At 70.3% G+C, this 93,013-nt stretch carries 73 protein-coding genes and 4 pseudogenes (1 of these 77 running past the window's edge); 39 read left to right on the top strand and 38 right to left on the bottom strand.

Annotated elements, in window-relative coordinates; translation table 11 throughout:
* The 4 genes in view from ACZ4N5_RS19920 to ACZ4N5_RS19935 are tightly spaced (at most 51 nt apart) and all read right to left on the bottom strand, a layout consistent with a single transcriptional unit that may run on beyond the window.
* Positions 1-568 carry the 5' portion of a Gfo/Idh/MocA family protein gene (locus ACZ4N5_RS19920; RefSeq protein ID WP_467758376.1) on the bottom strand. It extends 452 nt beyond the left edge of the window, so 568 of the gene's 1,020 nt are visible here — the first part of the coding sequence; its start codon is at positions 566-568; the stop codon falls past the left edge of the window.
* 51 nt (positions 569-619) lie between these two features.
* Positions 620-1,540 carry an ATP-binding cassette domain-containing protein gene (locus ACZ4N5_RS19925; protein ID WP_467758377.1) on the bottom strand — a complete coding sequence of 307 codons (921 nt, stop codon included), beginning with the start codon at positions 1,538-1,540 and terminating at the stop codon, positions 620-622.
* A gap of 8 nt (positions 1,541-1,548) precedes the next feature.
* Positions 1,549-2,625: an ABC transporter permease gene (locus ACZ4N5_RS19930; protein WP_467758378.1), complete on the bottom strand. Its 1,077-nt coding sequence runs from the start codon at positions 2,623-2,625 to the stop codon at positions 1,549-1,551.
* The gene (locus tag ACZ4N5_RS19935) at positions 2,625-3,644 is read right to left on the bottom strand and encodes a sugar ABC transporter substrate-binding protein (protein WP_467758379.1); all 1,020 of its coding nucleotides are present in this window, start codon (positions 3,642-3,644) and stop codon (positions 2,625-2,627) included. Before ACZ4N5_RS19935 ends, ACZ4N5_RS19930 begins: the two co-directional genes overlap by 1 nt.
* Before the next feature lie 372 nt (positions 3,645-4,016).
* Between ACZ4N5_RS19935 and ACZ4N5_RS19940 the strand changes: the two genes are divergently transcribed.
* Positions 4,017-4,895 carry a Cgl0159 family (beta/alpha)8-fold protein gene (locus ACZ4N5_RS19940; RefSeq protein WP_467758380.1) on the top strand — a complete coding sequence of 293 codons (879 nt, stop codon included), beginning with the start codon at positions 4,017-4,019 and terminating at the stop codon, positions 4,893-4,895.
* Positions 4,896-4,986: 91 nt separating this feature from the next.
* On the opposite strand, the gene ACZ4N5_RS19945 is transcribed toward ACZ4N5_RS19940, so the two are convergent.
* The 3 genes from ACZ4N5_RS19945 to ACZ4N5_RS19955 all read right to left on the bottom strand — a co-directional run bounded on the left by ACZ4N5_RS19945 (position 4,987) and on the right by ACZ4N5_RS19955 (position 8,083).
* Positions 4,987-6,147: a Gfo/Idh/MocA family protein gene (locus ACZ4N5_RS19945; protein WP_467758381.1), complete on the bottom strand. Its 1,161-nt coding sequence runs from the start codon at positions 6,145-6,147 to the stop codon at positions 4,987-4,989.
* A gap of 456 nt (positions 6,148-6,603) precedes the next feature.
* Positions 6,604-7,299, bottom strand: a complete 696-nt coding sequence (locus tag ACZ4N5_RS19950; protein WP_467758382.1) for a type 1 glutamine amidotransferase domain-containing protein — start codon at positions 7,297-7,299, stop codon at positions 6,604-6,606.
* A 220-nt stretch (positions 7,300-7,519) separates the two neighbouring features.
* A complete protein-coding gene (locus ACZ4N5_RS19955; protein ID WP_467758383.1) occupies positions 7,520-8,083 on the bottom strand; it encodes a PadR family transcriptional regulator in 564 nt (187 codons plus the stop codon).
* 82 nt (positions 8,084-8,165) lie between these two features.
* Here ACZ4N5_RS19955 and ACZ4N5_RS19960 point away from each other — a divergent pair, with 82 nt between their 5' ends.
* Complete coding sequence (locus tag ACZ4N5_RS19960; protein ID WP_467758384.1) at positions 8,166-8,558, top strand: nuclear transport factor 2 family protein; 393 nt, start codon at positions 8,166-8,168, stop codon at positions 8,556-8,558.
* Positions 8,559-8,609: 51 nt separating this feature from the next.
* The gene (locus tag ACZ4N5_RS19965; RefSeq protein ID WP_467758385.1) at positions 8,610-8,981 is read left to right on the top strand and encodes a four-helix bundle copper-binding protein; all 372 of its coding nucleotides are present in this window, start codon (positions 8,610-8,612) and stop codon (positions 8,979-8,981) included.
* Between the two features lie 54 nt (positions 8,982-9,035).
* Here the strand turns inward: ACZ4N5_RS19965 and ACZ4N5_RS19970 are convergent, their stop codons facing one another.
* The gene (locus tag ACZ4N5_RS19970; RefSeq protein ID WP_467758386.1) at positions 9,036-9,620 is read right to left on the bottom strand and encodes a histidine phosphatase family protein; all 585 of its coding nucleotides are present in this window, start codon (positions 9,618-9,620) and stop codon (positions 9,036-9,038) included.
* A 353-nt stretch (positions 9,621-9,973) separates the two neighbouring features.
* On the opposite strand from ACZ4N5_RS19970, the gene ACZ4N5_RS19975 reads away from it, so the two are divergent.
* A complete protein-coding gene (locus tag ACZ4N5_RS19975; RefSeq protein ID WP_467758387.1) occupies positions 9,974-10,195 on the top strand; it encodes a CbtB domain-containing protein in 222 nt (73 codons plus the stop codon).
* A 223-nt stretch (positions 10,196-10,418) separates the two neighbouring features.
* Positions 10,419-11,609, top strand: coding sequence for an acyl-CoA dehydrogenase family protein (locus ACZ4N5_RS19980; RefSeq protein WP_467758388.1), 1,191 nt, complete (start codon positions 10,419-10,421; stop codon positions 11,607-11,609).
* Positions 11,610-11,908: 299 nt separating this feature from the next.
* Here the strand turns inward: ACZ4N5_RS19980 and ACZ4N5_RS19985 are convergent, their stop codons facing one another.
* The 4 genes from ACZ4N5_RS19985 to kdpB (ACZ4N5_RS20000) all read right to left on the bottom strand — a co-directional run bounded on the left by ACZ4N5_RS19985 (position 11,909) and on the right by kdpB (ACZ4N5_RS20000) (position 16,147).
* On the bottom strand, positions 11,909-12,685 hold the full coding sequence (locus ACZ4N5_RS19985; RefSeq protein ID WP_467758389.1) for a GNAT family N-acetyltransferase: 777 nt from the start codon (positions 12,683-12,685) through the stop codon (positions 11,909-11,911).
* A gap of 60 nt (positions 12,686-12,745) precedes the next feature.
* The gene (locus tag ACZ4N5_RS19990) at positions 12,746-12,829 is read right to left on the bottom strand and encodes a 50S ribosomal protein bL37 (RefSeq protein WP_467758540.1); all 84 of its coding nucleotides are present in this window, start codon (positions 12,827-12,829) and stop codon (positions 12,746-12,748) included.
* Between the two features lie 25 nt (positions 12,830-12,854).
* Positions 12,855-13,664 carry an SDR family NAD(P)-dependent oxidoreductase gene (locus tag ACZ4N5_RS19995; protein ID WP_467758390.1) on the bottom strand — a complete coding sequence of 270 codons (810 nt, stop codon included), beginning with the start codon at positions 13,662-13,664 and terminating at the stop codon, positions 12,855-12,857.
* 335 nt (positions 13,665-13,999) lie between these two features.
* A complete protein-coding gene (kdpB, locus tag ACZ4N5_RS20000) occupies positions 14,000-16,147 on the bottom strand; it encodes a potassium-transporting ATPase subunit KdpB (protein ID WP_467758391.1) in 2,148 nt (715 codons plus the stop codon).
* A gap of 1,185 nt (positions 16,148-17,332) precedes the next feature.
* Between kdpB (ACZ4N5_RS20000) and ACZ4N5_RS20005 the strand changes: the two genes are divergently transcribed.
* Positions 17,333-18,262: a hypothetical protein gene (locus tag ACZ4N5_RS20005; RefSeq protein ID WP_467758392.1), complete on the top strand. Its 930-nt coding sequence runs from the start codon at positions 17,333-17,335 to the stop codon at positions 18,260-18,262.
* 89 nt (positions 18,263-18,351) lie between these two features.
* Here the strand turns inward: ACZ4N5_RS20005 and ACZ4N5_RS20010 are convergent, their stop codons facing one another.
* Entirely contained in the window at positions 18,352-19,944 is a 1,593-nt protein-coding gene (locus tag ACZ4N5_RS20010; protein ID WP_467758393.1) for a Na+/H+ antiporter, read from the bottom strand.
* Between the two features lie 319 nt (positions 19,945-20,263).
* On the opposite strand from ACZ4N5_RS20010, the gene ACZ4N5_RS20015 reads away from it, so the two are divergent.
* From ACZ4N5_RS20015 to ACZ4N5_RS20025, 3 genes are all read left to right on the top strand, one after another.
* Positions 20,264-22,765, top strand: a complete 2,502-nt coding sequence (locus tag ACZ4N5_RS20015; RefSeq protein ID WP_467758541.1) for a sensor histidine kinase — start codon at positions 20,264-20,266, stop codon at positions 22,763-22,765.
* Positions 22,762-23,601, top strand: a complete 840-nt coding sequence (locus ACZ4N5_RS20020) for a DUF4118 domain-containing protein (protein ID WP_467758394.1) — start codon at positions 22,762-22,764, stop codon at positions 23,599-23,601. Before ACZ4N5_RS20015 ends, ACZ4N5_RS20020 begins: the two co-directional genes overlap by 4 nt.
* Positions 23,602-23,720: 119 nt before the next feature.
* Complete coding sequence (locus tag ACZ4N5_RS20025) at positions 23,721-25,652, top strand: NAD-binding protein (protein WP_467758395.1); 1,932 nt, start codon at positions 23,721-23,723, stop codon at positions 25,650-25,652.
* A gap of 13 nt (positions 25,653-25,665) precedes the next feature.
* Here the strand turns inward: ACZ4N5_RS20025 and ACZ4N5_RS20030 are convergent, their stop codons facing one another.
* Positions 25,666-26,223, bottom strand: coding sequence for a hypothetical protein (locus ACZ4N5_RS20030; protein ID WP_467758396.1), 558 nt, complete (start codon positions 26,221-26,223; stop codon positions 25,666-25,668).
* A gap of 393 nt (positions 26,224-26,616) precedes the next feature.
* Between ACZ4N5_RS20030 and kdpF (ACZ4N5_RS20035) the strand changes: the two genes are divergently transcribed.
* The 7 genes from kdpF (ACZ4N5_RS20035) to ACZ4N5_RS20065 all read left to right on the top strand — a co-directional run bounded on the left by kdpF (ACZ4N5_RS20035) (position 26,617) and on the right by ACZ4N5_RS20065 (position 36,664).
* Entirely contained in the window at positions 26,617-26,706 is a 90-nt protein-coding gene (gene kdpF / locus ACZ4N5_RS20035; RefSeq protein ID WP_033264828.1) for a K(+)-transporting ATPase subunit F, read from the top strand.
* An 8-nt stretch (positions 26,707-26,714) separates the two neighbouring features.
* Positions 26,715-28,379 (top strand): potassium-transporting ATPase subunit KdpA, encoded by a 1,665-nt coding sequence (gene kdpA, locus ACZ4N5_RS20040; protein ID WP_467758397.1) that lies wholly within the window; start codon positions 26,715-26,717, stop codon positions 28,377-28,379.
* Complete coding sequence (gene kdpB, locus ACZ4N5_RS20045; protein ID WP_467758398.1) at positions 28,376-30,511, top strand: potassium-transporting ATPase subunit KdpB; 2,136 nt, start codon at positions 28,376-28,378, stop codon at positions 30,509-30,511. Before kdpA (ACZ4N5_RS20040) ends, kdpB (ACZ4N5_RS20045) begins: the two co-directional genes overlap by 4 nt.
* Positions 30,512-30,516: 5 nt before the next feature.
* Positions 30,517-31,185, top strand: coding sequence for a potassium-transporting ATPase subunit C (locus ACZ4N5_RS20050; protein ID WP_467758399.1), 669 nt, complete (start codon positions 30,517-30,519; stop codon positions 31,183-31,185).
* 124 nt (positions 31,186-31,309) lie between these two features.
* Positions 31,310-31,993, top strand: coding sequence for a response regulator (locus ACZ4N5_RS20055; protein WP_467758400.1), 684 nt, complete (start codon positions 31,310-31,312; stop codon positions 31,991-31,993).
* A gap of 112 nt (positions 31,994-32,105) precedes the next feature.
* Positions 32,106-34,730, top strand: a complete 2,625-nt coding sequence (locus tag ACZ4N5_RS20060; protein ID WP_467758401.1) for a sensor histidine kinase — start codon at positions 32,106-32,108, stop codon at positions 34,728-34,730.
* Positions 34,731-34,849: 119 nt separating this feature from the next.
* Positions 34,850-36,664 carry an APC family permease gene (locus ACZ4N5_RS20065; protein ID WP_467758402.1) on the top strand — a complete coding sequence of 605 codons (1,815 nt, stop codon included), beginning with the start codon at positions 34,850-34,852 and terminating at the stop codon, positions 36,662-36,664.
* 28 nt (positions 36,665-36,692) lie between these two features.
* Here ACZ4N5_RS20065 and kdpA (ACZ4N5_RS20070) read toward each other — a convergent pair whose 3' ends face one another.
* From kdpA (ACZ4N5_RS20070) to ACZ4N5_RS20110, 9 genes and pseudogenes are all read right to left on the bottom strand, one after another.
* The gene (kdpA, locus tag ACZ4N5_RS20070) at positions 36,693-38,342 is read right to left on the bottom strand and encodes a potassium-transporting ATPase subunit KdpA (RefSeq protein WP_467758403.1); all 1,650 of its coding nucleotides are present in this window, start codon (positions 38,340-38,342) and stop codon (positions 36,693-36,695) included.
* A gap of 2 nt (positions 38,343-38,344) precedes the next feature.
* Positions 38,345-39,232, bottom strand: coding sequence for a potassium-transporting ATPase subunit C (locus ACZ4N5_RS20075; RefSeq protein WP_467758404.1), 888 nt, complete (start codon positions 39,230-39,232; stop codon positions 38,345-38,347).
* A gap of 2 nt (positions 39,233-39,234) precedes the next feature.
* The gene (kdpB, locus tag ACZ4N5_RS20080; RefSeq protein WP_467758405.1) at positions 39,235-41,403 is read right to left on the bottom strand and encodes a potassium-transporting ATPase subunit KdpB; all 2,169 of its coding nucleotides are present in this window, start codon (positions 41,401-41,403) and stop codon (positions 39,235-39,237) included.
* Positions 41,403-41,492, bottom strand: coding sequence for a K(+)-transporting ATPase subunit F (gene kdpF, locus ACZ4N5_RS20085; protein ID WP_467758406.1), 90 nt, complete (start codon positions 41,490-41,492; stop codon positions 41,403-41,405). The genes kdpB (ACZ4N5_RS20080) and kdpF (ACZ4N5_RS20085) overlap by 1 nt, the downstream gene beginning before the upstream one ends.
* A 140-nt stretch (positions 41,493-41,632) precedes the next feature.
* Positions 41,633-43,063, bottom strand: a complete 1,431-nt coding sequence (gene lysA / locus ACZ4N5_RS20090; RefSeq protein ID WP_467758407.1) for a diaminopimelate decarboxylase — start codon at positions 43,061-43,063, stop codon at positions 41,633-41,635.
* A 9-nt stretch (positions 43,064-43,072) separates the two neighbouring features.
* Positions 43,073-43,489 (bottom strand): SAV_915 family protein, encoded by a 417-nt coding sequence (locus ACZ4N5_RS20095; RefSeq protein WP_467758408.1) that lies wholly within the window; start codon positions 43,487-43,489, stop codon positions 43,073-43,075.
* 441 nt (positions 43,490-43,930) lie between these two features.
* A pseudogene (locus ACZ4N5_RS20100) lies at positions 43,931-44,375 on the bottom strand (FtsK/SpoIIIE domain-containing protein); the annotation flags it as partial.
* Between the two features lie 84 nt (positions 44,376-44,459).
* A pseudogene (locus tag ACZ4N5_RS20105) lies at positions 44,460-45,486 on the bottom strand (cytochrome c oxidase assembly protein).
* A 196-nt stretch (positions 45,487-45,682) separates the two neighbouring features.
* Positions 45,683-45,808: pseudogene (locus tag ACZ4N5_RS20110) on the bottom strand (DUF475 domain-containing protein); the annotation flags it as partial.
* Between the two features lie 77 nt (positions 45,809-45,885).
* Between ACZ4N5_RS20110 and ACZ4N5_RS20115 the strand changes: the two are divergent.
* Positions 45,886-46,983 (top strand): magnesium and cobalt transport protein CorA, encoded by a 1,098-nt coding sequence (locus ACZ4N5_RS20115; RefSeq protein ID WP_467758409.1) that lies wholly within the window; start codon positions 45,886-45,888, stop codon positions 46,981-46,983.
* Positions 46,984-48,168: 1,185 nt separating this feature from the next.
* Here the strand turns inward: ACZ4N5_RS20115 and ACZ4N5_RS20120 are convergent.
* Together ACZ4N5_RS20120 and ACZ4N5_RS20125 are read right to left on the bottom strand one after the other, a co-directional pair.
* On the bottom strand, positions 48,169-48,606 hold the full coding sequence (locus tag ACZ4N5_RS20120) for a hypothetical protein (RefSeq protein WP_467758410.1): 438 nt from the start codon (positions 48,604-48,606) through the stop codon (positions 48,169-48,171).
* Positions 48,607-48,870: 264 nt separating this feature from the next.
* A complete protein-coding gene (locus ACZ4N5_RS20125; RefSeq protein ID WP_467758411.1) occupies positions 48,871-50,184 on the bottom strand; it encodes a cation:proton antiporter domain-containing protein in 1,314 nt (437 codons plus the stop codon).
* A gap of 648 nt (positions 50,185-50,832) precedes the next feature.
* On the opposite strand from ACZ4N5_RS20125, the gene ACZ4N5_RS20130 reads away from it, so the two are divergent.
* Positions 50,833-52,251, top strand: a complete 1,419-nt coding sequence (locus ACZ4N5_RS20130; protein WP_467758412.1) for a DUF2252 domain-containing protein — start codon at positions 50,833-50,835, stop codon at positions 52,249-52,251.
* Between the two features lie 255 nt (positions 52,252-52,506).
* Here the strand turns inward: ACZ4N5_RS20130 and ACZ4N5_RS20135 are convergent, their stop codons facing one another.
* The 5 genes from ACZ4N5_RS20135 to ACZ4N5_RS20155 all read right to left on the bottom strand — a co-directional run bounded on the left by ACZ4N5_RS20135 (position 52,507) and on the right by ACZ4N5_RS20155 (position 58,983).
* Entirely contained in the window at positions 52,507-52,782 is a 276-nt protein-coding gene (locus ACZ4N5_RS20135) for an amphi-Trp domain-containing protein (protein ID WP_467758413.1), read from the bottom strand.
* 416 nt (positions 52,783-53,198) lie between these two features.
* Positions 53,199-53,720: a DUF1269 domain-containing protein gene (locus ACZ4N5_RS20140; RefSeq protein ID WP_467758414.1), complete on the bottom strand. Its 522-nt coding sequence runs from the start codon at positions 53,718-53,720 to the stop codon at positions 53,199-53,201.
* A 28-nt stretch (positions 53,721-53,748) separates the two neighbouring features.
* A complete protein-coding gene (locus ACZ4N5_RS20145; protein ID WP_467758415.1) occupies positions 53,749-56,103 on the bottom strand; it encodes an arylsulfatase in 2,355 nt (784 codons plus the stop codon).
* Between the two features lie 1,031 nt (positions 56,104-57,134).
* Entirely contained in the window at positions 57,135-57,569 is a 435-nt protein-coding gene (locus ACZ4N5_RS20150) for a hypothetical protein (RefSeq protein WP_467758416.1), read from the bottom strand.
* A gap of 442 nt (positions 57,570-58,011) precedes the next feature.
* Complete coding sequence (locus tag ACZ4N5_RS20155) at positions 58,012-58,983, bottom strand: formylglycine-generating enzyme family protein (protein WP_467758417.1); 972 nt, start codon at positions 58,981-58,983, stop codon at positions 58,012-58,014.
* 418 nt (positions 58,984-59,401) lie between these two features.
* On the opposite strand from ACZ4N5_RS20155, the pseudogene ACZ4N5_RS20160 reads away from it, so the two are divergent.
* A pseudogene (locus tag ACZ4N5_RS20160) lies at positions 59,402-59,847 on the top strand (tyrosine-type recombinase/integrase); the annotation flags it as partial.
* A 273-nt stretch (positions 59,848-60,120) separates the two neighbouring features.
* Here the strand turns inward: ACZ4N5_RS20160 and ACZ4N5_RS20165 are convergent.
* Entirely contained in the window at positions 60,121-60,258 is a 138-nt protein-coding gene (locus ACZ4N5_RS20165) for a hypothetical protein (protein ID WP_467758418.1), read from the bottom strand.
* A 137-nt stretch (positions 60,259-60,395) separates the two neighbouring features.
* Here ACZ4N5_RS20165 and ACZ4N5_RS20170 point away from each other — a divergent pair, with 137 nt between their 5' ends.
* The 9 genes from ACZ4N5_RS20170 (at position 60,396) to ACZ4N5_RS20210 (ending at position 69,318) form a co-directional block, all read left to right on the top strand.
* Complete coding sequence (locus ACZ4N5_RS20170) at positions 60,396-60,671, top strand: isoamylase early set domain-containing protein (protein ID WP_467758419.1); 276 nt, start codon at positions 60,396-60,398, stop codon at positions 60,669-60,671.
* Positions 60,672-60,746: 75 nt separating this feature from the next.
* Positions 60,747-61,211 (top strand): hypothetical protein, encoded by a 465-nt coding sequence (locus tag ACZ4N5_RS20175; RefSeq protein WP_467758420.1) that lies wholly within the window; start codon positions 60,747-60,749, stop codon positions 61,209-61,211.
* 92 nt (positions 61,212-61,303) lie between these two features.
* The gene (locus ACZ4N5_RS20180; protein ID WP_467758421.1) at positions 61,304-61,456 is read left to right on the top strand and encodes a hypothetical protein; all 153 of its coding nucleotides are present in this window, start codon (positions 61,304-61,306) and stop codon (positions 61,454-61,456) included.
* Between the two features lie 111 nt (positions 61,457-61,567).
* Positions 61,568-62,014 carry a DUF6325 family protein gene (locus tag ACZ4N5_RS20185; RefSeq protein WP_467758422.1) on the top strand — a complete coding sequence of 149 codons (447 nt, stop codon included), beginning with the start codon at positions 61,568-61,570 and terminating at the stop codon, positions 62,012-62,014.
* Between the two features lie 642 nt (positions 62,015-62,656).
* Positions 62,657-63,514, top strand: a complete 858-nt coding sequence (locus ACZ4N5_RS20190; RefSeq protein WP_467758423.1) for an oxygenase MpaB family protein — start codon at positions 62,657-62,659, stop codon at positions 63,512-63,514.
* Between the two features lie 63 nt (positions 63,515-63,577).
* On the top strand, positions 63,578-65,857 hold the full coding sequence (locus ACZ4N5_RS20195) for a serine/threonine-protein kinase (RefSeq protein ID WP_467758424.1): 2,280 nt from the start codon (positions 63,578-63,580) through the stop codon (positions 65,855-65,857).
* 149 nt (positions 65,858-66,006) lie between these two features.
* Positions 66,007-66,426 carry a YciI family protein gene (locus ACZ4N5_RS20200; RefSeq protein ID WP_467758425.1) on the top strand — a complete coding sequence of 140 codons (420 nt, stop codon included), beginning with the start codon at positions 66,007-66,009 and terminating at the stop codon, positions 66,424-66,426.
* The gene (locus tag ACZ4N5_RS20205; RefSeq protein ID WP_467758542.1) at positions 66,423-67,568 is read left to right on the top strand and encodes an RNA polymerase sigma factor; all 1,146 of its coding nucleotides are present in this window, start codon (positions 66,423-66,425) and stop codon (positions 67,566-67,568) included. Before ACZ4N5_RS20200 ends, ACZ4N5_RS20205 begins: the two co-directional genes overlap by 4 nt.
* 184 nt (positions 67,569-67,752) lie before the next feature.
* Entirely contained in the window at positions 67,753-69,318 is a 1,566-nt protein-coding gene (locus ACZ4N5_RS20210; protein ID WP_467758426.1) for a phytoene desaturase family protein, read from the top strand.
* A gap of 165 nt (positions 69,319-69,483) precedes the next feature.
* Here ACZ4N5_RS20210 and ACZ4N5_RS20215 read toward each other — a convergent pair whose 3' ends face one another.
* Positions 69,484-71,310, bottom strand: a complete 1,827-nt coding sequence (locus ACZ4N5_RS20215; RefSeq protein ID WP_467758427.1) for a serine hydrolase domain-containing protein — start codon at positions 71,308-71,310, stop codon at positions 69,484-69,486.
* A 172-nt stretch (positions 71,311-71,482) separates the two neighbouring features.
* Here ACZ4N5_RS20215 and ACZ4N5_RS20220 point away from each other — a divergent pair, with 172 nt between their 5' ends.
* The 3 genes from ACZ4N5_RS20220 (at position 71,483) to ACZ4N5_RS20230 (ending at position 75,720) form a co-directional block, all read left to right on the top strand.
* Positions 71,483-72,595, top strand: coding sequence for an NAD(P)H-dependent flavin oxidoreductase (locus ACZ4N5_RS20220; RefSeq protein WP_467758428.1), 1,113 nt, complete (start codon positions 71,483-71,485; stop codon positions 72,593-72,595).
* On the top strand, positions 72,592-74,142 hold the full coding sequence (locus tag ACZ4N5_RS20225) for an acyl-CoA synthetase (protein WP_467758429.1): 1,551 nt from the start codon (positions 72,592-72,594) through the stop codon (positions 74,140-74,142). Before ACZ4N5_RS20220 ends, ACZ4N5_RS20225 begins: the two co-directional genes overlap by 4 nt.
* A gap of 78 nt (positions 74,143-74,220) precedes the next feature.
* Positions 74,221-75,720, top strand: a complete 1,500-nt coding sequence (locus ACZ4N5_RS20230; protein WP_467758430.1) for an acyl-CoA synthetase — start codon at positions 74,221-74,223, stop codon at positions 75,718-75,720.
* A gap of 22 nt (positions 75,721-75,742) precedes the next feature.
* On the opposite strand, the gene ACZ4N5_RS20235 is transcribed toward ACZ4N5_RS20230, so the two are convergent.
* Positions 75,743-76,282, bottom strand: coding sequence for a low temperature requirement protein A (locus tag ACZ4N5_RS20235; RefSeq protein WP_467758431.1), 540 nt, complete (start codon positions 76,280-76,282; stop codon positions 75,743-75,745).
* Between ACZ4N5_RS20235 and ACZ4N5_RS20240 the strand changes: the two genes are divergently transcribed.
* On the top strand, positions 76,208-76,612 hold the full coding sequence (locus ACZ4N5_RS20240) for a hypothetical protein (protein WP_467758432.1): 405 nt from the start codon (positions 76,208-76,210) through the stop codon (positions 76,610-76,612). The genes ACZ4N5_RS20235 and ACZ4N5_RS20240 overlap by 75 nt on opposite strands.
* Positions 76,613-76,728: 116 nt before the next feature.
* Here the strand turns inward: ACZ4N5_RS20240 and paaK are convergent, their stop codons facing one another.
* From paaK to ACZ4N5_RS20260, 4 genes are all read right to left on the bottom strand, one after another.
* Positions 76,729-78,036, bottom strand: a complete 1,308-nt coding sequence (paaK, locus tag ACZ4N5_RS20245) for a phenylacetate--CoA ligase PaaK (RefSeq protein ID WP_467758433.1) — start codon at positions 78,034-78,036, stop codon at positions 76,729-76,731.
* 138 nt (positions 78,037-78,174) lie between these two features.
* Positions 78,175-79,506 carry an enolase C-terminal domain-like protein gene (locus tag ACZ4N5_RS20250; protein ID WP_467758434.1) on the bottom strand — a complete coding sequence of 444 codons (1,332 nt, stop codon included), beginning with the start codon at positions 79,504-79,506 and terminating at the stop codon, positions 78,175-78,177.
* A 114-nt stretch (positions 79,507-79,620) separates the two neighbouring features.
* Positions 79,621-80,580 carry a 5-dehydro-4-deoxyglucarate dehydratase gene (locus ACZ4N5_RS20255; RefSeq protein WP_467758435.1) on the bottom strand — a complete coding sequence of 320 codons (960 nt, stop codon included), beginning with the start codon at positions 80,578-80,580 and terminating at the stop codon, positions 79,621-79,623.
* A 455-nt stretch (positions 80,581-81,035) separates the two neighbouring features.
* Positions 81,036-82,700, bottom strand: coding sequence for an acyl-CoA synthetase (locus ACZ4N5_RS20260; protein ID WP_467758436.1), 1,665 nt, complete (start codon positions 82,698-82,700; stop codon positions 81,036-81,038).
* A 206-nt stretch (positions 82,701-82,906) separates the two neighbouring features.
* On the opposite strand from ACZ4N5_RS20260, the gene ACZ4N5_RS20265 reads away from it, so the two are divergent.
* From ACZ4N5_RS20265 to ACZ4N5_RS20295, 7 genes are all read left to right on the top strand, one after another.
* Positions 82,907-83,707 (top strand): crotonase/enoyl-CoA hydratase family protein, encoded by an 801-nt coding sequence (locus ACZ4N5_RS20265; RefSeq protein ID WP_467758437.1) that lies wholly within the window; start codon positions 82,907-82,909, stop codon positions 83,705-83,707.
* A gap of 78 nt (positions 83,708-83,785) precedes the next feature.
* Entirely contained in the window at positions 83,786-84,727 is a 942-nt protein-coding gene (locus tag ACZ4N5_RS20270; RefSeq protein WP_467758438.1) for a Zn-ribbon domain-containing OB-fold protein, read from the top strand.
* Entirely contained in the window at positions 84,728-85,783 is a 1,056-nt protein-coding gene (locus ACZ4N5_RS20275; protein ID WP_467758439.1) for a thiolase domain-containing protein, read from the top strand.
* Positions 85,780-86,946: a thiolase domain-containing protein gene (locus tag ACZ4N5_RS20280; RefSeq protein ID WP_467758440.1), complete on the top strand. Its 1,167-nt coding sequence runs from the start codon at positions 85,780-85,782 to the stop codon at positions 86,944-86,946. Before ACZ4N5_RS20275 ends, ACZ4N5_RS20280 begins: the two co-directional genes overlap by 4 nt.
* 83 nt (positions 86,947-87,029) lie before the next feature.
* A complete protein-coding gene (locus ACZ4N5_RS20285; protein ID WP_467758441.1) occupies positions 87,030-87,272 on the top strand; it encodes a DUF397 domain-containing protein in 243 nt (80 codons plus the stop codon).
* Positions 87,273-87,518: 246 nt separating this feature from the next.
* Entirely contained in the window at positions 87,519-90,410 is a 2,892-nt protein-coding gene (locus tag ACZ4N5_RS20290) for a helix-turn-helix transcriptional regulator (RefSeq protein WP_467758442.1), read from the top strand.
* A gap of 79 nt (positions 90,411-90,489) precedes the next feature.
* The gene (locus ACZ4N5_RS20295) at positions 90,490-90,987 is read left to right on the top strand and encodes a hypothetical protein (protein WP_351122888.1); all 498 of its coding nucleotides are present in this window, start codon (positions 90,490-90,492) and stop codon (positions 90,985-90,987) included.
* A gap of 21 nt (positions 90,988-91,008) precedes the next feature.
* On the opposite strand, the gene ACZ4N5_RS20300 is transcribed toward ACZ4N5_RS20295, so the two are convergent.
* Positions 91,009-93,013: SpoIIE family protein phosphatase (locus ACZ4N5_RS20300; RefSeq protein WP_467758443.1), on the bottom strand; the 2,005-nt coding region annotated here is incomplete at its 5' end.

Raw genomic sequence — 93,013 nt, forward strand, 5'->3', positions numbered from 1 at the left:
GCGCGAGCAGCCAGCGGGCGACGTCCATCTCGTGCACGACGGAGTCGTTGATGAGCATCCGCTCGGTGAAGTACGGCAGCACATCGGCGTTGCGGTGCCGGTTGTGCAGCATCAGCGGACGGCCCAACTCCCCGCCGTCCAGAAGGGACTTGAGCTTCAGGTACTCGGCGTCGTAGCGCCGCATGAAACCCACCTGGACCAGCCTGTGTCCGAGCCGGAGTTCGGCCTCCAGTACACGCAGTGCGGAGGCCGCGTCCGGGGTGAGCGGCTTCTCGCACAGGACCGGCAGGTCGTGCTCGAAGGCGGTGAGCAGTGCCGCCTCGTGAGCGGGGCCGGGGGAGGCGATGAGCACGGCGTCGACGTCGTCCGCCGCCAGGGCCATGGCCGCGTCCGTGTACGCGGTACAGCCGGCGATGCCGTCGGCGAGTCCTTTGGCCCGACCGGCGTCGATGTCCACCACCGCGCTCACCCGCGCCCCGCTGACGACCTCGGTGATCCGGCGGACGTGGTCGGCCCCCATCCGGCCGGTACCGATGACGGCGACCCCGAGTGCTGCGTGCTGGGTCATGAGGTTCGGTGGTCCCTTCGATGATCGGGTGCCGCGGGAGCGGAGGAGACGTCAGGAGGCTCCATCGGGCGAGCCTGGCGCCGGTGCGGGTGCCCGGAGGTCCTCCGCCTCCGGGAGCTCCTGTACGTCGACCCCGCGCACCTGCGCCAACTCGTGCTTGAGTGCGGCGAGTTCGGCGCCGCCCGCCATGTGGTTGGTGAGTTCCTCCAGGCCGATCTCGCCGCGGTCGGCGCTGAGTTCGAGCGTGCCGAGCCGCAGCACGCTGAAATGGTCGCCGACCATGTAGGCGTGGTGCGGGTTGTGGGTGATGAAGATGACGCCGAGGCCGCGGTCGCGGGCGGCGGCGATGTACTTGAGGACGACACCGGACTGTTTGACGCCGAGCGCGGCGGTCGGTTCGTCGAGGATGAGGACGCGGGCGCCGAAGTGGACGGCGCGGGCGATGGCCACGGACTGGCGCTGGCCGCCGGAGAGTGTGCCGATCGGCTGGTCGAGGTCGTCGAGGACGATGCCCATGTCGCGCAGTTCCTCGTCGGCGGTCCGCTTCATCCGCGCGATGTCGAGGCGGCGCAGGGGCCGGCGCCCCTTGGTCAGTTCGGAGCCGAGGAAGAAGTTCCGCCACACCGGCATCAGCGGCACCGTCGCGAGGTCCTGGTAGACGGTGGCGATGCCTTTGGCAAGGGCCTCGCGCGGGGTGCTGAAGCGCACCGCCGTGCCGTCCACGAGGAACTCGCCCTCGCTGTGCTGGTGCAGCCCAGAGATGATCTTTATGAGGGTGGATTTTCCGGCGCCGTTGTCGCCGAGGACGCAGGTCACCCGGCCGGGGTGGACGGTGAGGGAGACATCGTGCAGGGCGCGGATATTGCCGTACGACTTGCCGGCGCCGCGCAGTTCGACGATCGCGGCGCTGCCGTCCCCGGGCGGGGTGTCCGGCAGGACGGCGCCAGCGGTTCCGGATCCGTTGCTGGTCATGGGTCGGTTCACCTCCGGGTCGCCGTGCGGCGGACCCACAGATTGACGAGCGTGGCGCCGAGCAGCATCACGCCGAGGAAGGCCTTGAACCAGTCGGGGTTCCAGCCGGCGTAGACGATGCCCTGGTTCACCATGCCGAACATGAAGGCACCGAAGACCGGTCCGATCGCCGAGCCGTAGCCGCCGGTGAGCAGACAGCCGCCGATCACCGCCGCGGCGATGTAGATCAGTTCCTGGCCGACGCCCTCGCCCGACTGGACGGTGTTGAACGAGAACAGTTCGTGCATGCCGACGAACCAGGCGCCGAAGCCGACCGTCATGAACAGCGTGATCTTGGTGAAGGTCACCGGCACGCCGACCGCGCGGGCGCTGTCCTGGTCGCCGCCGACCGCGAAGACCCAGTTGCCGTACTTGGTGCGCAGCAGTACCCAGGTGGCCAGGGCCGCGAAGACCAGCCACCAGACGATCGTGATCTTCACCTGGACGCCGCCGATGTCGAACGACGAGGCGAAGACCTTCTTCGCCTGGCCGAAACCGTCCATGTCGCTGATGTCGTCGGTGGCGACGTTGCCGGTGACCAGCTTGGTGACGGCGAGGTTCACGCCCTGCAGGATCAGGAAGGTCCCGAGCGTCACCAGGAAGCTCGGCAGCCCGGTGCGGACCATCATCCAGCCGTTGAACGCCCCGATCGCGAGCGAGACGACGAGCGCGACGACGACGCCCGCCCAGACGTTCATGGTCAGCTGGTAGCTGAGCATGCTCGCCGTCAGCGCCGAGGTGATCACCGCGACACCGGCGGACAGGTCGAACTCGCCGCCGATCATCAGCAGCGCCACGGGCAGGGCCATGAGCCCGATCGTCGACGACTGGTAGAGCACCGTCGCCATCGAGCTGCCGGAGCGCACCGAGGGCGCCGCGATCAGGAAGAAGACGAACACGGCGACGGCGCCGAGGAACACCCCGACCTCGGGCCGGGCGAGCAGCCGCAGCGCCAGGGGGCGCCGCGCCGTCCGCCCGTCGGTCGTCCGGGGGCCGGGAGCCGGCGGCGCGGTCACCGCCGACCCGGCCTTCCCGGCCGTACTCATCACCGAGTGCCCTTCGCGGCGAACTCGGCGACGGCGTCGACGTTGCTCTTGTCGACGAACGCCGGGCCGGTCAGCACCGGCTGCTCGCCGCCGCCGCTGTAGTTGCCGTTGTTCTTGTAGAGCCACAGCGAGTCGATCGCCAAGTAGCCCTGGAGGTAGGGCTGCTGGTCGACGGCGAACTGGATGGTGCCCTTGCTGATGGCGCCGGTGAGATCCTTGTTGAGGTCGAAGGTCGCGATCTTCGCCTTGCTGCCGGCGTCACCCACCGACTGCACGGAGGTCAGGGCGTACGGGGCGCCGAGCGTGACGACGTAGTCGATCGCGGGGTCCTGCTTGAGCTTGGCCGTGATCGTGGACTTCACGGACGGCATGTCGGTGCCGTTGACGTACAGGTTCTCCGTGGTGCCGCTGAAGGTCTTCTTCACACCGTCGCAGCGCTGGGTGAGGCCGATGTTGCCCTGCTCCTGGACCACGCAGACGGCCTTCTTGGCACCTTCCGCGTTCAGCTTCTTGCCGAGCGCCTCGCCCGCGACGGTCTCGTCCTGGCCGAAGAACTCCGTCAGGCCCAGCTTCTTCCAGTCACTGAGACCGGAGTTGAGGCCCACGACGGGTATGCCGGCCGAAGTCGCCTTGCCCACCACGTCCTTCATGGCGTCCGGCTTGGCCAGGGTGATCGCTATGCCGTCGACCTTCTGGTCGATCGCGTTCTGCACCAGGTTGGCCTGACCGCCCGCGTTCGGGTCGGCGGAGTAGACGAGCTTGATGTTGTCCTTGGCGGCGGCGGCCTCGGCACCCTTGCGGACGATGTCCCAGAACGTGTCGCCCGGCGCCTGATGGGTGACCAGGGCGACCGTCATACGAGGTGTGTTCGCCTTTCCCGCGGCGGCACCGTCCCCGCTCTCCTCGGACTTCTTGCCGCCCGAGCTGCTGGAGCAGCCCGCGGCGAGCAGTGCGGACGCCGCGGCCAGGGCCACGAGGGGGGCGATTCTCCGGGAACGGGGGTGGAACGTGCGATCCATCTTTCCAGCACCTCACTGTGCGACCGGGGGAGAGGGAACGGGGCGGTACGGGGCGCGGGGCCCGTGCGGGGTCCGGACCGGCAGGTCCGGGCTTGATCCGGTGGAGCGGCGGTTTCGTTGGGACCGGATACAAGTCCCTGTTGCACCCACCTGTCAATCCTTTGTTAAGACATCATTTCAGGAGCAGGTCCGAATGTCCGTACAAAGTCTTGACAGGTGAGAGTTGAACGTCCTACACCTGAGAGGTGCCGAGCGCCCCACTGTCCGCATCCCCTACATCCCCCGCATCAGGAGCATCACGCATGCCAGAGTCCGCCGTACCTTCGCGCACTTGACCCGGCCGACCGGCATCACCCCTGAACGGAGCACGACTTGAGCATCAGCATCCCCGATCTGGTCATGGTGCGCGCCCGGCACCCGGAGGCCATCGCCGAAGCGGCCGCCCGCCGGGTCCGCCGCCCGCTGATCGGCGACAGCGGCCGTTTGATGATCGTGGCCGCCGACCACCCGGCACGCGGCGCGCTCGGCGTCGGCGGCCACCGGTTGGCCATGGCCAACCGCGTCGACCTCCTCGAACGCCTCTGCCTGGCACTGTCCCGGCCCGGCGTCGACGGGGTGCTCGCGACGGCCGACATCCTGGAGGACCTGCTGCTGCTCGGCGTCCTGGAGGACAAGGTCGTGATGGGCTCCATGAACCGAGGCGGACTTGCCGGCGCCTCCTTCGAGATGGACGACCGCTTCACCGGCCACCGCGCCGAGGACATCGAGCGGTTCCGCTTCGACGCCGGAAAGCTCCTGCTGCGCATCGACTACGACGACCCCGGCTCCCTCGCGACCCTGGAGACCGGCGCCCGCACCGTCGACGCCATGGCCGCACGCCGACTGCCCCTGTTCGTCGAGCCGTTCATATCCCGCCGGGAGAAGGGCGCGGTCCGCAACGATCTGAGCGCCGAGGCCGTCACCCGCTCCATCGCCATCGCCTCGGGCCTCGGCGGAACCTCCGCGTACACGTGGCTCAAACTGCCCGTCACCAGCGACCCCGACGACATGGCCGAGGTCCTGGAGACCTCCACCCTGCCCGCCGTGCTGCTCGGCGGAGAGGTGGGCGCGGACCAGGAGGTCACCTACGAGAGATGGCGCAAGGCCCTCCGGTTGCCCACCGTGCAGGGCATGGTCGTCGGCCGCACACTGCTCTACCCCGCCGACGGCACGGTGGAGACCGCGGTGGACACAGCGGTCGCCCTCCTCTGACCCCCGAACCGGCAGCCGAGAGCCGCGCAGGCACCCGCACCCGAACGCGCCTCGAACCCCCGCAACAGTGCCCCCGCAGGGGTCCCGCGGATCACTCCGTGCCGAGAGTCACCCAGGTACCCGACTCCGCCGAGCGAGCCATGGCGTCGAGGGCGGTCGCACTGCGGACCGCGTCGACCGGCGTCGCACCGTACGGCCTGTTGTCGGCGACGGACCGCAGAAAGGTGTGCGCCTCGACGACCTTGAGATCGTCGTAGCCCATACTGTTGGCCGCGCCCGGCTGGAAGGCGGCGTATTCCCCGGCACCCGGACCGACGTACACCGTGCTGACCGGCTGGTCCTGGTACGTCGTGCCGCGGCTGACTCCGAGCTCGCCCATCCGACGGAAGTCCCAGAACACCGCGCCCTCGGTGCCGTGGATCTCGAACCCGTAGTTGTTCTGCTCACCCACCGAGACCCGGCACGCCTCCAGGACACCGCGCGCACCGGAGGCGAAGCGCAGCAGGCAGTTGACGTAGTCCTCGTTCTCCACGGGGGCCGGCTCGCCGCCCGTCGCGCGCGCGTGACCCGCGGTCGCGTCGGCCGGCCGGGCCCGCAGCGGCACGAAGACCGCGGTGTCCGCCGCCAGTGCGTCGATCTCGCCCAGCAGGAAACGGGCCAGGTCGACGCCGTGCGAGGCCAGGTCGCCGAGGACACCGCTGCCGCCCCGCTTCCGCTCGTAGCGCCAGGTCAGCGCGCCCTCCGGATGGGCCGCGTAGTCGCTGAGGAGGCGGATGCGTACGTGGGTGACGTCACCGATGGCGCCGGAGGCGATCAGCTCGCGGGCGGCCGCGACGGCGGGGGCATTGCGGTAGTTGAAGCCGACCGTGCCCCGGACACCGGCCTTGGCCACCGCGTCCGACACGGCCCGGGCGTCGTCGGCGGTCAGACCCACCGGCTTCTCGATCCAGATGTGCTTGCCCGTCTCGGCCATGGCCACGCCGATCTCACGGTGCAGGAAGTTCGGCGCGGTGATGCTCACGGCCTCGACGCGCGGATCGGCGGCGACCTCCCGCCAGTCGCGTACGGCGGTGGCGAAGCCGTACTGCGCGGCGGCCTCCTCGGCCCGGCCCGGTACCTCGTCGGCTACGGAGACCAGTTCGGGACGCAGGGCGAGTTGCGGGAAGTGGTGGAGCACACGGGCGTACGCCTGGGTGTGCACCCGCCCCATCCAACCGAACCCCACGACGGCGACACCGAGCGCACGCACCATGACTGCCCTTCCTCGGACCGGTCCGACGACCTCCCGGCTCACAGTGAAGCCCAATCCCGTCTGCGTGCCCAGCCGTATGCCGGCGGCGCGGCCGCCCCCCGGGCGAGCGGCCGTCCGCCGCCGGCTCCGGGCCGGTGAACCGCCGCGAGACGGATGTCGCGGCCTCGGCTGACTCGCCGTGGGCCGGTGACCGCGCCCAGGCGTACCCGGCGGCGAACGCGATCAGCGGCCGGCGCCTCCCCGTGCCGGACCGGTCAGGAGAGGGCCCATCGCCGCCGGTCCGGACCCCTCACGAGCGTCCCCATCGCCTCGGGCCCGGACCGTTCACGAGCGTGCCCCTCGCCTCGGGCCCGGACCGTTCACGAACGTGCCCCTCGCTTCAGACCGGGGTCACGTGCCTGCCGGTCCTCACCGGGACGGATCAACCAGAGTGCGCGGGCCGGGGCGCCCCGTGGCTCAGGACAGCTTCTTCAGCAGTTCCTCGGCGAGCGGGGCGGCGGAGGCCGGGTTCTGGCCCGTGACGAGATTGCGGTCGACGACGACCTTGGGGATCCACGGCTCGCCCTCCTGGAAGTCGACGCCCGCCGCGACGAGCCGGTCCTGGAGCAGCCACTTGGCCTTGTCGGCGAAACCGGCCTGGGTCTCTTCGGCGTTCGTGAACGCCGATACCCGGTAGCCGGCGAAGGAGTTGGTGCCGTCCTCCCCGGTGGCGGCCAGCAGCGCCGCCGGACCGTGACACACCACACCCAGCGGCCTGCCCGACTCCAGCGCGCGGGTGAGCAGCCGCCCGGACTCGGTGTCGGCCGAGAGGTCCTCCATCGGGCCGTGTCCGCCCGGGTAGAAGACGGCGGCGTAGTCGTCGAGGTTCACCTCCGACAGCTTGAGCGGCTGCCGCAGCTCGGCCATGGACGCGAGGGTGCGCTCGACGTTGTCGGCGCCTTCCTGGCCACCGTTGAACTCGGGCGCGAGGCTCCCCTGATCAACGGTCGGCACCACCCCGCCCGGCGTGGCGACGACGACGTCGTGCCCGGCCGCCTTGAAGACCTCGTAGGGGGCGGCGGCCTCCTCGGCCCAGAAGCCGGTGGGATGCCGGGTGCCGTCGGCGAGCGTCCAGTGGTCGGCGCCGGTCAACACGAAAAGGATCTTCGACATGGTGCGATTCTCCGAGGGTGCGAGTCCTGACGGCCTGGAAGGGATTCCGGTCGTACGCCCCTGACGTTCCGCATGTGGATCGGCAGAGTGGCGATGTACTCGACCGTATGCGGGCCGGGCATGGCTGACCAACAGGGAACCCGGTCGCGGTCACGGGCCGTCCGAGGGGACCGCGGGCACACCCCCGCCGACCGGGGCGGCGCCCGGAAGCCGCAACTGTCTAGCGGGCGACGGACGCGCGCTGTTCCAGGACGCGCAGCGCACGCTCCGCCCAGTCGATGTTCGCCTGCTCGAAGGCGCGTCCCCCCAGGAGAGTGAGATACGGGCCGACCCGCTCGGCCCCGGCGAGGTACTCCTCCTCGGTGCGCCCGTCGAGCAGGCGGGCGCCGATCCGGTCGTAGTGCGCCAGCTTGGCGCGCGCCCACTCCAGCCGCTCGGCGATCGCCGTCCGGACGGCGTCGACGTCCCCCTCGTCGAGGGCGTACACCTTGACCATCAGCTCGTCGCGGATCGCCGTGGGCCTCGCGGGCCCGGCGGTGAAGGCGGCCAGGACGTCGAGTCCCGCCGTGGTCAGGGAGAACAGCCGTTTGTTGGGCCGGCGTTCCTGATGCACGAGCCGGGCCTCGATGAGCCCCTCGGACTCCATCCGGTCGAGTTCCCGGTAGAGCTGCTGCGGGGTCGCCATCCAGAAGTTGGCCACCGAGGCGTCGAACCCCTTGGCCAGGTCGTAGCCCGACGCCTCGCCCTCCAGGAGCGCGGCCAGTACCGCGTTGCGCAATGCCATCCTGCAAGGCTAGACGGCATGCCCCCGCACGACTAATCTTATCCGCACCTAATCAATTAATTGAGTAAGAGAGGTGGGCGCAATGAACTCCTTCCGCAAGGCCGTGGAGGCCGGAGACCTCGGCGCGGTCGAGGAGCTGCTGGCCGACGATGTCGTGTTCACCAGCCCCGTCGCCTTCAAGCCCTACCCGGGCAAGGCGATCACCGCGGCCATCCTCCGAGGCGTCTGGCGTGTCTTCAGCGACTTCCGCTACGTCCGCGAGATCGCCGGAGCCGACGGCCGTGACCACGCGCTGGTCTTCACGGCCAAGGTGGGCGACAAGGAGATCAACGGCTGCGACTTCCTGCACTTCGACGAGGACGGGCGCATCGACGAATTCACGGTGATGGTGCGTCCGTTGACGGCGGCGCAGGCGCTCTCCGAGGCGATGGGCGCGCAGTTCGAGCAGATCTCCCGGGAAGCGGCCGGCGCGTGAGGCCCCTGCCCCGCACTGTTTGAACCGACTCCCTCCGGCTACCCGTCTGTTGTGACGACGACTTCACAGCAGGAGCTCTTCCGGTTCCTGGAGGACCGCTTCGCCTGCGCCCAGGCCTGCACCGAGTGTGCCCGCACCTGTGCGCTGCGCGCGAGCCTCCTGGATCCCGACGGGCCGAAGAAGCAGGAATCCGCACGGCGAGCCGGCGTCCTGTGTGCGGAGGCGTGCGAGGCGACCTGCAGTGTGCTGTCGCGCGAGCTGGGGCAGAACGAGAGGGGTATCCGCGCGCAGTTGGAGTGGTGCCGTGACGTCTGCCTGGAGTGCGCCGACGCCTTCGACGAGTGCCCCGGGGCCGAGTCCGCGGCGAAGACCTGTCGTGAATGCGCCCAGGCGTGCGCGGACTTCATCGCCACGCTGTGGTGAGGACGAGGGCGGCGCCGCCGGTCGGGGCGGTGGCGGGGGCAAGGGCCGTCCGGGTCAACTCGGTTCGGTCAGCGGGCGTCCGGCGCGGATGTTCCAGCGCCCCGCGCGCCCGCTCAACTCGGTGACGGTGAGCGGCGGCACGTCCACGCGCCAGAACGCCGACTCCGGCGCCTCCAGCACGCGTACCACCAGGGCCCGTACCACCTCGGGCTCCACCACCGCGACGGTGCGGCCGTCGAACTCGCCCGCCGCGTCGAGGCGTTCCGTCACCCGGTCGCAGAACGCCCGCACCGACTCCCCGTCGTGCGGCGCCGACGCGGGATCGGTGAGCCACCGCGCCACTGCCTCCGGCTCCTTCGCGCTCACCTCGGCCAGCGTCGCCCCGCGCCAGCGGCCCACGTCCAGACCGGCCAACTCCGGCGCCTCGACACCGTCGTCGAGCCCGAGCGCCTCCGCCGTCTGCCGGCACCGCACGGTGGGGGAGACCCACCGCCGGCTCGCGGCCGGTACCGCACCCGCGCCCGCCGCCGTCCGGGCGGCCCGCAGGCCCGCGGCGTCCACCGGGCTCCCGTCGTCGAAGCGGGCCTCGCGCAGCGCCTCGCTGATCGCCGCGGAGATCAAGATCACTCGGCTGGTCATGCCATCACTCTCATGCGTCGTGGACCGGGCTCATGCTCCGGGATCGTGCGTTGTGGACCGTGTCCGTGGCGAACTCCACGGCCCGGTAGGGCAGTTGTCGTGCTCCCCGGCGCTCGGGGCGCACATGGGTCGGGGTGTGCGCCCTTGGCCCCGAACCGGCTTCGCGGTACGGTCATGTGGATATTGACGACGGTTCGGCGGAAGCCCGGTGGAATTCCGGCACGGTCGCGCCACTGTAAGCCCAGCACTTGTCGCTCCGGCCAGGGGCGGTGGAGGCGGGCCAAGTCAGACCCGTGGCTGTCGTCCTGTGCACCACCGAGATGGGACGCGAGTTCCCCAGGAGGTTCTGCCCCATGGCGCAGTCCGTCGTTCAGCCGACCGCCACCCCCACCGCCGTTCCCGCCAAGCTGCCGATCGGCGCGATCGTCCCCTGGGCGGTCTTCTTCGGCATCCTGATGCTGGTCCTGCTCTACTTCGTCGGCGCCGAACAGGGCGCCACCTCTCTCGTGTCCGGCGAGAACGTCCACGAATGGGTTCACGACGCCCGCCACCTGCTCGGTTTCCCCTGCCACTGACGGCGACGGGACACGTACGAGCCACGATGTTCCGCGTCGGCCGGGAAACCCGGCCCGCGCGAGGGGGCGGTGCCCGGTCGACCGGGCACCGCCCCCTCGCGTAGGCCGGCACGCCCGCCACCACCCACCGCGGACCCGGCGTCCGCGTCATCGGCATTCCCAATTTCTGAAACACGTTCTACGGTGTGCGCCGTCAGGTCGGGCTCGGGGAGCAGGAGGCGCCGTGCATCTCGAATACACGCCGGAGCAGCAGCGGTTGCGGACCGAACTGCGGCTCTACTTCGCCGAGTTGGTACCGGACAACGCCTACGCGCGCTACGGCGATCCGGCGGCGCAGAAGCGCTTCTACCGCGAGACGATCCGGCGGCTCGGCGCGGACGGCTGGCTCGGGGTCGGCTGGCCCAAGGAGTACGGCGGTCGGGGCCTGAGCCCGATGGAGCAGTTCATCTTCTTCGACGAGGCGGCCCAGGCGGGGGTACCGCTGCCGCTGATGGCCCTCAACACCGTCGGACCGACGATCATGCAGTTCGGTACGGAGGAGCAGAAGTCGTACTTCCTGCCGAAGATCCTCTCCGGCGAGCTCGACTTCGCGATCGGCTACAGCGAGCCCGACGCCGGTACGGACCTCGCGGCGCTCAGGACCAAGGCCGTACGGGAAGGCGACGAGGAGACCGGCCATTACACGGTCGACGGCCAGAAGATCTGGACGACCAACGGCGACACGGCCGACTGGGTGTGGCTCGCCGTCCGCACCGATCCGGACGCCCCGCCCCACAAGGGCATCACCATGCTCCTGGTGCCGACATCGGACCCCGGCTACTCGTGCACCATCATCAACACGCTCGCCTCGCACGACACCACGGCGAGCTACTACGAGAACATCCGCGTCCCCGCCACGCGCCGGGTCGGTGAGGAGAACAAAGGCTGGCGGCTGATCACCAACCAGCTCAACCACGAGCGCGTCACCCTCGCGGCACACGGCACCATGGCCATCCGCGCCCTGCACGACGTCCAGCGCTGGGCGATGGAGACCAAACTCGCCGACGGCCGCCGCGTCGTCGACTTCCCCTGGGTGCGCCGCCTCCTCGCCCGGACGCACACCAGGCTCGACGCCATGAAACTCCTCAACTGGCGGATGGTGAACGCCGTCCAGGAGGGCACGCTCACCCCGCAGGACGCCTCCGCCGTCAAGGTGTACGGCTCCGAGGCGCGCCGGGACGCGTACGCCTGGCTGATGGAGATCGTCGCGGCCCCCGGTGTCCTCAAGGAAGGCTCCGCCGGCGTCGTCCTGCACGGCGAACTCGAACGCGGCTACCGGTCGGCCGTGATCTTCACCTTCGGCGGCGGGAACAACGAGATCCAGCGGGAGATCATCTCGTGGATCGGACTGGGGATGCCCCGGGTGCGGCGCTAACCGGATGTGACCAGCGGCCGGGAGGAGCACACCGAACCCGGCGAGAATCGTCCAGTCGGCGAGGGCGAGCGGGGCAGTGTTGAAACCGTTTGCAGAGGCGGCGTGCAGCTGATGGCGGCCATCAGCGCGGTGCCGAGACAACTGGACAATGGGCTCGCGCGGCACTCGGCACCATAGGCCGCCAAGGTCCGACCGGGCCCATTGACCCAGGCGTCCCGCCACTGGCGCCGTACCGGAGCTCCGGTCACCTCGGATCTCATTCCAGCGCGGGTCTCCGGGGTCGCGTGGTGATGCGGCTGCTATGCGGTGACGCGGTCGTGCCTCGCGGGACTTCCTGCCGCGTAGTGGACGTACTCGCGTTCCAGTCTGAATCCGGCCGTCCAGGCGAGCAGGCGGCTGGGGCGGTTGTCGCGGGAGCAGGACCAACTCGCGGTGTGACCGCGGGCCGCGATGTCTGCGCACAGGGCGGTGACGCAGGCGAGGGCGAGGTGTTCGCGCCGGTGCTCGGGCACCGCGACGCAGGCGATGTCCTCGTATGTGCTGCCCAGAAAATAGGCGCAGGCGATGGCCAGAACGCGGCCCTTGTGGAAGGCGGCCCAGCCGAGACCGGAGGCCGCGAGAGCGGCCGGTCCACCCCATGTGCCGTGGATCCAGGATGAGTCGGCGTCGAGTTCGGCGAGGGCCGGGGCGTGTTCGGGTGTGAGGCGTCGTACCGTCACGCCCCAGGGGAGGCGGGGTATCGAGGAGGGCGGCGTGCGGTGTACGTAGACCATGCGTTCCCAGGGGGTGACCTGGTCGAAGGCATCGGCGAGGGCGGGGAGGAAGCGGTCGGGTGCCTCGATGTAGCAGTCGGCCAGCGGTGTGAGGTCCCCGGCGGTGAGGGCGGTCGGGTGACCACGCAGCAGGGCGTGGTCGGCGCAGCGTACGGCGATGGCGCGTGGGTGTACCGCCCGGTCGGCCCACCATCGCCCGGTTCCGGTGGCCAGGGCGTGTTCGGCGAGGGCGGCGGGGCCGGGCGCCGCGGCGGGGAACCATCGGGAGAGGGCGGGAAGCTGGTGGGGGAGGAGCTGGATCACGAGGTCGCCTTTCACGGGGTGTGGGGCGGCCCCGGCATGTAGCGGGGCCGCCCCTGGGGCTCAGCGCTGACCGGCTCTGCGGCCGTGGTTCGCCTTCCTCTTGCGGCGGGCCTTCTTCTTGCGGGCGCGCTTCGACATGGGCATCAACTCCGTTGTGTGAAAGGGAACTTCAAGCGATGCGGCCGACGAGGAGGTCGGCGAGCTTGTTGAGGCGCTTGATCGTGCGGTCCTCGGTGGCGGCCGAGGCCGGTTCGACGCGCTCGGCACGGTCGTAGTACGCGCCGTTGACGATCTCGACGGCCGGGTCGCAGAGGCGGACCACGTTCGCGGCCCCCTCGGCCGGTGTGACGCCTTCGTGCGCGTACAGGGACAGCAGCGCCGTGTCGCAGATGCCGGGGTGGACGGAGACCGCGGTCACGCGCGGGTCGGCTGCGAAGACGGTGAGCGCCAGCTGTGACTGGGCGTAGGCGGCGAGCCGGGAGTAGCGGCGGGCGCGGTTGGGGTCGTTCCACTGCATGTTCGCGGTGCGGTGCAGGGAGGAGGAGACGTTGACGACCCGCCCGCCGGGGTCGGGGGTGAGCGCCGGCTCCAGCAGGCACGTCAGCAGATAGTGGGCGAGGAAGTTGACCTGGAGGGCGATCTCGTTGCCGTCGGCGGTGACGGTGTGCCGTTCGGGCGCCGCGATGCCCGCGTTGTTGACGAGGACGTCGAGGTGCGGGTGCTCGGCGACGACACGGCGCGCCAGGGACTCGACCTCGTCGAGGTGCGTGAAGTCGGCGGCATACGTGCGCAGTCGGTCCGCGCCGACGCCGGCGGTGGCGATGAGTCGATCCGCGGCGGCGCGCGCCTCCTCGGCGGTACGGCCGTGCAGCAGCACGGTGGCACCGCGTTCGGCGAGCTGTCGTGCGCTCTCGTAGCCGATGCCTGAGGTGGCGCCGGTGACGAGGACGGTACGGGAGGAAAGGGTGGAGTCGGGCATGGTTCATCCAGGGGTACGAGCACGCGCGCAGCCCCGGCGAGGGGGCGGCGCACGTGCGGGCAGGTGAGCAGGAAAAGGGGCGTCGGATCGGATCACGACGCCCCTCGGTTCGCGGACGGCTGCGTCAGAAGGACGCGGACGTTTCCGCGCAGCGCGGCACACGACGGAGCGGCCGAGCGGGACTCGGCGGCCGGTCGAAGAGGAGCCAGGCGCTGTTCACAGGCTCCATCGAAGCCGTTCCGTATGCCCCGGGCAAGCCGGAAGCCCGTTCTCTGATGCGCCTCTGACGTGCGCATACACACCCTTGACGGCCGGGGTGCGGGAGCGTGCGCGGCTCAGCCGAGACCCGGCACCCTGGAGATCAGCAGGTCGATCAGCTTGATACCGACGAAGGGCAGGACGAGCCCGCCGAGGCCGTACAGCATGAGGTTGCGGCGCAGCAGGTCGTGCGCCGACGACGGCGTGTAGCGCACGCCCCGCAGTGCGAGCGGGATCAGGGCGACGATGATGAGCGCGTTGAAGATGATTGCCGAGGTGATCGCGGACGTCGGGCTGTGCAGACCCATGACGTTGAGCGATTCCAGACCCGGGTAGGCGCCCGCGAACATCGCGGGGATGATCGCGAAGTACTTCGCCACGTCGTTCGTGATGGAGAAGGTCGTCAGCGCCCCCCGCGTGATGAGCAGTTGCTTGCCGATCTGGACGATCTCGATGAGCTTCGTCGGGTTGGAGTCCAGGTCCACCATGTTCCCGGCCTCCTTGGCGGCCGAGGTTCCGGTGTTCATGGCCACGCCCACGTCGGCCTGGGCCAGCGCCGGCGCGTCGTTCGTGCCGTCCCCGGTCATGGCGACGAGTTTGCCGCCCTCCTGTTCCCGTTTGATCAGCGCGAGCTTGTCCTCGGGGGTCGCCTCGGCCAAGTAGTCGTCCACGCCCGCCTCTTCGGCGATGGCGCGGGCGGTGAGCGGGTTGTCGCCGGTGATCATCACCGTGCGGATGCCCATGTGGCGCAGCTCGGCGAACCGTTCGCGGATGCCGTCCTTGACGACGTCCTTCAGATGAATCAGGCCCAGCACCCGCGGCCCGTTCCAGTCGTGCACGGCCACCAGGAGCGGGGTGCCGCCGGAGGCCGCCACGGAATCCGCCGACCTGCGCGCCTCGGGCGGGACATGGCCCCCGTACATCTCCACCCACTCGACGACCTGCTGGGAGGCGCCCTTGCGGATCGCGCACACCGCGCCGTTGTCCCAGCTCAGGTCGACGCCGCTCATCCGGGTCTGCGCGCTGAACCTCACCCACCTGGCATGGCTCAGCTCGCCCTCGGCAGGCGCCCGTAGTCCGTACCGCTCCTTCGCCAGTACGACGACGGAGCGGCCTTCCGGCGTCTCGTCGGCCAGGGACGACAACTGGGCGGCGTCGGCGAGTTGGCCTTCCTCGATGCCCGGCAGCGGCACGAACGCGGCGGCCTCGCGGTTGCCGAGGGTGATGGTGCCGGTCTTGTCGAGGAGGAGGGTGCCCACGTCGCCGGCGGCCTCGACCGCACGGCCGGACATGGCGAGGACATTGCGCTGGACGAGCCGGTCCATGCCCGCGATGCCGATCGCGGACAGCAGGGCGCCGATGGTCGTGGGGATGAGGGTGACGAGGAGGGCGACGAGGACGGTGGTGGACTGCGCGGCGTCGGCGTACTCGGCCATCGGCTGGAGGGTGACGACGACCAGGAGGAAGACGATGGTGAGCGCGGCGAGCAGGATGTTCAGCGCGATCTCGTTCGGGGTCTTCTGCCGGGAGGCGCCCTCGACGAGCGCGATCATCCGGTCGAGGAAGGAGTGCCCCGGGCGGGCGCTGACGCGCAAGACGATCCGGTCCGACAGGACGGTCGTGCCACCCGTGACGCCGCTGCGGTCGCCCCCCGACTCCCTGATGACCGGCGCGGATTCCCCCGTGACCGCCGACTCGTCCACCGCGGCGACACCGTCGATGACGTCGCCGTCGGCGGGGATGAGCTCGCCCGCCTCGACCAGGACGACATCGAGCGGTTTGAGGTCGGTGGCGGCTACGGCCTCGGTGTCGGCGTGGCGCAGATCGGTGCCGTAGCTCCAGTGGCGCAGGCGCAGCGCGACCGTGTCCGTACGGGCCTTGCGCAGCGCCTGTGCCTGCGCCTTGCCGCGGCCCTCGGCGACGGCCTCCGCGAGGTTGGCGAAGATCACCGTCAGCCACAGCCAGGCGCTGATCACCCAGGTGAAGACGGCGGGGTGGAGCACCGCGGACAGGGTCGTGAGGACGGCTCCCACGGAGACGACGAACAGCACCGGGTTCTTCACCAGGATCCGAGGGTGCAGTTTACGAAGTGCCTCGGGGAAGGACTGCACGAGTTGGGCGGGCTCGAACAGACCGCTCGGCGCGCGGCGTTTCGCTTCTCCCCTCGATTCGGGGGCGCGCTGTCGTCGGGTCGGCGGGGCCTGCTGGGGGGCGGCGGGAATCATCGGGACCTTCGAGCCTCGGTGGGAACCGGTACGAGCGCACCGGGGCACGCCGACGACCGGTCGAGCTGACACGGGAACGGGTGGGCGGCGGGCTCTGCGGTGCCTGGATCCCGGCACCGCAGAGCTGCGCACGGGCATCGGCGGCGCGATGACGACGACAACGCCGCCGCGTGCTCGGCCGCCGGGAGGCCGTTCGGACGCCCTCGGGCGAGGAAGGCGTCCGCGGTTGCTTCCGGGAGGGAAGCAGTCAGGCCACTGACGTCCGATGCCTCTCCGGCGACCGAGGGAGAATCTAGCCCTGCCGCACCTTCGAACTGTCCTTCCGAGCAAGGAATTTGCGCCTCCCTTACGGCCGACCGGTGGGTGACGTCAAGGCGTCGTCAAAGCCACCTGAGAAAGCGTCAGGACATCGTCAACGAACGACACAGGGGGCCGAGGCCGGTCCCAGACTGAGCGACACCGGGGACACGGGCGATCGTCCGTGGCGTGACGCCGGAGGGCCGAGGCCTCCCCCAGGGTTTCGGCTTCGCTGAACAGGGGGACTCCCATGGCCGTCACTACGCGCAGTCCTGAGGCGGTGGCCGGGACCGGCGCACAGCCCCAGCATGGACCTGTCGCCCGGCCCGGTGGTGGACCCGGCCCGCGGCCTGGAGGGGGGCCGCGGCCGGGTGTCCCGGGTCGTCGTCGCCTTCGTCGCGCGGCCGTGGCCGCGTGGGCCGTTCTGCGCCGCCGCTACTGGACCGCCCTGCCCGCGCGGCTGCGTCTCCTGCGCATGGCCGTGGTCACGCTCGCCATCGCCCTTGCCCTGCTGCTCACGTCGGCCGGGCTCGCCGCCATCAGTACCTGGGACGCCGTCGCGGGACGGGACGCGCCCCGCACCACCAGCGCCGCCGACCTCGACCTCGCCCTGAACGACATGGACGCGCAGGCCGCCAACATCCTTCTTTCCAGCGGCAACGCGGGCCAAGGGCGCCTGGCGACGCCGTACGCGAAGGCGGTCGGCTTCTACGGGGACGCCCGCCGCACGATCGGCCACGATCTGCGTACGCTCGCCGTCGCCGCCCAGGGCGACCACACCGACGAGCACACCGTGGAGTCCCTGACCGACGACTTCGCCGAGTACCAAGAACTCATAGGCCGCGCGCTGGAGAACGACGGCCGCACCGGGGCAAGCCGGCCGCCCTCGTGGACTACCGCAAGGCCACCGACCTGCTGCGGAATCAACTCCTCCCAGACGCGCGGAAGCTGGTGGACTCCAACGACAGCGCGTTCAACACGCGGTACGCACAGGCCCGTTCGGCCCTGGCCGGCCAACTCGTCGTCGCCGTCGTCCTCGGCGTACTGCTCCTCGTCTCCCTCGGTGTCCTCCAGTGGTACCTGGCCCGCCGTTTCCACCGGATCCTCAACCCCGGCGTCCTCGCCGCCACGGTCTGCGCGCTTCTCGCCGTCCTCCTGGGCATCCAGGCGCTGTCGGCCACCGCGGAGCATCTGCGCGGGGCACGGCGTGACGCGTTCGACTCCGTCGTCGCGCTCTCGCGCGCCCGGGCGATCGCCTACGACGCGAACGCCGACGAGAGCCGCTATCTCCTCGACCCCGAGCGCCGGGAGCAGTACGCGCAGACCTTCTTCACCAAGTCGCAGGAGCTGTACGGGCTCAAGGACGCGACTCCCGCCACGTACGACGACGAGCTCGCCACAACGTGGCGGGCATACCGCTCCGACCACGGTGACCTGCGCTTCACCGGCGAGTTCCGGCGCGAACTCGACAACGTCACCTTCGCCGGCGAGCGGACCGCGGCGGAGAAGACGGTCGAGACCTACGCCGTGTACCAGCGCGACGACCGAAAGATCCGCGCCCTGCTCGCACAGGGCAGGGAACGCGAGGCCGTCGCGTTCTGCATGGGCTGGCAGGCGGGCACGTCGAACGCGCACTTCGGGGCGTGGATGACGGCGCTGGACAAGGTCACCGACATCAACCGCCGGCACTTCACCGCCTCGGTCCAGGCAGGCCGCTCCTCAGTGGAAGATCTGCTGCCGGGGGCCCTGGGAGCCTTGGCCTCGGTGGCCGCGCTCACCGCCCTCGGGCTGCGGCCACGGCTCGCCGAGTTCCGCTGAGGTGTTCGGGGCGTTCGGTGCCGTTCGGCGCGGACGTATGGACACGTCCCTGACGGGCCGTCCCGCGATCGACGGCCCGGCGCTCGGCCTCAATCGCTGGGCAGTCCGTGGGCGTCCGCGAGTCGGGCCTCTTCCAGGTCGAGCGAGCGTTGCAGTCGGCGGCGGGTCGTGTCGCTGATGCGGTGCCGGTCGTAGAGGCGCTGGAGTTCGGTCTCCTCGACCGTGATCAGGTCGCGTCGCAGCTGGCGGTAGGTGAGGTCGGCGGATTCCGTCGGAGTGCCGTCGCCGTCGGCCTGCCCGAGGCGATCGCTCGCGTCGTCGAGGCGGGCCGTCAAGCCGCGGCGAAGCCGGTCGAGGACGACATCGGGGACGGCTTCCAGTTCGGATATCTCGTCCAGCCGGCTCAGGCCCGCGTTGGCCAGGCTGCAGCGTGCCGCGGCCTCCTCGCGTTCGGTGTGGTCGGGTTCGAGGGCGATGCCCGAACGGCGGACGACGGGAGCCAGGGTGAAGCCCTGGACGACGAGGGTGACGACCACGACCGAGGTGGTCAGGACGAGGACGAGGGGGCGTTCCGAGAGCGTGGACCCGTCCTCCATGGTCACCGGGATGGACAGGGCGGCTGCCAGGGGGACCACACCGCGGGTGCCGGCCCAGGTCAGGACGACCGGCACCCGCCAGTTCATCCGCTGGATCCCGCCCTTGCGCTGCACCACGGCGGACAGCGGCGCCAGCCACAACAGGCGCATGGCGATGAGCGTGGCGGCGACGGCGAGCGCGTACAGCGGCCAGGCCCGGCTGCCGTCGGACAGGGCCCGCACCTGGGCCGGCAGAGCCAGTCCGATGAGCGAGAACACCACGCTCTCCAGCAGGAAGACCACCGTGCCGTAGACGGCGTGGAGCTGGAGGCGGATGCGGGCGTTGGTGAGGCCGTCGCCCCGTCCGCCCAGGACGACTCCGGCGACCACCACCGAGGTGACACCCGAGGCATGCGCGGCCTCGGCCAGGACGTACGCCGCGTAGGGCGTGACCAGGGCGATCACCGTCTCCAGGACGGGGTCCTCGGTTCGGCGCCGGATCAGCGTCACCACGCCCGCGACCGCGGCGCCGATGACCATGCCGCCGCCCGCCAGCAGCGCGAACTCACTCGCTGCCGCACCCCAGCCGGCCGCCGCCGATGCCACGGCGACGCTCACCGCGACCCGGAAGAGGACGAGGGAGGTCGCGTCGTTGAAGAGGCTCTCGGCCTGCACCAGCACCTGCACCTTGGGCGGCAGCGCCAGCCGTCTGCCGAGCGCGGTCACCGCCACCGGGTCGGTGCTCGCCAGCACGGCTCCCAGCACGAACGCCATCTGCCACGACAGCGGCGTGACCAGGGAAGCGACCGCCCCGACCGCGGCCGCCGAGGCCAGGACCAGGCCCGTCGACAGCACTCCGACCGGTTTCCACACGGCGCGTAGGTCGCGCCAGGGCAGTTCCTCGGCGCTCGCGTACAGAAGGGGCGGCAGGACGACGAGGCCGATGATCTCGGGGCTGATCTGGATCTCCGGGGTGCCCGGCAGCAGGGCGACGGCGAGGCCCGCGATCACGAGCAGGGAGGGTGCGGGGATACGCCAGTGGCGAGCGAAGGTGGCCACGACGGTGGCGAGGACCACGAGAGCCAGAACTGTCCCTACCGCGCGCATGGCATCCCTCTGGTCATGAGGAGGAGACCTTGTGGCTCCCCGCCGACCAGACTTCCCGGCACACCGCTTTCACCCTATCGGGCCAGCACCCGTCAAAGCAGTGTCAACGTCCACGTGACCGGCGCCAAGGATGCGTCAGGGAGCGCGCCGAGAGACACGCACAAGCGGTTCGGTAGGGGAAGCAACCCTTCCCTTCAGGGAATCGATCGCCAGTGAGTGGAGCACGTCGGCTGCGATGAGTGACGTACGGATCGATATGAGCGACGTACGGACCGGCGGGGGCGAGGCACAGCCTCTCGCCGGGGGCGTACCCCCTGATGTGGGCGAGGTACGGCCCGGGCGGCTGAAGGTCTACCTCGGCGCCGCCCCTGGGGTCGGCAAGACCTACCGCATGCTCGACGAAGGGCGACGCCGGGCGGCGCGCGGCGCTGATGTGGTGGTGGGGTTCGTGGAGTGCCACGGGCGCCCCGGCACGGAGAGGATGCTCGACGGCCTGGAGGTCGTCCGGCGTGCGCCCTGCTCCTATCGCGGCGGGGACTTCGAGGGGATGGACCTGGCCGCGGTCCTCGCCCGTCGCCCGCAGGTCGCGCTGGTGGACGAGATCGCCCACAGCAACGTTCCGGGAGGCGGCCGCAATCCCAAGCGGTGGCAGGACATCGAGGAACTGCTCGCCGCCGGGATCGACGTCATCACAGCGCTGAACATCCAGCACCTGGAGTCCCTCAACGACGTCGTCGAGAAGATCACGCGGGTACCGCAGCGCGAGACGGTACCCGACGAGGTCGTACGACGGGCGCAGCAGATCGAGTTCGTCGACATCCCACCGGAGGGACTGCGCCGCCGGATGGCGCACGGGAACATCTACGCACCCGAGAAGATCGACGCCGCTCTCGCCAACTACTTCCGCCCCGGCAACCTGACCGCCCTGCGCCAGCTCGCCCTGCTGTGGGTCGCAGACCGTGTGGACGAGGCGCTCCAGGCGTACCGCTCCGAGCACAACATCGGCGGGGTGTGGGAGACGCGGGAACGGGTGGTCGTGGCCCTCACCGGCGGGCCCGAGGGAGACACCCTCATCCGGCGGGCCGCACGGATCGCGGACAGGTCGGCGGGCGGTGACCTGCTCGCCGTGCACGTGACCCGCAGCGACGGCCTCGCCGCGGGTGCCTCGCACGCCTCCCTGGCCCGGCAACGGCGGCTGATCGAGGATCTCGGCGGCAGCTACCACTCGGTCGTCGGCGACGACGTCGCCACGGCCCTGGTGGACTTCGCCCGCGCCGAGAACGCCACCCAGCTCGTCCTCGGCACCAGCCGCCGCGGCCGCGTCGAACGCTTCGTCACCGGACGCGGCACCGGCGAGACCGCGGTCGAACTCTCCGGCGACATCGACGTCCACACGGTCACCCACGAACGCGCCGGACGCGGCACCCTGCTGCCCTCCCGCCGCCGCACCCTCTCCACCGTACGCAGGATCGCCGGCCCGGTCGCCGGGCTGCTGCTGCCCGTGGCACTCACCCTCCTGCTGAATCCGGACACGGCCCGGGACCGGCTCAACCTCACCAGCGAGGCCCTGCTCTTCCTGCTCACCGTGGTGGGCGTGGCCTGCATAGGCGGGGTCGTGTCGGCGGTGATCGCCTCGGTCACGGCGTCCCTGCTGCTCAACTACTGGTTCATCCCGCCCATCGGCCGGTTCACGCTGAACGACCCGAACGCACTGCTGGCCCTGGCGGTCTTCGCGGTGGTCGCCGCCGTCGTGGCCACGGTCGTGGACCGCTCGCTGCGCCTGTCGCGGCGCTCGGCGCGGGCCACAGCGGAGGCGGAGACGATGTCCTCGCTCGCCGGGAGCATCGTGCGGGGCGGAGCGACGATCCCGGCGCTGGTGGAACGGACCCGCGAGACCTTCGGCATGGACTCCGTGGAGCTGGTGGACGAGCCGCCCGGAGACGACGGCGCGACGGTCGTGCCCGCGGGACCCGGCGCCTTCCTGGTCCTGCGCGGTCGCACGCTTCCGTCGTCGGAGCGGCGCGTCCTCGCCGCGTTCGCCGCGCACGTGGGATCGGCCGTCGAACGGGCCAGGCTCGCCGAGGCCGCCGCCGAGGTCGAACCGGTCAAGGCCGCCGACCGGATGCGCACGGCGCTGCTGCGGGCGGTCGGTCACGACCTTCGTACGCCTCTCGCGGCGGGCTGGGCCGCGGTCTCCTCGCTGCGCAGCCGGGACATCGCCTTCTCCGACGAGGACCGGGACGAACTCCTCGCCACCGCGGACGAGTCCATGGCCAAGCTGAACCGGCTGGTGGAGAACCTCCTCGACCTCAGCCGCCTCCAGGCCGGCGTCCTCACCCTCAATCTGCGTGGCACCACGCTGGAGGAGGTACTGCCGGCCGCGCTGGCGGACACCCCCGAGGTCGAGGTGGCGGACCTGGAGGAGGTCCCGGCCGTGCTGGCCGACCCGCCCTTGCTGGAACGGGTGATCGCCAACCTCGTCGCCAACGCCGCCCGGCACAGTCCGGCGGACCGCAAGGTGCTGCTGACCGCGAGCGCGCACGCGGGCCGCGTGGAAGTGCGTGTCGTCGACCGCGGGCCGGGCCTGCCGACCACCGACCGCGACCGGCTCTTCGAACCCTTCCAGCGACAGGGCGACACCGACAACACCACCAGCCTGGGTCTGGGCCTGGCCCTTTCCCGGGGGCTGACCGAGGCGATGGACGGCACACTCACCGCGGAGGACACTCCCGGCGGCGGTCTGACGATGGTGCTGTCGCTGCCCGTGGCCGAGCGGGCGGAGCACCCCGGTGATCCGCAGAGCGTAGGAGGCAGCGTATGAACACCGAAAGCGGCACACCAGGACTCGTGAGCGCCAGGACACAGGGGCTCGGAGGCGTCGTGACGAGCGCAGGAGGTGACGGCGTGATGACCGGATATCCGATACGGGACCGACTCGCCCTGGTGGCGGGTCTCCTGGGCCCGTTCCTGGTGGCACTCGTCCTCGTGCCCTTCCGAACGGATCTGTCGCGTACCAACGCGGCGCTGATCCTGGTCGTGGTGGTCGTCGCGGTCGCGGCGATCGGCAGCCGTACGGCCGGTGCGGTCGCGGCGCTGTCGGCGGCGGCCTGGTTCGACTTCTTCCTCACCCGTCCCTACCAGACCTTCGACATCACCGCGTCCTCGGACATCGAGACGGCCGTCCTGCTGCTGATCGTCGGCCTGATCGTGTCCCAGCTCGCGGCCCGCGCCCGCCGCCTCGAAGTGATCACCGTGACGGACGCGGGATACCTGGCCCGGATTTATGAGACGGCCGAGCTCGCCCAGTCCGCGAAGTCCTCGGACACCGTGGTCGACCACGTCCGCCGGGAGCTGACCGAACTCCTCGGCCTGCGTGGCTGCCGTTTCGAGTACGGCACCCTGATGGGGCAGCCGCCGCGCCTGGAACAGGACGGCAACGTGGCGGTCGGGCGGCGGCACTGGGATGTCGACGCGAGCGGCTGGCCGGACGGCGAGATCGAGCTGCGTACCCACGGCAACGGCCGCTACCTGGGCCGCTTCATGCTCACCCCCGGCCCGGGCCCCGTACCGCCGCTCCAGGCACGCCTGGTCGCGGTCACCCTCGCCGACCAGACGGGCGCGGCTCTCGACACGGCGGGGCCGGTGAGGGACGGCTGATGGACGCATACGGGACGAGGTGACAGTCGTAGACGAGATGACAGACCTATACGGAACGTTGACGCCGAACGGGTGTCTCCCCGGAACCGGTTGCCTCCGTGCTGCCGTTCTTGACTGATGTGACGTCAACTCTCCATATACGTACGGAACTTGGCCCCCGCTCCCAGCACATGGTGATCTGCGGCGACGACGGGCTCGCGCACCGGCTCGCCGTCGAACTGGACGCCGTGTGCGGCGAGGCCGTGACCGTCGTGCTGCCCTCCCGGCGCGACGAACACGGCTCCGAGATCGCCGCGCTCCACCGGGACCCGCACTCGCCCATCGAGCTGCTGGTGTCGGCGCACCCCGACGAGCAGACCCTGCGGGCCGCGGGCGTACAGCGGGCCGCGGCCCTCGCACTGACCTACGGTGACGACCAGGTCAACATGACCGCGGCGCTCCTGGCCAGGGGCCTCAACCCGTCCGTACGCCTGGTCATCCGCATGTTCAACCGTGAGCGCGGCCGGCACCTGGAGCGCCTCCTCGACCGCGCGGCCGCCGAGGTCACGGGCGGGGGCGACGACGATCCCCGGCCGGACATGTCCACCACGGTGCTGTCCGACGCAGACACCGCCGTGCCCGAACTGGTGGCCGCCGCCACGGTCGGCCACGGCCACACCCTCCAGATCGAGGGCAAGGTCTTCCGCGGCGTCGTACGGGCCGCCGGCACACCACCCCGGCCGACCGATCTGGCCACGCTCGCCGTGCTCTCCGGCGCGCACCAGGACGACCCGGCGAGCGAGGACAGCGCCGAAACACGGGGCGAGGACGGCACGCAGCTGCTGCCGGACACCCGCACCGCCTACCACCGCCAGTTCACGCACGGCCGCCTGATGTTCGAGGAGGTCACCCAGCATCACCACGCACCCGAGCCGACCGCGCGAGAGCGGCGAGCCTCTGTCAGCGGCTGGCTGCGGGCACGGCTCGCGCACCTGCCGTGGCGGGTCTTCCTCTCCCGTGACGTCCTCGCGGTCTTCGGGGCACTGGCCGCGATCGTGCTGGCGCTCACCGCCGCCACGGCGCTGTTCGCCGACGAGCATCCGTGGTGGAAGAACGCCTACCTCCCGCTGCTGGACATCTTCACCATGGGCGATCCCGCCACCAGGGAGGCCGTGGCCCGCCGGGTGCTGCAACTGATCGCGGGCTTCGTCGGGCTCGCCGTACTGCCGCTCGTCGTGGCCGCCACCATGAACGCCACCGAGGCTTTCCGCACTGCCTCCGCCGGCCATCCGCCCGCCGACGACCTCACGGATCACATCGTCGTGGTCGGTCTCGGCAAGATCGGCACCCGGGTGCTCGCCCAGCTGTGCACCACCGATCACGAGGTCGTCGCGGTAGAACGGGACCCACACGCGCGCGGCGTCGCCCTTGCCCGGGAACTCGGCGTTCCCCTGGTGCTGGAGGAGGCCGGAGCACCGGGTGTCCTCGACCGGGCACTCATCCGGCACAGCAAGTCGCTGCTGGTCCTCACCCGGGACGACGGCGAGAACCTCGACATCGTGATGGCCGCACGCGAGATCAACCCGGGCATACGCGTGGTGATGCGGCTGTACGACGACGACTTCGCCGCCACCGTGCAACGCACCCTGCGCGCTTCCTACCCCGACGCGCCCACCCGCAGCCGCAGCGTCTCGGCGCTCGCGGCGCCCTCCTTCGCCGCCGCGATGATGGGCCGCCATGTGCTGGGAGTGATGCCGGTCGAGCGGGGCTCGCTGCTGTTCACGGTCGTCGACGTGGCCGGGCACCCCGAACTCGAGGGACGCTCGGTCCATGAGGCGTTCCGCGAGCACGAGTGGCGGGTCCTGGCCGTCGGTTCCGCCATGGCGCACCCCGCGCCCTCGTCCGGGGACACGCTCGCGGGGATCCGGTTCCGCCGGCCCGGCTTCGACTGGCGTCCGCCCCACGGGCGGGTGCTTCGAGCGGCCGACCGCGTCGTGCTGGCGACGACGCGGCGCGGTCTGGACATCCTCATGACCGGGGTGCAGCCGCATCCGGTGGACAGACGGGGATGAGGGCGGCGCGGGCTCAGCCCAGCCCGGAGACCTTGAACACGGTGAGGGCGGTCTCGCGATCGATCCGCTCCGAGACCTGGCGCAGCGCGGTCGCCCCACAGGCGAGCGATCCGGACGCCGCCGACTTCTGGGCGTCCTCGTCCAGGCGGTGCCACAGTTCGGGGTTGTCCACCAGGATCTGGGGGTTGATCTCGACCCGAACACCGGACGCGTCCCGCAGGAGGAGCCGCTGCGATACGCCGTCCAGACAGCGCACCGACACCAGCAGGTCGGTGCGAACCCGCCGCTTCCGCAGCAGTCCGCGTGAGGCCAGCCAGCCCTCGCCCGCGCTGACCCTGGGCGGGTACAGCACCAGGAACAGGAGCAAGCCGACCCCGGCCCACAGCGCGCCGCGCAGGGGGGTGAGCGTGCCCGCTCCCCAGTCGATCAGCAGGAGAGTGGTGAGCAGTACGGCCGCGCAGCGGATCGAGCTGCGCAGATCCCTTGCCCAGTGGCGGTCGTGCGCCACTTCCGCGGGCGGCTCCGGAGGAGTGCGGACCGCGTCGTGTCGCGCGTCGTAGCGGCGTTCCATACTGCCGAAGGTAGAGGCCAGGGGAGGCCAGAACCGCATGTCTTGACGAGACTCTGATGGGCACCCTGCTCGTTCTTGACGCCAGGGTGTGGCATGGGCCACCGGAAGGGGATTCCCGCACCTCGATGGCGCGGGCCGTCGACGTCTCAGGCGGATGGGGGATCGGTTCCGGCGGATGGATGAGTCGGCCGTAAGAGTTCCGTCAAAGGTGTCCGAGCCTCCGTATGGGAGCCGTCAACGGCGCTCGAATTCGGCCAGAGAGACGGTTTCCTCTAATCGTCCGCTCGATCCGAACCTCTTCTAGGAGCTCACGATGGCCGACCTGGCCTTCGTCGTCACCACGATCGCGGTGTTCGCGCTGGTGGCCCTCGTCGCCAAGGGGGTGACGAAGCTGTGACCGCCGAGAACATTGTCGGCCTGGTCGTGGCCGTCGCCCTGCTGGGCTATCTCGTCCTCGCCCTCGTCTTCCCGGAGAGGTTCTGAACCTCGATATGAGTCCCGTTCTCGCCGGCGTGCTTCAGCTGCTGGCTCTCATAGCGGCACTGGCACTCGCCTACCGTCCCCTGGGCGACTACATGGCCCGGGTCTACTCCTCCGACAAGCACCTGCGCGTGGAGAAGTGGATCTACAAGGGCATCGGCGCCGACCCGAATGCGCAGATGCGCTGGCCCGCGTACCTGCGGGGTGTGCTGGCCTTCTCCGCCGTCAGTGTCCTGTTCCTCTATCTCCTGCAGCGCGTGCAGGGTCATCTGCCCGGCTCGCTGGGCTTCACGGCGATCGACCCGGACCAGGCGTTCAACACCGCCGCGTCGTTCGTGACGAACACCAACTGGCAGTCGTACTACGGCGAGCAGGCCATGGGCCACGTCGTGCAGACCGCCGGTCTGGCGGTGCAGAACTTCGTCTCCGCGGCCGTCGGCATGGCGGTGGCCGTGGCGCTGGTGCGTGGCTTCGCCCGCTCGCGGACCGGTGAGCTGGGCAACTTCTGGTCCGACCTGGTGCGTGGCACGGTCCGTATCCTGCTGCCGCTGTCGGTGGTCGCGGCGGTCGTGCTGGTGGCCTGTGGTGCGATCCAGAACTTTGCCGGGATCCACTCGGTGGGCCAGTTCTTCGGTGGCTCGCAGCAGTGGAACGGTGGCGCGGTGGCCTCGCAGGAGGCGATCAAGGAGGTGGGCACGAATGGTGGCGGTTACTTCAACGCCAACTCTGCGCATCCCTTCGAGAACCCGACGCCGTTCTCGAACCTGTTCGAGATCTTCCTGCTGCTGGTGATCCCGTTCGCGCTGACCCGCACCTTCGGTGTCATGGTCGGCTCGGTCCGCCAGGGTTACGCGATCCTCGCCACGATGGTGACCATCTGGATCGGTTTCGCGGCGCTGATGATGGCGACCGAGTTCCACCACCACGGTCCCGCGTTCGACATCGCGGGCGGGGCGATGGAGGGCAAGGAGACCCGGTTCGGTGTGGGGGCCTCGTCGATCTTCGCGGTGTCCACGACGCTGACCTCGACGGGTGCGGTGGACTCCTTCCACTCCTCGTTCACCGGACTCGGCGGCGGTATCACCATGCTGGGCATGCAGCTGGGTGAGATCGCGCCCGGTGGTACGGGCTCCGGTCTCTACGGCATGCTGATCATGGCGATCATCGCCGTGTTCATCGCCGGCCTGATGGTCGGCCGCACCCCCGAGTACCTGGGCAAGAAGATCGGCACCCGCGAGATCAAGTTCGCGGCCTGCTACATCCTGATCACCCCGGCACTGGTGCTCGTCTTCACCGCCGCGGCGATGGCGCTGCCCACCCCGGGCCACTCGATGACCAACTCCGGGGCGCACGGATTCTCCGAGATCCTCTACGCCTACACCTCGGGCGCCAACAACAACGGCTCGGCCTTCGCCGGTCTGAACGCGGACACGCAGTGGTTCAACAGCACGATCGGGCTGGTCATGCTGCTGGGCCGGTTCCTGCCGATGGTGTTCGTGCTGGCGCTGGCGGGTTCGCTGGCGGAGCAGAAGCCGGTGCCGGCGACCGCGGGCACTTTGCGCACGGAGAAGCCGCTGTTCACAGGTCTGCTGGTGGGCGCGGTCCTGATCATCACCGGTCTGACCTACTTCCCGGCCCTGGCGCTGGGTCCGCTGGCCGAGGGGCTGGCGTCATGACCACACGCATAGACAACCAAGAGGACGCTGTGTCCACGACTACTCCCACTCGGGCGCCGCACAGCGATGTGCCGACCGGCCACAAGGACGAAGGAAAGGTCGGCGCGGGCCTGTTCGACCCCAAGCAGCTGCTCAGGTCGCTGCCGGACGCCGTCCGCAAGCTCGACCCGCGGGTGATGGTCAAGTCGCCCGTCATGTTCGTCGTCCTCGTCGGCTCGGTGCTGACGACGGTCTTCTCCTTCAAGGACCCGGGCGACTGGTTCGGCTGGGCGATCAGCGCCTGGCTGTGGCTCACCGTGATCTTCGCCAACCTGGCGGAGGCGGTGGCCGAAGGCCGCGGCAAGGCCCAGGCGGACACCCTCAGGAAGGCCAAGACCGACACCGTCGCGCGCCGCCTCTCGGTGGACGGCCGCTCCGAGGAGCAGGTGCCCGGCACCGAGCTGCGCGTCGGCGACCTGGTGGTCTGCGAGGCGGGCGACATCATTCCCGGCGACGGTGACGTCGTCGAGGGTGTCGCCTCGGTCGACGAGTCGGCCATCACCGGCGAGTCGGCCCCGGTCATCCGGGAGTCCGGCGGCGACCGGTCCGCGGTCACGGGCGGCACGAAGGTCCTCTCCGACCGGATCGTCATCAAGATCACGACGAAGCCCGGCGAGACGTTCATCGACCGGATGATCGCCCTGGTCGAGGGCGCGGCCCGGCAGAAGACGCCCAACGAGATCGCGCTGAACATCCTCCTCGCCTCGCTCACGATCGTGTTCCTGCTGGCGGTGGCCACGCTGCCGCCGTTCGCCGACTACGCGGGCACGCACCTGACGATGGTCGTCCTGGTGGCCCTGCTGGTCTGCCTGATCCCGACCACCATCGGCGCCCTGCTCTCCGCGATCGGCATCGCGGGCATGGACCGCCTGGTGCAGCGCAATGTCCTGGCGATGTCGGGCCGGGCGGTCGAGGCCGCCGGTGACGTCTCCACCCTGCTGCTGGACAAGACCGGCACCATCACGCTGGGCAACCGGCAGGCGTCGGAGTTCGTGCCGGTGACGGGGACGACCGAGGCCGAGGTCGCCGACGCCGCCCAGCTCTCCTCGCTGGCCGACGAGACACCCGAGGGCCGTTCCATCGTGGTCCTGGCGAAGGAGAAGTACGGGCTGCGCGAGCGGCACCAGGGCGAACTGGCGGGCGCGGAGTGGATCGCCTTCACCGCCCAGACCCGGATGTCGGGTGTGGACGTGGACGGGCGGAAGATCCGCAAGGGCGCGGCCGGTTCGGTCATCACCTGGGTCAAGGAGCAGGGCGGCACCGTATCGACGGACGCCGACACCCTGGCCAACCGCATCTCCGAGGCCGGCGGCACCCCGCTGCTCGTGGCCGTCGAGGACGCGCGCGGTGCCCGGATCCTGGGCGTCATCCACCTCAAGGACGTCGTCAAGGACGGCATGCGGGAGCGGTTCGACGAGCTGCGCCGCATGGGCATCAAGACCATCATGATCACGGGTGACAACCCGCTGACCGCGAAGGCGATCGCCGAGGAGGCGGGTGTCGACGACTTCCTCGCGGAGGCGACTCCCGAGGACAAGATGGCGCTCATCAAGCGGGAGCAGGCGGGCGGCAAGCTCGTCGCGATGACCGGCGACGGCACCAACGACGCCCCGGCGCTGGCCCAGGCCGACGTGGGCGTGGCCATGAACACCGGCACCTCGGCCGCCAAGGAGGCCGGGAACATGGTGGACCTGGACTCCAACCCCACCAAGCTCATCGAGATCGTGGAGATCGGCAAGCAACTGCTGATCACCCGGGGCGCGTTGACGACGTTCTCCATCGCCAACGACGTCGCCAAGTACTTCGCGATCATCCCGGCGCTGTTCGCCGCGGTCTATCCGGGCCTGGACAAGCTCAACATCATGCACCTGTCCTCGCCCGACTCCGCGATCCTCTCGGCCGTCATCTTCAACGCGCTGATCATCATCGCGCTGGTGCCGCTCGCCCTGAAGGGCGTGCAGTACCGGCCGGTCAGCGCCGACAAGCTGCTGCGGCGCAACCTCGGGATCTACGGCCTCGGCGGCCTGGTCGCCCCGTTCGTCGGCATCAAGATCATCGACCTGCTCATCTCCCTCATCCCCGGAATCGGCTGATCCCCATGAACAACTCGGTAAGCAACACGGCCCGGTTGCTCTGGGCCGGCCTGCGCGCCCTGCTCGTCCTGACAGTTGTGTGCGGGGTGCTGTATCCGCTCGCCGTCACCGGTGTCGCCCAGGGGATCTTCCCCGGCAGGGCGAACGGCTCGGAGATCAAGGCGGACGGCAAGGTGGTCGGCTCCTCGCTCATCGGGCAGGCCTACAACCTGCCGCTGAAGAAGGGCCAGGAGACCCCGGAGCCCGACCTGAAGTGGTTCCAGGGCCGCCCGCAGAACGGCCTCGGCACCAACAGCGTCAACACCCAGTACAAGCTGATCCTGTCCGGCGCCACGAACCGTTCCGGTGACAACGCCGACCTGATCAAGTGGGTCAAGGACGCCAAGGCCGCCGTCATCAAGGACAACTCGGTCCCCGGCTACACGGTCAAGCCCGCGGACGTGCCCGCCGACGCGGTGACCTCGTCCGGCTCGGGCCTGGACCCGGACATCTCCCCGGACTACGCGGACATCCAGGTGCACCGGATCGCGGATAAGAACGGCCTGCCCGTCGCTCAGGTGCAGAAGCTGGTCGACGAGCACACCGACGGACGGACCCTCGGCTTCATCGGCGAACCCCGCGTCAACGTCCTCGAACTCAACATCGCACTCAAGGAACTCGTGGCGAAGAGCTGATGGCCTTACGCGCACCGCGCGGGAGTTGGCGACCGGGGAGGACACCCCGGCTCGTCGACTCCCGCGCTCACGAAGCCGGTTCCACAGGTTCCGGCCCTCCGACCCACAGGGAAGGCGTACACCGATGACCCGGGTACTGGTGGTGGAGGACGACCCTCAGCTCGTCCGGGCCCTCGTGATCAACCTGCGGGCCCGCAAGTACGGAGTGGACGCGGCCCCCGACGGCACCACCGCCCTGCGCATCGCCGCCGCCCGGCAGCCCGACGTCGTGCTGCTCGACCTCGGGCTGCCCGACATGGACGGCACGGATGTCATCAAAGCCCTGCGCGGCTGGACCCGCGTACCGATCGTGGTGCTGTCCGCGCGCCGGGCCTCCGACGAGAAGGTCGCCGCGCTCGACGCAGGCGCCGACGACTACATCACCAAGCCGTTCAGCATGGACGAACTGCTGGCCCGGTTGCGGGCCGCCGTCCGCCGCACCGAGGACATTCCCCTGGCCCCCGAGACGACATTCGTCACGACGGACGCTTTCACGCTCGACCTGCTCGCCAAGAAGGCGACCCGCGACGGGCACGACGTACGTCTCACACCGACCGAGTGGCATCTGATGGAGATCCTGGTCTGCAACCCCGGCCGGCTCATCACGCAGAAGCAGCTGCTTCAGGAGGTGTGGGGGGCCAGCCAGAGCGACAAGACCAACTACCTGCGGGTCTACATGGCCCAACTCCGCCGCAAGCTGGAGGCGGACCCCGCCCACCCCCGTTACCTCATCACCGAACCCGGCATGGGTTACCGCTTCGAACGCTGAGTCCCTGGCTGAGATCCCGACCGGATTCCCGACAGGATTTCCCAACCGGATCTCTTTCGAGACCACCCCTGGCACCTTACGGCCCCGCCCGTAGAGACGAAGAGACGAGAAGATGGCACGCGGCAAACTTCGGATCTACCTCGGTGCGGCACCGGGGGTCGGCAAGACGTACGCGATGCTCTCCGAGGCGCACCGCCGGGTCGAGCGGGGTACCGACTGCGTGGTCGCGTTCGTGGAACACCACCACCGGCCGCGCACCGAGGTGATGCTGCACGGGCTGGAGCAGGTCCCGCGCAAGGAACTGGAGTACCGCGGCACCGTTTTCACGGAGATGGACGTGGACGCGGTGCTGGCCCGGCGCCCCCAGGTGGCCCTGGTCGACGAACTGCCCCACACGAACATCCCCGGTTCTCGCAACACCAAGCGATGGCAGGACGTCGAGGAACTCCTCGCCGCGGGCATCGACGTCGTCTCCACCGTCAACATCCAGCACCTGGAATCGCTGGGCGACGTCGTCGAGTCCATCACCGGCATCCGGCAGCAGGAGACGGTCCCGGACGAAGTCGTACGCCGGGCGGACCAGATCGAGTTGGTCGACATGTCGCCGCCCGCGCTGCGCCGCCGGATGGCGCACGGCAACATCTACAAGCCAGACAAGGTCGACGCCGCCCTGTCCAACTACTTCCGTCCGGGCAACCTCACGGCCCTGCGCGAGCTCGCGCTGCTGTGGGTCGCCGACCGGGTCGACGAATACCTGACCGAGTACCGCAGCGAACACCGGGTCTCCAAGATCTGGGGCTCCCGGGAGCGGATCGTCGTGGGACTCACCGGCGGCCCCGAAGGCCGCACGCTGATCCGACGGGCCGTACGCCTCGCCGAAAAGGGTGCCGGCGGTGAGGTACTGGCCGTCTACATAGCCCGTAGCGACGGACTCACCAATGCCTCGCCGAAGGAACTGGCGGTCCAGCGCACCCTCGTGGAGGACCTCGGCGGCACCTTCCACCACGTCATCGGCGACGACGTCCCGACCGGGCTCCTCGACTTCGCGCGCGGGGTCAACGCCACGCAGATCGTGCTCGGGGTGTCCCGCCGCAAGGGATGGCAGTACGTGTTCGGGCCGGGCGTCGGCGCGACGGTGGCCCGCGACTCGGGTCCCGACCTGGACGTCCACCTGATCACCCACGACGAGGCGGGCAAGGGACGCGGACTGCCCGTGGCCCGGAGCACCCGGCTCGGCCGGTCCCGCGTCATCTGGGGCTGGCTCGTCGGTGTGACCGGCCCGGCGCTCCTCACCCTGCTGCTCACCGGCGTTACACCCGAAGTCGGCCTCGCCAACGACATGCTGCTGTTCCTTGCTCTGACGGTGGCCGCGGCCCTGCTGGGCGGCCTCTACCCGGCGCTGGCCTCGGCCGTGGTGGGCTCCCTGCTGCTGAACTGGTACTTCACCCCGCCCGTCCACACCCTGACGATCGCCGATCCCGACAACATCGTCGCCATCGCGATCTTCGTCGGTGTCGCCGTGTCGGTCGCCTCGGTCGTCGACCTGGCGGCCCGGCGCACGCACCAGGCGGCCCGGCTGCGCGCCGAATCGGAGATTCTCTCCTTCCTGGCGGGCAGCGTGCTGCGCGGCGAGACCAGCCTGGAGGCCCTGCTGGAGCGGGTCCGGGAGACCTTCGCCATGGAGTCGGTCGCGCTCCTGGAGCGGGAGAGCGACGTGGCCCCCTGGACCTGCGCCGGCAGTGTGGGCCCGCGCCCGCGTGTCGAACGGCCGGAGGACGCGGACGTCGACGTGCCGGTCGGCGACCGTATGGCGCTGGCCCTGTCGGGGCGGGTTCTGCCGGCCGAGGACAGGCGGGTGCTGGCCGCCTTCGCCGCCCAGGCCGCGGTGGTCCTGGACCGGCAGCGGCTGCAGTCCCAGGCCGACCAGTCCCGCACACTGGCCGAGGGCAACCGCATCCGCACCGCGCTGCTCGCCGCCGTCAGCCACGACCTGCGCACCCCGCTGGCCGCGATCAAGGCAGCCGTTACCTCCCTCAGGTCCGACGACGTGGCCTGGTCGGAGGAGGACCGGGCCGAGCTGCTCGAGGGTATCGAGCAGGGCGCGGACCGACTCGACAATCTGGTGGGCAACCTGCTCGACATGTCCCGCCTCCAGACCGGCACGGTCACCCCGCTGATCCGGGAGATCGACCTCGACGAGGTCGTCCCGATGGCGCTCGGCGGGGTCCCCGAGGACAGCGTGGACCTGGAGATCCCGGAGACCCTGCCGATGGTCGCCGTCGACCCCGGCCTGCTGGAACGCTCGGTCGCCAACCTCGTGGAGAACGCGGTCAAATACAGCCCCTCCGGCGAGCGGGTCCTGGTCTCAGCCAGCGCCATGGCAGACCGGGTGGAGGTGCGCGTGGTGGACCGGGGCCCCGGCGTCCCGGACGAGGCCAAGGACCGCATCTTCGAGCCGTTCCAGCGCTACGGAGACGCACCCCGTGGCGCCGGGGTCGGGCTCGGCCTCGCGGTCGCCCGCGGCTTCGCCGAGGCGATGGGCGGCACCCTCACCGCCGAGGACACTCCCGGCGGTGGACTCACCATGGTGCTCACCGTCCCGGCCGCGTCCGATCCCCTGTCGGTCCGTCCCGACCTTCCGGCGACCGCCACCCCCGAGCCGGCTCTGACTCGGCCGGACGGCCCGCACGGTGCCGACCCCACATCCGGCAAGGAGGCTTCCCCGGCAAAGCCATGAAGCATTCCCTGACGAGGTGCGAAGCCTTGGCGCGTCCTTGACGCTCCTCGCCCTGGTGGCGTGGTCACACTGACCTCGAACAGCCCTGATCCCCCGCACCCTGCACCGCGAGGTCCCTGATGGCGTACGGTCTGGCCCGCCGCGAACTGCGGCCGAAAGTTCCGTTGCTGCCCGGGGAAGGCGAACGGCACCACCTCACCAGTCTTGAAGGGCTCGCCGCCCTGTCCCTGGACGCGCTGAGCTCGGTGGCGTACGGGCCCGAGGCGATCGTGCTCGTCCTGATCGCCGCCGGGACCGGGGCGCTGTCCGCCACACTGCCGGTGACCTTGGTCATCGCCGCGCTATTGGCGGTGCTCGTCGTGTCCTACGGGCAGGTGATCGCCGTTCACCCCGACGGCGGTGGCGCCTACGCGGTGGCCAAGAAGGATCTCGGCCCCAGGACGAGTTACCTCGCGGCGGCCAGTCTCGTCGTCGACTACGTGCTCACCGTGACCGTCAGCCTGGCGGCCGGAGCGGCCAGTCTCGCGTCTGCCTTCCCCTCGCTCGGCTCGCATCTGCTTGAGCTCTGCCTGGCCGGGCTCGCTCTGCTCACGGTCGTGAACCTGCGCGGCGTGGCCGAGAGTGCCCGGGTACTGATGCTGCCCACGGTGCTGTTCATCGTGAGCATCCTCGGCATCGTCGTGCTCGGGCTGCTGCGCCCCCACCCGGCGGCCGTCGTCGGGACGTACCAACCCGTCCACGCCACCGAGGCGTTGGGCGTACTGCTGCTCCTGAAGGCGTTCTCCTCCGGCTGCTCCGCGCTCACCGGGGTGGAGGCCATCGCCAACGGGGTACCCGCCTTCCGCGCGCCGCGCGTCAAGCGGGCGCAGCGCACCGAGCTGATGCTGGGCGCGCTGCTCGGGCTGATGTTGATCGGGCTGGCGGTGCTGATCCGCCGTGACCATGTGGCTCCGCGCGGCGGCGTGACCGTACTCGCGCAGCTCACGGCGGGCTCGTACGGGACGGGCTGGCCGTACTACGCGACCAATCTCATCGTCACCGTGGCCCTCGCGTTCGCCGCGAACACCAGCTTCGGCGGACTGCCCGTCCTGATGAGCCTGCTGGCCAAGGACCACCGGCTGCCGCATCTCTTCGGGCTGCGCAAGGAACGCCCCGTCTATCGCTGGGGAGTCGCGGCCCTCGCCCTGCTCGCGGCGCTGCTGCTGATCGCCGTGAACGCGGACACGCACCGGATGATCCCGCTGTTCGCGATCGGGGTGTTCATCGGCTTCACGATCAGTCAGATCGGGCTCGTACGGCACTGGAGGCGCGAGCGGCACCCCGGCTGGCTGCGGCGCGCGGTGCTGAACGGGATCGGCGCGGTACTGACGGCCGTGGCGGGCATCGTTCTGCTGGCCACCAAGTTCCTGGAGGGGGCGTGGGTGGTGGTGGTCGCCATTCCGTTGCTGATGCTGCTGTTCTCCCGCGTCCAGCGGTACTACACGGAGGTCGGCCGGGAACTCGGGCTCGGCGAGGTTCCGCCACCGGTGCGTCTCACCGACTCCCTCGTCATCGTGCCGGTCGGCGAGGTCAGCAAGCTCACCCAGCTCGCGCTGACAGCCGCCCGCGCGCTCGGTCGCGACGTCGTCGCGGTCGCCGTGCACGGTGATCCGGCCAAGGCCCGTGCCCTGGAGGAGAGTTGGGCCCGTTGGAATCCTGGCGTACGACTGGACGTCATCGACAGCCCGCAACGCTCCCTCGTAGAACCGATCGTCGACTACGTCCGGCGGGCGGAGAAGGAAGGACGTCAGATCGCCGTCCTCATCCCCGAGGTCGAGCCGCGCCACCGCCGCTACCAGATCCTCCAGAATCAGCGTGGCCTGCTGTTGGCGGCCGCGCTGCGGGCCCGTACCGATGTCGTCGTGTGCGTGGTGCCGTACCGGCTGAGCCTGTGACGGGTCGGGAGCTCAGCCGTTACGGGGTTCAGAGGAGTCCGTCGGCGATGGTGCCGAGGGATAGTGCCGGCAGGAAGTTGAGGAGCGTCAGGACGACGGCCGCGCCTGTGGCGAGGACGACGAAGTTGACGCCCTGGGCGCGCAGCGTGCCGGCCGTGACGACGCCCGGCTGCTGCCTGGCGAGCCGTCCGGCCAGGGCCAGCACGGCGACCATCGGGAGATACCGCCCTGCCGGCATCGCGACCACCATCAAGAGATTGTGGAAGTCGGTGGCGCCGTTGAAGCCCGCCATCGCGCTGCCGTTGCTGTTGGTGTTGCTGGTGTAGGCGTAGATCAGCTCCGTCAGGCCGTGCGCCCCCGGGTTGCCCATCGAGGTCTGCCCGTCGTCGAAGGCGAGCGCGATGCCCGTGCACGCCAGGATGACGGTGGGCGGGATCAGCGCGTACACCACGACCCAGCGCATCTCCCCGAACCCGATCCGCTTGCGCAGGTACTCGGGAGTGCGGCCGACCATCAGACCACCGATGAAGACGGCCACCAGGACCACCATGATCAGGCCGTACAGTCCGCTGCCGGTGCCGCCGGGCGCGATCTCGCCGAGCATCATCGCGGACAGCAGCACCCCGCCGCCGAGGCTGGAGAAGCTGTCGTACGAGGAGTTGGCCGCGCCGTCGGCCGAGCCCGTGGCTCCCACGCCGAACAGTGTCGAGCCGGGGATGCCGAAGCGGGTCTCCGTGCCCTCGTACTGGCCGCCGACCGCCTGGGTGACCGTGCCGGTGTGCGCGGACTGGGCCAGCGTTCCGGCGGCGAGGAGCAGGCCGAAGAGGATGCCGACGACCGTCAGCAGGGTCCAGCTCTGCTTCAGACTGCCGATCATCCGGCCGAACATGCGGATACAGGCCGTCGGGATCAGCAGCATCAGCACGATCTCGAAGGCGTTGGTCCAGGCGCTCGGGTTCTCGAAGGGGTGGGCGCTGTTGGCGTTGAAGACGCCGCCGCCATCACCGGTGAACAACTTGACCGGCTCCCAGGATCCGACCGGTCCGTCGAGGATCGTCTGCTTGGCGCCCGCGACCGTGGTCACGGTGTGTCCACCGCCGAGGCTCTGGATGACCCCGCCCGCCATCAGGATCAGACCGCCGACGACCGCCATCGGGAGCAGGACGCGGACGATCGTGCGGAGGAGGTCGACCCAGAAGTTGCCGAGGTCGTCGGTGCCGCGCCGGACGAGGCCCCGTACGAGGGCGAGTGCCACGCAGATGCCGACCGCCGCCGACGCGAACGCCTGGACGCCCAGGCCCGCCATGACGGCTAGGTGTCTGGTGGTCGACTCACCGGCGTAGTTCTGCCAGCTGGTGTTGGTCGTGAAGGAGACGGCGGTGTGCAGCGCGAGCCGCCACGGCATGCCCTCGTGGCCCGTCGACCACGGCAGCTTTCCCTGGAGGGTGAAGAGGGCGAAGAGCGCCGCGACGCTCATGACGGAGAAGGCGAGCAGGGCGGTGAGGTAGTGCCGCCAGGTCTGCTCCTTGTCCGGGTCGATACCGCACACGCGGTAGAGGGTCTTCTCCCCGCGCCAGTGCCTCCCGCCGTCGAGCGCGCGGGCCATGTAGTCGCCGAGCGGGACGTGCAGTCCCACGACCACGGCGAGAACGATCGATGCCTGGATCCAGGCCGCCATGATCAGGCTCCCTGCTTCGGAGACGACGCGGAGGTCGCGGTCGTCGGGTACCTACGGTCGAGCGCGAGGTTCAGCTCGACGACATTGACGCCCGGCTCGCCGAGCACACCGAGCGCACGCCCGGTGGTGTACTTCGAGATCAGCTCGCGTACGTCGGCCGTGCTCGCGCCGCGCTCACGTGCGACGCGCGGCGCCTGGAGATTCGCGTACGCCGGGCTGATGTCCGGGTCGAGGCCGCTGCCGCCGGCGGTCACCGCGTCGGCGGGGACGACGGGGTGCGCCGGGGCGTCGCCGCGCACGGGGACGGTCACGGCACGGCTGTAGTCCGCCCCGGGCTTCGCGCACGTGACACGAACACCCTTGTACGTGGAGAGGAACGGCTTCGCGGGGCAGGCCTGGTCGAGGCTGACGGCCTGGGTGACCTGGCCGCTCGTACCGCCGTCGTGGAAGACGCCGAGGACGGCTCCCACGCCGTCCGGTGTGCAGAACGGGCGGGAGCCGTCGACGCCTTCGAGCTCACCGACCGCCTTACTGCGCCCGCACACCAGGGTGAGCAGGCTCGGCTTGTCCCTTGTGTCGACGACGGACTCGGGGCCCTGGTTTCCGGCTCCGGACGCCGTGGCGTCGTAACCCGTACCGGCGTTGGACGGCCGGGACTGGAAGTACTGCTTCAGCGGGTTGCCCTTGGAGTCCGTGAAGGACTGGCCGATCAGGGAGGAGCCGGCATCCTTGCCGTTGGCGGCGGTGACCTCGGACTTGCCGTCCAGGATCGGGACTTGGGCGATGGCGGCCATGGCCAGCGGATAGGCCAGGCCGGTCAGGAGCGTCAGCACGAGGACCACCCGGAGCGCCTCGAGGTGCTGGGCGAGCCAGTGTGGGATGCGTGTCATGGTCAGATCCCCGGGATGAATCGGACGAGGGCGAAGTCGATGAACTTGATGGCGAGGAAGGGCGCGACGACGCCGCCGAGCCCGTAGAGCCACAGGTTGCGGGTGAGCAGGGCGGAGGCGGAGGAGGGCCGGTAGCGAACACCGCGCAGGGCCAGCGGGATCAGCGCCAGGATGACCACCGCGTTGAACACGACCGCGGAGAGGATCGCGGACAGCGGCGAGTGCAGGTCCATGATGTTGAGCCGGTCGAGCCCCGGGTACACGGCGGCGAACATCGCGGGCAGGATCGCGAAGTACTTGGCGATGTCGTTGGCGATCGAGAACGTCGTCAACGCGCCTCGGGTGATAAGCAGTTGCTTGCCGATCTCGACGATCTCGATGATCTTCGTGGGATCGGAGTCGAGGTCGACCATGTTGCCGGCCTCCTTGGCGGCCGACGTGCCCGTGTTCATCGCGACGCCGACGTCCGCCTGGGCGAGGGCCGGGGCGTCGTTCGTCCCGTCGCCGGTCATCGCGATGAGGTGACCGCCCGCCTGTTCCCGTTTGATCAGCTCCAGCTTGTCCTCGGGAGTCGCCTCCGCGAGGAAGTCGTCGACGCCCGCCTCCTTGGCGATCGCCTTCGCGGTCACCGGGTTGTCGCCGGTGATCATCACCGTGCGGATGCCCATGCGGCGCAGCTCGTCGAAGCGTTCGCGCAGGCCGGGCTTCACGACGTCCTTGAGGTGGACGACACCGAGGACTTCGGCCCTGCCGTCGCTCGTGGACTGCGCCACGGCCAGCGGTGTACCGCCGGACGCGGAGACCTGCTGGACGGTCGCCTCCAGCGCGAGCGGAACCTCGCCGCCCTGATCGCGCACCCACGCGGCGACCGATGCCGCCGCGCCCTTGCGCAGCCGCTGCCCTCCGGGAAGGTCGACTCCCGACATGCGGGTGGCGGCGGTGAACGGCACCCACTCGGCGCCGTTCGCGACCCGCTCGGTCAACTCATGCTTCTCGTAGGCGAATTCGACGATGGAACGGCCCTCGGGCGTCTCGTCGGCCAGGCTGGAAAGGAGCGCGGCCCGCGCCAGCCGCTCCATGGGGACCGCTCCGACCGGGAGGAACGCGCTCGCCCGCCGGTTGCCGAAGGTGATCGTGCCCGTCTTGTCGAGCAGCAGGGTGTTGACGTCACCGGCGGCCTCGACTGCCCTGCCGGACAGGGCCAGGACGTTCCGCTGCACCAGTCGGTCCATGCCCGCGATGCCGATCGCGGACAGCAGCGCGCCGATCGTCGTCGGGATGAGACAGACCAGCAGTGAGACCAGCACGATGGCGGTGACGCCGTTCGCGTTGAGCGCCGCGGTGTCGTGCGCGGCGGCCATCGCCTCTTTGGAGAAGATCGCCATCGGCTGCAGGGTCACGACCGCGACCAGGAAGACGAAGGTCAGCATGACCAACAGCAGGTTCAGCGCCAGCTCGTTGGGGGTCTTCTTCCGGTTGGCGCCCTCGACCAGGGCGATCATCCGGTCCAGGAAACTCTCCCCGGGCTCCTGGGTGATGCGCACGACGAGATGGTCGGAGAGCACCCGGGTGCCGCCGGTGACCGCGCTGCGATCGCCGCCCGACTCACGGATCACCGGCGCGGACTCACCGGTGATCGCCGACTCGTCGACGCTCGCAGCGCCCTCGATGACATCGCCGTCACCGGGGATCAGTTCCCCGGCCGTCACGGACGCGATGTCGCCGCGCCGGAGATCGGAGGCGGCGACGGCCTCTTCGACGTACGAGTCGCCCGCGGCGCCGGGCTCCCAGCCCGCGAGCCGCCACGCGGTGGTCTGCTGCCGGGTCCTGCGCAGCGACTCGGCCTGCGCCTTGCCGCGGCTCTCCGCCACGGCCTCGGCGAGGTTGGCGAAGACCACCGTCAGCCACAGCCAGCCGGTGATCAGCCAGCCGAAGAGACTGGGGTGGACCACCGCGATGCCCGTGGTCAGCGCGGCACCGACCTCGGTCACGAACATGACCGGATTCCGGAACAGGGCCACCGGATTCAGCTTGGTGAACGCCTGCGGAAGCGCGCGCCACAACTGCGTCGGATCGAGCATTCCGGCGCCGACCCGGCGCGGCGGCCGCTCGGTTCCGGGGGGAGGGGAGTCCGGCACGGGCGCGGGCAGGGTCTGGGCGGGAGCGGACATCAGAACTTCTCCGGCTTGATCAGGGCAAGGATCAGGTAGGCGAGCAGGGTGACGGCCACGATCAGGCCGACGGTGTTTTCGAGGGTCATCGAGACCTCGTCCTCATGGGTAAGCAGGCAGCATGGGGGATTTTCGTGATCTTTCGGGCATGCGTGGCACAGGTCTCCGTCGTGCGTCCTCGGCCGGGCGGAAGCCTCGGTGCGGCGGAGGATCGGGGCGGGACCAGGGATTACAGCCCGACGTCGCGGCGGTTCATGTCGTCCAGCGACTCACGCCGTACGAGCACACGCGCGATGCCGTCGGAGACCGCGACCACCGGGGGGCGACCGACGAGGTTGTAACCGGACGCCATCGAGAGGTGGTAGGCGCCGGCCGCGGGCACGGCGAGGAGGTCACCGGGGCGCACATCGCCGGGGAGGGCGACCTCGTCCGCAAGGACGTCACCCGCCTCGCAGTGCCGGCCCACGACGGTGACGAGGCGGGGCAGGGCGCAGGACGCGCGCCCGATGAGCCGGGGCGCGTACCGCACGCCGTACAGCGCGGGCCTCGGGTTGTCGCTCATGCCCCCGTCGACGGCGACGAAGGTGTGCTCGCCGGTGCGCTTGACGGCGAGGACCCGGTAGACGGCGACTCCGGCGGGGCCGACGATCGCTCGCCCGGGTTCGAGGGTGAGCCGGGGCACGGGCAGTCCGGCGCGGGCGCAGCCGGCCTCGAGTTCGGCGCGGACCCGGCCGGCCAGGACGGAGATGTTGAGGTGCTCCTCGCCGGGGCGGTAGGCGATGGCGTGGCCGCCGCCGATGTTCAGCTGGGGGAGGGCTATGCCGTGCTGGCCGTGGATGCGGGCCATCAGTCCGACCATGCGGCGCACGGCGGCGACGTAGGGCTTCACGGTGGCGACCTGTGAGCCGAGGTGGCAGTGCAGGCCGACGAGTTCGAGGTGCGGCTGGTCGAGTATCCGGGTGACGGCGTGCTGCGCGGAGCCGTCCGTGATCGACAGCCCGAACTTCTGGTCGTCGGTGCCGGTGCGCACCTTGGCGTGTCCGCCGGCCACGATGCCGGGCACCACACGCACCATGACCGGCTGGCGGCCTCCAGTGGGAGTGATCGCGGCCAGCCGGGCGATCTCCGAGGTGCTGTCCACGACGATGCGTCCGACACCGAGCCGGAGGGCTGTACCGAGGTCCTCGGGGCTCTTGGCGTTGCCGTGCAGCACGATCTTCTCCGGCGGGAAGCCGGTGGTGACGGCGAGTGCGAGTTCCCCGGCGGAGCAGACGTCCAGACCGAGGCCCTCTTCCTGGACCCAGTGGACCATGGCCCGGCAGAGGAACGCCTTGGCCGCGTAGACGATGTCGGCGTCGGGGAACGCCGTGCGGTAGGCGCGACAGCGCTCCCGGACCTCCTGCTCGTCGAGGACGTAGACCGGGGTGCCGAAGCGGTCGGCGGCCTCGGCCAGGGAGACACCGCCCACGGAGACGTCCCCGTGAGGTTCGGGGCGGGCTGAACGGGGCCAGACGGAGAGGCCGTCGGCGTCTCGCGCGTCGGCGTGGGGTCCTTCGCCGGAGCGGCCGGCTCCGCGTGCCCGCCGTTGCTGAACGGACTGTTTCCCGGAGGGCGGTTCCTGAACGGCCGGTTCCTGAACGGGGAGTTCCTGGATGGACATGACGTCTCCTCAGCCGATCAGCGGGTTCAGACCCGCGACGGCGGTCGCGGTTCCGGTCACCCGCAGGGCGACGGCGTGCTGGGGATGCCAGCGGTGCCAGGAGTTCTCGCGCTCGCGGACCGTGGCCGCGGTGCGGTCGGTCGTGGGGGCGGAGAACTGTGGGTCGACGGTGAGGGCGGTGACGCCCAGGGGTGCGGCGAGGGCGCGCAGCGCTGGTTCGGAGAGCCGGATGGAGGTCTGGTCCGGGCCGAGTGTGGCGGTCAGCCTCGCGACCGAGGTGAAGCCGACGGCCGTACGGCCGCCCAGCGGAGTGCGGAACAACCGGGCCGTACAGCCCGCTGGCCCCGACCGGACGGGGACGAAGAGAAGTCCGGCCGGGAACGGTTCAGAGGGCTCGGGGTCCTCGGAGTACTCGACTGGAGACATGGTGTTGCTCCTCGCGGAAGGCGACGTGCGCCGCCCGGTCGGGTCGGCCGGGCGCTGCGACGAAGCTTTGCCCGCCTCACCGGGGCCGGGCCCCCTCACTGACGGATGCTTGACGGCAAGCCCCCCACCCATGACGCGACGCTGACGGAGGCGGAGATGCCTGGTCAGCGCAGTGGCGGAGTCTTCGGGGCGCAATCGCGGGGGCGCGTCCCTTGTCAGCCCGAGCGATGACGAGGAGGACGGAGCGGGTGGTTGGTCGCGCGCTGTCGTTCATGGGTTCGCACCTTCGGTGGTCAGGTGGTGGCTCGGTGGGTCAGCGGATGGTTCCGGTGCCGCGGCGGACGCGGCCGCGGTGAAGTCGTCCGGTCCAGTTCCTGCGGGCTCCGTCGCCCTTACAGATGGGGCATCCCACGCGGGGCATGGGCATGGTCTTGCTCCTTCTGGCCGGACCGGCGGATCACTCGTCGTCGCGGTCAGCAGCACCAGACCGCGCTCGGGCGAGGTGACCCGCACGGCGTGGACCTTCCAGGCGTGCACCAAGGCGTCCGCCGCCTTCATGCAGGTCGCCGGGGTCTGGCCCGCATGCAGCCGAACGCTTGCCGTCAGCCCCATGTGGTTGGCCCGCGGGAAGGAGAGCCGGGGTATGACCGGCCGCACCGGATCGCCCTTGACGACCAGGTCTCCGAGCAGCCCGCGGGGCGGACGCCGGGAGACGGTGAGGTCGTTGAGCAAATGCGCTGCGCCAGGTGATCACCACCCGGCACGCAGCGGCCGGGTATCCGGCGAGGTACCAGTGCCAGGCCGGACGGTGCCGGCGCAGCGGGTCACCGACGACGAGGACCCAAGCCAGTAGGGCGAGCCCGAAGGCGAGTGCGACCGGCCCCATCACCCACCGCCGCCCGTCTGCTGGTACGTGAGGTGATCAGCTGCCGTTCGAGCTCGGCGGGTGCGAGGTAGACGAGTGTGGTGGTCACTTCCCTCTGTGCTGGCGCCGGATGCTCGCGGCCACCTCGTTCTGTTCGGTCTCCCACCAGGGGCGTACCCGTTGGGGAGACGGTGCCTGGCCATGCTCCGAGGCGGCGGAGGAGGAGACAGCGGCGGCAAGGGCGAGTTCCGTGTCGAGACGGTGGTCCAGTGCCGCCGTCTGGACCCGGTCCGCGCGTGCCCACTGGAACAGGAGCGCCAGGAGGAAGGGTAGGGCGACCAGCTCGGCGATGCTGAGCATCGCGCCACCGCCGAACTGCTGGTCGGCCTGTACGTCCGGTGACCAGGTCGGCGCGTGGTGCAGATACCAGGCGCCCGCGATCAGCGTGCTGTGCGTCATGACGACGACACCTGGGACCGCGTCGACGACGCCGTCCAGGAACACCAGCCCCGCCCGCACCGGATGCGTGCACCAGGAGGGCAGCGCCTCCTCGTGGCTCAGCACCGGTACGACGAACAGGCAACCGGCCACGAGCAGGTGCAGATACATGAGCTCGTGCAACCAGCCAACGTGCAGGGCCGTTTCGAAGTAGGGCGTGAAATACACCGTGAGCTCGGTCGCGAGCACCAGGGCCGTACTGACCAGAGGGAACGTCAGCACCCGCACAGGGCGGCCGGTCATGACCCGGCGAACCCGCCCGGCGGCGCTCTCCGGCAGTGCCTCGACGGCGAGCCGTAGCGGGTCGCCGAGGGCCAGGCCGAGGGGTGCGACGAGGTCGAGGAGGATGTTCTGCACGGCGGCAGGCCAGAACAGCACGTGGTCGTACACGGCCAGGGCGGACATCGTGGCCACCACCCACCCCCAGGCCGAACAGCGCGAACGCGGCGACACGGGCGGGCGGCCAGGGTGCGCCCCGCCGACGCAGCCGCACGACGCCCCAGCCGTAGAGTGCGCCCAGGGCGACGACCAGCAGCAGCGCGGGGACGTCCAGCTGCCATGTGGAGAGCAGACGTCCTGTGGTCAGCTCCGGGAGCTGGTCAGCCGCCAGTTGGGTCACCGCGTGACCATCCATGCAGATCGTCCTCCTTCGGCTCGGCGCGGAAGAGCCGACTCGGGTCCACAGCGGGACGCTAGTCCCCAGCGGCTCGAAACCGGGCCCTGGGGCACCGCGCGCCGGGGTGAAAACAAGGGCTCAGGCAAGACCGAACCAGCCCAGGATCGTCCATCCATGACCGGCGCTTGACCTCGCAGCTACGGGACCGTGACCGTCTCGCCTCCCCCCTCTCGGTGGCGGCGAGGGCGCGGTTGCGGCGGACGGAGGACCGGAAGGACGAGGCGATCAGGACGACGCCGACGAGTCCGATGATGACCTCGTCGATCTCGTACCGGACGGTGTCCCACGACGCCTGAACCCGGTCTTACCGTCTCCTGGCACACTGTCCGGACCCGGACCGGCGAAAGAGAGTTCCGTATGTCGATGGTCGGCAACCTGCGCAAAGTCACCAGCCTGACCCGGCGCGAGCACCGGCGCGTGGACCTCAGCCACCCGGCTCGCTCCCCGCTCGGCTCTTCCGTCGTCAACTGCGTCCTCTACCGCGACGGCATCCGGCAGCCCGGCACGGAAACCGTCGAGGAAGCCGTCCGGCATATACGCAAGCACGGCCACGACTTCGTGTGGCTGGGCCTGCACGAGCCCACCGAGGCGGAGTTCGCCCGCGTCGCCGAGTTGTTCGACCTGCACCCGCTCGCCGTCGAGGACGCCGTCCAGGCCCACCAGCGGCCCAAGTTGGAGCAGTACCGTGACGTCCTGTTCGCCGTCTTCAAGACCGTCACCTACATCGAGCACGAGCAGCTGACCGCCACCAGCGAGGTCGTGAACACCGGCGAGATCATGGTCTTCACCGGCCCGGACTTCGTCGTCACCGTCCGCCACGGCAGGCACGGATCGCTCGGCCCCCTGCGCGAGGACCTGGAAGCCGAACCAGAACAGCTGGCCAAGGGCCCCTCGGCCGTGCTCCATGCCATCGCCGACCATGTCGTCGACGACTACGTCACCGTCACTGACGCCGTCCATCAAGACATCGACGTGGTCGAGACCGAGGTCTTCTCCCCGAAGGGGCACCAGACCGCGGACGCCGGCCGCATCTACCAGCTGAAGCGCGAACTCCTCGAACTGAAGCGCGCCGTGGTCCCCCTCAGTCGCCCCCTGGAGACGCTCTCCACCGAACCCCTGCGTTCCGTCGACCCCGGCATACGGGCCTACTTCCGCGACGTCGCCGACCACCAGGCGCGGGTCACCGACCAGATCACCGGCTTCGACGCACTGATCGACTCCATCCTCCAGGCCCACCTCGCTCAGGTCGCCGTCGCCCAGAACGACGACGCCCGCAAGATCACCTCCTGGGCGGCGATCATCGCCGTACCCACCATGGTCACCGGCATGTACGGCATGAACTTCGACCACATGCCGGAGCTCCACTGGCGCTTCGGCTACCCCCTCGCCATCGGCATCATCGCCATCGCCTGCTTCCTGCTGCACCGCGGCTTCAAGCGCAACGGCTGGCTGTGAGACCAAGGGCCCGCTGTCGGCCCAATTGACCTGGGACAGCCCCGGAACGCCCAGAGGGCGCATCCAGGGCAATGAGCCTGGGAATCGGTGGACCGGTGAGAACTACCGAGAGACGTTCTTCCTGGTCAGCACGCACATCACCAAGAAACCCCAGGTCAGCGCCCTCCCGTTCCCATTCCTTGCTCTTTTTCATCCGCGTGGCCCTACGGACTCACGGTTTCTTAGCCCGAGCGTCCTGGTCTACAGACCAGGCCGACGGCGCCTAGCGGGACCACACGGCGGTGCACGGGCCCGGACCGGCTCAGACAGACCGCTGGCCAACCATCTGGCGCGTCTTGGCCGACGACCGTCTGCCGCTGCGCGGCGTTGGTCGGCGGCTTTGCGCTGATCTTCTCCCATTGGGCGACCCTGCCCCCGGGGAAGGGTCAAGTGGGACGACGGCCAGGTGATCACCATCGGGCAGCTGGCCAGGTACGTCGGAGTGTCGGTCAAGACCATCCGCGTGTAGGTGCGGAGATCAGTCAGCGCTCGCAGCGAGCCACAGGGCAAACGTTGCCTGATGTGGCGCGGGTGAGGCCCCTACCGTCCTTGCCTGACGCCGGTGCAGATTCCCGAGTTCGTGTTCAGTGAGACGGGACAGCCGACAGTTGCCAGGTGACCGAGGACACGCCCCACCGGCGACGGAACCCGAGCACAGCGTCGGCACGCCCGCGAGGCGGTCCAACCGGCTTCCGGCCTTGCCCAGTCGACAGGGCCTCCACGAGTCGTAGCTTGTACCAATGTGCCAACTAAATCGCCTACTTCGAGGTGGCGTTGATTGATTCTTGTTGGCATAACCGCAGGTCAGTATCACGCCCAAGTGCCAACTAGCAGGCTTGGTCACACGCAATTGTGACGAGGCCTTTTAGTTGGCACAAAAGCGGGATAGTTGGCACCGTGCCGAGGGCGCGGGTTCGCGTCGTAGCAATGGACTTCGCCGTCGGGAAGTTCGGTGCAGATGTTGGCGACTTCCCATGACGAGGAGAGGTCGATCTTCTGTCCCCGGTAGTCGGCGATCACCGGCTTCACCGGTTCCGTCGGCCCTTCTTCGACCGGGGCCGGGGTTGTGCGCCAACGGCCCGGTGCCGAGGCGGAGGTCACCTGCAGAGACGGTGCAGAGGAGGGCGGAAGCAAGGGATTTGGATATCAAGCATTGTTCTCCAATGTGGTGTCGTAGTGGTGCAATATGGCCCCGTCGGGGCCGTAAACAGTGAGGACGTAGCCCTGCTGGAGGTTGACGCCTGTTCCGGTCAGGAAAGACGTCAACGTCTTGTCGAATTTGTCGAATTCGCTTCCGTAGCCGGACTTCTTACGGGTCCACACGGTGAGGGTCGGCGCACCGGCCCGGTTCTTCACGTACTTGAGGCCGTACACGTCCCGATATCCGCCGGCGCTTCGGTAGCGTGCCGCCAGGTCGCTGTCGCTCCTGGCCAAAGACGCGCCGACCGTCGGCCGGCCGCTCGCAGAGGCTGAATCGCTCTTCGGTGAGGTCTCTGTGCTGCATCCCGAGAGCAGGACGGCGGCAATCAGCAGGAACGCGGGCAGGGTTCTCTTCCCGGTCTCCGCATGCGACGGGTCAGCCATGGACAAGAGGTGAGCCTTGGAGGTCCTTGGTAATGGCCGCCTTGCCGTCGCCCTCGATGTCGGAGGACAGGATGGGCACTGCGCTGGTCGAACCGGCAGCCGTGCAACGGCCGCGGTAGGTGAAGCGTGCGGCTCAGGCTGCCGGAGTCGGGCTCGCCTCGGTGGTCGTCTCCACACTCGCAACGGGGCTGGTCCATCGAGTTGCGTTGGTCGCTGGACGCGGACAGCTGAGACACGGCTTGGGGACGCCCGGGCCACCTGCCTTCACGTCCCGGGCCGGTCCAGAGAGCCGATCCCGCCACGTTCCGGGGACGCAGGTACCGGTGCCTCCTCGCGCAGGCCGCGGGTGCCGGCTGCCGCCTTCTCGTACCAGCGGCCGTAACGATCCGCGAAGGCCACGGCCGAGACGCCGTGCAGGAGGACACTGAGGCCGACGGTGACGGCGACCACGTTGCCCAGCAGTTCCATTCCGTGGACATGTTCCTCCACCACGAGCAGCGCCAGCACGACGGACGCGAGACCGCGTGGCCCGAACCAGCCGATGTACGTCACCGTGGGCGGCCGGAGCCCGCTCGCTACGAGCGAGAGGGCCACCGGCAGCATCCTGACCACGGTGAGGCTCAGCACGGCGTACAGGACGATCCGCCAGCTCAGGTGCTCAAGCGCAGGACCGAGGAGCACTGCTCCGAAGACGAGAAGACTGAGCGACGCCAGGAGTCCTCCGAGGTCTTCGGCGAACTCGGCTGTGCGGTCCGGGTGTTCTTCCTCGCGACCGGTCCGGTATCGGCGCAGGGCGAATCCGAAGGCGAACCCGGCGACCCAGGCCGCGATGAAGCCGCTGCCGTCGGTCACGACGCCGAGTTCGTACGCCGCCGCGGCGACGGCCAGCACATACACCTGCCGCCACTCCCGTGTGACCCACCCCCGGGCCCGGGACCACTGCAGCAGACGACCGCCCAGCCCACCGACCAGAAGACCCAGCGCGGTACTCAGCACCAGTGCGCGCCAGAAGACACCCCCAGCCCCCTCTTCCGCATAGTGCGTGCCCGGGATGGCGGTCAGGAACAGGACGAAGAACGGCAGTACCATGCCGTCGTTCAGGCCGCTTTCCACATTCAGTCCATGCCGCACGAGCGCCGGAACCCTGGGATTGGAGATCGCGGTCTTTCCGAGGGCGGCGTCCGTGGGGGCGAGGATCGCGCCGACGAGTGCGAACTCCCACACCGTCAGCCCCGGCAGCAAGGGCCAGGCAAGCAGCCAGCCCGCCCCGATACTCAGAGGCAACCCGATGCCCAGCAGACGGCCCGGCAGAAAGCCCCCGGCCGCGAGGTCCCGTCTGCGCACGGTCATGGCATCGGTGAAGAGCACGAGAGTCAGAGTGGTTTCGAGAAGCACGGTGATCAGTGAGGTGTCGTGCTTCAGGTCGACCATGTCCAGCACGGCCGGTCCGATGAGGATCCCGGCGCCGACGAACACGATCGCCGACGACAGCGGCGTCGGGGACAGCCGACGTGAAGCCAGTGCGTACACGGCGGTGACGCCCGCCACCGCCACAACGGTCCAGCCACCACTGCTCATGTCGGGCCCTTCGGATCCAATCGCCTGACTCTTTCGGCGGATTGTCGACTTCTGCGGCGCAGCGGCAGAACCACTTCTCGCGCGGAACGCGCCGGTCGCCTCCTTCTACAGCTCGGCGAAGGGCAGCCCGCCGACCTCGACCAGGACACGCCGGACTGCAGGCCCTTCTGTCCTGGCGACAGCACCTCACTCGCCCGAACGGCCCCTCCGCCTCAAACGGCGCAGGGTGGACAACGAGCTGCGAAAGTGTGGCTCAAGGGGAAACGAGGTCTTCATCGCCGGCTTTCCAGCCAGGGCATCATGGGTATCGCGGCGGCCCGCGTCCCGGCGGCGACAAGCGAACGGCCGGCTCATGGCCTCCCCGCCTCGGCATCGGCGGATACGGGATGCGGTCGGATCGACCTGGTGGACCATTCGCTCAAATGGCCGAGAGTGCCGTCCGAAGATACGCTGAAGTGAATTGGGGAATATGCCCATTTCATCCAGCGCGGCAGGGGATGGGGAACGATCCGCTACGGCGGCGACCCGGTCGGACGCCGAACTCGACGTCATATTCTGCTCGAGGTCATGCTGGACGATCCGCGACCTCGGCGGCCGCCGAACCACCAACGCTCTGCGCGCCGACGACCAGATCGTGGAGCGTCTGCAATGACCCAGAACCGCCACTCCGGCATAGAGACGCGGCACCTCGATACGCAGGAGCGGGTCGACCGCGGCAAGGCGGCCCGATCCGCGGTATCCCGGTCCAGTCACGCCGAGTTCACGCCCTCTTCGAAGCGCCAGGACCCGGTGGACATCATCGAGAAGCAGTCCGCGACGCGAGTGCCGGAACTCGTTCCGATCCGCTACGCCAGGATGAGCGAAGCGCCGTTCCGCTTCTACCGCGGGGCCGCCGCCATCATGGCCGCCGACCTCGCGGAAACCCCCCGTACCGGGATCAGAGTGCAGTGCTGCGGCGATGCACACATGCTGAACTTCCGGTTGCTGGCCTCGCCGGAACGCCGCCTGATGTTCGACATCAACGACTTCGACGAGACCCTGCCCGGACCATGGGAATGGGACGTCAAACGGCTGTCGGCCAGCTTCGTCATCGCCGGCCGGGCCAACGGCTTCAGCAGCAAGGAGCGGGCGTCGGTGGTGCGAGCCGCCGTGCAGTCCTACCGCGAGCGCATCCGGAGCTTCGCCGGAATGGGCAATCTCGAGGTCTGGTACACCCGCTTCGACGCGGACGAACTGCAGCAGCAGTTCGCCCCGTTGCTGAGCGCCAAAGTGCGCGAACGCTGGGAGAAGACCCGGGAGCGGGCCCGTGCTCATGACACGCTGCAGGTCTTCGACAAACTCACTCACGTCATCGACGGCAGGCGTCTGATCGCTCCCGATCCGCCGCTGCTGATGCGGCTCCAGGATCTGCTGCCGGACACCGAACGCGGCAACCTGGAGAAGATGCTGAGCCGGCTGATCGAGCGCTACGGCCAGACCCTGCCGACGGACCGCCGGTTCCTGCTGGAGAGCTATCGCTTCGCCGACGTGGCCCGCAAGGTGGTCGGTGTGGGCAGTGTGGGAACCCGCTGCTGGATCATCCTGCTGCTCGGCAAGGACGACGAGGACCCCCTGTTCCTCCAGGCCAAGGAAGCCGACGAGTCGGTTCTGGCGCCTTACGTCGGCGACAGCGCATTCGGCACCCAGGGCGAGCGCGTCGTCTCCGGCCAGCGGCTCATGCAGGCCACCAGCGACGCTTTCCTGGGCTGGGAACGCCTCACGGGCATGGACGGTAAACAGCGGGACTTCTACGTACGCCAGTTGCGGGACTGGAAGGGAATCGCCGTGGCCGAGGACATGTCGCCGAAGAGGATGGCCCTGTTCGGCCGATTGTGCGGTGCCACGCTGGCCCGCGCCCATGCCCGGTCCGGGGACCGGATCGCGATCGCCGCGTACCTGGGCGGCGGCGACGCCTTCGACCGTGCGCTGGTGACGTTCGCCGAGCTGTACGCGGACCAGAACGAGAAGGACCACCGCGCCCTGGTTGATGCCATCAGCGCCGGACGGGTACCGGCCGAAGCAGCCTGAGAAGCCGCCGCCCGCACCATCGGCGACGCGTTCGGGCTGGAACTTCCCCGCGCAGAGGACCAGTAACGGCCGAGCCGACGCCGCGAGCCCCGCGCGCCGCCGTATGGGGCTCGCGGCGCCGACCGCGTACTCACACACAACCGCGACCGCAACGGACGACACCGACAAGAGAAGCGATGGGCAGCTACTGGTGGACGGACTACGCATTCCAGGCCATCTTGCGGGGACTGGCTCGCGAACTGTGCTTGGTGTTCCTCAGCTGCCGTCCCGGCCATCTTCCGGAGTGGCCACGGCTTGCCCAGTCTGCGCTGTCGACCACTTGAGCTCGATCTCCAGCTCGATCTCTCCGTCCCCGACCTCCACCTCGATTTCGCTGCGCAGTTCGTCTGGGATCTGCAGGCTCAGCTTGCCGGGGCCCAGCTCGAGCTCGGCTCGGCCGCCATGCCTCAGGGCGAGCGCGAGTGCCGCAAGCTGGTCAGCAGCCTCAAGGCGTGACAACGAACGCTTCTGCTCGAATTCGAGATCCTTCACGGATGCCTCCGATCCGGTAGAAAAGGCAAGTAACAGCCATTGTGGTGCAGTACGCCACGGCAGGCACCTCCGCCTCAAGTCACGAATCGCCAGCGCATCTCGTGCGCGGGTGCCATCGCCGGGTGCTGACCGACGCGGCTGTTCGTGGTCGGGCAACCGTGAGACACCGATCGCGACTCAGCGCGTCTCAGGCCCCGACTCAGGCCGTGTGCGATGAAGAGACCACCACCCCCTGGGCGGTGGTGGTCTCTTCCCCGCCCCTCGCATGAACGCCCCGTGGGGCCCCGCCCACGACCGAGAGAATTGCGAGGGCACGACTGTCGAGATCGTCCCGGTCAAGCCTGGGGAGTGACCGGTCGGCATGGTAGGTGCGGCCCTGTAGCGCGCAGCGTCGTGAAGCCGATTCGCTCACCTGGCTAAGCGTCAGGATCCGCTTCGGTCATCTTCTGTTGCGCGTCTGCGATCGCACCCTTCAGGGCCTTTACGTGGTGCCCTTCCGCCTCGCCGACCACCTTTCTGACGGCGCGGGTCACGGCCGGCTCGACCTTCCCGGCCGCCGAGCGCGGGTAAGCGACGATCAGTCCCGCGCCACCGAGGGGAATGGTGGCACCTGCCTGTTCCTCCAGCTTGGCAGAGGTCTTGTGCTCCAGGAGCTTTCCGGCCCCGGCGCCGATCGCCGCGCCGACCGCGGTCGCGGCAAGCAGGGGTGGCGCGAATAGCCCGACCACGAACCCGACGGAGCCCAGGCCCGCTGCGCCCTCGCGAACCATGTGGTCGGTCTGCTCCACCGAGACGTCGCCGTCGAGGTCCTTGGTGACGACCACAGCACCGTGTAGGTAACCGCCGCTGGCCAGAACCGCCTCATAGTCCACGTGGGCGGCGTCCTCCGACATGTATCCGCCGATCAGAACGTCGATCGTTTCGTCGTCGAATCTCATCGATCCTCCTTCGAGCTGCGAACACGTCTCACCCGGCGAGTCCGTTCCCGACGTGCCCGTGGTGGGTGGCGGCGTGCAGCTCGTCCTCGGCCTCGTCCGAGGAGTGCGGCTTGGTGTCGAAGACGACCTTCTTGACGGTGCCGGTGAAGGCGAAGGGCTTCTTTTCCTCGTAGCCGAGGTCGACGACCCCGCCGTTGTTGCGGCCTATGTCCATGCCCGCATAGGCAGAGAAGCGGACCGGGACCGTGTGCTCCATGCGTCCGGTCGCGACGACCTTTCCGTCGACCCGGAGGGTGACCTGCCCGCCGGTGGCGGGCTTGGGCGCATCAGCCGCGAACTCCATGCGTACGTTCACCTCACCTGCCGGCAACTGGACTTCGGCCTGCTGCCGGTAGACGAACACGCCCATCATCGAGTAGGTGTGGGTGAGTTTGCCGTCCTGGACGAAGAGCGAGAACCCGCCCAGATGGTCGCCCTCGGCCACGATCACGCCTTCGGCTCCCTCCGTGGGGACGTCCAGGTCGGCGCTGATCGTGTACGAGTGGTTGTAGATCCGCGGGATCATCCCCGACATCACGTTCTGGACGTCCCCCCGGTACTCGAAGCGGTCTACATCCGGCCGCGGCGGGAGAATGCCGAAGAACACGGACAGCGTGGCGAGCAGGGGAAGCACCTTGTACTTCTCCGCCTCCTGCCAGAAGAGCTCCCTCAACTCCGCTACCTTCTCGGGGTGATCCGCGGCGAGGTCTCTCGCCTGGGTGAAGTCGTCGGGCAGGTAGTACAGCTCGGTCGGGTCTGCGTCCGGATCCCAGACGCCCGGGGCGTACGGCCTGAGCGCATGGGGTGTGAGCACCCACGGAATGCGCTCGGTCTTCATCGCCAGCCACCAACCGTCCTTGTACATGGCGCGGTTGCCGACGCTCTCGAAGTACTGCTGTGTATGGCGTTCCGGCGCGGCCGCGTCGGACAGCGAGTCCGCGAAGGTCACGCCGTGGAAGGGCTCCTGCTCGATCCCGTCGACATGGGAGGGTGCCGGGATCTTGACGATGTCCAGGATCGTCGGCCCGATGTCGGTGATGTGGGTGAACTGCGAGCGCAGCGCTCCGGGGTCGGTGATGTGCGCCGGCCAGTGGACGACCATCGGGTCGCGCGTACCGCCCAGGTGCGAACCGACCTGCTTGCCCCACTTGAACGGGGTGTTGCCGGCCCACGCCCACGCCGCGGAGTAGTGAGGATCCATGCTCTGGGAGCCCCAGGCTTCGATGCCGCCGTAGCGCTCGGCCAGTTGGAGCTGCATCTCGTCGGTGAGCGGGATGCCGTTCTGCATCGTCATCTCGTTGAACGAGCCGGTGACGGTGCCCTCCATGCTGGCGCCGTTGTCACCCCAGATCCAGATGATCAGCGTGTTGTCGAGCTCGCCGAGCTCCTCGATCGCGTCGATGACCCGACCGACGTTGTAGTCGGCGTTCTCCGAGAATCCCGCGTAGACCTCCATCTGGCGGGCGTAGTACGCCTTCAGCCGATCGGAAATGTCGTCCCAGGCGGGGAATGCGTCGTCACGCGCCGTCAGTTCCGCTTCCGCGGGGATCACGCCCAGTTCCTTCTGCCGGGCGAAGACCTCCTCGCGAAGCCGGTCCCACCCCTGGTCGAACTTGCCTTTGTACTTGTCCGCCCATACGGAGGCCACGTGGTGCGGGGCGTGGCTGCACCCGGTGGCGAAGTAGGCGAAGAAGGGCTTGCGGGCGTTCTGCCCCCGGACGCCGTGAAGCCACCCGATGGTCTTGTCGGCCATGTCGTCCGGGAGGTAGTACGGGTTCTCCTTGTCGTAGAAGCCTTCCGGGACGCCGATGATCTTCTGGTTCTCGGCGAGGCAGGGATCCCATTGACCTGCGTCACCGCCCAGGAAGCCGTAGAAGTAGTCGAAGCCCCACCCGTTCGGCCACCGCGCGAACGGTCCGGCCGGACCCTGGTCGCCGTCGGGGGTCAGATGCCATTTGCCGAACGCCGCGGTGCTGTATCCGTTCTCCGACAAGACCCTCGGCCATGGCGTGCAATCACGCGGAACCATCGCCGTGTAGCCGGGGAAGCCGCTGGAGAACTCACCGACCGAGCCGAAGCCGACCGCATGGCTGTTCCGCCCGGTGAGCAGAGCCGCACGCGTCGGAGAGCACAGCGCCGTGAGATGGAACCGGTTGTAACGCAATCCCGCTTCGGCCATCTGGGTGAAGCGCGGGGTGTTGATGGGACCACCGAACGTGCTCGGGTTGCCGAAGCCGGCGTCGTCGATCAGCACCACCAGGATGTTCGGGGCCCCCTCCGGAGGCTCCGGGTGCCCGATGAGGTTCCAGTCCGGCTTCGATCCGTCGAGTGTTCTGTTATTCACCCCTTGGGATGGCGGCCTGCGTATCGGAAGCTTCGTGCGGTCGAGCTCACTCATCGTTTCCTACCTCCCGGTCATAACCATCGGCGCCGGTGTCAGTCGGTCATCACGGCGGCGACGGACTCGTCGCCGAAGCCCTCTCCTCAGCGCCCAAAGGGTTCGGGCTCGTTCGACCGAACGCTCACGCCGGCCCTCTCGTACCTGTTCGAGAAGAGCCGGAAGAAGCAGGTTGGCGGCCTCGGCCTCGACCGGGATCCAGCCCACTTCGTCGATCACGATCAGCGGGGAGCAGCCGAGCGTGACGGACTCGTCCTGAGTCGGCTGCTTGTGGTGGGTGCCGGCGAGGCGGTGGGGCCACTGGACGGATTTGGCGAACGCGACCCGATGACCGGCCTGCCCGGACCACGAGCCCGGACGGCTTTCACAGCGCGGGGGCCTTCATCGCGCAGGCGAGGACGGATCGACTCGGCTGCGGACGCAGTGATGGAAGGCGTCAGATGTCCTCCTCTCCGGCGCCGACCTCCATGACATGAACATGCGCTCTCAGGCGTCCAGTTCGTGTTGCTCGACCTCGAGCCTGTGGGGGGCTGGCATCGCGGCGCCCGGCAGGCCGCCCGGCGGCCTGCTGGTGGACGGCCTCGTCGTACAGAACGTCGGTCGCGGCGGCTTGCTCAGGGTCGGCGAGGCCCCGGTGCATGGCTCGGTGGCGGGCGTGGCAGGCCATGATGTAGTTGCCGTCGATGACGCTGCCCTCTCATTATCCGACCGAACCGTCCCGTCTGCGCGATGGCGAGAGGATGGACGGAGCAGTCCGGATGTAGTGGTCGCGGCCGATACGCGTGTGGAATCGCCACCAGTGCGGCGGTGAGACGGGCTGGGCGGCGCGGTCCGCATGTCGGCGGTCGACGGGCGGGGCGCCGAGCGGGGCCCGCAAAAGGTCACTCTGATTGCGAGCAGGCCCGCGAACGCGGCGGACCCGCTGGTCAGCCCCAGCGAACGACGACTCGACGTTCACTGGCGGCTGCGTCACGGCCTCAGGGAGCGCCCGTTGTCCGCTCGGGAGGAGTGAATGGACCATGTACCCGTTCGCGGTCCCCCGCCGGAGCGGCAGTCTCGATCCCGGCACCGCCCTCAACCGCCAGGGACACAACCGCGACGCTCTTCCCGAGACGTTTCACCTCGCCCGGCTCGGCCGCTCGGTCCGGGTCCGCCAGGTGGTCCGCCAGGACGAATTCGCTTCGGAACAAGAAGGGTGCCTTCTCCCAGACGAGAACATCGCGTACCCAGCGGCCGTATCCGCGCCGCCACTTGGCGGACAACCCGTCCACCTCGCCCTCGACCACACGGATCGCCCCCTTGAAGGAGTTGAGCTGACGGCGTATCCAACGTCGGCGCGCCAGCACTCCAGCCATCAGGAAGACAACCACGATCAGGTTCACTCCCAGCACGGCAAGCAATGCGATCAGCATGTTGCAAGTCTGTTGTGGAGCTGAGTAGTGCGCCTTTCGGCGGCCGTCGGGGGCGACATGGCAGATGCCGCCGCGTGCGCCCAGAGAGACGCCTCGGGTGTAGTGGGCGGGACGTGTGCCGATGCGGGTGTCGTTTGCTGCCGGCGTACGCGGCGGTATACGGCGACCCGTTTGGGCGACAACCGATGAAGGGCGTTTGTGCCGCCCCGCCGCACCATCCGCAGACGGCATCTGCCGCCTCTGGGCCGGGACTTCAGCCAGGATGCGGGCCTACAGCTACCGTGCGAGGCCGGCAACTGGGGAAGCATGCCGAGGGACCTCCGGCGGTCGTTCGGTCGGTGCGAGCGATCCGAGCGCGCGCTCGGATGCCTGCCGCGGCCTCCTGCGGAGCAGGTCGACCAGCGCGAGTGACCTCAGCATCGCAGAGAGACCTCTGTGTTGGTCATCCATCAGCCGGGCCCGCGCAACGGAAGCCGATGTTGCCGGTGGAGGAGTCGGGCGTGTTGGGCATCCGGGCGGAGACCCGGTAGCGGCGGCAGTACGAGGCGTGGCAGAGATAGGAGCCGCCGCGAAGCGCGCGGGCGATGCCGGTCGGTGGGCCGGCCGGGTCCTCGCGGGGGCCGGTGGCGTGCCAGACGGGGTGGAACCAGTCGGCCGTCCACTCCCAGACGTTTCCGGTCATGTTGTGGAGCCCGTAGCCGTTCGGGGGGAAGGCGTCCACGGGACAGGTGCCGAGGTAGCCGTCCTCAAGGGTGTTGTGGTCGGGGAAGGATCCGTTCCACACGTTCATCCGGTGCCGGCCGCCGGAGCGGAGTTCGTCGCCCCACGGGAAGGGCTGCTGTTCGAGCCCGCCGCGGGCGGCATACTCCCACTCGGCCTCGGTGGGCAGCCTTCGGCCGGCCCAGGTGCAGTACGCGAGCGCGTCGTTCCAGGAAACGTGCACCACCGGGTGTTCCGCACGCCCGTCGAGGTCGGAGCCGGGGCCGTATGGGTGCCTCCAGTCGGCGCCGAGCACCTCGCGCCACCACGGAGCGGCGGCGACCGCCCGGGTGGGCGGGAAGTCGTCGGGCAGCAGGCCGCTGAAGACGAACGAGGCCCCGTAGCGCTCGGCATCGGTGACATGGCCGGTGGCGGCCACGAACGAGGCGAAGCGGGCGTTGCTGACGCAGTGCGGATCGATGGCGAAAGGGCTGACCCGGACCCGTCGCACCGGACCTTCGCCGTCCGCAAGGTAGGCGAGCGCGTCATCGGCCCCCATACGGAACCAGCCACCGTCCATCCGAATCGGTCGCGGGCCGGCGGGGGGCACGCCGGACTTTTCGGCCGGCCGTGTCGAGAGAGTCGAGGCTTCCGGATCACCGGGCGCCTCCGGGCGGCGGCCGGGGGCGCAGCAGGAGGGAGTGTCTCGTGTCATGTGCTCGGCTTCTCCGTTGCTTGCTGGCCGAAAGAGTCCACGTCGCGCATGGTCCATTCCTCGCACACTGGACCGGCTGCCGCAGTCCCGGGCTGTCGCATCATCGAGACGCATGCGCGCAAGACCCCGGCCGGAAGAGCGTGACCGACCGGCAGAGCACGGCCAGGCGAAGCGTCGGGACGAAGAACGACCTTGATGCGGCGGAGCGACTGGCAGGCAGCTCGACGATGACCTGATGCATGCTGTTCGGGCCGGCGAACTCCAGGGCATGACCGGCAGCCGGATCTTCAGTGTCCCCGGGTGGGTCGCGAGGAAGGCGTAGCCCCGGGTGCGGTAGCCGTTGCGATGCGTCCCAATGGAAGGCGAGCGGCAGCCCGGCCGCAGGCGCCGTCTCCGCAAATCCTGTCGGTCGTTGGGTACTCAGCGCAGTCGCGGCGTCCTGTACGACGACGATCCCAAGAGCCGTCGTCGCCGTGTCGTCCCGTTGCCCGCGCTGTGCATCGCCCCGCTGCGCCGGCACCGGATGCGGCAGCACGGGGCAGGGCAGGGGAGCGGTGGCACGAGTCGGGCTACGTCTTCACGACCCGCACCGGGCGGCAGGTCGAGCCGCGGAACGTCTACCGGTCCTTCACCCGCGTCGCTGAGTCCGCCGGCCTTCGCGTGATCCGACTGCACGACGCCCGGTACGGCACGGCCACCCTGCTCACGGCGGCCGGGGTCGCGCCCCGCGTCATGATGGAGATCCTCGGCCACTCTCAGATCAGCATCACCATGGACGTATACACGCACGTCGTGCAGGACACCCAGCGTGAAGCCATGAGTCACGTGGACCGGCTGCTCAGGAAACGCCCCGGTCGTCAGTGACCGTGCTCGTTGATGTCAAAACTGGTTGTCAAAGGCCCCGGGCCATGATCGGTCCGGGGCCTTTGCCCATGTGCCCCCGGCAGGATTCGAACCTGCGACACCCGGTTTAGGAGTTCGATCCAACTCGACCTCGGCTGGGCCCAGTTGCACGACGTGGCTGACCGTTCGATCCGGCACGTATCCGGCACGTGCAGCAGAACTACCGGAGGCAGGGTTCGCGGTGGAGGCGCCCTCAGAACGAGCAGGTGTGTGCAACCGGGTGGCGGAGGTGCCTCAGTAGCCGGTGCCGCGCTTGACCCGGGCCCGCTCGGTCCCATGGGTCGCACCCTTGTCGTCCGGAGTGCGACACGCGTCGGCGATGTCCTGGCTCAGGCGATCGATCTGCTCGCGGCTCAGGGTCTCAGAACGCACGATTTCCCTTTGGCGAGCGTGACTGGAGGGTGGTCTGCGGCTCGAGCGGATGCGTCGGAGTGCCGTCCGCGGCCTCAGTACCGAAAATGGAGGCGATCCCGCCCGCCCACCCACCCGCGCCGTCAGGAGCAGAGCCCATGCTGGAACGCACGCTGCGCAAGGACCGCACCGAGATCACCTTCGTCCTTCCTGTCGACTCCCCGCCCGGACCGGTCAGCGTGGTCGGCGACTTCAACGACTGGCAGCCCGGTGTCCACACCCTGCGCCCGCGCAAGGACGGCAAACGTGCCGTCACGGTCGAGCTGCCGTCCAAGAGCACGCACTCCTTCCGGTACCTGGCCGCGGGGGACTACTGGTTCAACGACGAGGGTGCCGGCGATCAGGACGGCGCCAACAGTCGCCTGCATACCTGATCGGACCAACAGGCACGACGCAGTTGCGCCTTCCGTCTCCTGGCCGACATCGCCCTGCGCGCGCTGTTCCCCGCCGTGAACGACCCCGCCACGGTGGTGGAGGCCCTCCGGATACTCCGGAGGGCCTCCACAGTCCGCCTGTCGCCGGTGACATCGGTCGGCTGCACGTCCACGACGGCGCCGGGGAACTGCCCGTGGTGGGATGGCTGCCCGGGCTGGGAGGACTTCCTTCACACAGGCGTCGACGACGTCATCGGCTCCGCTCTCGGCTTCCCCATGGTTCTGCTCCGGCTCCGGAAATTGCTCCAGGATTTGAGGAAACCGGCCGTTCTTGTGGGCCGGAGGAGGAGCGGTCAGGTGATGCCTCGGCGTCGACCGATCCCCTCGGCCATATGGAACACAGCCAAGTCCGGGCCGGCATCTCGCGGTCGAACAGACGGCATCTGCCGTCTCCGGACTGGGACTTCGGCCAGGATGCGGGCGTGGCGCTACCGTGCGAGGCTGGCAGCTGAAAGCCGAGGGACCCACGCCGACCAGTGAAAATCCGCTCCCGCACCCTCTCGGCAGGGTCGATGCGGCTTGCACCTCAATGATGGACCGAGAGGCAGAACCGCCTCATTCTGGGCATCCTCATGGCCCTCGCCGACGGCGCGTCGTACCAGTGGCGCGGGATCGCGCCCGCGGGGCTTGCCGTGATCGCCGACTTCCTCTGCTGGACCCTCCACCATTTCGGGGCCACCGTGCTCATCACCGCCGACACCTTCATCAATGTGCGCCCTCAGTGATCGGCCGGGCGAAGAGGCGGGCAAGTCCGAGCGTGAGGTCTCAGAGCTGTCGGCTGCCGAAAAGGCCCTTGACCCCGAATGGGTGCTCATCGAGAGAACGGACGCAGAAAAATGACATCTCCTGACACCGACGAACTGGGACCGGTCGACTATGTCGTCGTCGAATTCCCGCCGGACACCTCGCACTTCACCGGCGAGATGGCCGCAGAGCTCGACAAGCTGGTCACCTCGGGGACCATCCGGGTCTTGGACCTGGTCATCCTGACGAAGGGGGCAGACGGCGAGCTCGACGTGATGGAGGTCGATGCCCCGGACAGCGTGGGCGAACTCCGCGCCGCGGAGGCGCAGCTGGCCGGCCTGCTCGCGGAAGAGGACGTGGTCAACCTGGCCGCAGCCATGGAGCCCGGTACGACAGCCGGGGTACTGGTCTGGGAGAACGTGTGGGCGGGGCCCTTCGCATCCGCCGCACGCCGCTCGGGAGGCCAGCTCATCGCCAACGGACGTATTCCGATCCAGGCCATCCTGGCCTCGATCGAAGCCGACGAAGAAGGAGAATGAGATGCCTCTCGGACCCATGCGCAGAGGACGACGCGGGGTCATCGACCGCCCTGTCGTTCGCACAGCGGCTGTCGCGGGCACGGCAGTTGTCGTCGCCCACGGGGTCGGTCGCCGCAGTGACCGTCGCGAGGACCGCCGCGATGACCGTGAAGACCGCCGGGACGACCGCCGAGACCGGCGCTGATTCGAGCCTCTGGACGCGGTCGCCAGGTCGAACTGGGCCAACGCATGGGGCTATCGTCGCCTGCCGGACTTCGCCTGCCGGACTTCGCCTGCCGGACTTCGCCTGCCGGACTTCGCCTGCCGGACTTCGCCTGCCGGACTTCGCCTGCCGGCACGTTCCCGGCCGCCGATGCCGGGCTCTGGAAGGAGCCGGCAATTACGGAGCCAGCCTGGCCGCCTCGAAGACCTCACGAAGCCCGGCCTCGAGGTGGTGCTCTGCGACAAGGAGGTGCCGTGCGGCGCGCCCTTGAAGCGGGCATCGTCCGGGTGGGTGATGGGATCGCGTCGCGGGAGACTTCGTGAGCACCCGCGGAACAATCGAGCGCCTGCGACATGGGTCCAGGAGGGCGCAAAGGCTGCCAGGCCGTGGCGCCCCGCCGCCACGTGTGCCGGCTGTCGGTTCTGGGCACACCTGACGGAATGGATCTCACTGGAGTCGCCGACCCCGGACTCTTCGGCCCCGAATCGGTCACCTGGCAGATGCACGGTGACCCCATGATGTGGGTCGCCGGGATCCGCGCGCTCTACCTTCAGGCCCTGCACCCGCGCGTCGTACGCGCTGTCGTGCAGAACTCCGACTTCCGGAACGACGCCTGGGGCCGGCTGAAGCGCACCGCGAACTTCGTCGGAACGACGACGTACGGGACCGTCGAGGCCGCGGAGCGGGCAGCGGCCCGGGTCCGGACGATTCACCGGATGCTCACCGCCACCGACCCGGACACCGGTGAGTGCTACGGGGTCGACGATCCAGAACTGCTGCTGTGGGTGCACTGCACGGAGATCGACTCCTATCTGCACGTCCTGCGGCGTTCCGGCTTCCGGCTCACGGACGCGCAGGCCGACCGCTACATCCGGGAACACCGGGTCGGCGCGCGGCTGGTGGGGCTCGACCCCGACCAGGTGCCGGCGAACCGGGCCGAACTGGCCGCGCACATCGAGAAGACGCTCCCCGAACTCGCCGCGGGCCCCGAAGCCCGCGAAGTCGACGACTTCCTCCGGCGCCCGCCCGTACACCCGCTGCTCGTACCGGCGCGCGCACTGCTGTGGCGGCGCGTGGCCGGGCTCGCGTACGCCGCTCTGCCGCCGTACGCCCACGTGTTGTACGGCAGGGCGGCGCCGTCGCCCGCGGCGGTGACCCGGCGGCTGCGCGTCACGGGCACCACGCTGCGCTGTGTCCCCGCACGGCTGCGCTGGCAACTCCCGCCCAAACACATTCTCTCGGCCATGTCACGGCTCGGCCCCGGCTCGCGCCCGGCGCCGTACAAAGTCGGCAGATAGCTCGTCATACTGGACGGGGCCGGGGGGCTCGGGGCTGAGCAGTGACGGGGGCGATCACTCGAGATGGCGGAGAGCAGGCTGATCCAGGAGCGTTACCGGCTCCTCGATCCGATCGGGCGCGGCGGCATGGGCGAGGTGTGGCGGGCGCGGGACGAATCGCTGGGCCGCCAGGTGGCCGTCAAGTGCCTCAAGCCGCTCGGCCCGCACCACGACCCGTCCTTCACCCGCGTCCTGCGCGAACGATTTCGGCGCGAGGCCCGGGTCGCCGCGGCCCTTCAGCACCGAGGTGTGACCGTCGTCCACGACTTCGGCGAGTCCGACGGTGTGCTGTACCTGGTGATGGAACTGCTGGAGGGACACAACCTCGGCCAGCTCCTGGAGGAGAACCACCACCATCCGCTCGCGGTCGCCGAAATCGTCGACATCGCCGACCAGGTGACCGCCGCGCTCGCGTACACCCACCAACAGGGCATCGTGCACCGTGACTTGAAGCCGGCGAACATCATGCGGCTGACCGACGGCACCGTGAAGATCTGCGACTTCGGCATCGCCCGCCTCGGCCACGACATCGGATTCACCTCGCGGCTCACCGGCACCGGCATCGCCATGGGCACCCCGCACTACATGTCGCCGGAACAGATCGGTGGCTCGGAGGTCGACCAGCGCAGCGACCTGTACTCCTTCGGGTGCGTGCTCTACGAAATCGCCACCGGAGCACCGCCGTTCGACCTCGACGACGCCTGGGCCGTCCTCGTCGGCCACCGCGACACCGTGCCCGAGCCGCCGCGCAGCCACCGGGCCGAAATCCCCGAGTACCTGGAGCGGATCATCCTCGACCTGCTCGCCAAACGGCCCGAGCAGCGGCCGCGGGACGCCCGTGAGCTCGCCCGCCGCATCAGCGCCGGACGCACCACGCCGATGTACGTGCCGACGGTGGTCGCTCCGGCCCTGCCGCACCCCGCCAGGGGGCAGCACTCTCCTGGGCCCCGGGGCCCGTCCCGACCCGAGCAGCCGCCCTCCCGCGCACCCCGGCTGCCGTCCTGGACCCAGGGCATGACCACCGGCCACAAGGCCACCGGCGCGGGACTGCGCGCCACCCCGCCGGACGCCTCCGGCGGCCTCACCGGTGAGTGGACGGCCCGCCCCTCCACCGCTGTCGCGCCCGCGGCGGGTCGCAGCGCACGGCCCACCCCCGCACCGGAGGCGCTCACCGCCCTGGCGGGGCGGCACAACGCCGGACTGAGCCTCGGGCGGCTCGGCCGGTGGACCGAGGCGGGCGAGGTGCACCGCTCGGTCGCCGCCGAACGGGAGCATCTGCTCGGGCCCGATCACCCGGACACGCTCGCCAGCCGTTACGAGGTCGGCTTCACCCTCAGCCGCACCGGACGCCCCGCCGAGGCTCTCGGCGAGTACGCGCGCGTCGCCCAGGCCAGGGAGCGGGTGCTCGGCGCCGAGCATCCCGACACCCTGGCCGCTCGGCAGGAAATGGCCTACGTGCTGGGCCAGTTGGGCCGTCACTACGAGGCGCACCAGGCCTACACGTCGGTGCTCTCGGCCCGGGAGCGCGCGATGGGCCCCGACCATCCGGACACGCTTCGCTGCCGCCACAATCTCGCCTTCAACCTCAGCAGGCTAGGACGCCTGGAGGACTCGTACCGCATGGCGAGCGAGGTCGCAGCAGCCCGCGCCCGGGTGCTCGGCCCGGCCCACCCCGACACGCTCGTCACCCGCTACGAAGTCGCCTATGCCCTGGGCCAGTTGGGGCGCTGGACCGAGGCGCTGCTCACCTACCAGGAGGTGGCCGGGGCCCGTGCGCAGGCCCTGGGCCCGGACCATCCGGACACGCTCGCCGCCCGCTACGAGGTGGGCATCAGCCTCGGCCGGCTCGGCCGCAGCGCGCAGGCACTGGAGCTGTACCGCTCTCTCGTCGACGACCGCACCCGGGCACAGGGCGCCGCGCATCCCGAGACCCTGCGGGCGCGGCACGGGCTCGGCGTGAACCTCGGTCGCCTGGGCCGCTGGGAGGAGGCTCTCGCCGAGTCCCGTGACGTCTGCGCCATCCGCGAGCGCGTGCTCGGCGCCGATCATCCCGACACCCTCGTCAGCCGCCGCGAGGTGGCCGTCGGGCTCGGCTGGCTCGGCCGCTGGGCCGACGCCCTCACCGAGTACCGGCGCGTCGCCGCCGCCCGCGAGCGCGTGCTCGGCGCCGACCATCCCGATACCCTCGCCAGCCGCAACGACGAAGCGCACTGCCTGGAGCAGCTGGGGCACGGGCAGGAGGCGGTGGAGCTGTACCGCAGGGTGGCAGCCCTGAGGCAACAGCGGGCGGCCGGAGGACGCTGACCGCGGGGCCGACCGCCACGCCGCCGCTCACCCGGACTCGTCCACGAGAACCAAAAAAACGTGGCCGGTGATGTCGAGAACCCGTGGCCCGCTCCGTCCCAGCAGTGAACGCGACCACAATGGATCGCACCAGTACGAGGAGAAACACCATGGCCAAGTACCTGCTGCTCAAGCACTACCGTGGCGCCCCGGCTCCGGTCAACGACGTGCCCATGGACCAGTGGACACCCGAGGAGATCTCGGCGCACGTGCAGTACATGAACGACTTCGCGGCCCGGCTCGAGAAGAGCGGCGAGTTCGTCGACAGCCAGGCGCTCGCCGCCGAGGGGGCGTTCGTCCGGTACGACGGCGAGGGCCGCCCGCCGGTCACCGACGGCCCGTTCGCCGAGACCAAGGACCTCATCGCCGGCTGGATGGTGATCGACGTCGACACCTACGAGCGCGCCGTCGAACTGGCCGGGGAACTGTCGGCCGCGCCCGGCAAGGGCGGCGAGCCGATCCACGAGTGGCTCGAACTGCGTCCCTTCCTGGGCGCGCACCCCACGGTCACGGAGTGCACTCTGAAGTGAACGACGTCCTGCTCCGGAGCCTCACACCGAGCGTGCTCGGGATCCTCGTCCGCCGCGGAGCCGACTTCGCGGCGGCCGAGGACGCCGTGCAGGACGCGCTCGTCGAGGCGGTCCGCGTCTGGCCGGCCGACCCGCCGCGGGACCCGAAGGGCTGGCTGGTCACCGTGGCCTGGCGCCGGTTCCTCGACGCGACCCGGGCGGACGCCGCCCGTCGCCGGCGCGAGGACCTCGTCGACGAGGAGCCGGCACCCGGACCCGCGCCGACGGTGGACGACACGCTCCAGCTCTACTTCCTGTGCGCCCACCCGGCGCTCACGCCGTCGTCCGCCGTCGCGCTCACCCTGCGCGCCGTCGGCGGGCTCACCACCCGCCAGATCGCCCAGGCCTACCTGGTGCCCGAGCCGACGATGGCGCAGCGCATCAGCAGGGCCAAGCGCACCGTCTCCGGCGTGCGGTTCGACCAGCCCGGCGATGTCGCCACCGTGCTCCGCGTCCTCTACCTGGTCTTCAACGAGGGCTACTCCGGCGACGTCGACCTCGCCGCCGAGGCCATCCGGCTCACCCGGCAGCTCGCGGCCGCGATCGACCACCCCGAGGCGGCGGGGCTGCTCGCCCTCATGCTGCTCCACCACGCCCGGCGCGCCGCCCGGACCGCGCCCGACGGCAGCCTGGTGCCGCTCGCCGAACAGGACCGCGGGCGGTGGGACACCGAGTCGATCGCCGAGGGCGTCGGGATCCTCCAGGCGGCCCTCGCCCGCGACCGGCTGGGCGAGTTCCAGGCCCAGGCCGCCATCGCGGCCCTCCACGCCGACGCGCCCACCGCCGAGGAGACGGACTGGGTACAGATCGTCGAGTGGTACGACGAGCTCGCGCGCCTGACCGACAGCCCGGTCGTCCGGCTCAACCGCGCGGTGGCCGTCGGTGAGGCGGACGGGCCGCGCGCCGGCCTGGCGGCCCTCGCGGCGCTGCATGACCAGCTGCCCCGGCACACCGCGGTGGCGGCGTACCTCCACGAGCGCGACGGCGACCTGGCGACGGCGGCACGGCTGTACGCCGAGGCGGCACGGAAGGCGCCCAACCTCGCCGAGCGCGACCACCTGACGCGCCAGGCCGCCCGGCTCAACACGCGGCGGCCGCGCTGAACGGTCGCGCCGACGGGTCGCGCCCGCATTCTTGCGCGGCACGGGCGCGGCCCCGCGGCCGGAGCGGTCGCCTCGACGTGGGCAGGCGGCCCGCAGTCCGAGACGTCCGCGCGTCCCCGTACGGTTGCCCGCCGCTTGCCGCGCACCTCTGGCCGACGTAGATCATCACGTGCTACGAAGAACCATGCCTGTACACGAGGGATATGACGCCGTGATCGTCGGCGGAGGCCACAACGGACTGGTCGCCGCCGCCTACCTGGCGCGGGCCGGTCGGTCCGTGCTCGTGCTGGAGCGCCTGGGGAACACCGGCGGCGCCGCCGTGTCCACCCGGCCCTTCGCCGGAGTCGACGCGCGGCTGTCGCGCTACTCGTACCTGGTGAGCCTGTTGCCCCGGAAGATCGTGCGGGACCTGGGGCTCGACTTCCGGGTCCGGGGCCGCACGGTCTCCTCGTACACGCCCGTCGAGCGCGACGGACGGCCCACCGGGCTGCTCGTCGGCGGCGGCGAGCGGCGCACCCGCGAGGCGTTCGCCCGGCTGACGGGATCGGAGCGCGAGTACGAGGCGTGGCAGCGCTTCTACGGGATGACCGGCCGCGTCGCCCGGAGCGTGTTCCCGACCCTCACCGAACCGCTGCCCACCCGCGAGGAACTGAGGACGCGCGTCGACGACGAGGAGGCCTGGCGGATCCTCTTCGAGGAGCCGGTCGGCACGGCCGTCGAGGAGTACTTCACCGACGACCTCGTACGCGGTGTCGTTCTCACCGACGCGCTCATCGGCACCTTCGCCGACGCCCACGACCCGTCGCTGCGGCAGAACCGCTGCTTCCTGTACCACGTGATCGGCGGCGGCACCGGAGCCTGGGACGTGCCCGTCGGCGGGATGGGCGCCCTCACCGACGCGATCACCGGCGCGGCACGCGCCGCGGGCGCGGTGATCGCCACCGGCCACGAAGTGCTGCGGATCGACACCGACGGCGAGTCCGCCGAGATCACCTACCGGACCGCCGACGGCGAGGGCGTCGTCGCGGCCCGTCACGTCCTGGTGAACGCCTCGCCGCAGGAGCTCGCGCACCTCACCGGAGACGAGCCGCCGACCCCCGCCGAGGGCGCCCAGCTCAAGGTGAACATGCTGCTCAAGCGGCTGCCGAGGCTCCGTGACACCTCCGTCGACCCCCGCGAGGCGTTCTCCGGGACCTTCCACGTCGCCGAGGGCTACGAGCAGCTGGCGACCGCCCACGCGCAGGCCGCGGCCGGTGAACTGCCGGTCGCGCCGCCGTCCGAGATCTACTGCCACTCGCTCACCGACCCCAGCATCCTCGGCCCGGACCTCGTCGAGCAGGGATATCAGACCCTCACGCTCTTCGGCCTCCACACGCCCGCCCGGCTCTTCGAGCGGGACAACGACGCCGTACGGGAGGAGCTGCTGAAGTCGACGCTGGCCCAGCTGGACGCGCACCTCGCCGAGCCGCTGGCCGACTGCCTGGCCACCGACGCGGACGGGCGGCCGTGCATCGAGGCGAAGACCCCGCTCGACCTGGAGCGGGACCTGCGCCTGCCCGGCGGCAACATCTTCCACCGCGACCTCGCCTTCCCGTACGCCCAGGAGGGCACGGGCCGCTGGGGCGTCGAGACCCGGCACGCGAATGTGCTGCTGTGCGGGGCGGGCGCGGTACGCGGCGGCGGGGTGAGCGGAGTGCCGGGCCACAACGCCGCGAAGGCCGTACTGGAGTCCCTGGGCCAGGGAGGCTAGGCCGCCCGCGCCGCCCGCGCCGCCCGCGCCGCCCGCGCCCGGAGTGCCCCGAGGGCGCGGGTGGCGTCGGCAGCCTCGGCGAGTCGGGATTTCGGTGGGCGCCGCGGGTGTCGCCGCGGGTGTCGGCGGAGGCGGTCGTGCGCGGGCGCCCCCGCCGACCTGCCGTCAGTCGCGGGACTGCACCCAGCCGACGGCCGAGATCCGCCCCGCGTCCGCCGGGCGCGTCTCGTCGAAGACGACGAGCCCTGCGGCCTCGACCCGCAGGGCGTCGACGTACGCGCCGCGGCCGACGTACAGCCGGTCGGTCGTGTACCGCCAGCGCAGCGAGAGCGCCGGCGCGCTCGGCAGGTTCGCGCCGAGCCGGTGCCACACCCGCCCCGACCAGCCGGTGGCCGTACCCGCCGGATGGTCCTCCGGGTCCTCGGACCGTCGCCGGGTCGTGAAGGGGACCGGCTGCCAGGTCGTACCGTCGTCGGTCGAGGACTCCAGGAACAGGACGTCCGACAGGGGCTCGGTGTCCCACCACAGCGCGCAGTCGAGGCGCGTGGGCGCCGCGGAGGTGTCGAGCGCGGGCAGTGTGAGTGTCGCCGTCGTCGCGCTCGCCATCCCCGAGAACCAGGAGGTACGACCGCGCACGGGACGCACCGGGACGGCCCGCGCCAGGTTGTTCCCGGCGGCGACCCGGGGAGCGGAGCCGGATCGCCAATTGCGCACGGGATGGACGGAGTTGCCGAGGACGATCAGGAAGGAGTCGGTCGTCGGGTCGAGGACGAGCGAGGTGCCGGTGAAGCCGGTGTGGCCCGCCGTGCGCGGTGTCGCCATCGCGCCCATGTACCAGTGCTGGTCGAGCTCGAAGCCCAGGCCGTGCTCGTCGCCCGGGAAAGCGGTGTTGAAGTCGGTGAACATCAGGTCCACCGTCTCCGGTCTCAGGATGCGCGTCCTGCCGTACGCACCGCCGTTCAGTAGCGTACGGCCGAGGATCGCCAGGTCCCAGGCGCGGGAGAAGACGCCCGCGTGACCGGCGACCCCGCCCAGGGAGTACGCGTTCTCGTCGTGGACCTCACCCCACACGAGCCCGCGGTCCAGTCCCGACCAGGGCAGCCGGGCGTCCTCGGTCGCGGCGATCTCCGGCTTCCAGGAGGCGGGCGGGTTGTAGCGGGTGCGGTCCATGCCGAGGGGGCCGGTGATCTCGTCGCGCAGGAGTGTGTCGAGGGTCCGGCCGGTGATCCTCTCCAGGACCAGTTGGAGCGAGATCAGGTTCAGGTCGGAGTAGAGGTAGGCGGTGCCGGGCGGATGGAGCGGGACCTCGTCCCAGATGAGCTGGAGCTTTCCCTCGTGGGTCGGCGCCTTGTACAGGGGGATCCAGGAGCGGAACCCGGAGGTGTGGGTGAGCAGTTGACGGATCGTGATGTCCTTCTTGCCGCCGCCCGCGAACTCCGGGAGGTACGAGGCGACGGTGGCCTCCAGCTCCAGGGCGCCGCGCTCCATCTGCTGCACGGCGAGGATCGAGGTGAACAGCTTCGAGACGGAGGCGAGGTCGTAGACCGTGTCCATCGCCGCCGGGATCTGCCGGTCGGCGGGGAACTCCACACCGGTGTCCGTCTTCTCGTCGTACGCCGCGTAGCGCACGGCCATGCCGATCGGCTGGTGCAGGGCCACGGTGCCGCCGCGCCCGGCGAGCAGGACGGCTCCGGCGTACCAGGGGTACTTGGGGGAGGGGTCGAGGAACGTCTCGGCGTCCGCGACCAGTTGGCGCAGATGGCCGGCGAGCAGTCCGGCCTGTCCGGGGGTACCGTGCTTCAGGGTCTGGCGGCCGTTCCCCGTCGAGGCCGCCGCCGGGCCCGCCGGGAAGGGCGCGAGGGCCAGCGTCCCGCCCACGGCCAGTAAGCCCCTGCCCCATTGACGACGGGTCAGCGCGCCGCCCGTTCCGGCCCGGTCGCCCCCCGTTCCGGCCCGCTCGCCTTCCGTCCTGCCTTTCGCGCCTTCGGTCATCGAGAAGCCTCTCGCTCGCGTCGCCTGAAAGTATCTTTCCGGGTCTGCCGTGCCGAGTGAAACTTTCTCGTCAGGGGCGGGCGTGTCAACCCTCCCCGGCAGGCCTAAAGAGATCTGACGGAGTATCAGAAAAGGCCTTCCCTCGTCCGGACGTCTGCGGCATCCTGCGCCCATGCAGACGGAGCTGAGCAAGGAACTGGGAGTCGAGCACGCCATCTTCGGCTTCACGCCGTTTCCCGCCGTCGCCGCGGCCATCAGTCGCGCGGGCGGATTCGGTGTGCTCGGCGCGGTCCGCTACACAGCCCCCGTCGACCTCGAACGCGACCTCGACTGGATCGAGGCGAACGTCGACGGCAGGCCCTACGGCCTGGACGTCGTCATGCCCGCGAAGAAGGTCGAGGGCGTCAGCGAGGCCGACGTCGAGGCGATGATCCCCGAAGGGCACCGGCAGTACGTCAAGGACACCCTCGCCAAGTACGGCGTGCCCGAACTCGCCGAGGGCGAGGCGTCCGGCTGGCGCATCACGGGCTGGATGGAACAGGTCGCCCGCGGCCAGCTCGACGTCGCCTTCGACTATCCGATCAAGTTGCTCGCCAACGCCCTGGGTTCACCGCCCGCCGATGTCGTCGAGCGCGCCCATGCCCAGGGCGTGCTCGTCGCGGCCCTCGCGGGCAGCGCCCGGCACGCGCGCAAGCACGCCGAGGCGGGCATCGACGTCGTCGTCGCGCAGGGCTACGAGGCCGGCGGACACACCGGGGAGATCGCCTCGATGGTGCTCACGCCCGAAGTCGTCGACGCCGTCGGCCCGTTGCCGGTCCTGGCGGCGGGCGGCATCGGCAGCGGACAGCAGGTGGCCGCCGCGCTCAGCCTCGGCGCCCAGGGAGTGTGGCTCGGGTCGGTCTGGCTGACCGTCACCGAGGCCGACATGCATTCGCCCGCCGTCACCCGGAAACTGCTGGCCGCCGGTTCCGGTGACACGGTCCGCTCTCGCGCCTTGACCGGCAAACCCGCACGCCAGCTGCGCACCGAGTGGACCGACGCCTGGGACGACCCGAACGGGCCCGGCACACTGCCCATGCCTCTCCAGGGACTGCTGGTCGCGGACGCCGTCTCCCGCATCCAGAAGTACGAGGTGGAGCCGCTGCTCGGCACACCCGTCGGGCAGATCGTCGGCCGGATGAACAGCGAACGCTCCGTCCAGGAGGTCTTCGACGACCTGACCCGGGGCTTCGAGCGAGCCGTCGACCGCATCAACCGCATCGCGGGCAGGGGGGAACAGGCATGAGCACATCACCCAACGGTTTCTGGGCCCAGGCCACCGCCGACCCCGAGCGCGTCGTCCTCGTCACCCCCACCGGCGAGGAGTGGACCGCGGGACGGCTGCACGCGGCCGCCAACGGGCTCGTCCACGGACTGCGCGCCGCCGGCCTCCGGCGCGGCGACTCCTTCGCGGTCGTGCTCCCCAACGGCGTCGAGCTCCTCGTCGCCTACCTCGCCGCCTCGCAGGCCGGTCTCTACCTCGTCCCCGTCAACCACCACTTCGTCGGCCCCGAGATCGCCTGGATCGTCTCCGACTCCGGAGCCAGGGTCCTCATCGCCCACGAACGGTTCGCCGACGCCGCCCGGCACGCGGCCGACGAGGCGAAGCTGCCCGCGGAACAGCGGTACGCAGTCGGCGAGATCGAGGGCTTCAGGCCGTACGCCGAACTCCTCGACGGACAGCCGACGTCCGCGCCCGCGGAGCGCATTCTCGGCTGGGTCATGAACTACACCTCGGGCACCACGGGCCGCCCGCGCGGCATCCGGCGCCCGCTGCCCGGCAAACTCCCCGAGGAGTCGTACCTCGGCGGCTTCCTCGGCATCTTCGGCATCAAACCCTTCGACGACAACGTCCACCTCGTGTGCTCGCCGCTTTACCACACGGCGGTGCTCCAGTTCGCCGGCGCGTCCCTGCACATCGGGCATCGGCTGGTGCTGATGGACAAGTGGACGCCCGAGGAGATGCTGCGTGTCATCGACGCACACAGCTGCACCCACACTCATATGGTGCCGACCCAGTTCCACCGACTGCTGGCCCTCCCCGACGAGGTGAAGGCCCGCTACGACGTCTCCTCGATGCGGCACGCCATCCATGGCGCGGCCCCCTGCCCCGACCATGTGAAACGAGCCATGATCGCGTGGTGGGGCGACAGCGTCGAGGAGTACTACGCGGCCAGCGAGGGCGGCGGAGCCTTCGCGACCGCCGAGGACTGGCTGAAGAAGCCCGGCACCGTCGGCAAGGCATGGCCCATCAGCGAACTGGCCGTCTTCGACGACGACGGCAACCGGCTGCCGCCCGGTGAACTCGGCACCGTCTACATGAAGATGAGCACCGGAGGATTCTCGTACCACAAGGACGAGACCAAGACCCGGAAGAACCGCATCGGGGACTTCTTCACCGTCGGAGACCTGGGCTGCCTCGACGAGGACGGCTATCTCTTCCTCCGCGACCGCAAGATCGACATGATCATCTCGGGCGGGGTCAACATCTACCCGGCCGAGATCGAGGCGGCCCTGCTCTCCCACCCCGCCGTCGCGGACGCGGCCGCCTTCGGTATCCCGCACGACGACTGGGGCGAGGAGGTCAAGGCCGTGGTCGAGGCCGCCCCCGGCCACGAACCCGGTCCGGCGCTCGCCGCCGACATCCTCGGCCACTGCGAGCGCCGACTCGCCGGGTACAAGCGGCCCAAGAGCGTCGACTTCATCGCGACCATGCCCCGCGATCCCAACGGAAAGCTGTACAAGCGACGGCTGCGCGATCCCTACTGGGAGGGCCACACGCGAGCGATGTGACCCGGTTCCCCTTCCAGGGCTGTCGCGCCACGCCGCCTCACTTGACCTCGCCCTTCCGCGGATCGAGGATCACGTGTCATGAAGCCTGGACACGGCAGTACGGTCGACGGGGTGCTGCGCCGCAGCGCCCGGCGCACACCGGCGCGGCGCGCCGTCGACTACCGAGATCGCTCCTGGACGTACGCGGAACTCGACGAAGCCGTCTCCCGCGCGGCGACCGTCCTCCTCGACGAGGGGCTGTCCCCGGGGGACCGCGTGGGCGCCTACGGCCACAACTCGGACGCCTATCTGATCGGCTTCCTCGCCTGCGCCCGCGCGGGACTCGTGCATGTGCCGGTGAACCAGAACCTGACCGGCGACGACCTCGCCTACATCGTCGGCCAGTCGGGCAGCACCCTGGTCCTGACCGACCCCGACCTCGCCGGCCGGCTCCCGGAGGGCGTACGGACCCTGCTGCTGCGCGACACCGACGACTCGTTCCTCGCACGCCTGGACACGGCACCCCCGTACGACGGTGACGAGCCGCGCGGTGACACGCTCGTGCAGCTGCTCTACACGTCGGGCACCACCGCACTGCCCAAGGGCGCGATGATGACGCACCGCGCCCTGGTGCACGAGTACCTGAGCGCGATCACCGCTCTCGATCTGAGCGCCGGGGACCGGCCGGTCCATTCGCTGCCGCTCTACCACTCGGCGCAGATGCATGTGTTCCTGCTGCCCTATCTCGCGGTCGGCGCATCGAACACCATCCTCGACGCACCGGACGCCGGTCAGCTCTTCGACCTGATCGAGGCCGGCCGCGCGGACAGCCTGTTCGCCCCGCCCACCGTGTGGATCGGCCTTTCGAACCGCCCCGACTTCACCGACCGCGACCTGAGCGGCCTGCGCAAGGCGTACTACGGGGCGTCGATCATGCCGGTCCCCGTCCTGGAACGGCTGCGCGCACGGCTGCCGAAGCTGGCCTTCTACAACTGCTTCGGCCAGAGCGAGATCGGCCCTCTGGCCACTGTGCTGGGACCCGACGAACACAAGGGCCGGATGGACTCCTGCGGACGCCCGGTGCTGTTCGTGGACGCGCGGGTCGTCGACGAGGACGGCAAGGACGCGCCGGACGGGACGCCGGGCGAAGTCGTCTACCGCTCACCGCAGTTGTGCGAGGGCTACTGGGACAAGCCCGAGGAGACGGCCGAGGCGTTCCGCGACGGCTGGTTCCACTCGGGGGACCTCGCCGTGCGCGACGCCCACGGGTATTTCACGGTCGTGGACCGGGTGAAGGACGTCATCAACTCCGGTGGTGTGCTGGTCGCTTCGCGGCAGGTCGAGGACGCGCTGTACACCCATCAGCAGGTCGCCGAGGTGGCGGTCGTCGGGCTCCCCGACGAGCGCTGGATCGAGGCCGTCACCGCGGTCGTCGTTCCGCGGGGCGAGGTCACCGAGGACGAACTGATCGCCCACGCACGCGAGAAGCTCGCCCACTTCAAGGCACCCAAACGCGTCCTGTTCGTGGACGAACTGCCCCGCAACGCCAGCGGAAAGATCCTCAAGCGGGAACTGCGGGACCGGTTCGGCGACGCGTAGCCGACGGCGGGGACGACGTCCGCTACTCGCGAGGGTCCTTGCGCCGGTTGTCGTCCTGATGTTCCGCGACCTCCGGTGCTTCCCCGGCCGCGGACCCCTCCTCGTGGGACAGGCGGTAGGCCACGGCAAGTCCCCAGGGGACGCTGAGAAGGAGGACGAGGGCGAGGCCGAGAAAGAGTGGAGCCGGGCGTGCGGCACCGACTCCCACACATACGACCGCCACGGCGACGCAGGTACCGGCCAGCGGCCGGTAGAGCCCGCGGTCCGGACGCCAGACGCGCAGGGAACTCGCGACCAGCATCGTCGTGCACAGCACGAGGGCCGCACCCCCGCCGAGCACCCAGGCCGTGCCGGCGGGGGTCCGGCTGTCGTGGGCGTGTTCCACGAGGCCGCTCATCGCGGCGCCCATGACGGCCACCGCGGCCGTGAGCGGCAGGTGAACCAGCATCCACTGCACGGTGCTCGCGCGGGTGGGCCCCGGCCGCCGGTGTCCGGCGAAGTCGAATCGGTGCCCTTCGACGCCGAGGACCTGCCCGGGTACGCCGGCGCGGTCTTCGACCACCTCGTCGCCCGGCCGGACCTGATGCGCCTACGGCTATGGAAACTGCTGGAGCGCCCCTCCGCCACCGGACTCGAACCGAACGCCTTCCGGCGCAAAGCGGCGGAGGTGGCCGACGCGCAGCACCGTGGCGAGGTCACCCAGGAGATGGAGCCCGGCGATCTTCTGACCATGGTTCTGGCCGCGGCCCAGGCGTGGTTCTGGGCGGCCGAGGGCGTCGACCCCGAGGAGGTCGCACAGTCCTGGTCGGCGCAGCGGCTGGCGGCCCTGCACCGCTCGGCGGTCGTCGAGGCCGCCCGCCGGATGACCGAGCCGAGGACCGCCGGCGGGTGACGGCCTCGTAGGCCGGGGCGGCGTTCGGTCGCACATGCGAGGGCCACGCCGTGCACTTCTCGGGACGGGCAGCGCCGTGATCGACTGTCGGCGCGACCCGTCCCGTCTGCGGCCGGTCAGGGGCGTGGGCGCAGGTCCACGATCCGCTTCAGCTTGCCCACCGAGCGCTCCAGCGACTCCGGTTCGACGATCTCCACCGTGACCGAGACGCCGATCCCGTCCTTGATGCCCGCGGTGATCGCCAGTGCGGCTGCCTCGCGGATCTCCGGTGTGGCGCCGGACCGGGCCTCGGCCCGGACGGTGAGGGCGTCGAGGCGGCCCTCGCGGGTCAGCCGGAGCTGGAAGTGCGGGGCGACTCCCGGGGTCCGCAGCACGATCTCCTCGATCTGCGTCGGGAAGAGGTTGACCCCCCGCAGGATCACCATGTCGTCACTGCGCCCGGTGATCTTCTCCATCCGGCGGAAGACCCGCGCCGTGCCGGGCAGCAGCCGCGTCAGGTCCCGTGTCCGGTAACGAATCACGGGCATGGCCTCCTTGGTGAGCGAGGTGAACACCAGCTCGCCCTCCTCGCCGTCCGGCAGCACCTCGCCCGTGATCGGGTCGACGACCTCCGGGTAGAAGTGGTCCTCCCAGATGTGCAGACCGTCCTTGGTCTCCACGCACTCCTGGGCGACCCCCGGGCCGATGACCTCCGAGAGGCCGTAGATGTCCACCGCGTCGATCGCGAACCGCTCCTCGATCTCGCGGCGCATCTCCTCGGTCCACGGCTCGGCCCCGAACACGCCGACCCGCAGCGAGGTACCGCGCGGGTCCACGCCCTGCCGCTCGAACTCGTCGAGCAGGGTCAGCATGTACGACGGTGTCACCATGATGATCTCGGGCTTCAGGTCCTGGATCAGCTGGACCTGACGTGCCGTCATGCCGCCGGACGCGGGGATCACCGTACAGCCGAGCCGTTCCGCGCCGTAGTGGGCGCCGAGCCCGCCCGTGAACAGCCCGTAGCCGTAGGCGATATGGACCTTGTCGCCGGGCCGGCCGCCCGCCGCGCGGATCGAACGGGCCACCATGTCGGCCCACATGGAGAGATCGTTCTCCGTGTAGCCGACGACCGTCGGCCGCCCGGTCGTTCCGCTCGACGCGTGGATGCGCCGAATTTGCTCCTGCGGCACGGCGAACATCCCGTACGGATAGTTCTCGCGCAGATCCGCCTTCACCGTGAAGGGGAACCGGGCCAGGTCGGCGAGCGAGCGGCAGTCGTCCGGGTGCAGCCCCGCCTTGTCGAAGGACTGCCGGTAGAAGGGGACGTTCTCGTACGCGTGCCGCAGCGACGCGCGCAGCCGCTCAAGCTGGAGCGCCCGCAATGCCTCCGCGTCGAGCCGCTCGCCCGCGTCGAGCAGGCCCTTCGAGTCCATCGAGCCCGCCATCGCGCCCACTCCCTCGCCAACCGTGCGATTCCGGACGACCGATCATTCGGTCGTGCTGTTCCGGATCAGTAATTCAGGTGTCCCGCGCCAGTGCAAGGGGTCCGTGACCGCTTTTTGCGGGAGCGTGCGAGACGCCGGTCAGCGCACCAGGGCGGGCCGCTTGGCGTCGAACTCCCAGCCGGGGACGAGGAAGCGCATCCCGACGGCGTCGTCCCGGGAGCCGAGCGCCTCCTTCAGGTACAGCTCGTGCGCCGCCAGCAGCCGGTCCATGTCGAGTTGGACGCCCAGGCCGGGGGCGTCCGGAAGCGCGATCTCGCCGTCGACGATGCGCGGCGGGGCGACCGTGAGCCGCTCCAGACCCTCCTGCCAGATCCAGTGCGTGTCGAGGGCGTTGTACGCGCCCGGTGCCGCGGCCCCGCAGTGCGTGACCATGGCGAGCGAGATGTCGAAGTGGTTGTTCGAGTGACAGCCCCAGGTCAGGCCCATCGCGTTGCACAACTGGGCCACACGCACCGAGCCCCGCATGGTCCAGAAGTGCGGGTCGGCCAGCGGGATGGAGACCGACTGGAGCGCCAGGGCGTGGGTCAGCTGGCGCCAGTCCGTGGCGATCATGTTGGTCGCCGTCGGCAGCCCCGTCGCCCGGCGGAACTCGGCCAGGATCTCCCGCCCCGAGTAGCCGTCCTCGGCCCCGCAGGGGTCCTCGGCGTAGGCGAGCGTGCCCACCAGGGGCTCGCACAGCTCGACCGCCTCGCGCAGCGACCATGCGCCGTTGGGGTCGAGCGTGATCCGGGCCTCGGGAAAGCGGTCCTTGAGCGCGCGGGCGGCCCGGACCTCCTCGGCACCCTCCAGGACACCGCCCTTGAGCTTGAAGTCCCGGAAGCCGTACAGGTCGTGGGCGGCCTCGGCCTGCCGGACGATCGCGCCGGGCGTGAGGGCCTCCTCGTGCCGCAGGCGGTACCAGTCCACCTCCGAGTCGCTTTCGCGGACGTACGCCAGGTCCGTGCGGTCCGGGTCGCCGACGTAGAAGAGATAACCGAGCACCCGTACGCGGTCGCGTTGCTGCCCGTCGCCGAGGAGGGCGGCGACCGGCACGCCGAGATGCTGGCCGAGCAGGTCGAGGAGGGCCGACTCGACGGCGGTCACGGCGTGGACGGTCGTGCGCAGATCGAAGGTCTGGGCGCCGCGTCCGCCGGCGTCGCGGTCGCGGAAGCGGTCCCCGATCTCGCGCAGGACGCGCTGGTAGTCGCCCACCTTCGCGCCGAGGACGAGTGACTCAGCGTCGCGCAGCGTCCGGGTGATCTTCTCCCCGCCGGGCACCTCGCCGAGGCCGGTCCGCCCCTCGGAGTCCTTGATGACGACGACATTGCGGGTGAAGTACGGGCCGTGGGCGCCCGACAGGTTCAGCTCCATGCAGTCCCGTCCCGCGACGGGGTAGACGGAGAACTCGGTGATCGTCGGTTGCTGACTCATCATCAAAATCCTTGTGTACGAGGGTGACCGGGGCCGGTGATCACAGGATGGCGGCGACGAGCCGGGCGCGGGGGCGGCCCGCCCTGAGCCCCGTCGGGCCGTCCCCCGCGTGCCTCAGGCAGGTCGGCGCACGGCTCCGGCCAGAGCCAGCCCGGTGTCGAGGATCCGCTCCAGTGCGGCGAGATCGGCCGGGCCGGGATCGGTGAGCGGCGCGCGCACCGGGCCGACGGGCAGGCCCCGCAGCCGGGCCGCGGCCTTGACCAGGGAGACGGCGTAGCCGGGCACCTTGTCGCGCAGTTCGACGAGCGGGACGTAGAAGTCGCGCAGCAGCTTGGTCACGGTCGCGTCGTCGCCGGTGCGCAGCGCGGTGAAGAAGGCGTCGGCGATCTCGGGAGCGAAGGCGTGGACGGCCGAGGAGTAGGCGGGGACGCCCACGGTGGCGTACGCGCGGGCCTGGATCTCGGCGGTGGCGGCTCCGTTGAAGAAGAGGAAACCGTCGGGTGCCGCGAGCGTGAGGCGCTGGAGCCGGTCGAGGTCGCTGTGTCCGTCCTTGAGTCCGATGACCGTCGGGATCGCCGCGACGGCCCGCAGTCCCTCGGGGGTGAAGGCGACCGGGCCACGCTGGTAGGCGATGAGCGGCAGCCGCGTACCGGCGGCGATCCGGCGCAGTTGTTCGACCAGGCCGGCCTCGGGGGCCTCGACGAGATAGTGGGGCAGCACGAGGAGGGCGTCCGCGCCGGCCTCCTCCGCGATCCGGGCGAACCGCAGCGCCTGCGCCCATCCGTACCCGACGCCCGCGACGACGGGCATGCGGCCGTCGGCGATCTCGACCGTCGCGGTGACGACCGCGCGGTACTCGTCCTCGTCCAGTGCGCTGAACTCTCCGGTCCCGCAGGCGGGGAAGACCGCGCCCGGCGCCGTGGCCAACTGGGCGGTCAGGTAGGCCCGGTAGGACTCCGGATCGAGGTCGCCGTCCTCCGTGAAGCTCGTGAGCGGGAAGGACAGGACCCCGCTCGCCATGCCGTCCCGCAGCCGCTGGACCACGCCTTCCGGATCCGCGCTGAACCCTGCCATGAATCTCATCCCTGTATGCAGACGACGTCTATATATGAGAACTCAGGTTAGATTCGTGAATCCTGGGGGTCAATGGGTACGGCGGCGCGGATTTACGAGCGCCCACGCGATCAGCTCCATCGACGTGCGCGAGGCAGGGACGAGGACGCGAGCCCGTCGGCCGGCCGTCCCGGGCACGCCGGACCGGCGTGATGGGGGTGACGGGAGGGGGGAGCGTTCTGGGCCGCGGGCGCCCGGTGTCGGTCTGGTGGGGTGCGGTGGGCCCACCGCACCCGGACCGGGACCGGTGCTGCTCGGACGGGGAACCCCGATGTCGCGGCGACGGCGCCCGGCCGGCCGTAGGGCGGTCGGCGCGTCCCGGCCCCGGCCGGGGATCCTGGCCGGGCACCTTCGGGCCGTGCGTGGAGATCGTGACCGGCGCGTCCCGGACTACGCCGGGGTCACTGGTCCTTCGTTCACCGCGTCGCGTTCGCGGCGACCGACCGGGCCCAGCGGTAGTCCGCCTTGCCGCTCGGGGAGCGCTGGATGAAGTCGGTGATGACGAGGCGGCGCGGGATCTTGTATCCCGCGAGGTGGGTGCGGCAGTGCGTCTGGATGTCGTCGAGGGACAGCTGTGGAGCGCCCTCCCGGAGCTGGACGACCGCCGCCACGTGGTTGCCCCACTTCGGGTCGGGCACTCCGGCCACCAGGGCGTCGTACACGTCCGGATGCGACTTGAGGGCCTGCTCGACCTCCTCGGGATAGACCTTCTCGCCGCCGGTGTTGATGCACTGCGAGCCGCGGCCGAGGACGATGACGATGCCCTCCTCGTCGACCGTGGCCATGTCGCCGAGAAGCACCCAGCGCTCGTCGCCCTTGCGGAAGAAGGTCTCGGCGGTCTTCTTGGGGTCGTTGTAGTAGCCGAGGGGTACATGGCCCCGCTGCGCGACCCGTCCCGGCTCGCCCACCGCGACCGGCTCGTGGGTGACCGGATCGACCACCTGCGTACGGGCGTTGACGCGGATCCGGAAGCCGCGCTCCGGGCCGGAGTCGGCCGTCGCGGTGCCGTTGAAGCCGGACTCCGAGGAGCCGAAGTTGTTGAGCAGCATCACGTTCGGGACAAGCGCCTGGAACTGTTCGCGCACGGTGTCCGACATGATCGCGCCGGACGAGGACACGCTGAACAGGGCGGAGCAGTCCGTGCCCTTCAAAGGACCGTTCAGCGCGTCGATCAGGGGCCGCAGCATCGCGTCGCCGACCAGCGACACGCTGGTCACCCGCTCCTTCTCGATCGTCCGCAGGACTTCCTCGGGCGCGAACTTGCGGTGGAGCACGACGCGTTGACCGAAGTTGAAGGCGATGAAGGCGGTGAGCGTCGAGGTGCCGTGCATCAGCGGGGGAGTGGGGAAGAAGGTGATCCCGGCGCCACCGGCCGCGACGCGCTCGGCGAGTTCCTCCGGCTTCGTGACCGGGTCGCCGGTCGGCGCGCCACCGCCGAGGCCGGCGAAGAAGAGGTCCTCCTGGCGCCACATCACGCCCTTGGGCATACCCGTCGTGCCGCCGGTGTAGATGATGAACTGGTCGTCCGCGGAACGCGAGGCGAAGCCACGCTCGGGCGACCCGGCACCCTCGGCATCGGCGAACTCCACCGCGCTCACCGCGTCCGCCGGACCCGCAGAGCCCAGCGCATCCGCCGCATCCCCGGCGCCCGCTCCGGACGTCGAGGCTCCCACCCGTACGAGGTGCCGCAGTCGCGGGGCGCGTGGCCGTGCCGCCGCCACCCGGTCGGTGAACTCCGCGTCGAAGACCAGCGCCGCCAGGTCGGCGTCCTGATAGAGGTACGCCAACTCTTCCTCTACGTATCGGTAGTTGACGTTGACCGGGACGACGCGCGCCTTCAGGCAGGCCAGCACGGTCTGGAGGTACTCGATGCCGTTGTACAGGTGGAGGCCGAGGTGCTCTCCCGGGCGGATCCCGCTGTCGATCAGGTGGTGCGCGACACGGTTGGCGGCCGCGTCCAGTTGCGCGTACGTCAGGCGGCGCTCCGTGCCCGTGCCCGGGTGGTCGACGTACACGAGCGCCTCGCGGTCCGGGACCACGTCGACGACCGACTCGAACAGGTCGGCAAGGTTGTACTCCACCGTTCCTCCTGACCGTGCACGCCGTCTACGTCCGTGGCCGGGCGCCCCCGGGGCGTGTCCGCTCCGGGCCCGACGGTCATCAGAGCAAAGCCCGACCCAACTGTGAAGGGTCCCGGCACAAGAAATCTGACTGTCTGTCAGAAAACCCTTGTACTGGCTCGACGCCTCCTGCAACCTGTTCTCGCATCCGAGACGGGAGGACGGCAATGGGTGGGACGGAACACCTCACCGTGCAGCGCGAAGGCGCCACACTGGTGCTCACGCTCAACAGGCCCGAGGCCAAGAACGCGCTCTCGCTGCCGATGCTGGTCGGTCTGTACGACGGCTGGGTCGAGGCCGACGAGGACGACGCGATCCGCTCGATCGTGCTCACCGGCGCCGGCGGTGCCTTCTGTGCCGGGATGGACCTCAAGGCGCTGGCCGGAAAGGGCATGGAGGGCGAGCAGTACCGGGACCGGCTCAAGGCCGACCCCGATCTGCACTGGAAGGCCATGCTGCGCCACCACCGCCCCCGCAAACCGGTGATCGCGGCCGTCGAGGGGTACTGCGTCGCGGGCGGCACCGAGATCCTCCAGGGCACCGACATCCGGGTCGCCGGCGCCTCCGCCACCTTCGGGCTCTTCGAGGTCAGGCGCGGACTCTTCCCGATCGGCGGCTCGACGGTCCGGCTGCAACGCCAGATCCCGCGCACCCACGCCCTCGAAATGCTGCTCACCGGACGCCCGTACACCGCCGAAGAGGCCGCGGGCATCGGTCTGATCGGCCATGTCGTGCCCGATGGCACCGCGCTCGACAAGGCCCTCGCCGTCGCCGAGCAGATCAACGCCTGCGGCCCGCTCGCCGTCGAGGCCGTCAAGGCCTCCGTGTACGAGACCGCGGAGCTGACCGAGACCGACGGCCTCGCCGTCGAACTGCGGCGCGGCTGGCCGGTCTTCGACACCGCAGACGCCAAGGAGGGCTCCCGGGCCTTCGCCGAGAAGCGCCCGCCCGTCTACCGGCGCGCCTGACCCGCAAGCCCGGCCCCGGACGCGTCCTGCCCGCCCCGCGGACGCGGCGCGTCCGGCCGTTGGAAGGAGAGATCCGGGATGCCCGAAGTCCTCAAAGCCCCCCTCGTCGTCGAGTTCCCCTTCACCCGCTCGCTCGGGCCCGTACAGAGCGCCTTCCTCACGGGCCTGCGCGAACGGGTCGTCCTCGGTGTACGGACCGCCGACGGCCGCACGCTCGTGCCGCCCGTCGAGTACGACCCCGTCACCGCCGAGGAGATACGCGACCTCGTCGAGGTCGCCCCCACCGGCACCGTCACCACCTGGGCCTGGAACCACGAACCCCGCCGTGGCCAGCCCCTCGACACCCCCTTCGCCTGGGTCCTGGTCAAGCTCGACGGCGCCGACACCGGCCTGCTGCACGCCCTCGACGCCCCGGGTCCCGACGCCGTCCGCACCGGGATGCGCGTCCGCGTCCGCTGGGCCCGCGAACGCTCCGGCGCGATCACCGACATCGCCTGCTTCGAGCCGTACGACGGCGCCAGGGTGCAACTCACGGGCCACGACGGCAGGTTCGAGGACATGGTGACCGGGATCGTCGCCCCCGCACGGCTCGACTACGTCTACTCACCGGGCCGCGCCCAGTCCGCCTACATCGCGAGCCTCTCCGAGCAGCGGACCGTCGGCGAACGCTGCCCCTCCTGCCACAAGGTGTACGTCCCGCCCAAGGGCGCGTGCCCCACCTGCGGGGTGGCCACCTCCGAACAGGTCGAGGTCGGTCCGCGCGGCACCGTCACCACGTACTGCATCGTCAACATCAAGGCGAAGAACCTCGACATCGAAGTCCCGTACGTCTACGCGCACATCGCCCTCGACGGCGCCGGCCTCGCGCTGCACGGCCGGATCGGCGGCATCCCCTACGACGAGGTCCGGATGGGCCTGCGTGTGGAGCCCGTGTGGACGGACGGCGGCCGCTACCCGGATCACTACCGACCCACCGGGGAACCGGACGCGGACTACGAGACGTACAAGGAGATGCTGTAGATGCGGCCCATCAGGGACATCGCCGTCGTCGCCTTCGGGCAGACCGACCACCGGCGCACCTCCGACGAGCTCTCCGAGGTCGAGATGCTCCTGCCGGTCCTGCACGACGTCCTCGACCGGACGGGCCTGCAGACCAGTGACATCGGCTTCACCTGCTCCGGCTCCACCGACTATCTGGCGGGCCGCGCCTTCTCCTTCACCATGGCGCTCGACGGCGTGGGCGCCTGGCCGCCGATCTCCGAGTCGCACGTCGAGATGGACGGCGCCTGGGCGCTGTACGAGGCGTGGACCAAACTGCTGACCGGCGACGCCGACACCGCGCTCGTGTACGCGTACGGCAAGTCGTCGCCCGGCTCCGTACGCGACGTCCTGACCCGGCAGCTGGACCCGTACTACGTGGCCCCGCTGTGGCCCGACTCGGTCGCCCTCGCCGCGCTCCAGGCGCAGGCGCTCATCGACGCGGGCGAGACCGACGAGCTCGCGCTCGCCTCGGTCGCCGCCCGGAGCCGGGCCTCCGCGACCGCCAACCCCCATGCGCAGCTGCGGGGTTCGGTGCCGCAGGGCGACCATCTCGTACGACCGCTGCGCACCGGCGACTGCCCGCCCATCGGCGACGGCGCCGCCGCAGTGATCCTCGCGGCAGGGGACCGGGCCCGGGAACTGTGCGAACGGCCCGCCTGGATCCGGGGCATCGACCACCGCATCGAGGCACACTCCCTCGGCGTACGCGACCTCACCGACTCACCGTCCACCCGACTGGCCGCCGAACGAGCCGGCGCCTTCGAACGGCCCGTCGACACAGCCGAGTTGCACGCTCCCTTCACCTCCCAGGAAGTGATCGTGCGCAAGGCGCTGCGGCTCGACGACAGCGTGCGCGTCAACCCGTCGGGGGGCGCGCTCGCCGCGAACCCGGTCATGGCGGCCGGGCTCATCCGCATCGGCGAGGCCGCCGCACGCGTCCATCGCGGGGAGTCCGACCGGGCGCTCGCCCACGCCACCTCGGGCCCCTGCCTCCAACAGAACCTGGTCGCCGTACTCGAAGGGGATGCCCGATGAGCAAGGAGCCCGTGGCCGTCGTAGGCATCGGCCAGACCAAGCACGTGGCGGCCCGGCGGGACGTGTCCATCGCGGGACTCGTCCGAGAGGCGGCCCAACGAGCCCTGGAAGACGCCGAGTTGACGTGGGCCGACATCGACGCCGTCGTCATCGGGAAGGCGCCCGACTTCTTCGAGGGCGTCATGATGCCCGAGCTGTATCTCGCCGACGCGCTCGGCGCGGTCGGCAAACCGATGCTCAGGGTGCACACGGCCGGCTCCGTGGGCGGATCGACGGCCCTGGTCGCCACCAACCTCGTCGCGGGCCGCGTCCACGGCACCGTCCTGACCCTGGCCTACGAGAAGCAGTCCGAGTCCAACGCCATGTGGGGCCTGTCCCTGCCCATCCCCTTCCAGCAGCCGCTGCTCGCCGGGGCCGGCGGCTTCTTCGCACCGCACGTGCGCGCCTACATGCGGCGGACCGGCGCACCCGACACCGTCGGCTCCCTCGTCGCGTACAAGGACCGCCGCAACGCGCTCAAGAACCCGTACGCGCACCTCCACGAGCACGACATCACCCTGGAGAAGGTCCAGGCCTCACCCATGCTCTGGGACCCGATCCGCTACTCCGAGACCTGCCCCTCCTCCGACGGAGCCTGCGCGATGATCCTCACCGACCGCGCCGGAGCGGCCCGTTCACCGCGCCCGCCCGCCTGGATGCACGGCGGCGCGATGCGCAGCGAACCGACCCTCTTCGCCGGAAAGGACTGCGTGTCCCCGCAAGCCGGAAAGGACTGCGCGGCGGACGTGTACCGGCAGGCGGGGATCGCGGACCCCCGCCGAGAGATCGACGCCGTCGAGATGTACGTGCCGTTCTCCTGGTACGAGCCCATGTGGCTGGAGAACCTCGGCTTCGCCGACGAGGGCGAGGGATGGAAGCTCACCGAGGCGGGTGTGACCGAACTGGAGGGCGACCTGCCCGTCAACATGTCGGGCGGGGTCCTCTCCACCAATCCGATCGGTGCCTCCGGCATGATCCGCTTCGCCGAAGCGGCCCTCCAGGTGCGCGGCCAGGCCGGAGAACACCAGGTCGACGGGGCTCGCAGGGTACTCGGCCACGCCTACGGCGGCGGATCCCAGTTCTTCTCGATGTGGCTGGTCGGGGCCGAGCCGCCCGCCTCCTGAAACCGTCCCCCTCACGTGGCCTGTGCGCGGCAGGGACCGATCGCTAGGCTGGCCGCGGACGACGAACCGGGAGGAGCACGGACGTGGCCGAAAGCACCATCGAGCAACACCCGCTCGCGGGCTGGGACAAGCCGGAGCTGGACCTCAGCAACGCCGAATGGCAGTCCAGCAGCCGGGGGCGGGGAGATGTCCAGATCGCCTTTGTCGAGGGCTTCATCGCGATGCGCAACAGTGGCCGCCCCCAGAGCCATTCCTTGATCTTCACGCCCGCGGAGTGGGGGGCGTTCGTATCGGGAGCCCGCGAGGGCGAGTTCGACCTGACCTGAACCGAGGACAGCCGGGCCCCGCCGCCCCGGCCCCTGCCACAGGGAAGGGGCGGCGGCCCGGGCCCTCGCGCCCAGGGGGCGGCTCACCGGCCGGTCCTCCCGCAGCCACGCTGCCTCGACGAGGTTCTGACCAGGAGCGCGCGAACGGGCTGCCCCGTCGATGATCGGGGCGTACGCTGAGGTGCCTGGACGTCACGGTGCGCACCCGCTCCACGCGCGGGCGCGCGATCGTGACAGGGGGTGATCATGGGGCAACGCAGCCTGCGCAGCCGTCGGACGCTCTTCGAGCGCGAGAGTGAACTGTCGACCGCCGACGAGGCGTTGAGCGAACTCGTCGGGCTGCGCCGGGAAGCCGGCGAACCACCGGGCCGCCCCCGCGGCGCGCTCCTCGCCTTCGCGGGACGCGCCGGAATCGGCAAGACGACCCTCCTCGCCGAGGTCCACAGGCGCTCCGCTGCCAAGGGCTGCACCGTGCTGAGCGCGCGCGGCGGAGAACAGGAGCAGCGCGTCGCCTTCCACGTCGCCCGCCAGCTCCTGCAGCCGCAGCTCGCCGGATTCTCCGAGGCCGAACTCCGCGCCTCCCTGGGCAGTTGGTACGCGATCGTCGGCCCCGCGCTCGGCCTCTGCGCGCCGTCCGAGGGCGCCCCGCCCGACCAGCAGGGCCTGCGCGCCGGACTCGACTGGGTGCTCACCCACCTCGCCGTGCAGCGTGCCCCGATGGTGCTCCTCCTCGACGACGCGCACTGGGCCGACGCCGAATCGCTCAGCTGGCTGGCCGCGTTCGCGCCACGCGCCGAGCAACTCCCGCTGCTGCTCGTCGTCGCCTACCGGCCCGACGAACTCCCCGAACACGCCGAGGCGTTCAGAGGGCTGCCCGGCCGCGCCGGACAGCGCCCCATCGGCCTCGAACCGCTCAGTGCGGCGGCCGTCGCCCGGCTCGTCCGGGAGGATCTCGGTACCCAGGCCGACGACGCCTTCTGCCGCGAGTGCTGGGCGGTCACCGCGGGCAACCCGTTCGAGGCCGTCGAACTGACCGCGAAGGTCCGCGACCGCGGCCTGACCCCGACCGAGGACGGGGCGCATTTCCTGCGCGACCTCGCCGCCGCCGTCAAAGGCAGCGGCATCGTCGCCCGCCTCGAACGCCTCGGCACCGCGACCGTCCGCTTCGCCTGGGCGTGCGCCGTGCTCGGCACCGAGATCCACCCGACGCTCGCCGCCGCCGTCGCGGGCCTCGGCTCCGAGGAGGCCGCCGACGCGGCGGACGCCCTGCGCATCGCGCGGATCCTCACCGGCGCCGACCCCCTCGAATTCGTCCACCCGCTGATCGCCACCGCCGTCTACCGGGACATCCCCGGCAGCGTCCGCGTCGCCCTGCACGGCCAGGCCGCCTGGTGCGTGATCGACGAAGGCCTCGGCCCGGCCGCCGCCGCCCGGCACCTCATGGAGACCCACCCCGACGGCGACACCTGGATCGTCCAGCAACTGCGCGCCGCGGCCCGCGAGACCCAGCGCGCCGGAGCCCCCGACGCCGCCCGCCGCTACCTCGCCCGCGCCCTGCGCGAACCGCCGCCCTTCGAGGACCGCGCCGCCGTCCTGTACGAACTGGGCTGCGCGTCCCTGCTCACCGAACCGACGACCACGGTCAACCATCTGCGCGCCGCCCTGGAAGAGCCCATCACCGACCCCGAGCTGCGCCACAACATCGTCTACCGCCTCTCGCAGGTCCTCGCGCACAGCGACCGCCTCGCCGAGGCGTCCGAGACCCTCGCCCGCGAGATCCCGGTCACCGGCGACGCCCGGGTACGGCTGCGCATGCAGTCCGAGCAGTTCATGTGGGACGCGTTCCGCGCCGACGAACCCGACTCGCCCGCCCGCTCCCGCCGGCTGGCCCGCCTCGCCGACCGGCTCACCGGCCACGACCTCACCGAACGCTATGTCATCGGACTGCGCGCCTGGGACGCCACCCTGCGCGGCGAACCCGCGCACATCGCCCTCCACCACGCCGAACGCGCCCTGGCCGGCGGCCTCGGCTGGGCCGAGGCCGACCGCGGCTTCGAGGTCCCGGTCCTGGTCGCCATGACCTTCATGTACGCCGACCGGCCGGGCCGCACCGAGGAACTCTTCGCCACGGGGGTCGCCGACTTCGAATCCCAGGGCTGGCACGGCGCCCACCTCTCCTTCGGCTACACGATCCTCGGATACGTCCGCTTCCGCCGCGGCCGTCTCGCCGAAGCCGAGGACTTCGTCCGCGCGGGCCTCAGGCTCGCCGAACGCGTCGGGCCCGGTACGCCCGTCCACTGGTACGCGGTGGGCACCCTCATCCAGGTCCTGCTCGCCCGGGGCCAGGTCGAGGAGGCCGCGCGCACCGGCGAGGCCTACGCCTTCTGCGCCCCCTTCCCGGCCGCCGTGACCTTCCCGGACGCCCAGACGGTGTACGGCGAACTCCTGCTCGCCCGCGGCCTCACCAAGGACGCCGCCGTCGAGCTCGCCTCGGCCGGCCGCCGCCTCGACCCGCGCGGCATGCGCAACCCCGCCTGGTGCCCCTGGCAGCTCCACCTCGCCCGCGCCGAGAGCCACGACGCCCCGGAGCGCGCTGTCGCCACGGCACTCGAAGCGGTGAACCGCGCCCGCCAGTACGGCGCCCCCTCCGCGATCGGCCAGGCCCTGCGCGTCGCCGCCGAGGTCTCCCCGGTCCCGGCCCGCGTCCGGCTCCTCGAAGAGTCCGTCGGCCATCTGGAGCGCTCCCCGGCCGGCTACGAACTGGCCTGCGCCCTGGTCGCCCTGGGCACCGAACTGCGCCGCGCCGGCCGCCCCAAGGAAGCCGCCGAGCACCTCTACCGCGGCCTCGACGCGGCCGTCCAGTGCGGCGCCGACGGGCTGATCGAGGACGCCCGTGACGGGCTGGCGGCGGCGGGACTGCGGCCGCGCCGCCTGCACAGCACCGAAACGGACACCCTGACGGCCCGCGAGCGCACCGCCGCGGCACTCACCGCGCAGGACCGGACCCCGGCCCAGATCGCCGAGGAACTGAACATCGACGAGCACGCCGTCACCCGGCTCCTTTCGGCGGTCTACCGCAAGGTCGGCACGGACCGCAGGGGACTCGCGGCGGCGCTGGGGGAACAGGCGATTTCCTGACGCGAGCGGGCCGTCCCCCGGCCCCGCGCGGACAGTGCCCGTGGGGCCCGGTAAGCGCCCGTGCACGTACCATTGCGGCATGTCCTTCCTCCGCCGCCGCAGCGCCACGCCCGCCGGGCCCGACTTCGACGTTCTGGCCATGGACCCGGGCGACTGGCCCGGCAATCTCGGCGCGGGCCTGCTGCCCGCCCCCGACGGCAGCTGCCAGGGCGTCTTCCTGCGCTACGACCTGTTCGGCGGCCGCGGTCCCGCGATGATCATCGGCAATCTGCCGGAGGGCTCCCAGGCCCGTGACGTCGCCGAGGGCGAGGTCCCCTTCGAGGTCGCCCAGCTGCTGATCGCGCTGGAGAACGACGAGGAGGTGACCGTCACCGGGACCGAGGACATGCCGGTGATGCAGGGCGACAACCTGCTGATCGTGCGCCGCCTGAAGCTGTCCGAGACCCGGATCTCCTGCGTCCAGTTCGACCGCAGCGACAACGTCCTGGTGACCATCGCGGCCTGGGACCGACCGATCACGGACGACCTGTACGCCCTGCTGAAGCCGCTCCCGGCGGAACTCTTCCAGCAGGGCTGAGGCCCAACACCCCGCCTGACGTCACAGATTGAGGGTGAACCAGGTGGTCTTGCCCGTGTCGGTGGGACGTACGCCCCAGTCGTCCGCGAGCGCCCGGACCAGGATCAGTCCCCGCCCCGACTCCTCGTCCTCGGTCGCCATACGGGGCTGCGGCAGATGCGGGCTGTTGTCGCTGATCTCCACGGTCAGATCGGTGGCCGTGCGGCACAGGTGCAGGCTGATGGGTCCCTGGGCGTGCTGCACGGCGTTCGTCAGGATCTCGGAGAGCAGGAGCCGGGCGTCGTCCGCGGAGGGCACGCAGTCCCAGGCCGTCAGCGCCTTGCTCAGGAAGGCGCGGCCCTCCGGCACCGATTCGGGCGCCGCCGGCAGGTCGGTGCTGACGGTAGATAGCGGGCCCTCGGGGAGCCGGGTGAGCAGCAGCGTGACGTCGTCGTTGTGTCCGTCGGCGTCCGGCAGCAGGGCGGCCAGCACATGGTCGGCGGCCACCTCCAGATCGGGCGCGGTGGTGAACAGGCCCGTGAGGGTCGAGGTGAGTTCGGCGAGCTGGCCCTCGATGTCGCTGCCGGGCGTCTCGATGAGACCGTCGGTGTACAGGACGAGCGTCGCCCCGGGCGGTATCACCGAGGTCGCCTGCTCGTAGAGGATGTCGCCGACACCGAGGGGCGCGTTCACCGGTGCGGGGAGCGGCCGGGCGTCGGCGCCGGGCGTGGCCACCAGGGTCGGCAGATGCCCGGCCGAGCAGACCGTCACCTCGCCCGCGTCGGCGGAGATGACCAGATAGCAGCAGGTCACGAGCTGATCGGGCACGTCCAGATCGCCGACGACGGCCTCCAGGGCCTGCATCAGCTGGCGGGGCTGCATACCGGTCTTGGCCAGGGCGTGCGCGGCCGACCGCAGCTGACCCATCACGGCGGCGGCGTCCAGACCGCGGCCCATCACATCGCCGATCAGGACCCCGACACGGCCGGCCCCCAGCGGGATCAGGTCGAACCAGTCGCCGCCCACCCCGGCTCCCTGTGTCGCCGGCCGGTAGCGGCTCGCCGTGGTCAGGCCGGGAATGGCGGGCGGGGTGCCCATGAGGCTGCGCTGGAGGGTGAGGGCGATGTGCCGCTGCTGCTCGTAGAGGAAGGTCAGCTCCGCCTCGGCCTTCTTGCGGTCGCTGATGTCCCGGACGATCGCGCACGCACCGATGATCGAGCCGTCCGTGGCGTGGGTGGGCCACAGCGTGATGTCCACGTCCAGCAGGTCGCCCGAGCGCGTCAGCCGCAATGTCTCGAAGTGTTCGACCCTCTCACCGCTGCGCAGCCGGTCCAGGAGCAGGTCGATCTCATCGCGCCCCTCGGTGGTGGCGAGCAGCGACACGTGCCTGCCCATCACCTCGGCCCGGGTGTAGCCGTACAGCCGCTGGGCCGCCGCGTTCCAGTACGTGATGTGGCCGTCCAGCGTCTTGGCGAGGATCGCGTCCTGGGAGGACTCCACCAGACCGGCCAGTTCGTTGATCCGGGCCTCGGCACGCTTGCGGTCGCTGACGTCGCGGACGGCGGCGGAGACGAGCAGACCGTCGGTGGTTTCGAGGGGGCTGAGGCTGATCTCGACGGGGAATTCGGTGCCGTCCTTGCGGAGGCCGTGGAGTTCGAGTTCGGCTCCCATGGGGCGGACTTGGCGGTTGTCGGCGTAGCCGTCGCGGTGCTGGTGGTGGTGGGCTCGGAAGCGGCCGGGTACGAGGAGTTCGACGGTGTGGCCGAGGAGTTCCTCGCGCCGGTATCCGAAGAGGGCTTCGGTCTGGGCGTTGACGAGTCTGATGGTTCCGGTGTCGTCGACGATCACCATGGCGTCCGGCGCCGCCTCCAGCAGCCCACGAAACCTTTCCTCCGCAGCCTTGCGGTCGCTGACGTCGCGGACGGCGGCGGAGACGAGCAGACCGTCGGCCGTTTCGAGGGGGCTGAGGCTGATCTCGACGGGGAATTCGGTGCCGTCCTTGCGGAGGCCGTGGAGTTCGAGTTCGGCTCCCATGGGGCGGACTTGG

Source organism: Streptomyces sp. NPDC026500 (assembly GCF_055567635.1).

Excerpts from the sequence above, each read along its gene's own strand:
- ACZ4N5_RS20010 (WP_467758393.1), bottom strand. The coding sequence starts at position 19,944 with ATGCGCGCGGTAGGGACAGTTCTGGCTCTCGTGGTCCTCGCCACCGTC.
- ACZ4N5_RS20060 (WP_467758401.1), top strand. The coding sequence starts at position 32,106 with ATGGCACGCGGCAAACTTCGGATCTACCTCGGTGCGGCACCGGGGGTC.
- ACZ4N5_RS20155 (WP_467758417.1), bottom strand. The coding sequence starts at position 58,983 with ATGACACGAGACACTCCCTCCTGCTGCGCCCCCGGCCGCCGCCCGGAG.
- lysA (WP_467758407.1), bottom strand. The coding sequence starts at position 43,063 with ATGTCCATCCAGGAACTCCCCGTTCAGGAACCGGCCGTTCAGGAACCG.
- ACZ4N5_RS20255 (WP_467758435.1), bottom strand. The coding sequence starts at position 80,580 with ATGGCAGGGTTCAGCGCGGATCCGGAAGGCGTGGTCCAGCGGCTGCGG.
- ACZ4N5_RS20295 (WP_351122888.1), top strand. The coding sequence starts at position 90,490 with ATGTCCTTCCTCCGCCGCCGCAGCGCCACGCCCGCCGGGCCCGACTTC.
- ACZ4N5_RS20290 (WP_467758442.1), top strand. The coding sequence starts at position 87,519 with ATGGGGCAACGCAGCCTGCGCAGCCGTCGGACGCTCTTCGAGCGCGAG.
- ACZ4N5_RS20185 (WP_467758422.1), top strand. The coding sequence starts at position 61,568 with ATGACATCTCCTGACACCGACGAACTGGGACCGGTCGACTATGTCGTC.
- ACZ4N5_RS20170 (WP_467758419.1), top strand. The coding sequence starts at position 60,396 with ATGCTGGAACGCACGCTGCGCAAGGACCGCACCGAGATCACCTTCGTC.
- ACZ4N5_RS19945 (WP_467758381.1), bottom strand. The coding sequence starts at position 6,147 with ATGGTGCGTGCGCTCGGTGTCGCCGTCGTGGGGTTCGGTTGGATGGGG.
- ACZ4N5_RS20050 (WP_467758399.1), top strand. The coding sequence starts at position 30,517 with ATGAACAACTCGGTAAGCAACACGGCCCGGTTGCTCTGGGCCGGCCTG.
- ACZ4N5_RS20140 (WP_467758414.1), bottom strand. The coding sequence starts at position 53,720 with ATGAGATTCGACGACGAAACGATCGACGTTCTGATCGGCGGATACATG.
- ACZ4N5_RS19975 (WP_467758387.1), top strand. The coding sequence starts at position 9,974 with ATGGCGCAGTCCGTCGTTCAGCCGACCGCCACCCCCACCGCCGTTCCC.
- ACZ4N5_RS20020 (WP_467758394.1), top strand. The coding sequence starts at position 22,762 with ATGAACACCGAAAGCGGCACACCAGGACTCGTGAGCGCCAGGACACAG.
- ACZ4N5_RS20190 (WP_467758423.1), top strand. The coding sequence starts at position 62,657 with ATGGATCTCACTGGAGTCGCCGACCCCGGACTCTTCGGCCCCGAATCG.
- ACZ4N5_RS20230 (WP_467758430.1), top strand. The coding sequence starts at position 74,221 with ATGAAGCCTGGACACGGCAGTACGGTCGACGGGGTGCTGCGCCGCAGC.
- kdpB (WP_467758405.1), bottom strand. The coding sequence starts at position 41,403 with ATGTCCGCTCCCGCCCAGACCCTGCCCGCGCCCGTGCCGGACTCCCCT.
- ACZ4N5_RS20265 (WP_467758437.1), top strand. The coding sequence starts at position 82,907 with ATGGGTGGGACGGAACACCTCACCGTGCAGCGCGAAGGCGCCACACTG.
- kdpA (WP_467758397.1), top strand. The coding sequence starts at position 26,715 with ATGAGTCCCGTTCTCGCCGGCGTGCTTCAGCTGCTGGCTCTCATAGCG.
- kdpA (WP_467758403.1), bottom strand. The coding sequence starts at position 38,342 with ATGGCGGCCTGGATCCAGGCATCGATCGTTCTCGCCGTGGTCGTGGGA.
- ACZ4N5_RS19930 (WP_467758378.1), bottom strand. The coding sequence starts at position 2,625 with ATGAGTACGGCCGGGAAGGCCGGGTCGGCGGTGACCGCGCCGCCGGCT.
- ACZ4N5_RS20250 (WP_467758434.1), bottom strand. The coding sequence starts at position 79,506 with ATGAGTCAGCAACCGACGATCACCGAGTTCTCCGTCTACCCCGTCGCG.
- ACZ4N5_RS20150 (WP_467758416.1), bottom strand. The coding sequence starts at position 57,569 with ATGCTGATCGCATTGCTTGCCGTGCTGGGAGTGAACCTGATCGTGGTT.
- ACZ4N5_RS20275 (WP_467758439.1), top strand. The coding sequence starts at position 84,728 with ATGCGGCCCATCAGGGACATCGCCGTCGTCGCCTTCGGGCAGACCGAC.
- ACZ4N5_RS20280 (WP_467758440.1), top strand. The coding sequence starts at position 85,780 with ATGAGCAAGGAGCCCGTGGCCGTCGTAGGCATCGGCCAGACCAAGCAC.
- ACZ4N5_RS19950 (WP_467758382.1), bottom strand. The coding sequence starts at position 7,299 with ATGTCGAAGATCCTTTTCGTGTTGACCGGCGCCGACCACTGGACGCTC.
- ACZ4N5_RS20075 (WP_467758404.1), bottom strand. The coding sequence starts at position 39,232 with ATGACACGCATCCCACACTGGCTCGCCCAGCACCTCGAGGCGCTCCGG.
- ACZ4N5_RS20200 (WP_467758425.1), top strand. The coding sequence starts at position 66,007 with ATGGCCAAGTACCTGCTGCTCAAGCACTACCGTGGCGCCCCGGCTCCG.
- ACZ4N5_RS19960 (WP_467758384.1), top strand. The coding sequence starts at position 8,166 with ATGAACTCCTTCCGCAAGGCCGTGGAGGCCGGAGACCTCGGCGCGGTC.
- ACZ4N5_RS19925 (WP_467758377.1), bottom strand. The coding sequence starts at position 1,540 with ATGACCAGCAACGGATCCGGAACCGCTGGCGCCGTCCTGCCGGACACC.
- kdpF (WP_467758406.1), bottom strand. The coding sequence starts at position 41,492 with ATGACCCTCGAAAACACCGTCGGCCTGATCGTGGCCGTCACCCTGCTC.
- ACZ4N5_RS19955 (WP_467758383.1), bottom strand. The coding sequence starts at position 8,083 with ATGGCATTGCGCAACGCGGTACTGGCCGCGCTCCTGGAGGGCGAGGCG.
- ACZ4N5_RS19995 (WP_467758390.1), bottom strand. The coding sequence starts at position 13,664 with ATGCCCGACTCCACCCTTTCCTCCCGTACCGTCCTCGTCACCGGCGCC.
- ACZ4N5_RS20115 (WP_467758409.1), top strand. The coding sequence starts at position 45,886 with ATGTCGATGGTCGGCAACCTGCGCAAAGTCACCAGCCTGACCCGGCGC.
- ACZ4N5_RS20055 (WP_467758400.1), top strand. The coding sequence starts at position 31,310 with ATGACCCGGGTACTGGTGGTGGAGGACGACCCTCAGCTCGTCCGGGCC.
- ACZ4N5_RS19970 (WP_467758386.1), bottom strand. The coding sequence starts at position 9,620 with ATGACCAGCCGAGTGATCTTGATCTCCGCGGCGATCAGCGAGGCGCTG.
- ACZ4N5_RS20195 (WP_467758424.1), top strand. The coding sequence starts at position 63,578 with ATGGCGGAGAGCAGGCTGATCCAGGAGCGTTACCGGCTCCTCGATCCG.
- ACZ4N5_RS20130 (WP_467758412.1), top strand. The coding sequence starts at position 50,833 with ATGACCCAGAACCGCCACTCCGGCATAGAGACGCGGCACCTCGATACG.
- kdpB (WP_467758398.1), top strand. The coding sequence starts at position 28,376 with ATGACCACACGCATAGACAACCAAGAGGACGCTGTGTCCACGACTACT.
- ACZ4N5_RS20125 (WP_467758411.1), bottom strand. The coding sequence starts at position 50,184 with ATGAGCAGTGGTGGCTGGACCGTTGTGGCGGTGGCGGGCGTCACCGCC.
- ACZ4N5_RS20065 (WP_467758402.1), top strand. The coding sequence starts at position 34,850 with ATGGCGTACGGTCTGGCCCGCCGCGAACTGCGGCCGAAAGTTCCGTTG.
- ACZ4N5_RS20180 (WP_467758421.1), top strand. The coding sequence starts at position 61,304 with ATGGCCCTCGCCGACGGCGCGTCGTACCAGTGGCGCGGGATCGCGCCC.
- ACZ4N5_RS20210 (WP_467758426.1), top strand. The coding sequence starts at position 67,753 with ATGCCTGTACACGAGGGATATGACGCCGTGATCGTCGGCGGAGGCCAC.
- ACZ4N5_RS20030 (WP_467758396.1), bottom strand. The coding sequence starts at position 26,223 with ATGGAACGCCGCTACGACGCGCGACACGACGCGGTCCGCACTCCTCCG.
- ACZ4N5_RS20270 (WP_467758438.1), top strand. The coding sequence starts at position 83,786 with ATGCCCGAAGTCCTCAAAGCCCCCCTCGTCGTCGAGTTCCCCTTCACC.
- ACZ4N5_RS19935 (WP_467758379.1), bottom strand. The coding sequence starts at position 3,644 with ATGGATCGCACGTTCCACCCCCGTTCCCGGAGAATCGCCCCCCTCGTG.
- ACZ4N5_RS20120 (WP_467758410.1), bottom strand. The coding sequence starts at position 48,606 with ATGGCTGACCCGTCGCATGCGGAGACCGGGAAGAGAACCCTGCCCGCG.
- ACZ4N5_RS20215 (WP_467758427.1), bottom strand. The coding sequence starts at position 71,310 with ATGACCGAAGGCGCGAAAGGCAGGACGGAAGGCGAGCGGGCCGGAACG.
- ACZ4N5_RS19990 (WP_467758540.1), bottom strand. The coding sequence starts at position 12,829 with ATGCCCATGTCGAAGCGCGCCCGCAAGAAGAAGGCCCGCCGCAAGAGG.
- paaK (WP_467758433.1), bottom strand. The coding sequence starts at position 78,036 with ATGGCGGGCTCGATGGACTCGAAGGGCCTGCTCGACGCGGGCGAGCGG.
- kdpB (WP_467758391.1), bottom strand. The coding sequence starts at position 16,147 with ATGATTCCCGCCGCCCCCCAGCAGGCCCCGCCGACCCGACGACAGCGC.
- ACZ4N5_RS20095 (WP_467758408.1), bottom strand. The coding sequence starts at position 43,489 with ATGTCTCCAGTCGAGTACTCCGAGGACCCCGAGCCCTCTGAACCGTTC.
- ACZ4N5_RS20225 (WP_467758429.1), top strand. The coding sequence starts at position 72,592 with ATGAGCACATCACCCAACGGTTTCTGGGCCCAGGCCACCGCCGACCCC.
- ACZ4N5_RS20220 (WP_467758428.1), top strand. The coding sequence starts at position 71,483 with ATGCAGACGGAGCTGAGCAAGGAACTGGGAGTCGAGCACGCCATCTTC.